This window comes from Burkholderia sp. AW33-5 (genome assembly GCF_053427615.1).
Window position 1 is genome coordinate 456301 of sequence record NZ_JBSAXA010000002.1, and the last position, 113601, is coordinate 569901.

General features: G+C 67.0%; 104 protein-coding genes and 1 other RNA gene (2 of these 105 cut by a window edge). 73 read left to right on the forward strand and 32 right to left on the reverse strand.

Annotated features, from left to right (window positions below; all coding sequences use genetic code 11):
- The 4 genes from ACV22V_RS05600 to trxA all read right to left on the reverse strand — a co-directional run.
- Positions 1-1528, reverse strand: the 5' portion of a protein-coding gene (locus ACV22V_RS05600) for an MFS transporter (RefSeq protein WP_448013209.1). The gene continues 29 nt to the left of window position 1, outside the view; only the first 1528 of its 1557 coding nucleotides appear in the window; the start codon lies at positions 1526-1528; its stop codon lies beyond the left edge, outside the window.
- Positions 1525-2025 (reverse strand): MerR family transcriptional regulator, encoded by a 501-nt coding sequence (locus tag ACV22V_RS05605; protein ID WP_059693252.1) that lies wholly within the window; start codon positions 2023-2025, stop codon positions 1525-1527. The genes ACV22V_RS05600 and ACV22V_RS05605 overlap by 4 nt, the downstream gene beginning before the upstream one ends.
- 132 nt (positions 2026-2157) lie before the next feature.
- Positions 2158-3420, reverse strand: a complete 1263-nt coding sequence (rho, locus tag ACV22V_RS05610; protein WP_006478662.1) for a transcription termination factor Rho — start codon at positions 3418-3420, stop codon at positions 2158-2160.
- Between the two features lie 194 nt (positions 3421-3614).
- On the reverse strand, positions 3615-3941 hold the full coding sequence (gene trxA / locus ACV22V_RS05615) for a thioredoxin TrxA (protein ID WP_006402348.1): 327 nt from the start codon (positions 3939-3941) through the stop codon (positions 3615-3617).
- 413 nt (positions 3942-4354) lie between these two features.
- On the opposite strand from trxA, the gene ffs reads away from it, so the two are divergent.
- From ffs to ACV22V_RS05665, 10 genes are all read left to right on the forward strand, one after another.
- An RNA gene (gene ffs, locus ACV22V_RS05620) (signal recognition particle sRNA small type) lies at positions 4355-4453 on the forward strand.
- A gap of 127 nt (positions 4454-4580) precedes the next feature.
- The gene (gene dnaX / locus ACV22V_RS05625; protein ID WP_448013210.1) at positions 4581-6923 is read left to right on the forward strand and encodes a DNA polymerase III subunit gamma/tau; all 2343 of its coding nucleotides are present in this window, start codon (positions 4581-4583) and stop codon (positions 6921-6923) included.
- Between the two features lie 94 nt (positions 6924-7017).
- Positions 7018-7344, forward strand: coding sequence for a YbaB/EbfC family nucleoid-associated protein (locus ACV22V_RS05630; RefSeq protein ID WP_212172136.1), 327 nt, complete (start codon positions 7018-7020; stop codon positions 7342-7344).
- Positions 7345-7375: 31 nt separating this feature from the next.
- Positions 7376-7972, forward strand: a complete 597-nt coding sequence (recR, locus tag ACV22V_RS05635) for a recombination mediator RecR (protein ID WP_014896897.1) — start codon at positions 7376-7378, stop codon at positions 7970-7972.
- A gap of 48 nt (positions 7973-8020) precedes the next feature.
- Entirely contained in the window at positions 8021-9226 is a 1206-nt protein-coding gene (locus tag ACV22V_RS05640; RefSeq protein WP_448013211.1) for a CaiB/BaiF CoA transferase family protein, read from the forward strand.
- A gap of 212 nt (positions 9227-9438) precedes the next feature.
- Positions 9439-10200, forward strand: a complete 762-nt coding sequence (gene surE, locus ACV22V_RS05645) for a 5'/3'-nucleotidase SurE (RefSeq protein WP_059529905.1) — start codon at positions 9439-9441, stop codon at positions 10198-10200.
- Complete coding sequence (locus tag ACV22V_RS05650) at positions 10197-11123, forward strand: protein-L-isoaspartate(D-aspartate) O-methyltransferase (protein ID WP_448013212.1); 927 nt, start codon at positions 10197-10199, stop codon at positions 11121-11123. The genes surE and ACV22V_RS05650 overlap by 4 nt, the downstream gene beginning before the upstream one ends.
- Before the next feature lie 5 nt (positions 11124-11128).
- Positions 11129-12010: a peptidoglycan DD-metalloendopeptidase family protein gene (locus tag ACV22V_RS05655; protein ID WP_448013213.1), complete on the forward strand. Its 882-nt coding sequence runs from the start codon at positions 11129-11131 to the stop codon at positions 12008-12010.
- An 11-nt stretch (positions 12011-12021) separates the two neighbouring features.
- Positions 12022-13107, forward strand: a complete 1086-nt coding sequence (gene rpoS / locus ACV22V_RS05660) for an RNA polymerase sigma factor RpoS (RefSeq protein ID WP_059529914.1) — start codon at positions 12022-12024, stop codon at positions 13105-13107.
- Positions 13108-13110: 3 nt separating this feature from the next.
- Complete coding sequence (locus ACV22V_RS05665) at positions 13111-13887, forward strand: 3'-5' exonuclease (RefSeq protein WP_059529916.1); 777 nt, start codon at positions 13111-13113, stop codon at positions 13885-13887.
- A 27-nt stretch (positions 13888-13914) separates the two neighbouring features.
- Here ACV22V_RS05665 and ACV22V_RS05670 read toward each other — a convergent pair whose 3' ends face one another.
- Entirely contained in the window at positions 13915-14769 is an 855-nt protein-coding gene (locus ACV22V_RS05670) for an endonuclease/exonuclease/phosphatase family protein (protein ID WP_448013214.1), read from the reverse strand.
- Positions 14770-14978: 209 nt separating this feature from the next.
- Between ACV22V_RS05670 and rlmD the strand changes: the two genes are divergently transcribed.
- Complete coding sequence (gene rlmD / locus ACV22V_RS05675; RefSeq protein WP_448013215.1) at positions 14979-16376, forward strand: 23S rRNA (uracil(1939)-C(5))-methyltransferase RlmD; 1398 nt, start codon at positions 14979-14981, stop codon at positions 16374-16376.
- A gap of 67 nt (positions 16377-16443) precedes the next feature.
- Here rlmD and ACV22V_RS05680 read toward each other — a convergent pair whose 3' ends face one another.
- Complete coding sequence (locus ACV22V_RS05680; protein ID WP_006761414.1) at positions 16444-17142, reverse strand: Bax inhibitor-1/YccA family protein; 699 nt, start codon at positions 17140-17142, stop codon at positions 16444-16446.
- Between the two features lie 250 nt (positions 17143-17392).
- Here ACV22V_RS05680 and ndk point away from each other — a divergent pair, with 250 nt between their 5' ends.
- From ndk to ACV22V_RS05765, 17 genes are all read left to right on the forward strand, one after another.
- Positions 17393-17818 carry a nucleoside-diphosphate kinase gene (gene ndk, locus ACV22V_RS05685; protein WP_006478674.1) on the forward strand — a complete coding sequence of 142 codons (426 nt, stop codon included), beginning with the start codon at positions 17393-17395 and terminating at the stop codon, positions 17816-17818.
- Positions 17819-17873: 55 nt separating this feature from the next.
- Positions 17874-19013 (forward strand): 23S rRNA (adenine(2503)-C(2))-methyltransferase RlmN, encoded by a 1140-nt coding sequence (gene rlmN / locus ACV22V_RS05690; protein WP_014896906.1) that lies wholly within the window; start codon positions 17874-17876, stop codon positions 19011-19013.
- A 136-nt stretch (positions 19014-19149) separates the two neighbouring features.
- Positions 19150-20175, forward strand: coding sequence for a helix-turn-helix domain-containing protein (locus ACV22V_RS05695; protein WP_448013216.1), 1026 nt, complete (start codon positions 19150-19152; stop codon positions 20173-20175).
- A 106-nt stretch (positions 20176-20281) separates the two neighbouring features.
- Entirely contained in the window at positions 20282-21586 is a 1305-nt protein-coding gene (ispG, locus tag ACV22V_RS05700; RefSeq protein ID WP_006483314.1) for a flavodoxin-dependent (E)-4-hydroxy-3-methylbut-2-enyl-diphosphate synthase, read from the forward strand.
- A gap of 21 nt (positions 21587-21607) precedes the next feature.
- On the forward strand, positions 21608-22948 hold the full coding sequence (gene hisS / locus ACV22V_RS05705) for a histidine--tRNA ligase (protein WP_044848982.1): 1341 nt from the start codon (positions 21608-21610) through the stop codon (positions 22946-22948).
- 55 nt (positions 22949-23003) lie between these two features.
- Positions 23004-23633, forward strand: coding sequence for a tetratricopeptide repeat protein (locus ACV22V_RS05710; RefSeq protein ID WP_059529930.1), 630 nt, complete (start codon positions 23004-23006; stop codon positions 23631-23633).
- 40 nt (positions 23634-23673) lie between these two features.
- Positions 23674-24819, forward strand: a complete 1146-nt coding sequence (bamB, locus tag ACV22V_RS05715) for an outer membrane protein assembly factor BamB (protein WP_448013217.1) — start codon at positions 23674-23676, stop codon at positions 24817-24819.
- Between the two features lie 247 nt (positions 24820-25066).
- Positions 25067-26404: a ribosome biogenesis GTPase Der gene (gene der, locus ACV22V_RS05720; RefSeq protein WP_044848985.1), complete on the forward strand. Its 1338-nt coding sequence runs from the start codon at positions 25067-25069 to the stop codon at positions 26402-26404.
- 140 nt (positions 26405-26544) lie between these two features.
- Positions 26545-26784 (forward strand): RNA chaperone Hfq, encoded by a 240-nt coding sequence (hfq, locus tag ACV22V_RS05725; protein ID WP_006399927.1) that lies wholly within the window; start codon positions 26545-26547, stop codon positions 26782-26784.
- Between the two features lie 72 nt (positions 26785-26856).
- Positions 26857-28032 (forward strand): GTPase HflX, encoded by a 1176-nt coding sequence (gene hflX, locus ACV22V_RS05730; protein ID WP_174908897.1) that lies wholly within the window; start codon positions 26857-26859, stop codon positions 28030-28032.
- A 47-nt stretch (positions 28033-28079) separates the two neighbouring features.
- Entirely contained in the window at positions 28080-29429 is a 1350-nt protein-coding gene (gene hflK, locus ACV22V_RS05735) for an FtsH protease activity modulator HflK (RefSeq protein ID WP_448013218.1), read from the forward strand.
- A gap of 15 nt (positions 29430-29444) precedes the next feature.
- A complete protein-coding gene (hflC, locus tag ACV22V_RS05740) occupies positions 29445-30344 on the forward strand; it encodes a protease modulator HflC (RefSeq protein ID WP_059529941.1) in 900 nt (299 codons plus the stop codon).
- 36 nt (positions 30345-30380) lie between these two features.
- Positions 30381-30572 carry a DUF2065 domain-containing protein gene (locus ACV22V_RS05745; protein WP_009687995.1) on the forward strand — a complete coding sequence of 64 codons (192 nt, stop codon included), beginning with the start codon at positions 30381-30383 and terminating at the stop codon, positions 30570-30572.
- 101 nt (positions 30573-30673) lie between these two features.
- Positions 30674-31822, forward strand: a complete 1149-nt coding sequence (locus ACV22V_RS05750; protein ID WP_059693226.1) for an ATP phosphoribosyltransferase regulatory subunit — start codon at positions 30674-30676, stop codon at positions 31820-31822.
- A gap of 113 nt (positions 31823-31935) precedes the next feature.
- Positions 31936-33282 carry an adenylosuccinate synthase gene (locus ACV22V_RS05755; RefSeq protein ID WP_059693224.1) on the forward strand — a complete coding sequence of 449 codons (1347 nt, stop codon included), beginning with the start codon at positions 31936-31938 and terminating at the stop codon, positions 33280-33282.
- A gap of 8 nt (positions 33283-33290) precedes the next feature.
- Positions 33291-33887 carry a phosphoribosyltransferase gene (locus ACV22V_RS05760; protein WP_059464415.1) on the forward strand — a complete coding sequence of 199 codons (597 nt, stop codon included), beginning with the start codon at positions 33291-33293 and terminating at the stop codon, positions 33885-33887.
- A gap of 273 nt (positions 33888-34160) precedes the next feature.
- Entirely contained in the window at positions 34161-36074 is a 1914-nt protein-coding gene (locus ACV22V_RS05765; RefSeq protein ID WP_059693222.1) for a potassium transporter Kup, read from the forward strand.
- Between the two features lie 112 nt (positions 36075-36186).
- Here the strand turns inward: ACV22V_RS05765 and ACV22V_RS05770 are convergent, their stop codons facing one another.
- On the reverse strand, positions 36187-38511 hold the full coding sequence (locus ACV22V_RS05770) for a Tex family protein (protein ID WP_448013219.1): 2325 nt from the start codon (positions 38509-38511) through the stop codon (positions 36187-36189).
- A gap of 160 nt (positions 38512-38671) precedes the next feature.
- On the opposite strand from ACV22V_RS05770, the gene ACV22V_RS05775 reads away from it, so the two are divergent.
- The 3 genes from ACV22V_RS05775 (at position 38672) to ACV22V_RS05785 (ending at position 42016) form a co-directional block, all read left to right on the forward strand.
- Positions 38672-39424 (forward strand): hypothetical protein, encoded by a 753-nt coding sequence (locus ACV22V_RS05775; RefSeq protein WP_059817511.1) that lies wholly within the window; start codon positions 38672-38674, stop codon positions 39422-39424.
- 77 nt (positions 39425-39501) lie between these two features.
- A complete protein-coding gene (locus ACV22V_RS05780) occupies positions 39502-39717 on the forward strand; it encodes a YdcH family protein (RefSeq protein WP_006755091.1) in 216 nt (71 codons plus the stop codon).
- Positions 39718-39772: 55 nt separating this feature from the next.
- Positions 39773-42016, forward strand: coding sequence for an ATP-dependent DNA helicase (locus ACV22V_RS05785; RefSeq protein ID WP_059526051.1), 2244 nt, complete (start codon positions 39773-39775; stop codon positions 42014-42016).
- 81 nt (positions 42017-42097) lie between these two features.
- On the opposite strand, the gene ACV22V_RS05790 is transcribed toward ACV22V_RS05785, so the two are convergent.
- Complete coding sequence (locus ACV22V_RS05790; RefSeq protein WP_059698466.1) at positions 42098-42922, reverse strand: outer membrane protein assembly factor BamD; 825 nt, start codon at positions 42920-42922, stop codon at positions 42098-42100.
- Positions 42923-42963: 41 nt separating this feature from the next.
- On the opposite strand from ACV22V_RS05790, the gene ACV22V_RS05795 reads away from it, so the two are divergent.
- The 6 genes from ACV22V_RS05795 (at position 42964) to phaR (ending at position 50090) form a co-directional block, all read left to right on the forward strand.
- Positions 42964-44172 (forward strand): RluA family pseudouridine synthase, encoded by a 1209-nt coding sequence (locus ACV22V_RS05795; protein WP_059693216.1) that lies wholly within the window; start codon positions 42964-42966, stop codon positions 44170-44172.
- Positions 44173-44178: 6 nt separating this feature from the next.
- Entirely contained in the window at positions 44179-45018 is an 840-nt protein-coding gene (gene pgeF / locus ACV22V_RS05800; protein ID WP_059693606.1) for a peptidoglycan editing factor PgeF, read from the forward strand.
- Positions 45019-45387: 369 nt separating this feature from the next.
- Entirely contained in the window at positions 45388-47262 is a 1875-nt protein-coding gene (phaC, locus tag ACV22V_RS05805; protein WP_223961918.1) for a class I poly(R)-hydroxyalkanoic acid synthase, read from the forward strand.
- Between the two features lie 100 nt (positions 47263-47362).
- A complete protein-coding gene (locus tag ACV22V_RS05810) occupies positions 47363-48544 on the forward strand; it encodes an acetyl-CoA C-acetyltransferase (protein WP_107938120.1) in 1182 nt (393 codons plus the stop codon).
- A 120-nt stretch (positions 48545-48664) separates the two neighbouring features.
- A complete protein-coding gene (locus ACV22V_RS05815) occupies positions 48665-49405 on the forward strand; it encodes a 3-ketoacyl-ACP reductase (protein ID WP_059537451.1) in 741 nt (246 codons plus the stop codon).
- 118 nt (positions 49406-49523) lie between these two features.
- Positions 49524-50090 (forward strand): polyhydroxyalkanoate synthesis repressor PhaR, encoded by a 567-nt coding sequence (gene phaR, locus ACV22V_RS05820; protein WP_011549704.1) that lies wholly within the window; start codon positions 49524-49526, stop codon positions 50088-50090.
- 362 nt (positions 50091-50452) lie between these two features.
- Here the strand turns inward: phaR and ACV22V_RS05825 are convergent, their stop codons facing one another.
- Complete coding sequence (locus ACV22V_RS05825; protein WP_059537455.1) at positions 50453-50707, reverse strand: hypothetical protein; 255 nt, start codon at positions 50705-50707, stop codon at positions 50453-50455.
- 272 nt (positions 50708-50979) lie between these two features.
- Here ACV22V_RS05825 and rimO point away from each other — a divergent pair, with 272 nt between their 5' ends.
- The 4 genes from rimO to ACV22V_RS05845 all read left to right on the forward strand — a co-directional run bounded on the left by rimO (position 50980) and on the right by ACV22V_RS05845 (position 55333).
- The gene (rimO, locus tag ACV22V_RS05830; protein WP_448013220.1) at positions 50980-52341 is read left to right on the forward strand and encodes a 30S ribosomal protein S12 methylthiotransferase RimO; all 1362 of its coding nucleotides are present in this window, start codon (positions 50980-50982) and stop codon (positions 52339-52341) included.
- 3 nt (positions 52342-52344) lie between these two features.
- On the forward strand, positions 52345-53271 hold the full coding sequence (locus ACV22V_RS05835; RefSeq protein WP_175912468.1) for a sugar kinase: 927 nt from the start codon (positions 52345-52347) through the stop codon (positions 53269-53271).
- Between the two features lie 221 nt (positions 53272-53492).
- Positions 53493-54035, forward strand: a complete 543-nt coding sequence (locus ACV22V_RS05840; RefSeq protein ID WP_448013221.1) for a hypothetical protein — start codon at positions 53493-53495, stop codon at positions 54033-54035.
- 113 nt (positions 54036-54148) lie between these two features.
- On the forward strand, positions 54149-55333 hold the full coding sequence (locus ACV22V_RS05845; protein WP_448013222.1) for a cystathionine beta-lyase: 1185 nt from the start codon (positions 54149-54151) through the stop codon (positions 55331-55333).
- Positions 55334-55418: 85 nt separating this feature from the next.
- Here ACV22V_RS05845 and serB read toward each other — a convergent pair whose 3' ends face one another.
- Both serB and ACV22V_RS05855 read right to left on the reverse strand, forming a co-directional pair.
- On the reverse strand, positions 55419-56264 hold the full coding sequence (serB, locus tag ACV22V_RS05850) for a phosphoserine phosphatase SerB (RefSeq protein ID WP_059524213.1): 846 nt from the start codon (positions 56262-56264) through the stop codon (positions 55419-55421).
- 189 nt (positions 56265-56453) lie between these two features.
- Positions 56454-57395, reverse strand: a complete 942-nt coding sequence (locus ACV22V_RS05855) for a LysR family transcriptional regulator (protein WP_448013223.1) — start codon at positions 57393-57395, stop codon at positions 56454-56456.
- A gap of 123 nt (positions 57396-57518) precedes the next feature.
- Between ACV22V_RS05855 and ACV22V_RS05860 the strand changes: the two genes are divergently transcribed.
- The 3 genes from ACV22V_RS05860 (at position 57519) to ACV22V_RS05870 (ending at position 60022) form a co-directional block, all read left to right on the forward strand.
- The gene (locus ACV22V_RS05860) at positions 57519-58535 is read left to right on the forward strand and encodes a zinc-binding alcohol dehydrogenase family protein (protein ID WP_448013224.1); all 1017 of its coding nucleotides are present in this window, start codon (positions 57519-57521) and stop codon (positions 58533-58535) included.
- Positions 58536-58744: 209 nt separating this feature from the next.
- Entirely contained in the window at positions 58745-59296 is a 552-nt protein-coding gene (locus ACV22V_RS05865) for a DUF6013 family protein (RefSeq protein WP_059691830.1), read from the forward strand.
- Positions 59297-59548: 252 nt separating this feature from the next.
- Positions 59549-60022 (forward strand): PliI family lysozyme inhibitor of I-type lysozyme, encoded by a 474-nt coding sequence (locus ACV22V_RS05870; RefSeq protein WP_059691653.1) that lies wholly within the window; start codon positions 59549-59551, stop codon positions 60020-60022.
- A gap of 42 nt (positions 60023-60064) precedes the next feature.
- Here ACV22V_RS05870 and ACV22V_RS05875 read toward each other — a convergent pair whose 3' ends face one another.
- Both ACV22V_RS05875 and ACV22V_RS05880 read right to left on the reverse strand, forming a co-directional pair.
- The gene (locus tag ACV22V_RS05875; RefSeq protein ID WP_448013225.1) at positions 60065-60868 is read right to left on the reverse strand and encodes an ABC transporter permease; all 804 of its coding nucleotides are present in this window, start codon (positions 60866-60868) and stop codon (positions 60065-60067) included.
- Positions 60865-61566: an ABC transporter ATP-binding protein gene (locus ACV22V_RS05880; RefSeq protein ID WP_448013226.1), complete on the reverse strand. Its 702-nt coding sequence runs from the start codon at positions 61564-61566 to the stop codon at positions 60865-60867. Before ACV22V_RS05880 ends, ACV22V_RS05875 begins: the two co-directional genes overlap by 4 nt.
- 152 nt (positions 61567-61718) lie before the next feature.
- Between ACV22V_RS05880 and ACV22V_RS05885 the strand changes: the two genes are divergently transcribed.
- A complete protein-coding gene (locus ACV22V_RS05885; RefSeq protein WP_448013227.1) occupies positions 61719-64016 on the forward strand; it encodes an AsmA family protein in 2298 nt (765 codons plus the stop codon).
- A gap of 132 nt (positions 64017-64148) precedes the next feature.
- Positions 64149-65741, forward strand: a complete 1593-nt coding sequence (locus ACV22V_RS05890; RefSeq protein WP_059524228.1) for an ABC-F family ATPase — start codon at positions 64149-64151, stop codon at positions 65739-65741.
- Between the two features lie 227 nt (positions 65742-65968).
- Here ACV22V_RS05890 and ACV22V_RS05895 read toward each other — a convergent pair whose 3' ends face one another.
- The gene (locus tag ACV22V_RS05895; protein WP_059467440.1) at positions 65969-66334 is read right to left on the reverse strand and encodes a hypothetical protein; all 366 of its coding nucleotides are present in this window, start codon (positions 66332-66334) and stop codon (positions 65969-65971) included.
- 268 nt (positions 66335-66602) lie between these two features.
- Here ACV22V_RS05895 and ACV22V_RS05900 point away from each other — a divergent pair, with 268 nt between their 5' ends.
- The 3 genes from ACV22V_RS05900 (at position 66603) to ACV22V_RS05910 (ending at position 70067) form a co-directional block, all read left to right on the forward strand.
- The gene (locus tag ACV22V_RS05900; RefSeq protein WP_448013228.1) at positions 66603-68039 is read left to right on the forward strand and encodes an aldehyde dehydrogenase family protein; all 1437 of its coding nucleotides are present in this window, start codon (positions 66603-66605) and stop codon (positions 68037-68039) included.
- Between the two features lie 129 nt (positions 68040-68168).
- Positions 68169-69359 carry an NAD(P)H-dependent flavin oxidoreductase gene (locus tag ACV22V_RS05905; RefSeq protein ID WP_322039266.1) on the forward strand — a complete coding sequence of 397 codons (1191 nt, stop codon included), beginning with the start codon at positions 68169-68171 and terminating at the stop codon, positions 69357-69359.
- Positions 69360-69425: 66 nt separating this feature from the next.
- The gene (locus tag ACV22V_RS05910; protein ID WP_059524231.1) at positions 69426-70067 is read left to right on the forward strand and encodes an OmpW/AlkL family protein; all 642 of its coding nucleotides are present in this window, start codon (positions 69426-69428) and stop codon (positions 70065-70067) included.
- A 75-nt stretch (positions 70068-70142) separates the two neighbouring features.
- Here ACV22V_RS05910 and ACV22V_RS05915 read toward each other — a convergent pair whose 3' ends face one another.
- Positions 70143-70346: a DUF1289 domain-containing protein gene (locus tag ACV22V_RS05915; RefSeq protein WP_027784516.1), complete on the reverse strand. Its 204-nt coding sequence runs from the start codon at positions 70344-70346 to the stop codon at positions 70143-70145.
- 360 nt (positions 70347-70706) lie between these two features.
- Between ACV22V_RS05915 and ACV22V_RS05920 the strand changes: the two genes are divergently transcribed.
- The 4 genes from ACV22V_RS05920 (at position 70707) to ACV22V_RS05935 (ending at position 74792) form a co-directional block, all read left to right on the forward strand.
- Positions 70707-71801 (forward strand): polyamine ABC transporter substrate-binding protein, encoded by a 1095-nt coding sequence (locus ACV22V_RS05920; RefSeq protein ID WP_059524232.1) that lies wholly within the window; start codon positions 70707-70709, stop codon positions 71799-71801.
- A gap of 86 nt (positions 71802-71887) precedes the next feature.
- Entirely contained in the window at positions 71888-73048 is a 1161-nt protein-coding gene (locus tag ACV22V_RS05925) for an ABC transporter ATP-binding protein (RefSeq protein ID WP_059524233.1), read from the forward strand.
- Positions 73045-73974 carry an ABC transporter permease subunit gene (locus ACV22V_RS05930; RefSeq protein ID WP_059691659.1) on the forward strand — a complete coding sequence of 310 codons (930 nt, stop codon included), beginning with the start codon at positions 73045-73047 and terminating at the stop codon, positions 73972-73974. The genes ACV22V_RS05925 and ACV22V_RS05930 overlap by 4 nt, the downstream gene beginning before the upstream one ends.
- Positions 73971-74792: an ABC transporter permease subunit gene (locus tag ACV22V_RS05935; RefSeq protein WP_059524235.1), complete on the forward strand. Its 822-nt coding sequence runs from the start codon at positions 73971-73973 to the stop codon at positions 74790-74792. The genes ACV22V_RS05930 and ACV22V_RS05935 overlap by 4 nt, the downstream gene beginning before the upstream one ends.
- 86 nt (positions 74793-74878) lie before the next feature.
- Here the strand turns inward: ACV22V_RS05935 and ACV22V_RS05940 are convergent, their stop codons facing one another.
- From ACV22V_RS05940 to ACV22V_RS05955, 4 genes are all read right to left on the reverse strand, one after another.
- Entirely contained in the window at positions 74879-76489 is a 1611-nt protein-coding gene (locus tag ACV22V_RS05940; protein ID WP_082721983.1) for an RICIN domain-containing protein, read from the reverse strand.
- A 138-nt stretch (positions 76490-76627) separates the two neighbouring features.
- Positions 76628-77434, reverse strand: a complete 807-nt coding sequence (locus tag ACV22V_RS05945; RefSeq protein ID WP_448013229.1) for a sulfite exporter TauE/SafE family protein — start codon at positions 77432-77434, stop codon at positions 76628-76630.
- An 18-nt stretch (positions 77435-77452) separates the two neighbouring features.
- Positions 77453-79144 (reverse strand): bifunctional protein tyrosine phosphatase family protein/NAD(P)/FAD-dependent oxidoreductase, encoded by a 1692-nt coding sequence (locus ACV22V_RS05950; RefSeq protein ID WP_223963987.1) that lies wholly within the window; start codon positions 79142-79144, stop codon positions 77453-77455.
- A gap of 29 nt (positions 79145-79173) precedes the next feature.
- Positions 79174-80043, reverse strand: a complete 870-nt coding sequence (locus ACV22V_RS05955; RefSeq protein WP_373558368.1) for an MBL fold metallo-hydrolase — start codon at positions 80041-80043, stop codon at positions 79174-79176.
- A gap of 264 nt (positions 80044-80307) precedes the next feature.
- Here ACV22V_RS05955 and ACV22V_RS05960 point away from each other — a divergent pair, with 264 nt between their 5' ends.
- A complete protein-coding gene (locus ACV22V_RS05960; RefSeq protein ID WP_448013230.1) occupies positions 80308-81690 on the forward strand; it encodes a sigma-54 interaction domain-containing protein in 1383 nt (460 codons plus the stop codon).
- A gap of 68 nt (positions 81691-81758) precedes the next feature.
- Here ACV22V_RS05960 and ACV22V_RS05965 read toward each other — a convergent pair whose 3' ends face one another.
- The 4 genes from ACV22V_RS05965 to ACV22V_RS05980 form a co-directional block, all read right to left on the reverse strand.
- Positions 81759-82787, reverse strand: a complete 1029-nt coding sequence (locus tag ACV22V_RS05965) for a MerR family transcriptional regulator (RefSeq protein WP_448013231.1) — start codon at positions 82785-82787, stop codon at positions 81759-81761.
- A 124-nt stretch (positions 82788-82911) separates the two neighbouring features.
- Positions 82912-84501 (reverse strand): efflux transporter outer membrane subunit, encoded by a 1590-nt coding sequence (locus tag ACV22V_RS05970; protein ID WP_448013232.1) that lies wholly within the window; start codon positions 84499-84501, stop codon positions 82912-82914.
- A 2-nt stretch (positions 84502-84503) separates the two neighbouring features.
- Entirely contained in the window at positions 84504-87650 is a 3147-nt protein-coding gene (locus tag ACV22V_RS05975; protein WP_448013233.1) for an efflux RND transporter permease subunit, read from the reverse strand.
- A complete protein-coding gene (locus tag ACV22V_RS05980; RefSeq protein WP_448013234.1) occupies positions 87647-88756 on the reverse strand; it encodes an efflux RND transporter periplasmic adaptor subunit in 1110 nt (369 codons plus the stop codon). The genes ACV22V_RS05975 and ACV22V_RS05980 overlap by 4 nt, the downstream gene beginning before the upstream one ends.
- 191 nt (positions 88757-88947) lie before the next feature.
- Here ACV22V_RS05980 and ACV22V_RS05985 point away from each other — a divergent pair, with 191 nt between their 5' ends.
- Positions 88948-89568: a TetR/AcrR family transcriptional regulator gene (locus ACV22V_RS05985; protein WP_059524255.1), complete on the forward strand. Its 621-nt coding sequence runs from the start codon at positions 88948-88950 to the stop codon at positions 89566-89568.
- A gap of 16 nt (positions 89569-89584) precedes the next feature.
- Here ACV22V_RS05985 and ACV22V_RS05990 read toward each other — a convergent pair whose 3' ends face one another.
- On the reverse strand, positions 89585-91318 hold the full coding sequence (locus tag ACV22V_RS05990) for a ClcB-like voltage-gated chloride channel protein (protein WP_218921275.1): 1734 nt from the start codon (positions 91316-91318) through the stop codon (positions 89585-89587).
- Between the two features lie 114 nt (positions 91319-91432).
- Positions 91433-92509, reverse strand: coding sequence for a YeiH family protein (locus ACV22V_RS05995; protein WP_448013235.1), 1077 nt, complete (start codon positions 92507-92509; stop codon positions 91433-91435).
- Between the two features lie 111 nt (positions 92510-92620).
- On the opposite strand from ACV22V_RS05995, the gene ACV22V_RS06000 reads away from it, so the two are divergent.
- From ACV22V_RS06000 to ACV22V_RS06035, 8 genes are all read left to right on the forward strand, one after another.
- Entirely contained in the window at positions 92621-93514 is an 894-nt protein-coding gene (locus ACV22V_RS06000) for a LysR family transcriptional regulator (protein ID WP_448013236.1), read from the forward strand.
- A gap of 153 nt (positions 93515-93667) precedes the next feature.
- Positions 93668-94432 (forward strand): sugar phosphate isomerase/epimerase, encoded by a 765-nt coding sequence (locus ACV22V_RS06005; RefSeq protein WP_223964001.1) that lies wholly within the window; start codon positions 93668-93670, stop codon positions 94430-94432.
- A gap of 28 nt (positions 94433-94460) precedes the next feature.
- Positions 94461-95453 carry a sugar kinase gene (locus ACV22V_RS06010; protein ID WP_448013237.1) on the forward strand — a complete coding sequence of 331 codons (993 nt, stop codon included), beginning with the start codon at positions 94461-94463 and terminating at the stop codon, positions 95451-95453.
- Between the two features lie 163 nt (positions 95454-95616).
- Positions 95617-96897, forward strand: coding sequence for an MFS transporter (locus ACV22V_RS06015; protein WP_059524268.1), 1281 nt, complete (start codon positions 95617-95619; stop codon positions 96895-96897).
- Between the two features lie 5 nt (positions 96898-96902).
- Positions 96903-97868 carry an NAD(P)-dependent oxidoreductase gene (locus ACV22V_RS06020; protein ID WP_448013238.1) on the forward strand — a complete coding sequence of 322 codons (966 nt, stop codon included), beginning with the start codon at positions 96903-96905 and terminating at the stop codon, positions 97866-97868.
- 322 nt (positions 97869-98190) lie between these two features.
- Complete coding sequence (locus ACV22V_RS06025) at positions 98191-99234, forward strand: LacI family DNA-binding transcriptional regulator (protein ID WP_059691674.1); 1044 nt, start codon at positions 98191-98193, stop codon at positions 99232-99234.
- A 54-nt stretch (positions 99235-99288) separates the two neighbouring features.
- On the forward strand, positions 99289-100077 hold the full coding sequence (locus ACV22V_RS06030; RefSeq protein ID WP_059524272.1) for a YhfC family intramembrane metalloprotease: 789 nt from the start codon (positions 99289-99291) through the stop codon (positions 100075-100077).
- A gap of 13 nt (positions 100078-100090) precedes the next feature.
- Entirely contained in the window at positions 100091-100453 is a 363-nt protein-coding gene (locus ACV22V_RS06035; RefSeq protein ID WP_059691676.1) for a DUF3022 domain-containing protein, read from the forward strand.
- Between the two features lie 52 nt (positions 100454-100505).
- On the opposite strand, the gene ACV22V_RS06040 is transcribed toward ACV22V_RS06035, so the two are convergent.
- Together ACV22V_RS06040 and ACV22V_RS06045 are read right to left on the reverse strand one after the other, a co-directional pair.
- On the reverse strand, positions 100506-100937 hold the full coding sequence (locus ACV22V_RS06040) for a PGDYG domain-containing protein (protein WP_059524276.1): 432 nt from the start codon (positions 100935-100937) through the stop codon (positions 100506-100508).
- A 130-nt stretch (positions 100938-101067) separates the two neighbouring features.
- Entirely contained in the window at positions 101068-101619 is a 552-nt protein-coding gene (locus tag ACV22V_RS06045) for a Spy/CpxP family protein refolding chaperone (protein ID WP_448013239.1), read from the reverse strand.
- Between the two features lie 339 nt (positions 101620-101958).
- On the opposite strand from ACV22V_RS06045, the gene ACV22V_RS06050 reads away from it, so the two are divergent.
- Positions 101959-102423: an Lrp/AsnC family transcriptional regulator gene (locus ACV22V_RS06050; protein ID WP_006481526.1), complete on the forward strand. Its 465-nt coding sequence runs from the start codon at positions 101959-101961 to the stop codon at positions 102421-102423.
- 373 nt (positions 102424-102796) lie between these two features.
- The gene (locus ACV22V_RS06055) at positions 102797-103897 is read left to right on the forward strand and encodes a saccharopine dehydrogenase family protein (protein WP_040144221.1); all 1101 of its coding nucleotides are present in this window, start codon (positions 102797-102799) and stop codon (positions 103895-103897) included.
- Between the two features lie 108 nt (positions 103898-104005).
- On the opposite strand, the gene ACV22V_RS06060 is transcribed toward ACV22V_RS06055, so the two are convergent.
- Positions 104006-104623 carry an AAA family ATPase gene (locus tag ACV22V_RS06060; protein WP_059524280.1) on the reverse strand — a complete coding sequence of 206 codons (618 nt, stop codon included), beginning with the start codon at positions 104621-104623 and terminating at the stop codon, positions 104006-104008.
- On the reverse strand, positions 104620-104766 hold the full coding sequence (gene cydX, locus ACV22V_RS06065) for a cytochrome bd-I oxidase subunit CydX (RefSeq protein ID WP_063888607.1): 147 nt from the start codon (positions 104764-104766) through the stop codon (positions 104620-104622). Before cydX ends, ACV22V_RS06060 begins: the two co-directional genes overlap by 4 nt.
- Positions 104767-104945: 179 nt before the next feature.
- Between cydX and corA the strand changes: the two genes are divergently transcribed.
- Positions 104946-105923, forward strand: a complete 978-nt coding sequence (gene corA, locus ACV22V_RS06070) for a magnesium/cobalt transporter CorA (RefSeq protein WP_059524542.1) — start codon at positions 104946-104948, stop codon at positions 105921-105923.
- Between the two features lie 12 nt (positions 105924-105935).
- On the opposite strand, the gene ACV22V_RS06075 is transcribed toward corA, so the two are convergent.
- The gene (locus ACV22V_RS06075; protein WP_059451388.1) at positions 105936-106223 is read right to left on the reverse strand and encodes a YciI-like protein; all 288 of its coding nucleotides are present in this window, start codon (positions 106221-106223) and stop codon (positions 105936-105938) included.
- A gap of 468 nt (positions 106224-106691) precedes the next feature.
- Between ACV22V_RS06075 and ACV22V_RS06080 the strand changes: the two genes are divergently transcribed.
- Positions 106692-107180, forward strand: a complete 489-nt coding sequence (locus ACV22V_RS06080; protein ID WP_044848239.1) for an aminoacyl-tRNA deacylase — start codon at positions 106692-106694, stop codon at positions 107178-107180.
- Positions 107181-107465: 285 nt separating this feature from the next.
- Here ACV22V_RS06080 and ACV22V_RS06085 read toward each other — a convergent pair whose 3' ends face one another.
- Positions 107466-108128: a HEAT repeat domain-containing protein gene (locus tag ACV22V_RS06085; protein ID WP_448013240.1), complete on the reverse strand. Its 663-nt coding sequence runs from the start codon at positions 108126-108128 to the stop codon at positions 107466-107468.
- 754 nt (positions 108129-108882) lie between these two features.
- Here ACV22V_RS06085 and ACV22V_RS06090 point away from each other — a divergent pair.
- Positions 108883-109596, forward strand: a complete 714-nt coding sequence (locus ACV22V_RS06090) for an SDR family NAD(P)-dependent oxidoreductase (protein WP_448013241.1) — start codon at positions 108883-108885, stop codon at positions 109594-109596.
- Between the two features lie 111 nt (positions 109597-109707).
- Here the strand turns inward: ACV22V_RS06090 and ACV22V_RS06095 are convergent, their stop codons facing one another.
- Complete coding sequence (locus ACV22V_RS06095) at positions 109708-110640, reverse strand: LysR substrate-binding domain-containing protein (RefSeq protein WP_448013242.1); 933 nt, start codon at positions 110638-110640, stop codon at positions 109708-109710.
- 356 nt (positions 110641-110996) lie between these two features.
- Here ACV22V_RS06095 and ACV22V_RS06100 point away from each other — a divergent pair, with 356 nt between their 5' ends.
- The 5 genes from ACV22V_RS06100 to ACV22V_RS06120 form a co-directional block, all read left to right on the forward strand.
- The gene (locus ACV22V_RS06100) at positions 110997-111461 is read left to right on the forward strand and encodes a RidA family protein (protein WP_448013243.1); all 465 of its coding nucleotides are present in this window, start codon (positions 110997-110999) and stop codon (positions 111459-111461) included.
- 276 nt (positions 111462-111737) lie between these two features.
- Entirely contained in the window at positions 111738-112157 is a 420-nt protein-coding gene (locus tag ACV22V_RS06105) for an organic hydroperoxide resistance protein (RefSeq protein WP_059451383.1), read from the forward strand.
- Between the two features lie 66 nt (positions 112158-112223).
- Complete coding sequence (locus ACV22V_RS06110) at positions 112224-112550, forward strand: DUF4148 domain-containing protein (protein ID WP_448013244.1); 327 nt, start codon at positions 112224-112226, stop codon at positions 112548-112550.
- Between the two features lie 72 nt (positions 112551-112622).
- On the forward strand, positions 112623-112952 hold the full coding sequence (locus ACV22V_RS06115; RefSeq protein WP_059691685.1) for a DUF4148 domain-containing protein: 330 nt from the start codon (positions 112623-112625) through the stop codon (positions 112950-112952).
- Positions 112953-113093: 141 nt separating this feature from the next.
- A protein-coding gene (locus ACV22V_RS06120) for a GNAT family N-acetyltransferase (protein ID WP_448013245.1) crosses the window boundary here: on the forward strand, positions 113094-113601 show its 5' portion. 236 nt of this gene lie beyond the right edge of the window; the window shows 508 of its 744 coding nt (coding positions 1-508); it begins with the start codon at positions 113094-113096; the stop codon falls past the right edge of the window.

The following is a 113601-nucleotide window of genomic DNA, read 5'->3' on the forward strand; positions in this document are numbered from 1 at the left end:
AGAGGCCGCCGACGAGCGCGACACCCGCGAGGAAATAGAAACCGTCGAGCGACGCGAGAAACGACGCCTGTTGCGCGACCATCCGGGCGACAGATGCGATCGCGAGGGCGTGCGCCTCGCTCAGTGCATGGCCGGCGGCCGCATAGCTGTGCGTGAGTGTGTCGACCGTTTGCTGGAACAGCGGATCGAACACGTTCGCGCGCTCCACGAGCCGCGTCTGATGTACCGCCAGTCGGTGCTGCTCGACGATGATCACCGACGACGTCGCGAACGAGATCGTCAGTTGTCGCACGATGTTCTTCAGCCGGTAGCCATGCGTGTATTCGTCGATCGCGAAGATGCGGAACGTCAGGTTCGCGACCGGCAGCACGATGAACAGCAGCAACAGCCCGCGCAGCAGCAACGGGACGATCAGCGCGGCCTCGCCGACCTGGGGCGTCATCCGCGTCATCCACAGCGCGGCGACGATCGCGATCGCGAACCCCGGCACGACGAACCATTTCTTGTGCGTGACGCGCTTCGCATGGCGCAGGTAGGCGAACAGCGCGGTGGCCGAGATCAGCGACATCGTGCCGACCAGGCGCCCGGCGTTCTCGACCGGATAGCCGAGCCCGCCTTCGAGCAGGCGGGAGGTCAGGTAGCTGAAGCCCGTCGACTCGTAGTAATAGAACATGTACAGCAGCAGCCCGACCTGGAACGTGCGCTCGCGAAACGCATGCAGTCGCACGAGCGGCGTCGGATGGTTCCACTGGTGATACGCGAACCACGCGAGCGCGCCGAGGCCCGCGATCGTCAGCAGGATCAGCATCGGCGAGCCGCTGTAGAGCTGGTAGTGCACCTGCTGCAGCACGATCTGCAGGGCGCCTTGCGCGAGCGCGAACACGACGTACGGCCAGAAATGCCCGGAGCCACGTTCGTCGTCGGGCGTCCTGCCCGAATCGGGCAGCGTGACGAGCGCGAGAATCGCGAACGCGATGCCCGTGGGCGCGGTGCACGCGAACAGCGCGCGCCACGTCGAATGCGCGACGAGCAGCCCGCCGACGATCGGTGCAAGCGCGCTGCCGAGCAGGATCATGATCAGGAACGCGCGCGTGGCGGGCGGCCGCTCCTGCGGCTTGAAGCTGATCTGGATCAGGATCCGGCATGCACCCATCATCGGGCCGATGAAGTAGCCCTGGAAGCCGCGCGCGAACGCGAGCTCGAGCGATGTGTCGGCAAGCGCCGCCGCGATCGCGCCGAACGAGAACATCAGCATGCAGCCGGCGACGTAGCGGCGATGCCCGAGCCGATCGACCCACCATTGCTGCTGCAGGATGCCGAGCACGGCCGTGACCGCATACGCGCTCGACGACCACACGAGTTCGTCGGGCGATGCGTTGATGCCACCCGCGATATAGCTCGCGAAGAACGAGAAGGCCGCGTTGTCGAAGTAGTCGATGCCGGTGACGAGCGCGAGCGCCCACGGGAACAGGTCCGCGCGCAGGTTCGCGCGGCTCCACAGTGGCGGGCGACCTGGCGCGACGTTCATTCCCGGTCCTTGCGCGCGCGCCGCGTGCCGGCTTCGGCTTGCCGCTGCGCGATCAGCGTGTCGGGGTTTTCGCCGGCGAGGCGACGTTCGATGTAGTCGATGTCGTGCTGCAGTTCCTTGCGCAGCGCGACGGCTTCCTTCAACTCGCGCTGGACGGCCGCGATCCGCCGATCGAGCGTGTCGATTTGCCCGGCGAGCCCCGAGCGGATGTCGCGCAACGATGCGTCCGAATAACGGCGCCGGCCGTCGCCCGTTTCTTCCAGCGGGCGCTTGAGCATCTCGGTGATGCCGTGTAGCGAAAAGCCGAGCGCGCGCAGCCGCAGGATGCGGGCGAAGCGTTCGAGATCGGCTTCGTCGTAAAGGCGATAGCGGCCGCCGCTGCGTGACGGCGTGACGAGCCCGCGCTCTTCGTAATACTTCAGTGTGCGCGGTGTGACGCCGAGCCGCGACGCCGCGTCGCTCACGGTCAGCAGCGAGGGGGAAGTGTCGTTCGGCATCGGGATGGCGGGGTCTGGGTCGGGGCAATGGCGCGATTATAGATCAACCTGTACGTTCACGTTCAGGTTGGCATGAAAAAACGGCCGCCGGGCGAAACGCGCGGGCGGCCGTTCGTTGCGGGGCGGGGGCGATCAGCCGCCGCGGCGCATCAGGTCGAAGAACTCGGAGTTGCTCTTCGTCTGGCGGATCTTGTCGAGCAGGAATTCCATCGCCTCGACTTCGTCCATGTCGTGAATGAACTTGCGCAGCACCCAGATCTTTTGAAGGATCTCGGGCTTGATCAGCATTTCTTCGCGGCGCGTGCCCGACTTGTTCAGGTTGATCGACGGATAGACGCGCTTTTCCGCGAGACGACGCTCGAGGTGCACTTCCATGTTGCCGGTGCCCTTGAATTCTTCGTAGATCACGTCGTCCATGCGGCTGCCGGTTTCGATCAGCGCGGTGCCGATGATCGTCAGCGAGCCGCCTTCCTCGATGTTGCGCGCCGCGCCGAAGAAGCGCTTCGGGCGCTGCAGCGCGTTCGCGTCGACACCGCCCGTCAGCACCTTGCCCGACGCCGGGATCACGGTGTTGTATGCGCGTGCGAGACGCGTGATCGAGTCGAGCAGGATCACGACGTCGTGCTTCATTTCGACGAGGCGCTTGGCCTTCTCGATCACCATTTCGGCGACCTGCACGTGACGCGTGGCCGGTTCGTCGAACGTCGAGGCGATCACTTCGCCGGCGACGGAGCGCTGCATTTCGGTCACTTCTTCGGGGCGCTCGTCGATCAGCAGCACGAACAGGATGACGTCCGGATGGTTCTGCTTGATCGCGTGTGCGATGTGCTGGAGCATCACGGTCTTGCCCGACTTCGGCGACGCGACGAGCAGGCCGCGCTGGCCCTTGCCGATCGGCGCGATCATGTCGATGATACGGCCCGTGACGTTCTCTTCGCCGCGCATTTCGCGTTCGAGCGACAGCGGCTTGTTCGGGTGCAGCGGCGTGAGGTTCTCGAACATGATCTTGTGTTTCGAGGCCTCGGGCGGCTGCCCGTTGACTTTGTCGACCTTCACCAGCGCGAAGTAGCGCTCGCCGTCCTTCGGCGTGCGGACTTCACCTTCGATGGTGTCGCCGGTGTGCAGGTTGAAGCGGCGGATCTGCGACGGGCTGATATAGATGTCGTCGGTGCTCGCGAGGTACGACATTTCCGGCGAGCGCAGGAAGCCGAAACCGTCCGGCAGCACTTCGAGCGTGCCGTCGCCGAAGATCGTCTCTCCCGTCTTGGCGCGCTTTTTGAGAATGGCGAACATCAGCTCCTGCTTGCGCAGGCGGTTCGCGTTTTCGATCTCCAGGCCATTGGCCATTTCGATCAGTTCGGACACGTGCAGAGACTTGAGCTCGGATAAATGCATACGGAGAACCCGCCAGGGAGGAGAAGCGACGAAAAGGAATAAGGGAGGAGGGCGAGCGGAAGCGCTCTGAGACTTAATGCGTCTTGTAGACGTTTTTTGATTCTAGCATACGCCGATTCGCGCCTGAGCGGCCGATCGGCGGCTTGACGGCGGACGTGTTGTCGGTTGACAACACGTCCGCGGAACGGCCGGTATTACAGGTGGCTGTCCAGGAATGCGGTGAGCTGCGACTTCGACAGCGCGCCGACCTTCTGCGCGGCGGCCGCGCCGTTCTTGAACAGGATCAGCGTCGGGATGCCGCGCACGCCGAACTTCGCGGGCGTTGCCTGGTTGTCGTCGACGTTGATCTTCGCGATCTGCAGCTTGTCGCCGTAATCCTTCGCGACTTCGTCGAGGATCGGGGCGATCATCTTGCACGGGCCGCACCATTCGGCCCAGAAGTCGACGAGCACGGGCTTGTCGGATTTGACGACGTCCTGTTCGAACGATGCGTCGCTGATGTGTTTGATCTGTTCGCTCATTGGGTCAATACCTCTTACGGTTCGGGGACTGCCTGCTCGGCGCGTTGCGGCGCTCCGGCGGCCTTATTGGCTACCGGCCGCTGCGGCAGGTCACTCCGCTCTCCGAAGGAAGGGCGTAAGCGCTGCATGGCGCGGCTCGCGGGTCGTTCGGGCGTCATATTAGCCTAAATTGCTATCTGCTGCGGGCAGCGATAGTAGCCGCTACGCGAGTAGGGGTACGACGCGCCGTTCGACCGTTGTGTCCCGAAGGTGGAGGCCGGCGTGCAAAATACAAGAGTCACGAAGCGTCACGATATATATTCGCAAGCCCGCGCTGGAGTGGCGCGCCCGTACGCGCGTCGGTTTGCTCGATCTTTCGCTTTGTTGCGAACAAACGGTCGCATTCGGCAGGAAGCGGTGATAGAATATGCCGTGACGGGCCTCCTCGCATGGTGGGGCGGTGAACCTGGTCAGGTCGGGAACGAAGCAGCCACAATCGTTTTCCGCCAGTGCCGAGGGTCGGGCTCGTCACCTTTCCTCTCGCCCCGTTCGCCGGGCGTTTTTTATTTCTGCGTCATTCTCCGTTTTACCTGCGTGTTGCCCGTTTTCCGCACCGTTTCGCGTGTCGGCGCAACGCAGCGTTACTGATACAATTTCCCGATGACCTATCAAGTTCTCGCACGCAAGTGGCGTCCGAAGGATTTCGCTTCGCTCGTCGGCCAGGAGCACGTCGTCAGGGCGCTCACGCACGCGCTCGATGGCGGGCGTCTCCATCACGCCTATCTGTTTACCGGAACCCGCGGCGTCGGCAAGACGACACTGTCGCGGATCTTCGCGAAGGCGCTCAACTGCGAAACCGGCGTCACGTCGCAGCCGTGCGGTGTGTGCCGCGCGTGCCGCGAGATCGACGAAGGCCGCTTCGTCGATTACGTCGAAATGGACGCGGCGAGCAACCGCGGCGTCGACGAAATGGCCGCGCTGCTCGAGCGCGCGGTGTACGCGCCCGTCGATGCGCGCTTCAAGGTCTACATGATCGACGAAGTGCACATGCTGACGAACCACGCGTTCAACGCGATGCTGAAGACGCTCGAGGAGCCGCCGCCGCACGTCAAGTTCATCCTCGCGACGACCGATCCGCAGAAGATTCCCGTCACCGTGCTGTCGCGCTGCCTGCAGTTCAATCTGAAGCAGATGCCGGCCGGGCACATCGTGTCGCATCTCGAACGGATCCTCGGCGAAGAGCGCATCTCGTTCGAGCAGCAGGCGCTGCGCCTGCTCGCGCGTGCCGCGCAGGGCAGCATGCGCGATGCGCTGTCGCTGACCGATCAGGCGATCGCCTATTCGGCGAACGAAGTGACCGAATCGGCCGTGTCGGGCATGCTCGGCGCACTTGACCAGACCTACATGGTGCGCCTGCTCGATGCGCTCGCGGGCGGCAACGGCCCGGAGATTCTCGCGATCGCCGACGAGATGTCGCTGCGCAGCCTGTCCTTTTCCACCGCGCTGCAGGATCTTGCGAGCCTGCTGCATCGGATCGCATGGGCGCAGTTCGCGCCGGGCTCGGTCCTCGACGAATGGCCGGAAGCGGCCGACCTGCGCCGCTTCGCGGAGACGCTGAGCCCCGAGCAGGTTCAACTGTTCTATCAGATCGCGACGGTCGGGCGCGCGGAGCTCGGCCTCGCGCCGGACGAATACGCCGGCTTCACGATGACGTTGCTGCGGATGCTCGCGTTCGAGCCGGCCGTCGGCGCCGGCAGTGCGCCGGGCGGTCAGCCGGCCGTGCCGCGTGCCGTATCCGCGCCCGCGTCGCCGCGTGTGGCTGCCGCCGCGTCGGCGGCGCCCAAGCCGTCTTCGGTACCGGCAGCCGCCGCGGACGCAGCGCGCCCGCAAGCGGCCGCTCCGGTCGCGCCTGCTGCGCGTCCGTCGCCGCCCCGGTCTGACGATCCCGTGACTCCGCCTGCCGTGAAGCCTGTTTCGACGCCGGCAGCGGCCGCGGCGCCGGTCGCGCCGCAGCCGGAAGCGAACGTGGCACCGCAAGCGGCGCCGACGAGCGATGCGTTGCCCACTGTCCGCAACGAACCCGAATTGCCTGCTGCCGCCAAGCGCAACGACGAACCGGCGCCGGCTGCCGAACAGGCGCCGCGTGCAGTGCCGGCCGAGTCCGCCGCGCGCCCGTCGGCCCGCGGGGGGGCGGCCGCCGCACTCGACGTGCTGCGCAATGCCGGCATGCGCGTGTCGTCCGAACGCTCGCGGACGGGCGGCGCGTCGAAACCGGCGCCGGCCCAGCCGGCCCCGGAGAAACCGGCGGCATCGCGACCTGCCGTGCAGGTGCCGACGCCGCGCGCTGCGGCACGCGCGCCGCAGCCGGCCGACACGCGTCAGGCCCCGCCGCCGTGGGAAGACATTCCGCCGGACGAATACGTGCCGCTCAGCGCCGACGAGATGTTCGGCGGTGCGGCGGACGACGGCTTCGTGCCTGTGTTCGACAGCGGCCCCGACGACGTGCGCATTGCGCCGAAGCCGGCTGAGGCCCGTCCGTCCGCGCCGGTCGACACGCGCCCGCTGCCGCCCGCGATCGCGCTCGATCCGGTCGGTTTCGACGGCGAATGGCCGGCGCTGGCCGCACGGCTGCCGCTGAAGGGCGTCGCGTATCAGCTCGCGTTCAACAGCGAGCTGACGGCCGTCGACGCGACGACGTTGAAACTGTCCGTGCCGGTGCCGCAGTATGCGGACGCCGCCCAGGTCGCGAAGCTGAAGGCCGCCCTGGCCGACGCGCTCGGCAAGCCCGTCGAGGTCGCGGTCGAGGTCGGGCCCGCACGGCGCACCGCGGCGGCGCTGGATGCGGCTGCGCGTGCGGCACGCCAGCGCGAGGCCGAGCAGGACATCCATGGCGATCCGTTCGTCCAGCAGCTCGTGCGTGACTTCGGCGCGCGTATCGTTGAAGGCTCGGTGCGGCCGCTCGCCGATTCGGCGCCGGACGGCACGCCTCCGACGCTGCATTGAACGAATCGCACCGCGACAGGCACAATCACGCCCGCACACATTGACCGGCACGCGCCGCGTGCCGGTTTTCACACGATCAAGAAGGAGTATTCCCATGTTGAAAGGCAACCTCGCCGGACTGATGAAGCAAGCGCAGCAAATGCAGGAAAACATGAAGAAGATGCAGGAGCAGCTTGCGCAGATCGAAGTCGAAGGGCAGTCGGGTGCCGGCCTCGTCAAGGTGACGATGACCTGCCGCAACGAAGTGCGTCGCGTGGCGATCGACCCGAGCCTGCTCGCGGACGACAAGGACATGCTCGAGGATCTGGTCGCGGCCGCGTTCAACGATGCCGTGCGCAGGGCCGAGGCGACGTCGCAGGAAAAGATGAGCGGCATGACGTCGGGCCTGCCGCTGCCCCCGGGCTTCAAGCTGCCGTTCTGAGCGCAGCGTCCATTCAGCTTTCAGCCGCCGTATGAAACAGCCGTCCGCCCTGTCCGCGCTCGTCGAAGCGTTGCGCGTATTGCCCGGCGTCGGGCCGAAATCCGCGCAGCGCATGGCGTACCACCTGATGCAGCACGATCGGGAGGGCGCGGAGCGGCTCGGCCGGTCGCTGCTGTTCGCGACCGAGCACCTGCAGCACTGCGAGAAGTGCAATACGTTCACGGAAGCGCAGATCTGCGAGGTGTGCAGCGACGAGGAGCGTGATCCGACGCTGCTGTGCGTCGTCGAGACGCCGGCCGACCAGATCATGCTCGAGCAGACGATGACGTATCGCGGGCTGTATTTCGTGCTGATGGGGCGGCTGAGCCCGCTCGACGGGATCGGCCCGAAGGAAATCCATTTCGACCGCCTCGTGCGGCGCGCGTCCGACGGGATCGTCAAGGAGGTCGTGCTCGCGACCAACTTCACGAACGAGGGCGAAGCCACCGCGCACTACCTCGGCCAGACGCTGAAGGCGCGTGGGCTCGCGGTCACGCGCCTCGCGCGCGGCGTGCCGGTGGGCGGCGAGCTCGAATACGTCGACGCGGGCACGATCGCCCGCGCGATGCTCGACCGCCGCACGATGTAAGCCGGGCGCCGCCGGCCGGCGGCGCCGTTTCTCATGTCAGGGAGACACATGAGCACCAGCCAGGGCCCCCTCGCGGGCGTCAAAGTGCTCGAATTCGGGACGCTGATCGCGGGGCCGTTCGCGTCGCGCCTCTTTGCTGAATTCGGCGCGGAAGTGATCAAGATCGAGGATCCGAACGGCGGCGACCCGCTGCGCAAGTGGCGCAAGCTGCATCCGGAGCAGGGCGGCACGTCGTTGTGGTGGTCGGTCCAGGCACGCAACAAGAAATCGGTCACCCTCAACCTGAAATCCGATGCCGGCAAGACGATCGCGCGGCAGCTCGCACGCGAGGCCGACATCGTGATCGAAAACTTCCGCCCGGGCCTGCTCGAGAAGCTCGGGCTCGGCTACGACGTGCTGTCGGCCGACAACCCCAGTCTCGTGATGGTGCGCCTGTCCGGCTACGGGCAGACGGGCCCGTACCGCGACCGGCCCGGCTTCGGCGCGATCGCCGAATCGATGGGCGGGTTGCGCCACATCACCGGCTATCCGGACCTGCCGCCGCCGCGCATCGGCATCTCGATCGGCGACTCGATCGCCGCGCTGCACGGCGTGATCGGCGCGCTGATGGCACTTCACCACCGCAAGGTGAACGGCGGCGCGGGGCAGGTGGTCGACGTTGCGCTGTATGAAGCGGTGTTCAACATGATGGAAAGCGTGGTCCCCGAGTACGGCGTGTACGGGATGGTGCGCGAGCGCACCGGCGCGTCGCTGCCGGGCATCGTGCCGTCGAACACCTACGCGTGCCGCGACGGCAGCATCGTGATCGGCGGCAACAGCGACCCGATCTTCAAGCGACTGATGAAGGCGATCGAACGCGACGATCTCGCCGACGATCCGGCGCTTGCACGGAACGATGGACGCGTGCCGCGCACGCAGGAGATCGACGATGCGATCGCCGCGTGGCTCGCGCCGCGCACGATCGACGAGGCGCTCGTCGTGCTCAACGCGGCCGACGTGCCGGCCGGGCGCATCTACAGCGCCGCCGACATGTTCACCGATCCGCAGTTCGTCGCGCGGCAGATGATCCAGCGTTTCAAGCTGGCCGACGGCACCGACATTCCACTGCCGAACATCACGCCGAAGCTGTCCGACACGCCGGGTGAAACGCGCTGGCTCGGGCCCGAACTCGGCGAGCATACGGACGAGGTGCTGCGCGGCCTCGGCTACGACGCACAGGCGATCGCCGCGCTGCGCGAGGCCGGCGCGATCTGAGCGCCCCAAGACCGGGCGCTTCGCGTCGGGCCTCCGCGAGGGCAACCTCTCCCGACGGGCACCCTTCAGGGCGGAAAGCGCTAGGCGGCATAACGTTGTCTCGCGCCTGCGGAACGCTGCCGCGCAATGCGGCGGCGCACCGTGCACGCAGGCCCGTCCGCAGCCGCCTGACTGTCGCTCTCGCGCCATCTTTCCTCGGTTACAATCGCCGGATGCGAATCCTACTCAGCAACGACGACGGCTATCTCGCCCCCGGTCTCGCCGCGCTCAGCGACGCGCTGCAGCCGCTTGCCGACCTCACGGTGATCGCGCCCGAGCAGAACTGCAGCGGCGCATCGAATTCCCTCACGCTGTCGCGGCCGCTATCGGTGCAGCGCGCGACGAATACGGGTTTCTTCTACGTGAACGGCACGCCGACCGATTCGGTGCACGTCGCGTTGACGGGGATGGCCGACGCGAGGCCCGACCTCGTCGTGTCCGGGATCAACAACGGCCAGAACATGGGCGAAGACACGCTCTATTCAGGGACAGTTGCGGCCGCCACCGAAGGCATCATGTTCGGCGTGCCGGCCATCGCGTTTTCGCTGGCCGAGAAGGGCTGGGCGCATCTGGCGGACGCGGCGCGCGTCGCCGCGGAAATCGTCGAACACTATCTCGCGCATCCGCTGCCCGGTCAGCCGCTGCTGAACGTCAATATTCCGAATCTGCCGTACGACGAACTGAAAGGCTGGCAGGTCACGCGCCTCGGCAAGCGTCACCCGTCGCAGCCGGTGATTCGCCAGACCGACCCGCGCGGCGAGCCGGTCTACTGGATCGGTGCCGCGGGTGCGGCGCTGGACGCGAGCGAAGGCACCGATTTCCACGCCGTCGCAAACGGTTTCGTATCGATCACGCCGCTGCAGCTCGATCTCACGCATACGCAAATGCTGCCTGCGACGCGCGAATGGGTGCGCGCAGGAGGGCGGGCTTCATGAGCGGCGAGCGCGCGAAGCGGTTTCCGCTCGCGCTCGAAGATCTCAAGCGAGCGCCACGCAAATCGGAAGGCCGGGCCGGCGAACGCCATGCGGCGGGCGCGGTGCCGAAGGCCGTCGACAAGTCCGCCGCGGTGCTGAAGCCGGTGGCGGTGAAGACGGGCGTCGCCCGCCCGGTGCACGGCACGACCGCGAAGCCGGCGACCGCGCCGAAACCGACCGTGCCGAAGCCCGCGATGCCCAAGCCGGCTGCGCCGAGCGTCGCGCCGGCCGGTGCGTTCGCGCTGACTTCGGAACGTGTGCGCGAGCGCATGGTCGAACGCCTGCGCGCGAACGGCGTGACCGACGCGCGCGTGCTGGATGCGATGGCCGCGGTGCCGCGCCACATGTTCGTGGATCCGGGGCTCGCGACGCAGGCCTATGAGGATGCCGCGCTGCCGATCGGCCACCAGCAAACGATTTCAAAGCCGTCGGTCGTCGCGCGCATGATCGAGCTCGCGATGGCCGGCCGCACGCTCGAGCGCGTCCTTGAGATCGGCACCGGTTGCGGCTACCAGGCCGCGGTGCTGAGTCACGTGGCGCGCGACGTGTATTCGATTGAACGCATCAAGCCGCTCTACGAGCGCGCGAAGCTGAACCTGCGGCCGCTGCGCGTGCCGAACATCCGTCTGCATTACGGCGACGGGCGTGTCGGCCTGCCGGCTGCGGGCCCGTTCGACGCGATCGTGATCGCGGCGGCGGGGCTCGACGTGCCGCAGGCGCTGCTCGAGCAACTCGCGATCGGCGGGCGGCTCGTCGCGCCGGTCGGCGCGCAGAGCGGGCAGCCCCAGGTGCTCACGCTCGTCGAGCGCGTCGCGCACGCGCAATGGCGGGAGTCGCGGCTTGATCGCGTTTTCTTTGTCCCTTTAAAATCCGGAGTGATTTGAAACCGATGAGTATGTTGCGCGCGATGCAAAACAACCGAACCAGGGAACCGCTCACGTTCGCCCAGCGCGCGATCTGTGTGGCCGCGTTCTCCACGCTACTGGCCGCCTGTGCGACGCGGCTCGACAACGCGCCCGTCGTCGACCGCTCCGGAACGCTCGGTACGACCGCCGCCGCGCAGCCGGCGGTGCCGCTCGGCCCGCCGCCGCCCGGCTTCTACCGTGTGAAACCGGGCGATACGCTGTACCGGATCGCGCTCGAAAACGGGCAGAATTATCGCGACATCGCCACGTGGAACAACCTGGCGAACCCGAACCAGATCGAAGTCGACCAATTGCTGCGCGTCGCGCCGCCGGGCGGTGCCGCGGTTGCCGGCTCGCCGGCTGCCGCGCCGATCGCCGGCGCTGCCGTCGCGACCGCACCGCTCAGCAGCGGTCCCGCGACGCCGGCCGCGGGCTCGTCGTCCGCGAGCACGCCGCCGGCTGCCGCCGCATCGAGCGATACGGCCGCAGCGCCCAGCGGCCCCGTGACGTTTGCATGGCCCGTGCGCGGCCCGGTGCTGAACGGTTTCGACGACGCGAAGAACAAGGGCGTCAATATCGGCGGCGCGTCCGGCGAGGCCGTGAAGGCGGCGGCCGACGGCCGCGTCGTCTACTCGGGCAACGGCCTGCGTGGTTACGGCAACCTCATTATCATCAAGCACGATGCAACTTACCTCACAGCGTATGCACACAATCGCGCTTTGATGGTAAAAGAGGGGGACGCGGTGACGAAGGGGCAAAAGATCGCCGAGATGGGTAACAGCGATGCCGACCGCGTGATGCTGCATTTCGAGGTTCGCCGGCAGGGTAAACCTGTCGATCCGCTGAAGTATTTGCCGCCTCAATAACCGAGACGACCATGCCGAAATCGAAGCGCCACGAGCCGCAAGCCGAGTCTGAGAAGATCAGTCGTGCCACGCAAGCATCGGCGGAGCGAGCTGGCGCTTCGACGGACGACGAAGACGACGTCGCGGAAAACGAACGTGATCTCGAGGCGCGCGACGCCGAAACGGACGGCGACGACGAGCGCGAAGGCCGTGCGGAAGCCGCGCCCGACGTCGACGATTTCCGCGCATTGCTGCAGGCCGAACTCACGGCCGACACGATCCAGCATTACCTGAATCGCATCAGCGTGAAGCCGCTCCTGACCGTCGAGGAGGAGCAGCGCTATTCGCGTCTCGCGAAGGCTGGCGAATTCGAGGCGCGGCAGGTGATGATCGAGCGCAACCTGCGTCTCGTCGTCAGCATCGCGAAGGGTTACCTGAACCGCGGCGTGCCGTTGCTTGACCTGATCGAGGAAGGCAACCTCGGCCTGATGCACGCGATCGAAAAATTCGACCCGACGCGCGGCTTTCGTTTCTCGACCTACGCGACATGGTGGATCCGCCAGAGCATCGAACGGGCGATCATGAACCAGGCTCGCACCGTGCGCCTGCCCGTGCACGTGATCCGCGAGCTGAACCAGGTGCTGCGTGCGAAGCGCCACCTCGAAAAGAATTCGATGTCGACGGGCGAGGCGGCCGAGCGCCGCGAAGCCAGCATCGACGACATCGCCTATCTCACCGGCAAGACCGCCGAGGAAGTCACCGACATCCTCGCGCTCAACGAGCACACCGCGTCGCTCGACGCGCCGCTCGATCTCGATCCCGCGAGCAGTCTGCTCGACCTGCTGCCCGACGACCAGAGCCAGTCGCCCGACGCCGAGGTGCAGCACCGCGAACTCGAGACGCTGACGCGCGCGTGGCTGTCGCGGCTGTCCGACAAGCATCGGCACGTGATCGAGCGTCGCTTCGGCCTGAACCACATCGAACCGGCCACGCTCGAGGAGCTGGCCGACGAGATGGGGCTCACGCGCGAGCGCGTGCGGCAGATCCAGCAGGAAGCGCTGGTGCGCCTCAAGCGGTTCTTTGCCTCCAACGGCGTGCGCAAGGACGCCGTTCTGTAACCGATGACTCCGATTCTCGTTTTTGACATCGAGACCATTCCCGATGTCGACGGCATTCGCCGTCTGGAAGACCTGCCCGCGACGCTCGACGATGCCGCGGTGGCCGAACATGCGTTCGCCGCGCGCCGCGAGAAGACCGGCAGCGATTTCCTGCCGCATCACCTGCAGCGCATCGCGGCGATCTCCTGCGTGTTCCGCGACAACAACGGTTTTCGCGTGCGCTCGCTGGGCACGCCCCAGGACAACGAGGCGACGCTGGTCCAGTCGTTCTATCGCGTGATCGAGAAATACACGCCGCAGCTCGTGTCGTGGAACGGCGGCGGCTTCGATCTGCCGGTGCTCCACTACCGTGCGCTCGTGCACGGGATCCCCGCGACGCGCTACTGGGATCTGGGCGAGGACGACCGCGACTTCAAGTGGAACAACTACATCTCGCGCTATCACTCGCGACACACCGATCTGATGGACGTGCTCGCGATGTATCAGGCGCGCGCGAATGCGCCGCTCGACGCGCTCGCGAAGCTGTGCGGTTTTCCGGGCAAGCTCGGGATGGACGGCAGCCAGGTGTGGCCCGCGTTCCAGGACGGCCGGATCGAGGAAATCCGCAACTATTGCGAAACCGACGTCGTCAATACTTACCTGCTGTATTGCCGGTTCCAGCTGATGCGCGGCGGCCTGACGCCGAGCGAATACGCTGACGAGATCCTGCTCGTGAAGAACGCGCTGGCACAGGAGCCCGCGTCGCATTGGGCCGAATACCTGGCCGGTTTCGAGGTGTGATGCGGGCGGCTCGCGCCGCGGCAGCGATCAATCGAGTTCGAGCACGACAGGCTGGTGATCCGACGCGCGCAGGTCGCCGTCGATCTCGCAGCGCGTGATGCGTGGCAGCAGCGTATCGGTCACGAACACGAAATCGCATGCGAGCGGTCCTTCCGACCATTGCGCCGTATCGTAGACGCCGGCAGTCGGCGGCGGCGTGCAGCACGGGTGGCGGGCAATCCACGCATCGGCGAACGGCGGCGCGTCGTCGATCGGCGCCAGCATGCGCCGGTACGCGTCGCTGTCGAACGCGCTGTTGAAATCGCCGCAGACGATCGCGTCGCGCGGCTGGCCGGTCGCGCTGAACGGCCCCGTCGCGTTTTCCGCCGGCGCGGGCCGGTCCGCGTGGGCGCAGGCCTCGCGATGCCGATCACGCAACGCATCGACCTGCGCGAGTCGCTGACGCGCCGAATAGAATTCGAGGTGCGTCGTGACGACCCGCAGCGGGCCCGACGGCGTCACCAGCTCGACGTCGAGCGCGACACGCGGCATTGACGGTGCGCCCGCGTCCGCCGGCCACGGCAGCAGGTGGCGCAGCACGCGCCGGACGGGTAGCCGGGACGCGATCGCATTGCCGAACTGGCGGCGCGGCGCGCCGGGTTCGAGCGCCGGCAAGTCGGCGCCGATCGCGTCGACGATCGTATAGCCGGGCAGCAAAGCCGCCAGTTCGGCGAACTGGTCGGGGCCCGGCCGGCCGGGGAGGGCGCCGAAGCCGCGCGTCACTTCCTGCAGACACAACACGTCGAAGTCGCCGAGCCCGCGGGCGGCGGCGATGGTGCGGGGGAGGTCGACGACGCCGTCCGCGTCCCGACCCCATTGAACGTTCCAGTCGATCAGTCGCATGGTCGAGTCTCCTGAGTCTTCCTCGAGCAGAATTTGTGCCGTTCATGGCCTGGCGCGGGACGCGGCGCATGCGGGCCGGCGGCAGACCGTTCCTGAATGACGCGACGCGGTAGACGCATCCATCTGGACGCTTGCGCCACGAAAGCAGGCGATGCGGGCTTTCGTCGTCTACAATCTCGCCTTCTTCAACGTTTTGTCAGGAAAAGCTGGTGTCCGAAGCCGTCCCCACTTCTGCGCGCAAATCGAAAAATGCGCCCGTCGCGCCCGGGCCTGCCCCGGTTCTCGAGATCGAATCGCTCGACATGGAAGCGCGCGGTGTCGGCCGCACGACGACCGAAGACGGCTCGCCGGGCAAGGTCATCTTCGTCGAGGGCGCACTGCCCGGCGAGCGCGTGACCTATTCGAGCTATCGTCGCAAGCCGAGCTACGAGCAGGCGACCGTTGTCGATATTCTGCGCCCGAGCGTGCTGCGCACGCAGCCGAAGTGCAAATTCTTTGGCACCTGCGGCGGCTGCTCGATGCAGCACCTCGACATGCGTGCGCAGGTGGCGATCAAGCAGCGAGTGCTCGAGGACAACCTGTGGCACCTGTCGAAGCTGCGCGCCGAGACGGTGTTCGCGCCGATCCACGGCCCGTCGTGGGGCTACCGCTACCGTGCGCGCCTGACCGTGCGCAACGTCGCGAAGAAGGGCGGCGTGCTGGTTGGATTCCATGAAAAGAAGAGCAGCTATGTCGCCGACATGACGAGCTGCGAAGTGCTGCCGCCGCACGTGTCGGCGATGCTCGTGCCGCTGCGTCGGCTGGTGGAGGGGCTGTCGATCCGTGACCGGATGCCGCAGATCGAGCTTGCGGTCGGTTCGCAAGTCACGGCGCTGGTGCTGCGCGTGCTGGAGCCGATCAATGCGGATGACGAAGCGCTGCTGCGCGCGTTCGCGGACGAGCACAAGGTGCAATTCTGGCTTCAGCCGAAGGGTCCGGACACGGTCACGCCGTTCTATCCGCTCGACGTGCCGCTCGACTACACGCTGCCGGAGTTCGGCATCCGCATGCCGTTCAAGCCGACCGACTTCACGCAGGTCAACCATCAGATCAACCGCGTGCTGGTGGGCCGCGCACTGCGCCTGCTCGCGCCGTCGCGCGACGATCGCGTGCTCGACCTGTTCTGCGGGATCGGCAACTTCACGCTGCCGCTGGCGCGGCTGTCGCGCGAGGTGATGGGCATCGAAGGCAGCGAGACGCTGACGACGCGTGCGCTGGCGAATGCGCGCGAGAACGGTGTCGACGGCCACACGACGTTCGCGTGCCGGAACCTGTTCGAGGTCGCGGGCGACGACCTCCGTGCGCTCGGCGCGTTCGACAAGTTCCTGATCGATCCGCCGCGCGAAGGCGCGCTCGCGGTGTCGAAGGCGCTGGCCGAAATCGCGCAGAGTGGCGAAGGCCCGCTGCCGAAGCGCATCGTCTACGTGTCGTGCAACCCGTCGACGCTCGCGCGCGACGCGGGCCTGCTCGTGCACGAGGCCGGCTATCGGCTGAAGGGTGCCGGGGTCGTGAACATGTTCCCGAATACGTCGCACGTCGAATCGATCGCGCTGTTCGAGCGCGATTGAGCGGACGGGCGGCGGACGTAAAAAAACCGGCCCTCGAGGCCGGTTTTTTCATGGTGTGCAGCGACCGTCAGTTGCGGTTGCCGCCGAAGATGCCCAGAAGCGCGAGCAGGTTCGTGAACACGTTGTACAGATCGAGGTAGATCGCAAGCGTAGCCGAGATGTAGTTCGTCTCGCCGCCGTTCACGACGCGCTGGACGTCGAACAGCATGTAGGCCGAGAAGATCGCGATCGCGAGCACGGACACGGTGAGCATCAGCGCCGGCAGTTGCAGGAAGATGTTCGCGACCGAGGCAAGCAGGATCACGATCACGCCCATGAACAGCCACTTGCCGAGCCCCGAGAAGTCACGCTTGCTGACCGTGGCGATCGTCGCCATCGCGGCGAAGATGATGCCGGTGCCGCCGAACGCGAGCATGATCAGCGACGGGCCGTTCGAGAAGCCGAGAATGAAGCTCAGCAGGCGCGACAGCATCAGGCCCATGAAGAACGTGAAGCCGAGCAGCACGAACACGCCGGCCGCGCTGTTTTTCGTCCGCTCGATCGCGAACATGAAGCCGAACGCGATCGCGAAGAACGCAAGCAGGCTCATCATCGGGCTCGTGGCCGCGAACAGCGAGAAGCCCGTCGCGACGCCGACCCATGCGCCCAGCACCGTCGGCACCATCGACAGCGCGAGCAGCCAGTACGTGTTCCGCAGCACGCGATTGCGAACCTCCGCGGTGCTGACGGAGCCGCCGCGGCCGAAATTGTACGGATAGTCGTTCATGGTTTCTCCTAACATTGAACGCGTGGGCGTCCCGGGGCCGGTTCGGCGCACGCGGTGTGCGGCGCAGCAAACCGGAGCAGCTATGGCTAAGATACGTTCCGCGCCGCGAGGTTTCAATGGACGGCGGCGCAAAAACATATGGATTCTGAACCTTTCACTCGTGTAAGGGTTCAATCGCAATGATACACGGGATCGTGCTACAATAGCGGATTCATTTGAACCTGTAACTTCTTAATTTCTTGGAGTTTTTATGGCAATCGAGCGCACCCTGTCGATCATCAAGCCGGATGCGGTGGCAAAGAACGTGATCGGCCAGATCTACAGCCGTTTCGAAGGCGCCGGCCTGAAGATCGTCGCATCGCGCATGGCACACCTGTCGCGTGCGGACGCAGAGAAGTTCTACGCAGTTCACGCAGCACGTCCGTTCTTCAAGGATCTCGTCGATTTCATGATCTCGGGCCCGGTGATGATCCAGGTTCTGGAAGGTGAAGGCGCGATCCTGAAGAACCGCGACCTGATGGGCGCGACGGATCCGAAGAAGGCGGAAAAGGGCACGATCCGCGCCGACTTCGCCGACAGCATCGACGCGAACGCCGTGCACGGCTCGGACGCTGCCGAAACGGCCGCGGTCGAAATCGCGTTCTTCTTCCCGGAAATGAACGTCTACTCGCGCTAAGCCCTGGCTGGCAACAAGTAGGCAGGATTCAGCGCACGCGGCAAGGCAGCACATCATGACGAGCGAAACTTCCGTCAATCTTCTCGACTTCGATGCCGAGGGTCTTGTCGCGTACTGCGGCAGCCTCGGCGAGAAGCCGTTCCGCGCCAAGCAGTTGCAGCGCTGGATCCATCAGTACAACGCCGGCGATTTCGACGGCATGACCGACCTCGCGAAGTCCCTGAGAGAAAAGCTCAAGGGCCGCGCGTCGATCGTGATGCCCGATATCGTCAGCGATCACGTTTCCACCGACGGCACGCGCAAGTGGCTGATCGACGTCGGAAACGGCAATGCGGTCGAAACCGTTTTCATCCCGGAAGAGACGCGCGGCACGCTGTGCGTGTCGTCGCAGGCCGGATGTGCGGTCAACTGCCGCTTCTGCTCGACGGGCAAGCAGGGTTTCTCCCGCAATCTGTCGACAGCCGAAATCATCGGCCAGCTCCGGATGGCCGAATTTGCACTGCGTGCGTCGCTTGGTCGCGCGCCCGGTCCGAACGGCAAGGCCGAACGGGTCGTCACCAACGTGGTGATGATGGGCATGGGCGAGCCGCTGCTGAACTACAGCGCGGTCGTGCCCGCGATGCGGCTGATGCTCGACGACAACGCCTACGGCCTGTCGCGCCGCCGCGTCACATTGTCGACGTCCGGCGTGGTGCCGATGATGGACCGCCTCGGCGCCGAACTGCCGGTCGCGCTCGCCGTTTCGCTGCACGCGCCGAACGACGCGCTGCGCGACGAGCTGGTGCCGCTCAACAAGAAGCATCCGCTTCGCGAGCTGATGGCCGCGTGCCAGCGTTATCTGAAAGTTGCGCCACGCGACTTCATTACTTTCGAATACTGCATGCTCGACGGCGTCAACGACACCGAAGCGCATGCGCGCGAACTGCTGGCCGTCACGCGCGACGTGCCCTGCAAGTTCAATCTGATCCCGTTCAATCCGTTTCCGGAATCGGGCCTCATCCGCTCGAAGCCGGAGCAGATCAAGCGTTTCGCACAGGTCCTCATCGACGCGGGTGTCGTCACGACCGTGCGCAAGACACGCGGCGACGACATTGACGCCGCGTGCGGCCAGCTGGCCGGCGCCGTGAAGGATCGCACGCGACTGGCGGAGCGAACGGGCGCAGCAGCAAAAATCATCGAAGTTCGGGCGGTTTGACGGGGATGCCCGAACCTTTTGGCGGTACAACACGCGAATAGCGATCGGTCGCGGCGCCTCGGCGCCGCGCATGATATGGACGGTTGCGGGGGCCGGCGGCGCCCGCCAGTGAAGAAGAATCGACGCGAGGACAAGGATGAGTGAGCCGCAGCCGACAAACGGCGCAGAGACGAATGCCGCGAAGCCGGCGCAGGCAGGGCTTGAAACGCTGGCAGCCGTCGGCAGCCGGCTGGCGCAGCTCCGGGAAGCCAAGGGTTGGACGGTCGACGACGTGTCGGCGCGGCTCAAGGTCGCCCCGCAGAAGCTGCGTGCGCTCGAGGCAGGCGACATCAGCCATTTGCCCGGCGTGACGTTCGCGCTCGGCGTCGTGCGCAGCTACGCGAAAATGCTTGGTGTCGATCCCGAGCCGTTTGCGCAGGCATTGCGCCGCGAGCGGGGCGTGCCGGAGGTCGATCTGTCGATGCCTGCGTCGTCGGGGACGGATCTGCCGCGTGGTCGCGTGTCGATTCCGCTCGGCGGCTCGTCGCGCCATCATCCGTGGCTGTGGGGAACGGCGATCGTTGTCGTCGCGGTGATCGCGGTGCTCATGTGGCACACTGGCGGCGATTCGTCGAGTTGGCTCGCGCGCTTCAAGGGCGGCGGCGACACCGAACATGCGTCGGCGGCGAGCGCGCCGGCGGCGTCTTCCGCCGAAGAGGCGGGCGCGGGCGGCGCGTCGACGGCAGTCGGCAATGACGTCCCGGCGCAGGTTGCAGCATCCGCCGCGGCACCGCAGGTTGTTGCGTCGGCTGCTCCGGTTGCTTCAGCCCCGGCCCCGACGGCCGTCGCGCCTGCGTCGCAACCGATCGTTGCGACGGCAGCGGCGAGCAGCGCGGCCGCGGCGGTGCAGCCCGCGAGCGTCGCGGTGGCGGCAGGCCAGTCGATGGTCGAACTGAAGGTCAAGCAGGATTGCTGGTTCAGCGTGCGCGACAAGAGCGGCAAGGAGCTGTTCTCGGCGCTGGTGCGGGCCGGCGAGACGAAGCAGGTTGCCGGCGACGGGCCGTTCAAGGTGACGATCGGCAACAAGGCAGGTCTTGATACGGTCGCGTTCGACGGAAAACCTGTCGATCCGGCGAAATATTCGGCAGCGCGGGGTAACGTGGCGCGGTTCACGCTGCCCTGACGTCAAGCGCCGTGACGCAGGTCTGTCCTGGACAGGCCGCGAGGGCACGGCGCTTTTTCAATTCATGCGCCGCCTCGCGGCGCATTCCGCGTAAATGGATCTATCGATGCAATCCGAAGCTCAATCCCCACGCAGCAGTCAGATTTGTTCAACCGAGCCGGTGTTCGGCGGGCATCAGCCGCGTCGCGTGTCGCATGCGGTGGATGTTCGTTGGGGCGGGCAGCTCGTGACGATCGGCGGCGATGCGCCGGTGCGCGTGCAGTCGATGACGAATACCGACACGGCCGATGCGATCGGCACGGCGATCCAGATCAAGGAACTCGCGAACGCGGGCTCCGAACTGGTGCGTATCACGGTCAATACGCCGGAGGCCGCGGCCGCCGTGCCGGCGATCCGCGAGCAGCTCGACCGGATGGGTGTGACCGTCCCGCTCGTCGGGGATTTTCACTACAACGGCCACCTGCTGCTGCGCGACTACCCGGGCTGCGCGGAGTCGTTGTCGAAGTACCGGATCAACCCGGGTAACGTCGGCCAGGGCGCGAAGCGCGACACGCAGTTCGCGCAGATGATCGAAGCCGCGGCGAAGTACGACAAGCCGGTGCGGATCGGCGTGAACTGGGGCAGCCTCGACCAGGATCTGCTCGCGCGCATGATGGACGAGAACGGCGCGCGTGCGCAGCCGTGGGATGCGCAAAGCGTGATGTACGAGGCGCTGATCCAGTCGGCGATCGGCTCGGCCGAGCGCGCGGTCGAACTGGGTCTCGGCCGTGACCGCATCGTGCTGTCGTGCAAGGTCAGCGGCGTGCAGGACCTGATCGCCGTGTACCGTGAGCTCGGCCGCCGCTGCGGCTTCGCGCTGCACCTCGGTCTGACCGAGGCCGGCATGGGCTCGAAGGGCATCGTCGCTTCGACGGCCGCGCTCGGCGTGCTGCTGCAGGAAGGGATCGGCGACACGATCCGCATTTCGCTGACGCCGGAGCCGGGCGCGTCGCGCACGGGCGAAGTGATCGTCGGCCAGGAAATCCTGCAGACGATGGGCCTGCGCTCGTTCGCGCCGATGGTGATCGCGTGCCCGGGCTGCGGCCGCACGACGAGCACGCTGTTCCAGGAACTCGCGATGCAGATCCAGACCTATCTGCGTGAGCAGATGCCGGTTTGGCGCAAGGAATATCCGGGTGTCGAAAAGATGAACGTCGCGGTGATGGGCTGCATCGTCAACGGCCCGGGCGAGTCGAAGCACGCGAACATCGGCATCAGCCTGCCGGGTTCGGGCGAAAACCCGGCCGCGCCCGTCTTCATCGACGGCGAGAAGGTCAAGACGCTGCGCGGTGAGCGGATCGCCGAGGAATTCCAGCAGATCGTCAGCGACTACGTCGCACGCAATTACGGCCGCACCGAGGCCCTGAACTAAATTCGTCCACACACACGAACGATGACTGAACAGAAACGCAAGATCGAGAAGCTCACCGGCGTCAAGGGCATGAACGACATCCTCCCGCAGGATGCCGGCCTCTGGGAGTTCTTCGAAGCTACCGTGAAATCGCTGCTGCGCGCGTATGGCTATCAGAACATCCGCACGCCGATCGTCGAACATACGCAGCTCTTCACGCGCGGCATCGGCGAAGTCACGGACATCGTCGAGAAGGAGATGTACAGCTTCACCGACGCGCTGAACGGCGAGAACCTGACGATGCGCCCGGAAAACACCGCAGCCGTCGTGCGTGCGTCGATTGAGCACAACATGCTGTATGACGGCCCGAAGCGTCTGTGGTACATCGGCCCGATGTTCCGTCACGAGCGTCCGCAGCGCGGCCGCTACCGCCAGTTCCACCAGGTCGGCGTCGAGGCGCTCGGCTTCGCGGGCCCGGATGCGGATGCCGAGATCATCATGATGTGCCAGCGCTTGTGGGACGACCTCGGCCTGACCGGCATCAAGCTCGAGATCAATTCGCTCGGCCTCGCCGAAGAGCGTGCCGCGCACCGCGTCGAACTGATCAAGTATCTCGAGCAGTTCGCCGATGTCCTGGACGAGGACGCCAAGCGTCGCCTGTATACGAACCCGCTGCGTGTGCTCGACACGAAGAACCCCGCGCTGCAGGAAATCGCGCAGAACGCGCCGAAGCTGATCGACTTCCTGGGCGACGAGTCGCGTGCCCACTTCGAAGGGCTGCAGCGCCTGCTGCTCGCGAACAACATCCCGTTCAAGATCAACCCGCGTCTCGTGCGCGGCCTCGACTACTACAATCTGACCGTGTTCGAGTGGGTGACCGACAAGCTCGGCGCGCAGGGCACGGTCGCGGCCGGCGGCCGCTACGATCCGCTGATCGAGCAGCTCGGCGGCAAGCCGACCGCCGCGTGCGGCTGGGCGATGGGCATCGAGCGCATTCTCGAGCTGCTGAAGGAAGAGGATCTCGCGCCCGAGCAGGAAGGTGTCGACGTGTACGTGGTGCACCAGGGCGAGACGGCGCGCGAACAGGCGTTCATCGCGGCCGAGCGTTTGCGTGATACGGGCCTCGACGTGATTTTCCACTGCAGCGCCGACGGCGGCCCGGCAAGCTTCAAGTCGCAGATGAAGCGGGCCGATGCGAGCGGTGCCGCGTTCGCGGTGATCTTCGGCGAAGAAGAGGTCGCGAACGGCACGGTCGGCGTGAAAGCGTTGCGCGGTGCGGGCGAGGATGGGGAAAAGAACGTTCAGCAGACCGTACCGGTCGAAAGCTTGACCGAATTCCTAATCAATGCGATGGTTGCATCCGCCGAAGACGGCGACGACTGATCGCGCTGGCATTCGCTCGACAAGAAAAGCCTGAAAAGGAAGGAATCGCTCGCCGATGAGTTATCACGACGAACAAGAATCGATTGAAAGTCTCAAGGCGTGGTGGGCCCGCTGGGGCAACCTCACCACGTGGATCGTGCTCGCGGCGTTGGTCGTCGCGGCCGGTTTCAACGGCTGGAATTACTGGCAGCGCCGTCAGGCCGCCGAGGCTTCCGGGTTGTACGAGCAGGTGCAGAAGGCCGCCGCCGCGAATGACAAGGCGACGATGGCCCGCGCGGCCGCCGACATGGAAAGCAAGTTCGGCAGCACGCCGTATGCGCAGATGACCGCACTGTCGGCGGCGAAGACGTTGTACGCGGCCGGCGACGCCGCCGGCGCGAAGGCGCAGCTGCAATGGGCCGTCGATCACGCCAAGGACGACGAGTACAAGCAGATCGCGAAACTGCGTCTCGCATCGCTGCTGCTCGACGAGAAGGCGTACGATGCGGGCCTCGCGCTGCTGTCCGGCACGCCGGTCGATGCATTCAAGGGCCTCGTGGCCGATCGCCGTGGCGATCTGCTTGCGGCGCAAGGCAAGACCGACGATGCGCGCGCCGCGTACAAGCTCGCGCTCGCGGGCCTGTCGCAGGACGACCAGTCCGCGCGTCAGCTCGTGCAGTTCAAGCTCGATGCGCTCGGCGGCTGATCCCGGCCCCCTCAACCTCTTAACTCTGCTTCGCTAACCGATGAATTTGCTGAAACGTTACGCTGTGCCCGTAGCCTGCGCGGCGGCTGTCCTGGCATTGGCGGCCTGCTCGTCGTCGAAGGACGCGCGCCGCGTGCCGACGCCGCTCACCGAGTTCAAGCCCGTCATGGACGTGCAACAGGTCTGGAAGGCGAGCGTCGGCAAGGGCGGGCGCTATCTGTTCTCGCCGGTGGCCGTTGGCGACGCCGTCTACGCGGCGGGCGAGAACGGTTCGGTCGAGAAGATCGACGCGAAGACGGGCCAGACGCTATGGCGCGCGAAGGTCGGTTCGGACCTGTCGGCCGGGGTCGGCAGCGACGGCACCCTGACCGCGGTCGGCGCATTGAAGGGCGGCGTGTTCGTGCTGGGCCCCGACGGCAAGCAGCTGTGGAAGACGAGCGTGCAGGGCGAGATCTTCTCGCCGCCGCTGGTCGGCAACGGTCTCGTGATCGTGCGCACGATCGACGGCCAGGTGATCGCGTTCAATGCGCAGACGGGCGAGCAGAAGTGGAACTACCGCAACCGCGCGGTGCCGCTGAACCTGCGCGTGTCGGCCGGCATGACCTTCGCGGGCGATGCGGCTGTGCTGGCGGGCTTCCCCGGCGGCGGTCTCGTCGCGATCAACCTGCAGACGGGCGAGCCGTTCTGGCAGACGCCCGTGTCGTTCCCGAAGGGCGTGACCGAAGTGGAGCGCATCAACGACGTCAGCGGTCCGCCGACGCTCGTGGGTGCCGAAGCGTGCGCGGTCACGTTCCAGGGCCAGCTCGGCTGCTTCGACGCGAACTCGGGCCGTCCGCTGTGGGAAAAGGCGTTCTCGAGCCGCAGCGGTCTCGCGCAGGATGATTCGGTCGTCGCCGGCGGCGACGACTGGTCGGTCGTGACGGCCTACGACGCGGCGAGCGGCAACCAGCTCTGGCGTAACGACAAGCTGAAGAGCCGCGACGTCGGCGTGCCCTACCTGCTCGGCCATGCGGTCGTGATGGGCGACTACCAGGGCTTCGTGCACTTCCTGTCGCGCGAGGACGGCAGCTTCATCGCCCGAATGAAGACCGACGGCAGCGCGATCACCGCGGCGCCGGTCCTGGCGGGCAATACGCTCGTCGTGCAGACGAAGGACGGCGGTCTGTACGGGTTCCGTCCGCGCTGACGCGCACGTAACAGGCGCGAATGCGGCGCGGCGGGCTCGTCCCGCGCGCCGCGGTCGCGCGACATGAAGGCGGCCGGTGTCCCCGGCCGCTCGGTATTTGAAAGGCAGTTCGAAACGAAAGACGACGGCGCGCAACGCGCGCCCGGCGCGCGCATCCGGCGCGGCGCGAATTCGTGATATTTTCATTCAGCGCAGCCGCCCGCAGCAGCGGGCCTCCCGCTGCTGCGCATCACCGTAGAAAACACAGATGAAACCGGTCATTGCCCTCGTTGGGCGCCCCAATGTGGGGAAATCCACGCTGTTCAACCGGCTCACGCGTTCGCGCGATGCGCTGGTCGCCGACTTGCCGGGCCTGACGCGCGATCGCCATTATGGCGAAGGGCGGGTCGGCGCACGGCCGTATCTGGTCGTCGATACCGGCGGCTTCGAGCCCGTCGCGAAGGACGGCATCCTGCACGAGATGGCACGTCAGACGCGCCAGGCCGTCGAGGAAGCCGACGTCGTCGTGTTCATCGTCGACGGCCGTAACGGCCTCGCGCCGCAGGACAAGTCGATCGCCGACTACCTGCGCAAGACTGGCCGGCCGATCTTCCTGGTCGTCAACAAGGCCGAGGGGATGAAGTACACGGCGGTCGCGACGGACTTCTACGAGCTCGGGCTCGGCGATCCGCGCGCGATCTCGGCCGCGCACGGCGACGGCGTGACCGACATGATCAACGAGGCGCTGGAAGTTGCATACGCGGGCCAGCCCGAGGAAGCGGACGAGGACGATCCGTCGCGCGGCATCAAGATAGCGATCGTCGGCCGGCCGAACGTCGGCAAGTCGACGCTCGTGAACGCGCTGATTGGCGAGGACCGCGTGATCGCGTTCGACATGCCGGGCACGACGCGCGATTCGATCTACGTCGACTTCGAACGTAACGGCAAGAAATATACGCTGATCGACACCGCGGGCCTGCGCCGCCGCGGCAAGGTGTTCGAGGCGATCGAGAAATTCTCGGTCGTGAAGACGCTGCAGTCGATCTCGGACGCGAACGTCGTCATACTTCTGCTGGATGCGCAGCAGGACATTTCCGACCAGGACGCGCACATCGCCGGCTTCGTCGTCGAACAAGGCCGCGCGCTCGTGATCGGCGTCAACAAGTGGGACGGTCTCGACGATCACGCACGCGATCGCGCGAAAGCGGATTTGACCCGCAAGCTGAAATTCCTCGACTTCGCGAAATCGCACTACATTTCGGCCGCGAAGAAGACCGGCATCGGCGCGCTGATGCGCTCGGTCGACGACGCGTACGCGGCGGCGATGGCGAAACTGCCGACGCCGAAGCTCACACGCGCGCTGATCGAGGCGGTCGAGTTCCAGCAGCCGCGGCGTCGCGGTCCGGTGCGTCCGAAGCTGCGCTACGCGCACCAGGGCGGCCAGAATCCGCCGCTGATCGTCATCCACGGCAACGCGCTCGACGCCGTGACGGAAACCTACAAGCGTTACCTCGAAAACCGATTCCGCGAAACTTTCTCACTGACCGGGACTCCATTGCGCATAGAGTTCCGTTCGTCGAACAACCCGTACGCGGACAAGGGCTGAAGCATGTCCTGGAAGGGATAGGCCGCATGGCTACGCCCGGGCGGGGCATGCAAAATCGGCTATAGTGTAGCGATTGGCGCCGGATCTCTTTTTCTTCGTCGCCAATCCAGATCAACCTGCAAAAAAAGATGGAGTACGCCATGAGCAACAAAGGGCAATTGTTACAAGACCCGTTTTTGAACGCACTGCGCAAAGAGCACGTTCCCGTTTCGATCTATCTCGTCAACGGCATCAAGCTGCAAGGGAACATTGAATCGTTCGACCAGTACGTCGTGTTGCTCCGTAATACGGTGACCCAGATGGTCTACAAGCACGCCATCTCGACGGTCGTGCCGGCGCGCCCGGTGAATTTCCACCCGGACGCGGAAGCCTCGTCCTAACCCATCGCAGCGGCCGGCGTCCGGTCGCCGCGAGCGACCGATGCCAGCCGCCTTATCTTGACACCCGATAATTTGATCAACGCAGCGCTCGTCGGCATCGACTTCGGCAAGACCGATTTCGAAGCCAGTCTCGAAGAACTCAGTCTTCTCGCCTCCAGTGCGGGGGCCCGTCCCGCCGTCACCCTCACGGGTCGTCGCGCCAGTCCCGATGCCAAGATGTTCATCGGCAGCGGCAAAGCCGAAGAATTGCGGCTTGCCTGCGACGCGCACAACGTCGAAATCGTCATCTTCAACCACGCACTGGCACCGGCCCAGCAACGCAATCTGGAGCAGGCGCTTAACAGGCGGGTGGTCGATCGCACGAGCCTCATCCTCGATATCTTCGCGCAGCGTGCCCGCAGCCACGAAGGCAAGCTGCAGGTCGAGCTCGCGCAGCTGCAATACCTGTCGACCCGCCTGATTCGCGCGTGGACCCACCTGGAGCGGCAAAAGGGCGGTATCGGCCTGCGCGGCCCCGGGGAAACCCAGCTCGAAACCGACCGCCGGTTGATCGGCGAGCGCATCAAGATGCTGAAGTCGCGGCTCGACCGGCTGCGCAGGCAGCACAGCACGCAGCGTCGGCAGCGCGCGCGCAGCGGCACGATGTCGGTGTCGCTCGTCGGCTATACGAACGCGGGCAAGTCGACGCTGTTCAATGCGCTGACGAAAGCGCAGGCCTATGCGGCCGACCAGCTGTTCGCCACGCTCGATACGACGTCGCGGCGCGTGTACCTCGGCGACGAGGCAGGTCAAATTGTCGTATCCGATACGGTCGGGTTCATTCGCGAACTGCCTCACCAATTGGTTGCCGCGTTTCGCGCGACCCTCGAGGAAACGATCCATGCGGATCTGCTGCTGCACGTCGTCGACGCGTCGAGCGCGGTGCGGCTCGAACAGATCGAGCAGGTGAACGGCGTGCTGCACGAGATCGGTGCGGACACGATCCGGCAGGTGCTGGTGTTCAACAAGATCGACGCCGTGCCCGAGCTGGCGGCCCGCGGCGACGCGGTCGAGCGGGACGAGTATGGTAATATTTCGCGCGTCTTTTTGAGCGCACGCACCGGTCAGGGTCTTGATGCGTTGCGTGCCGCCATCGCCGAGATCGCCTCCGCGGAACACCTTTCCGGCGCGACGTTACCCAACGGCGCGCTCGACGGCGCACCCGCTGAACCACACGAAGACCACACGATTTCCGAACACGGGCGCTAACCGGTCCCGGCCGGTTCGCCGGCGTCTAATCTGGTGAACAAACTCTGGTGAACGAATACAACGAGCGGAGTACCTGGCGGCGGATGCGCGCCTTGCTGTCGATCAACGATCCCCGCTGGGGGCGCGGCGAAGGCAAGGGCAACGACGGATCCCGTCCGCGTGCGAATGAATCGAAGCGTCCGCCCGGTGGCGACGGTGACGGTCCGCCCGATCTCGACGAGATGTGGCGCAACTTCAACCGGCGTCTGAGCGGCCTGTTCGGCGGCAAGGGCGGCAACGGCTTCCGGCCCGACAATGGCCGGGCCGCGCGCGTCGGCGTCGGCATCGTGATCGGCGTGCTGGTCGCGGTCTACGCGGGCAGCGGGCTGTTCGTCGTGCAGGACGGCCAGACGGGCGTCGTGCTGCAGTTCGGCAAGTTGTCCGGCACGGTAGGCCAGGGCGTGCACTGGCGCGCACCGTATCCGTTCGCGTCGCACGAGATCGTCGACACGTCGCAGGTCCGTTCGATCGAGATCGGCCGCAACAACGTCGTGCGTCTCGCGAACGTGAAGGAAGCGGCGATGCTGACGCGCGACGCCGACATCGTCGACGTGCGTTTCATCGTCCAGTATCGGATTCGTTCGGCAACCGACTACCTGTTCCGCAGCGTCGATCCGGAGCGCAGTGTGTCGCAGGCCGCCCAGGCCGCGGTGCGCGCGATCGTCGGCACGCGCAGCGCGGCCGACATGCTGAACCAGGATCGCGATGCACTGCGCGAGCAATTGTCCGCCGCGATCCAGCGCGATCTCGATCACTACCAGTCGGGCCTCGAGATCACGGCCGTCACGATGCAGAGCGTCGCGGCGCCTGAGCAGACGCAGGCCGCGTACGCCGAAGTCGCGAAGGCGCGCGAAGATCGCGAGGCCGCGAAGCGTGCCGCGCAGGCCTATGCGAACGACCTGCTGCCGAAGGCGCAGGGCAATGCCGCGAAACTCGCCGACGAAGCGAAGGCGTATGCCGATCGCGTGGTCACGGAGGCAGAGGGCGACGCCGACCGGTTCAAGCAGGTCTATGCACAGTATTCGAAGGCGCCCGCGGTGATCCGCGAGCGGATGTACCTCGAGACGATGCAGGAAATCTATTCGAACGCGACGAAAGTGTTCGTCGGCAACAAGGGTGGCAACAGCGTCGTGTATCTGCCGCTCGACAAGCTCGTCGAGCAGGGGCGACAAGACGCCGCGAATGCCACGACGCCTGCCGGTGCGTCCGCGCCCGTCGCGGCGTCGGCTCCGGCCGCCGCTGCGTCGAGCGCACCCGCGAGCGCGGCTTCGGGCGCAGCGGCGCCCGCACCGGGCAGCGACGTGCTGCGGTCGCGCGAAGCGTTCCGCAGCCGCTCGCGTGAAGACGATACGAAGTAACGGAGAGCGCAAAACATGAACCGAATCATTGCGCTCGTCGTCGCAATCGTGATCGCCGCCTTCGCGGCGTCGTCGACCGTCCTGACCGTCGACCCGCGCCACACTGCCGTGCTGTCGGGCCGCGACGGCGCGCAACCCGAACTCGCGGGCCCCGGCATCCATTTCAAGCTGCCGCCGCCGCTGCAGACGGCGACGCTGATCGACACGCGCCTGCAATCGCTCGAGTCGTCGGATCCGCTGCAACTGGCGACCGAAGACAAGCACGACCTGCTCGTCGCGTATGCGGTCAAGTACCGGATCAGTGATCCGATGAAGTATTTCACGGCGACGGGCGGCGACCCGGCGGCCGCCACCGAGCGTCTGGCCGGCGCGCTGAAGAGCGCACTCGGCGACGCGTTCGGCAAGCGTGCGCTCGACGACGCGCTCGGCGGCCAGCGCGACATCGCCAATGCGGCGCGCGACGCGGTGCGCGCGAAGGCGTCGGGCTTCGGCGTCGACGTGGTCGACGTGCAGTTGACGCGCGTCGACTTGCCGGCTGCGCAGACGGATGCCGTCTATCAGCGGATGATTGCCGCGCTGCGCGACCAGGCCGCACGGGTGCGCGCGGATGGCGCCGCCGATGTCGAGCAGATCAAGGCCGACGCGGAACGCGAACAGCAGGCGGTGCTCGCGAATGCGTACAAGTCCGCGCAGACGATCAAGGGCGAGGGCGACGCGAAGGCCGCGTCGATCGCCGCCGATGCGTTCGGCCGCGATCCGCAGTTCTACCAGTTCTACGCGAGCCTGCAGGCTTACCGGAATACCTTCAAGCGCAACGACATCATCGTCGTCGACCCCGACAGCGAGTTTTTCCGTTTCATGCGCAGCCCGACGGGCGGTGCCGCACCGGCGGCACCCGCTCCCCGCAAACACTGACCTTGGGGCGCCGCGTCGAGCGGCGCCGTCGCTCGCATGGATTTGGCTGGCTCGTTGTTGCTCGCGGTAGCACTGATGCTGATCATCGAGGGGGCGTTCCCCTTCGTGTTTCCCGTCGCCTGGCGCGACACGTTTCGTAGAATAGCGGAGCGGCCGCCGCATCATATCCGGATCGGCGGGCTCATCGTGATGGCGCTCGGGCTCGTCCTGCTACTGCTCGCCACCTGATCCGGACGGCGCACCCGCCGTTCGTTCCGCCCGATTTCCGATTTCCGATTCATCTCGCGGCGCGCGTGTCGCGCCCTGTTTCCTGTCGTAGGACCGTAACGATGTCGACCTGGTTACTTCCCGAGAATATCGCCGACGTACTGCCGTCGGAAGCGCGCAAGATCGAGGAGCTGCGCCGCAGGCTGCTCGATCGCTTCCGTTCGTACGGCTACGAAATGGTGATGCCGCCGCTGCTCGAATATCTCGAGTCGCTGCTGACGAGCGGCGGCGCCGACCTGCGCTTGCGTACTTTCAAGCTGGTCGATCAGCTGTCGGGCCGCACGCTCGGCCTGCGCGCGGACATCACGCCGCAGGTTGCGCGTATCGACGCCCACCTGCTGAACCGCCAGGGCGTGACGCGTCTCTGTTATGCGGGCCACGTGATGCATACGCGTCCGCGCGGTCTGCATGCGACGCGCGAGCAGATCCAGATCGGCGCCGAAATCTACGGACATGCCGGACTGGAAGCCGATCTCGAGATCCAGCAGCTGATGCTCGACGCGCTGCACCTCGCGGGGCTGTCGCGGATCCGTCTGGATCTGTGTCACGCGGGCGTGCTCGCGGCGCTGCTCGCACGCGACGCGCAGGCCGCCGAGCGCGGCGAGGCGCTCTACGACGCGCTGTCGGGCAAGGACGTGCCGCTGCTGAACGAACTCACCGACGATCTCGGCGCCGATACGCGCGCGGCGCTGCGGACGCTGCCGCATCTGTACGGCGACGCGAGCGTGCTCGACGAGGCACGTGCACGCCTGCCGGTGCTGCCTGAGATCACGCGCGCGCTCGACGATCTCGCGCAGCTCGCGGCGCAGGCGAAGGGTGTCGAGGTGGCGATCGATCTCGCCGACCTGCGTGGCTACGCGTACCACAGCGGCGCGATGTTCACGGCGTACATCGACGGCGTGCCGAACGCGATCGCGCGCGGCGGCCGTTACGACCACGTGGGCCAGGCCTACGGTCGCGCCCGCCCGGCGACGGGCTTCTCGCTCGACCTGCGCGAGCTTGCGCGGATTTCGCCGATCGAGGCGCGCGGTACCGCGATTCTCGCGCCGTGGGCACAGGACGACGCGCTGAGCGCGGCCGTTGCGGCGCTGCGCGATGCGGGCGAGGTCGTGATCCAGGCGTTGCCGGGGCATGACCACGTGCTCGACGAGTTCGCCTGCGACCGTTCGCTTGTCGAGCGTAACGGCGCATGGGTGGTCGAACCCCGTTAAACAGGCGTTCGCGGGCCGTCGTTCGACGTGCATATCGTTGAAGCGAAACGGAAAAATTCGGAATCGCCCGCGAACATAGGTAGAATACGTTTTTAACCAGCTAACGAATCAACATGTCTGCCAGCGCAGTGAACGTGACTCCCGGGCGCAATGTCGTCGTCGTGGGAACGCAATGGGGTGATGAAGGCAAGGGCAAGATCGTCGACTGGCTGACGGACCACGCTCAGGGCGTCGTGCGTTTCCAGGGCGGTCACAACGCCGGCCACACCCTCATCATCGGCGGCAAGAAAACCATCTTGCGCCTCATTCCGTCGGGCATCATGCGTGAAGGCGTCGCCTGCTACATCGGCAACGGCGTCGTCCTGTCCCCCGAGGCACTGTTCAAGGAAATCGGCGAGCTGGAAGAGGCCGGCGTGAACGTGCGCGATCGCCTGTTCATCTCCGAAGCCACGACGCTGATCCTGCCGTACCACATCGCAATCGACCAGGCGCGCGAAGCGCGCAAGGGCGCCGGCAAGATCGGTACGACCGGCCGCGGCATCGGCCCCGCGTACGAAGACAAGGTTGGCCGCCGCGCGCTGCGCGTGCAGGACCTGTTCGACGCGAAGACCTTCGCCGACCGCCTGCGCGAAAATCTCGATTTCCACAACTTCGTGCTGACCCAGTACCTGGGTGGCGCGGCCGTCGATTTCCAGGCCACGCTCGACACGATGCTCGGCTATGCCGATCGCCTGAAGCCGATGGTGGCCGACGTGTCGCGCCGCCTGTACGACGCGAACAACGCCGGTCAGAACCTGCTGTTCGAAGGCGCGCAAGGCACGCTGCTCGACATCGACCACGGCACCTATCCGTTCGTCACGTCGAGCAACTGCGTCGCGGGTGCGGCATCGGCGGGCGCCGGCGTCGGTCCGCAGAAGCTGAACTACATCCTCGGCATCACGAAGGCGTACTGCACGCGTGTCGGCTCGGGCCCGTTCCCGAGCGAGTTGTACGACGCGGACAATCCGCAGCGCCAGGACCAGATCGGCGTTACGCTGGCGAACGTCGGCAAGGAATTCGGCTCGGTCACCGGTCGTCCGCGCCGCACCGGCTGGCTCGACGCAGCGGCACTGCGCCGCTCGATCCAGATCAACGGCGTGTCGGGCCTGTGCATGACGAAGCTCGACGTGCTCGACGGCCTCGATGAAGTCAAGCTGTGCGTCGGCTACAAGATCGACGGCAAGGATGTGGACATCCTGCCGCGCGGTGCGGCCGACGTCGCGCGCTGCGAGCCCGTGTACGAAACGTTCGCCGGCTGGAAGGAAAGCACCGTCGGCATCAAGACGTGGGACGCGCTGCCTGCGAATGCTCAGGCATACCTGACCCGTGTCCAGGAAGTGGCCGGCGTGCCGGTCGACATGGTTTCGACGGGGCCGGATCGCGACGAGACGATCCTGCTTCGCCATCCGTTCAAGGTGTAATTCTCAGCATGACGCAGCAAATCACGATGACGGCGGCAGACTTGATGACCGATCCGCGCAACGACGACAAGAACCTGTGGGTAGGCTGGGACGAATACCATCGTCTGATCGAGCTGCTTGCGCTCCAGGTGCATGCATCGGGCTGGAAGTTCGACCAGATCCTGTGCCTCGCGCGCGGCGGTCTGCGCGTCGGCGATCAACTCTCGCGCATCTACGACGTCCCGCTCGCGATCCTCGCGACGAGTTCGTATCGCGAAGCGGCCGGCACCGAGCAGGGCGAGCTCGACATCGCGCAGTACATCACGATGACGCGTGGCAACCTCGAGGGCAACGTGCTGCTGGTCGACGATCTCGTCGATTCGGGCGTTACGCTCGCGCGCGTGCAGGAGCACCTGAAGGAGCGTTATCCGGCGGTCAAGGCCGTGCGCTCGGCGGTGCTCTGGTACAAGGGTTGCTCGAAGGTCAAGCCTGACTATCACACGCAGTATCTGCCGACGAATCCGTGGATTCATCAGCCGTTCGAAGAGTGGGACACGGTTCGTCCTCACAATCTCGAGGCGTGGATCAAGCGCGGTCGCGCGCAGCGCGACGGCTCGGGCGCGTGAGCGGCCGGTCGATCGAAGGAAAGCCTTGTACGGCGCCGCTTGCGGCGCCGTTTTTTATTGCAGCAGCGGGCCGGTGAGCGCCACAATCGGTGTTCGCGGTAGGCAGACGGCGCGTCCCCGGCTATGATGGCAGCCCTGCCACAGCTTGCGCGGGATTGCATGCGCGGCGTGGATCACGTGGCTTCAGGGCAACAGGGCAGGACGGTTTTTCAGGGGGGCGCGAGTAGAATAGCGCTCGTTTTGTCCGAACCGGACCCGATTATTAAGCTTCATATGAACGACACGATCCAGGCGACCGACGCAGCCCATGCGCATTCGACGCACCAACATTCGATGCGGGCGCTTGCGATAGCGGCCATCGGCGTCGTGTTCGGCGATATCGGCACGAGCCCGCTGTATTCGCTGAAGGAGGCGTTCAGCCCCGCACACGGCATTCCGCTCACCGAAGGCTCGATTCTCGGGGTGATCTCGCTGCTGTTCTGGGCGATCATCCTTGTGGTCGGCATCAAGTATCTGCTGTTCGTGATGCGGGCCGACAACAACGGCGAGGGCGGCGTGCTCGCGCTGATGGCGCTGTCGCTGCGGCCGCTGGACTCGAAAACCCGCGTCGCGGGCGCGCTGATGGCACTCGGGATCTTCGGCGCGTGCATGTTCTACGGCGACGCCGTGATCACGCCGGCGATTTCCGTGATGTCGGCGGTCGAAGGTCTGGAGATCGCGACGCCGCACCTGTCCCATCTCGTGATGCCGATCACGATCGTGATTCTGATCGCGCTGTTCTGGATCCAGCGTCACGGCACCGCGATGGTCGGCAAGCTGTTCGGGCCGATCATGGTGCTGTGGTTCATCGCGATCGCGGCGCTCGGCGTGTATCACATCGTGCGCGTGCCGGGCATCATCGCGGCGATCAACCCGTATTACGCGGCGTCGTTCATGTCGGAGCATGTGCTGCAGGCCTATGTCGTGCTCGGTTCGGTCGTGCTGGTGCTGACTGGCGCGGAAGCGCTCTACGCGGACATGGGCCACTTCGGTGCGAAGCCGATTCGCCTCGCCGCATACGGGCTCGTGATGCCGTCGCTCGTGCTGAACTACTTCGGCCAGGGCGCGCTGCTGATCCAGAACCCGAAGGCGATCGAGAACCCGTTCTTCCTGTTGGCGCCGGAATGGGCGCTGCTGCCGCTCGTCGTGCTGTCGACGGTCGCGACCGTGATCGCTTCGCAGGCCGTGATCTCGGGCGCGTATTCGCTGACGTCGCAGGCGATCCAGCTCGGCTACGTGCCGCGCATGAAGGTGCTGCATACGTCCGAATTGGCGATCGGCCAGATCTACGTGCCGGTCGTGAACTGGCTGCTGCTGTTCGTGATCCTCTGCATCGTGATCGGCTTCAAGAGCTCCGACAACCTCGCCGCAGCGTACGGTATCGCGGTGACGGCGACGATGGTGATCACGACCGTGCTCGCGGCCGTCGTGATGGTGAAGGTGTGGAAGTGGAACCGGCTGCTCGTCGGCGCGATCATCGCGGTGTTCCTCGCGGTCGACCTGGGCTTTTTCGGCGCGAACCTGCTCAAGGTCGCGCAGGGCGGTTGGCTGCCGCTCGGCATCGGCGCGCTGTTGTTCTTCCTGCTGATGACCTGGTACACGGGCCGCCACATCGTCAAGGAGCGTACGGCTGCCGACGGTATCCCGCTCGAGCCGTTCCTGCAGGGGCTGCTCGCGCATCCGCCGCACCGTGTGTCGGGCACCGCGATCTACCTGACCGGTAACGACAAGCTCGTGCCCGTCAGCCTGCTGCACAACCTGAAGCACAACAAGGTGCTGCACGAGCGGACCATTTTCCTGACGTTCGTCACGCGTGACATCCCGTATGTGCGCGACGACAAGCGCCTGAGTGCGCGCGACGCGGGCGGCGGCCTGTACATCGTCAAGGCCGAATACGGCTTCAACGAGACGCCGGACGTGAAAGCCGTGCTCGAGGAATTCGGCCGCACCCATGACATGACGTTCGAACTGATGGACACGTCGTTTTTCCTCGCGCGCGAAACGGTCGTGCCGACGCATCTGCCCGGCATGTCGATCTGGCGCGAACGCGTGTTCGCATGGATGCATCAGAACGCGGCGAAGCCCACCGACTTCTTCTCGATCCCGGCGAACCGCGTGGTCGAGCTCGGCACCAAGATCGAAATCTGACCGGCACGCGGGCCGCACATGCGGCCCATGCTGGTCCGGCCGCGCTTGCCGAGGCCATGAAAAAGCCCGCCTTCCGGCGGGCTTTTTTCGTTCGTCGACGGCCTTCGCGTGCTCAGCGCTTCAGCTTCGCGAACGCCGCGGCCATCGCGCCGGCCGGTTCCGGCTCGCGCGAACGCTGGGGACGGGCCGCGCCGCGGCCGGCATTGCCGCGATCCTGACCGCCGCGCGGCGCCAGGCTCGGTGTGGCCGCTTCGTCGTCCAGGCGCATCGTCAGCGAAATGCGCTGACGCTTCACGTCGACGTCGAGCACCTTGACTTTGACGACCTGGCCGGCCTTCACGACTTCGTGCGGATCCTTGATGAACTTCGTCGACATCGCGGACACGTGGACGAGGCCGTCCTGATGCACGCCGACATCCACGAATGCGCCGAACGCCGCGACGTTCGTCACGACACCTTCAAGCAGCATGCCCGGCATCAGGTCGGACACCTTTTCGACGCCGTCACGGAACGTTGCGGTCTTGAATTCGGGACGCGGGTCGCGACCCGGTTTTTCGAGTTCGGACAGGATGTCGCGCACGGTCGGCAGGCCGAAACGTTCGTCGACGAATTCGGCCGGCGACAGGCCGGACAGCGCATCGCGGCTGCCGAGCACGTCGTCGATCCGCTTGCTGATCTTCGCGAGGATTCGTTCGACGACGGGATAAGCCTCCGGGTGGACCGACGAGCGGTCGAGCGGATTCTCGCCGCCGTTGATGCGCAGGAAGCCGGCTGCCTGCTCGAAGGTCTTGTCGCCGAGGCGCGGCACCTTGCGCAGGTGATCGCGCGACGGGAACGGCCCATTCGCGTCGCGGTAGTCGACGATGTTGCGCGCGAGCGTGGCGTTCAGGCCCGAGACGCGCGCGAGCAGCGCGACCGACGCGGTGTTCGCGTCGACGCCGACCGCGTTCACGCAATCCTCGACCACCGCATCGAGCGAGCGGGCGAGTTCGCGCTGGTTCACGTCGTGCTGGTACTGGCCGACGCCGATCGCCTTCGGCTCGATCTTCACGAGCTCGGCGAGCGGGTCCTGCAGCCGGCGGGCGATCGACACGGCGCCGCGCAGCGACACGTCGAGTTCCGGGAATTCCTTTGCGGCCAGCTCGGACGCCGAGTAGACCGACGCGCCGGCTTCCGACACGACGATCTTCTGCAGCCGCAGTTCCGGATGCTTCGAGATCAGCTCGCTCGCGAGCTTGTCGGTTTCACGGGACGCGGTGCCGTTGCCGATACTGATCAGCTCGGCCTGCGTCTGTGCGGCGATGCGCGCGAGCTTCGCGAGCGAGCCGTCCCAGTCGCGGCGCGGCTCGTGCGGGTAGATCGTATCGGTCGCGAGCAGCTTGCCGGTGCGGTCGACCACGGCAACCTTCACGCCCGTGCGCAGGCCGGGGTCGAGACCGATCACGGCCTTCGGGCCGGCCGGCGCGGCCAGCAGCAGGTCCTTCAGGTTGCGGGCGAACACGCGGATCGCTTCGGCTTCCGCCGTTTCGCGCAGTTGCGTGAGCAGTTCATTCTCGATGTGCGGCTGCACCTTCACGCGCCAGCACCAGCGGCACACGTCCGACAGCCACTTGTCCGCCGGGCGGCTCTGGTTCGCGATTCCGAAATGGCGCGCGATCATCGCTTCGCCGGGATGCGGGACTTGCGCGTCGAGTTCCTCGCCGAGCCCGAGCTTGACGGTCAGCACGCCGGCATTGCGACCGCGGAACAGAGCCAGCGCGCGGTGCGACGGCACGGTCCGGATCGTTTCCGCGTAGTCGTAGTAATCGCGGAACTTCTCGCCTTCCTCGTTTTCCTTGCCTTCGACGACCGCGGAGGATACGACGCCCTGGCTGTGCAGGTAGTCGCGCAGCTTGCCGAGCAGTTCGGCCGTTTCGCCGAATTGTTCGGACAGGATGTCGCGCGCGCCGTCGAGCGCGGCCTTCACGTCGGCGACGCCCTTGTCGGCATCGACGTACGCGGCGGCTTCCGTCTGCGGGTCGAGCAGCGGATTCGCGAGCAGCGCCTGCGCGAGCGGCTCCAGGCCGGCTTCGCGCGCGATCTGCGCGCGCGTGCGGCGCTTCGGCTTGTACGGCAGATAAAGGTCTTCGAGCACCTGCTTGCTGTCGGCCGCGTCGATCGCGGCGCGCAGTTCGTCGGTCAGCTTGCCCTGTTCGTCGATGCTCGACAGGATCGCCGCGCGGCGGTCCTCGAGCTCGCGCAGATACAGGAGACGTTCCTCGAGCTGGCGCAGCTGCGTGTCGTCCAGGTTGCCGGTCACTTCCTTGCGGTACCGGGCAATGAACGGAACGGTCGAGCCTTCGTCGAGGAGTTGCACTGCCGCCGCGACCTGGCGCGGCTGGACGGACAGTTCGGTGGCGATGCGCTGTACGATCTTGAGTGCTACGGTTTCCGTCATGTCGTGGATGATCTGCCTGCTGAAATCGCGGCGCGGGCCGGCAGGCCGCGCGGCGCGGGCTGCTAGACGGGCCCGCCGGACCAGATGCCGCGGGTGAGTGAAGCGGGGCATTTTGCCATAAATGGCGGAGCGCCCAGCCGGGGGTGATAGAATTTGACACATGTCCCGCAGCTTTCCTACGACGTTGCCAACTTCCCGCATTTCTCTCGTCGCGCTCGGCGCAGCGCTTGCCGCGGCTTTGTCCGCCGGGTCTACCGTCGCGTACGCACAGGCATCGGGCGCAACCGCGCCGGACGCCGCAGTGGCCGCGCCCGTCGCACCCTCCGCCACGCAGGATTTTGACGCCCGTCAAAAAGTGCTCAATCAACGTTCCGCGGAAAACGATTATCGTTATGCCGTGGCGGAGCACGATTGCTACAGCAAGTTCTTTGTCAATCATTGTCTCGGCAATGCGCGCGACCGGATGCGCGAGGAGCGGGCGAGCATCCGTCAGGAGCAGCTCGCGCTCGACGACGAGCAGCGCGCGGTGCGGGCGCAGCAGCGCGACCAGCAGCAGGCGTTGAAGCAGGCGCAGAATGCGGCGGAAGCGCCGCAGCGCGCGGCGAACGATGCGGCGAACGCGGCTGCGTTCCGCGACAAGCAGGAGCAGAATGCACTGAAGCAGGCGCAGCGCGGCGCCGAGGGGCCGCAGCGCGCCGCGAACAAGCAGGCATACGACCAGAAGCAGGCAGACTTCCAGCGCAAGCTCGACCAGGCGCGCCAGCAGGGCGCGCAGAAGGCGCAGGAGCGGGCGGACAACGCCGCGCGCTACGAGCAGAAGCAGAAGGAAGCTGCGCAGCACAAGGCCGATGTCGAGCGGCGTCAGCAGGAAGCGGCCGACAAGGCCAAGCAGCAGCAACAGCAGGGGCAGTAACGTGTTGGATTGATCCGGAGTCAGTCTCGTGCGTGCCGGCACGCCAGTCGGCGCGCTGCTTCGATGAGGAGGCGCATATGCAAAACCGTCCCACGGAACAGCAGCAGGAATTGCACAACCGTTTGGCTGCATTGCAGGAGCAGCACCAGCAGCTTGCTCGGGAGATCGAGCTGAAGGAAGGACACTCCGACATCGACGACATCACGCTGCACCGGCTGAAGAAGGAAAAGCTGGCGGCCAAGGACAAAATCATTTTGCTGCAATCGCAGCTGGAACCGGATAAGCGCGCCTGAGCGCGGCCTGGCAAGCGCCGGCGCCGCCCGGGCGCTGGACACAGGAACGCTTGCCTTGAATTCACCGCTTGAAGCCAACCCCGATGCCCGGCGTGACGCGTCGTCCGCCGGGCGCGTTCGTGCGCCCGAAGGCACCTTCGAGCTGAGCCGCAAGCGCGTCGACGAACTCGACACGATCTTCGGCGACGGCGGATTGCTCGCGCGCGCGCTCGACGGCTATCACCCGCGTCAGTCGCAGATCGAGATGGCGCGCGCGGTCGCGTCCGCGATGGAGGCGTCCGCGCGCCGGATGCCCGAGCCGGAAATCTTCGAGACCCGCAAGCGGCCGGCACGCCGCCTCGGCGAAGGCGACAAGGCGGCCGAATCCGCCGCGGAGGGGGCTGCGGTCGAAGCCGACGGCGACGCCGGCGACAACACGCTGATCGTCGAGGCCGGCACCGGTACCGGCAAGACCTATGCGTATCTGGTGCCCGCGATGCTGTGGGGCGGCAAGGTGATCGTGTCGACCGGCACGAAGCACCTGCAGGACCAGCTGTTCCAGCGCGACATCCCGACGGTGCGCAACGCGCTCGCGGTGCCGGTGACGGTCGCGATGCTCAAGGGCCGCTCGAACTACCTGTGCCATTACTACCTGCAGCGCACGGCCGACAACGGCCGCCTGCCGTCGCGCCAGGACACCGCGTATCTGCAGGAAATCGTCCGGTTCGCCAAGGTCACGAAGAGCGGCGACAAGGCCGAGCTCGCGAGCGTGCCGGAGACGGCACCCGTGTGGTCGATGGTCACGTCGACACGCGACAACTGTCTTGGCCAGGAGTGCCCGCATTACAAGGAGTGCTTCGTGATGCAGGCGCGCCGCGAGGCGCAGCAGGCGGACATCGTCGTCGTCAACCATCACCTGTTCTTCGCGGACATCATGCTGCGCGACACAGGGATGGCCGAACTGCTGCCGAACGCGAACACGGTGATCTTCGACGAAGCGCACCAGCTGCCGGAGACGGCCACGCTGTTCTTCGGCGAGACGCTGTCGACCACGCAGATCCTCGAACTCGCGCGCGACACGGTCGCCGAAGGCCTGAGCCATGCGCGCGATGCGGTCGAGTGGGTGAAGCTCGGCGGCGATCTCGAACGTGCGGCGCGCGACCTGCGTCTCGCGTTCGCGAACGACCAGATCGTGCGCATGTCGCTCGCGCAACTGGGCGACGATCACCCGATGTTCGGCGCGCTCGACGCGCTCGAAGTGGCGCTCGATGCGCTTGCCTCGGCGCTCGCGAGCCAGGCCGAGCGGGCGGAGTCGCTCGGTGCGTGCCTGCGGCGCGCACGCGAGCTGCAGGACCTGCTCGCGGGCTGGGTCGCGCCCGGCGCGGCGGAAGCGGCTGCGAAGGCCGATGCCGCGGCCGCCGGCGACAAGGCGGCCACCGACGACCCGAACGAGAAGGTGCGCTGGGTCGAAGTGTTCGCGCATACCGTCCAGCTGCACGAGACGCCGCTGTCGGTTGCGCCGATTTTCGCGAAGCAGCGTGCCGGCGTGCCCCGCGCGTGGGTGTTCACGTCGGCGACGCTGTCGGTGCGCGGCGACTTCACGCACTACGCGGCCCAGATGGGCCTCAGCTCGCGGCGCTCGATGACGCTCGCAAGCCCGTTCGACTATCAGACGCAGGGCCTGCTGTATGTGCCGCGCAACTTGCCGCAGCCGTCGTCGCCGGCGTTTACCGATGCCGTGTTCGATGCCGCGTTGCCGGCGATCGAGGCATCGGGCGGCGGCGTGTTCATGTTGTGCACGACGCTGCGCGCGGTCGACCGGATCGCGTCGAAACTGCGCGACGTGATCGAGTCGCGCGGCTGGAACACGCCGCTGCTGGTGCAGGGCGATGCCAGCCGTACCGAACTGCTCGATCGGTTCCGTTCGTACGGCAATGCGATTCTCGTCGGCAGCCAGAGCTTCTGGGAAGGCGTCGACGTGCGCGGCGACGCGCTGTCGCTCGTCGTGATCGACAAGCTGCCGTTCGCGCCGCCCGACGATCCGGTGCTGGCCGCGCGGCTCGATGCGTTGACCAAGAAGGGCTTGAGCCCGTTCGCGGTACACCAGCTGCCCCAGGCCGTGATCACGCTGAAGCAGGGCGCGGGCCGGCTGATTCGCGCGGAGACGGATCGCGGCGTGCTGATGATCTGCGACACGCGGCTCGTCGACAAGCCTTACGGTCGACGGATCTGGCAGAGCCTGCCGCCGTTCAAGCGCACCCGCGAGATCGCGGTCGTGCAGGACTTCTTCGACGAGCATCGCGCGGCAAAACGCGCGTGACCGCGCTGCCGCCTGCTGCGGGCGGCACCAACAAAAAACCCGGCTCGATGGCCGGGTTTTTTGTTGGTGCTTGGGCGTCGCTCAGAACTGCCACCATGACTTCTTCGTGCCGGGGCGCGAATGGCCGGTGATGTACGGGCTGTCCGGGAAGGTTCCGGCGAGCACGCGCTTCGTGTCTTCCGCGAGTTCCGGCTGGTTCAGCTTGCCGTACGACAGGATCATGATGTGCAGCGCGTCCTCGATCGCCGGCGCGCCCTTGTAGTCCTTGATCGCGAGCTGCGCGCGGTTGATCGCCGCGACATAGGCACCGCGCCGATAGTAGTAGTCGGCCGCGTGCACTTCGTGCGAGGCGAGCGCGTTGACGATGTAGCGCATCCGGGCGGCGGCGTCGGGCGCGTACTTGCTCTTCGGGAACCGGTCGACGACGACCTTGAACGCGTCATACGATTCGCGCAGTGCCTGCGGATCGCGCTCGCTCATGTCCTGACCGGAGAAGCGGCCGAACAGGCCGAGATCGTCGTTGAAGTGGATCATCCCCTTCAGGTAGTACGCGTACGGGATGTCCGGGTGATCCGGATGCAGCTGGATGAAGCGGTCGACGGCCTGGTCGGCGGCTGCCGCTTCGTTGTCCTTCCAGTTGCAGTACGCGACGTTGATCTGCGCCTGTTGCGCGAAACGGCCGAACGGATCGCGACCTTGCAGCGATTCGAAATATTTCGCGCACTTGCCCCAGTCGCCGCCGGACAGTGCGTCCTGGGCCTCTGAGTATAATTTGTTGTTCGACCAGGTAGCCGTCTCGTCCTGCTTCTGCGGCAAGCCGTGGCAGCCGGCGATGAGGGCCGCGGCCGCTACCACCGCAGCTCGGGCGGCGACGGTTTTGGCCGTACGTTTGGTCGAATTCATCATGCTCGCATGTCCTAGCTTCAAGTCTCGGTGACCCAGTCTAAATGACCCGTTCAAGTTCGCAGAATGCCCCGCGGGGCAAGTCAAATCGCGAAGATTATAGCCCAAGCGATCGGCCCGCCGACGCTGCGTCGGGGGATTCTCCCGACGACGATCTCGCTGCAGACGCGATGCAGCCGCCTGTCGTGCCGTCCGCGGCGGCCGACGAAGCGCCGCGCGTCGTCGAAGTGCCGCTGTCGCTCGCGGGTGAGCGCCTCGATAAAGCGCTTGCCCAACTGTTCCCCGAATTCTCCCGCAGCCGCCTGCAGAGCTGGATCGAGGCGCAGCGCGTGCTGGTCGACGGCGCGCCGGCGAAGATCCGCCAGCCGGTGCCGCTCGGCGCGAGGATCGAGCTCGTGCCCGACCTGCTGCCCGAGCAGCTGGCGTTTACGCCGGAGCCGGTGCCGCTCGACGTGATCTACGAGGACGACGCGCTCGTCGTCATCAACAAGCCGGCGGGCCTCGTCGTCCACCCGGCTGCCGGCAACTGGAGCGGCACGATCCTCAACGGCCTGCTGCACCGCTACGGCGACGCGGCGGCCGGCCTGCCGCGCGCGGGCATCGTGCACCGGCTCGACAAGGAGACGTCCGGCCTCATGGTGGTTGCGCGCACACTCGCCGCGCAGACCGACCTCGTGCGCCAGCTGCAGGCACGCACGGTGAAGCGCCGCTATTTCGCGCTCGTCTGGGGCATGATGCCCGAAGACGGCACGATCGACGCGCCGATCGGCCGCGATCCGCGCGAGCGCACGCGCATGGCCGTCGTCACCGGCGCGTCGGGCAAGCCCGCGCGCACGCATTTCCGCACGGTTGACACATGCATGTGGCAACGTCAGCCGGTGTCTGCGATCCAGTGCGATCTCGAAACCGGCCGCACGCATCAGATCCGCGTGCACTGCTCGCATGTCGGGCATCCGCTGCTCGGCGATCCGGTGTACGGGCGCGCGCGCGGCAAGCGCTCGGTCGCGCCGCTGCCGGGCGGGTTCGCGCGGCAGGCGCTGCACGCCTGGCGGCTCGGCCTCGTGCATCCGGTGACGGGCAAGACGATGCAGTGGCGTTGTCCGTTGCCGGACGACATGAACGCGCTCGTCGCGGCGCTGGGCTTCGGGCAGGGCGACGAGGAATTCGACGATGAAGACGGTGTCTACGACGATGACGATTTCGCCGGCGATTATCAGGATCACGACGACGATTACGACGATGAGGAGGAATGAGTGCCGATGACGAACCTGGCGCCGTTGACGTGGCAGGACTGCGTGCAGCCCGACTGGCAGGTGGCGCCGCGCGTGCGTGCGCTGATCACGACGCGCGACGGCGGCGTGAGCGAGGGCCCGTACGGGCGCTGGCAGGACGGCGCCGCGTTGCCGGGCGGGATGAATCTCGGCCTGCATACCGGTGACGATCCGGCCCATGTCGCCGCGAATCGCGCGCGCTTGCTCGCGCTGGCGGGCCAGTCGCGAGCGGCATGGCTCGAACAGGTTCACGGCGCGCGGATCGTGCGCGCGGACGAGGTGATCGAGGCCGCGCCGGGCGCCGAGGCGCCCGTGCAGGCCGACGCGAGCGTGACGGACCGCGCGGGCGCGGTCTGTGTCGTGATGGTCGCGGATTGCCTGCCGGTGCTGTTGTGCGACGCGCGGGGTCGCGCGGTGGGTGCCGCGCATGCTGGCTGGCGCGGGCTCGCGGCCGGCATCGTCGAGCAGACCGCGGCTCGCGTCGCGGCACTCGCCGGCGGCGCGACGGATGAACTCCATGCGTACCTCGGGCCCGCGATCGGCCCGCGGGCATTCGAAGTCGGCGCCGATGTGCGCGAGGCGTTTCTCGACACGGCTCCGCAGTCGGAGCATGATGAGACGCGGCAAGCGTTCGTCGCGATCGACGGCGCGCCCGGCAAGTATCTCGCCGACCTCTATGCGCTTGCGCGCCTGCGCCTCGCGCGTGCAGGCGTGGCGCACGTGAGCGGCGGGACCGCCTGCACGGTCACCGAACACGCGCGCTTCTATTCGTACCGGCGCGACCGCGTGACCGGCCGCATGGCGGCGGCGATCTGGCTGGCAGATTGACGGCTGACCGCGCGCATTAGCGCGCGGCTTGGTTTGTTGCGCTGCGAAATCGGTTATTCCGATATTGGCGCGGCAATGCGGCGTTGCATGGACAACCGAATGAATAATCGCGAAGTCAAGTCGATCAAAATGTTTTATGTTTCGCCGGAAGCCTTGTCCCGCTTGTTGCGCACGGATTATCTCCGAGCAGAAATGTTCGGTGGTTTGACGCAGTGCTTCACATGGGGAAAACGATAATGATAAAAATACCGCACTGCGGCAGAATCTGGAGACGCCTCTCCAGAGCATGACGGCCCGGCTCGCAGCCGGCACGCCGCGCGCGAGCAGGATTTCACGATTGACGCTCACGAATCACCGGTAAGGCAGGTAATGACAGCATCGAAAAATTCGTCGACGTCCGCTCAGGCGGGCACTTCCGCAGGCAGCACCGGATTCGACCAGGCTACCCAGCCGATGCAGCAGATGTTCGAGGCATGGCTGAACGCCTGGCGCGGTTTCGCCGATCCGGCGCGCGCCGCAACGGCGGCGACCACCGCGAATCCGTTCGCCGCATTCCAGTTCCCGACATCCGTTCCGTTCCAGATGCCGTCGATGCCCGATCTGGGCGCCTTCGGCGGCCTGGCTTCGCCGTTCGCGGGACTGAAGCTGCCGGTGGCCGCGATCCCGCCGGAACGACTCCAGAAGCTGCAGGCCGACTACGCGCGCGATTGCATGACGCTGATGCAGCAGGCCGCCGCGGCGAAGCTCGAGTCGCCTGAACTGAAGGACCGCCGCTTCAGCGCGGATGCGTGGAAGGCTTCGCCCGCGCATGCGTTCGCCGCTGCGTGGTATCTGCTCAACGCGCGCTACCTGCAGGAACTGGCCGACGCGCTCGAGACCGATCCGAAGACGCGCGAACGTATCCGTTTCTCCGTCCAGCAATGGACCGCCGCCGCCGCGCCGAGCAACTTCCTGGCGCTCAATCCCGATGCACAGAAATCGATCCTCGAGACGCAGGGCGAAAGCCTGCGGCAGGGGATGATGAACCTGCTCGGCGACATGCAGCGCGGCAAGATTTCGCAGACCGACGAATCGCAATTCGTGGTCGGCAAGAACCTCGGGTGTACCGAAGGCTCGGTCGTCTACGAGAACGACCTGATCCAGCTGATCCAGTACGCGCCGAAGACGGACAAGGTGTTCGAGCGCCCGCTCCTGATCGTGCCGCCGTGCATCAACAAGTTCTACATCCTCGACCTGCAGCCCGAGAATTCGCTCGTCGCGCATGCGCTGTCGAACGGCCATCAGGTGTTCCTCGTGTCGTGGCGCAACGCCGATGCGTCGGTCGCGCACAAGACATGGGACGACTACATGAACGAGGGGCTGCTCGCGGCGATCGACGCCGTGCAGCAGATCAGCGGCCGCGAGCAGATCAACACGCTCGGCTTCTGCGTCGGCGGCACGATGCTCGCGACCGCGCTGTCGGTGCTCGCCGCGCGCGGCGAACATCCGGCCGCGTCGATGACGTTGCTGACCGCGATGCTCGATTTCACCGACACCGGCATCCTCGACGTGTTCGTCGACGAGGCGCACGTGCAGATGCGCGAGCAGACCATCGGCGGCAAGAACGGCGCGGCGCCGGGGCTGATGCGCGGCGTCGAGTTCGCGAACACGTTCTCGTTCCTGCGGCCGAACGACCTCGTGTGGAACTACGTCGTCGACAACTACCTGAAGGGCCGCACGCCCGCCGCGTTCGACCTGCTGTACTGGAACAGCGACTCGACGAGCCTGCCGGGCCCGATGTACGCGTGGTACCTGCGCAATACCTATCTCGAGAACAAGCTCCGCGTGCCGGGCGCGCTGACCGTGTGCGGCGAATCCGTCGACCTGTCGCGCATCGACGTGCCGACCTTCATCTACGGATCGCGCGAGGATCACATCGTGCCGTGGCAGACGGCCTACGCGTCGACTTCGATCCTGACGGGCCCGTTGAAGTTCGTGCTCGGCGCGTCGGGCCACATCGCGGGCGTGATCAATCCGCCGGCGAAGAAGAAGCGCAGCTACTGGGTCAACGACAACGATCTGCCCGAATCCGCGGACGACTGGTTCGCCGGCGCGACCGAGCAGCCGGGCAGCTGGTGGACGACCTGGGTCGAGTGGCTCGACCAGTACGGCGGCCGCAAGGTGGCGCCGCCCGCCAAGGCCGGTTCCGCGCAGTTCCCGGTGATCGAACCGGCGCCGGGTCGCTACGTGTTGCAGCGCGATTGACGAAAGACGGACAGCGGCGCACGCTGTCCGGTGCACCGCAGTTTTTTTTAACAGGGCCGGTAGCGATGCGCCGTGTCGTGCGGGCCTGGAGGAAAGGGAAATGACGGACGTAGTGATCGTATCGGCCGCGCGGACCGCGGTCGGCAAATTCGGCGGCTCGCTCGCGAAGATCGCGGCACCGGAGTTGGGCGCGACGGTGATTCGCGCGGTGCTGGAGCGTTCGGGCGTGAAGCCCGAGCAGGTGAGCGAAGTGATCATGGGCCAGGTGCTGGCGGCGGGCTCGGGGCAGAACCCGGCGCGCCAGTCGCTGATCAAGGCCGGCCTGCCGAACGCGGTGCCGGGCATGACGATCAACAAGGTGTGCGGCTCGGGCCTGAAGGCGGTGATGCTGGCGGCGAACGCGATCGTGGCGGGCGACGCGGACATCGTGATCGCGGGCGGCCAGGAAAACATGAGCGCGGCGCCGCACGTGCTGCCGGGCTCGCGCGACGGGTTCCGGATGGGCGACGCGAAGCTGGTCGACACGATGATCGTCGACGGCCTGTGGGACGTGTACAACCAGTACCACATGGGCATCACGGCGGAGAACGTCGCGAAGGAATACGGGATCACGCGCGAGGAGCAGGACGCGTTCGCGGCGCTGTCGCAGAACAAGGCGGAGGCCGCGCAGAAGGCCGGCCGCTTCGACGCCGAGATCGTGCCGGTGTCGATTCCGCAGCGCAAGGGCGAGCCGCTGCAGTTCGCGACCGACGAGTTCGTGCGTCACGGCGTGACGGCGGAATCGCTGGCGGGGCTGAAGCCGGCGTTCTCGAAGGACGGCTCGGTGACGGCGGCGAACGCGTCGGGGCTGAACGACGGCGCGGCGGCGGTGCTGGTGATGTCGGCGCAGAAGGCGGCGGCGCTCGGCCTGACGCCGCTCGCGCGGATCAAGGCATACGCGAACGCGGGCGTGGATCCGAGCGTGATGGGCATGGGTCCGGTGCCGGCATCGCGCCGCTGCCTGGAGCGAGCGGGCTGGACGCCGGGCGACCTGGACCTGATGGAAATCAACGAGGCCTTCGCGGCGCAGGCGCTGGCGGTGCACAAGCAGATGGGCTGGGACACGTCGAAGGTGAACGTGAACGGCGGTGCGATCGCGATCGGTCACCCGATCGGCGCGTCGGGCTGCCGGATCCTGGTGACGCTGCTGCACGAGATGGTCAAGCGCGATGCGAAGCGCGGGCTGGCGTCGCTGTGCATCGGCGGCGGGATGGGCGTCGCGCTTGCGGTCGAGCGTCCGTAACCGGTCGTCCGTCACGGCCAAACCAATCCGGGCGCCGGCCGATTGCGGCTTCGGTCGGCGTTACGTGAAGTCAGAGGGGGCCTCCGGCGGCTCTCGAAACCAAAAAATGGAGTGAGATTTATGTCTCAGCGAATTGCGTACGTAACGGGCGGGATGGGCGGCATCGGCACCAGCATCTGCCAGCGTCTGTCGAAAGACGGCTTCAAGGTGGTCGCGGGTTGCGGCCCGAACTCGCCGCGCCGGGTGAAATGGCTCGAGGACCAGAAGGCGCTCGGCTACGATTTCATCGCGTCGGAAGGCAACGTGGGCGACTGGGACTCGACCAAGGCAGCGTTCGACAAGGTCAAGGCCGAAGTCGGCGAGATCGACGTGCTGGTCAACAACGCGGGCATCACGCGCGACGTCGTGTTCCGCAAGATGACGCATGAAGACTGGACGGCCGTGATCGACACCAACCTGACGAGCCTGTTCAACGTGACGAAGCAGGTGATCGACGGGATGGTCGAGCGCGGCTGGGGCCGGATCATCAACATTTCGTCGGTGAACGGCCAGAAGGGGCAATTCGGCCAGACGAACTACTCGACCGCGAAAGCCGGCATCCACGGTTTCACGATGTCGCTCGCGCAGGAAGTCGCAACGAAGGGCGTGACGGTCAACACCGTGTCGCCCGGCTACATCGGCACCGACATGGTGAAGGCGATTCGTCCGGACGTGCTCGAGAAGATCGTCGCGACTATCCCGGTGCGTCGTCTCGGCGCGCCGGAGGAAATCGGTTCGATCGTCGCGTGGCTCGCGTCGAACGACTCCGGCTTCGCGACGGGCGCCGACTTCTCGCTGAACGGCGGCCTGCATATGGGCTGAACGTCCGGCTGCGCGGGCCGCTTCGGCCGCGCGGCCCGGCGTTTCCGAAGGCCCCCGCCTCCCGGATCCGGGAGGCGGGGATTTGTCACTTGCGCTACGCTGCACCCAAAGGCGTTACATGACTACTACAAAGAAAACGGCCGAGCGGCTCATCAAGAAGTACCCGAACCGCCGGCTCTACGATACCGAGACGAGCACGTACATCACGCTGACCGACGTCAAGCAGCTCGTGCTGGAACAGGAGGACTTCAAGGTCGTCGACGCGAAATCCAACGAAGACCTGACGCGCAGCATCCTGCTGCAGATCATCCTCGAGGAAGAGAGCGGCGGCGTGCCGATGTTCTCGTCGTCGATGCTGTCGCAGATCATCCGTTTCTACGGTCATGCGATGCAGGGCATGATGGGCACGTACCTGGAAAAGAATATCCAGGCGTTCATCGACATCCAGAACAAGCTCGCGGATCAATCGAAGAACCTTTACGAAGGTAACGCGATGAATCCGGAAGTCTGGTCGCAGTTCATGAACATGCAGGCGCCGATGATGCAAGGGATGATGACGAGCTACATCGAGCAGTCGAAGAACATGTTCGTGCAGATGCAGGAGCAGATGCAGAACCAGGCGAAGTCGATGTTCAGCACGTTCCCGTTCAAGCAACCGGGCGCGCCGGAGCCGGAGAAGAAGTAACGCTTGCGCGGCAGGCCGGTCGCGGCGGCACCCGCCGCCCGCCGCCTGGCTTGGCGCCGCGATGCGCGGCGGTGCGATGCGGCCGATCGTGTGCTCGGGCACGACGATGGCCGCTGGCCGCCAGCGCAAGATGTTGCCGACGGTCGTTCCTGATCGTCGGCACCGAATGCCTGTGCCCTCGCGTGGGGGGCGGTGTGATCGTGGTCCGGTCGCCTTTATCTAATTCCAGAGAGTCATCAGCAAATCGACACCCGGGCGTGTCGCGCCGCACGGCGTGCGTTTGTGCCAGTGCGGCCGATCGCCATTGCGTCGGGCCGCGTCACAACGCGCAGCGGCGAAGCCTGCGCGTTCGCCGGCTTGGCTCAAAGTGCCGGATCGAAATCCTGGTGATCGTCCGCGGGAGGAAGGTCGAGCACGAGCTTCACCGCGCAGTAGTTCGCCTTCAGCGAAAACACCCGGCCGATCACAAGAAACGTCTGCCGCGAATTCTCGAGTTCGACGAAGTCGCCCGGCTGCGGCACGTGGGCGCCCTGGTCATAGGAAAAGCTGGTGCTGGTCTGCTCGCCGATGGTCTCGGCGGCGTGCTCGGTGAATTCGATCGTGATATGGGTGGTCATGCGAAGCCTGTTGGGTAAGTGAAGAGAGCGGATGTTGCGATTTTCGCATAGGGGCGGGGTGAGGCCCGGGGGCGATTGTCGTGCATGACGGGCGGTGATCGCATTCATCGTTTCATCGTCGCCGGTCCGAAAGGCTGGATCAGCTGCCGGTTCCGCCGGCGCGTGCTGGGTATTGAGGGCGCCATCCACGGCGTCTTGAGCGCCAGTTTTGCCTCCCTGACCCATAAATAGCTGTAAACTCACGCTTTTGCCGCCACGCCCCCACATTCCAGATGTCCCAGTCCCCCAAAGTAGGCTTCGTGTCGCTCGGGTGCCCGAAGGCGCTCGTCGACTCCGAACAAATCATCACCCAACTGCGCGCCGAAGGTTATGAAATCTCCGGCACCTACGACGGTGCCGACCTCGTCGTCGTCAACACCTGCGGCTTCATCGACGAAGCCGTGCAGGAAAGTCTCGACGCAATCGGCGAAGCGCTGACCGAGAACGGCAAGGTGATCGTCACCGGCTGCCTCGGCGCGAAGTCGAGCGCCAGCGGCTCGAACCTGATCGAGGAAGTCCACCCGAAGGTGCTCGCCGTCACCGGCCCGCACGCGGTGGGCGAAGTGATGCAGGCCGTGCACTCGCACCTGCCGAAGCCGCACGATCCGTTCGTCGACCTCGTGCCGGCCGCCGGCATCAAGCTCACGCCGCGCCACTATGCATACCTGAAGATATCCGAAGGCTGCAACCACCGCTGCACGTTCTGCATCATCCCGTCGATGCGCGGCGATCTCGTGTCGCGTCCGGTCGCGGAAGTGATGCTCGAGGCGGAGAACCTGTTCAAGTCGGGCGTGAAGGAACTGCTCGTGATCTCGCAGGACACGAGCGCGTACGGTGTCGACGTGAAGTACCGCACGGGCTTCTGGAACGGCAAGCCGATCAAGACGCGCATGACCGACCTGGTCGCCGCGCTCGGCGAACTCGCCGCGCAGTACGGCGCATGGGTGCGCCTGCACTACGTGTATCCGTATCCGAGCGTCGACGAAGTCATTCCGCTGATGGCCGAAGGCCCGTTCAAGGGCCACGTGCTGCCGTATCTCGACGTGCCGTTCCAGCACGCGCATCCGGAAGTGCTGAAGCGCATGAAGCGCCCGGCGAACGCCGAGAAGGTGCTCGAGCGCGTGCAGAAGTGGCGCGAGATCTGCCCGGACCTGACGATCCGCAGCACGTTCATCGCCGGCTTCCCCGGCGAGACGGAAGAGCAGTTCGAAACGCTGCTCGACTTCATCCGCGAGGCGGAACTCGATCGCGTCGGCTGCTTTGCCTATTCGCCGGTCGAAGGCGCGACCGCGAACGACCTGGACGGCGCACTGCCGGACGACGTTCGCGAAGAACGCCGCGCGCGCTTCATGGAAGTCGCCGAGGAAGTGTCGGCGCGGCGCATCCAGCGCAAGGTCGGCAAGGCCCTCAAGGTGCTGATCGACGAAGTCAGCGAGGAAGGCGGCATCGGCCGCACGGCGGCGGATGCACCGGAGATCGACGGGGTCGTCTACGTCGAACCGGCGACGAAGGCGTCGAAGCGCTACAAGGTCGGCGATTTCGTGTCGGTGAAGATCACCGGCGCGGACGGCCACGACCTGTGGGGCGAGGTCTAAGCGATGACCGCAGCGTTTCCGCAGATCCTCGCGCTCGGCGAGGCGATGATCGAATTCAACCAGTCGCAGCCGGGGCGTCCGGAGTTCCTGCAGGGCTTCGGCGGCGACACGTCGAACTTCTGCATCGCCGCGGCGCGTCAGGGCGCGTCGACGGGCTTCGTGTCGGCGATCGGCGACGATCCGTTCGGCCGCTTGCTGGCCGACATGTGGGCGGCGGAAGGCGTCGACACGACGTACGTGCGGATCGACCGCTCGGCGCCGACCGGCGTGTATTTCGTCACGCACGGCGCGGACGGCCACCAGTTCGACTATCTGCGCGCGGGCTCCGCGGCGAGCCGCTACGCGGTCGCCGACCTGCCGCTCGATGCGCTGGCCGCGGCGAAGGCCGTGCACCTGTCGGGCATCAGCCTCGCGATCAGCACGGCCGCATGCGACGCCGCGTTCGCGGCGATCGACCACGCGCGCGGCAACGGCGCGCAGGTCAGCTTCGATACGAACCTGCGCCTGAAGCTGTGGCCGCTGCCGCGCGCCCGCGCGGTGATGCGCGAGGCGCTGCGCCAGACGGACATCTGCCTGCCGAGCTGGGACGACGTCACGGCGCTCACGGGCGCGAACGATCGCGACGCGATCGTCGATGCGATGCTCGAACACGGGCCGCGGGTCGTCGCGCTGAAGCTCGGCAAGGAAGGCGCGTACGTGGCGACCCCGAACGAACGGCGAGTGGTGCCGGGCTTCGCGGTCGAGGCCGTCGACGCGACGGGCGCGGGCGACTGCTTCGGTGGCGCGTTCGTGGCGCGGATCGTCGCGGGCGACGATCCGTTTGCGGCGGCGCGTTATGCGAACGCGGCCGCGGCGCTGTCGACGACGGGTTACGGCGCGGTCGCGCCGATTCCGCGCCGCGAGGCGGTGGAACGCCTGATGCAGGGCTGACGCGGATCACGCACGCCGGTCGTGACCTCGCTCGCGTGACGCACGCATCCGCAATCCCTGGATGACGGGCGACATGCGACGTGAAGGTGGCCAGCGGCGTGCGTACCGCGATCGGTGTTTGCGCACGCGCGATCGCTACGCGCGCGTGACGACGACCATCGGCGGCAGGCAGCATGCCGCCGTGTTTTTTCGAGCGAATCTGAAGCAAGGAGCAACACAAGGTGGGTCGATATTCGGAATGGCAACGTACGCTGGTGATTGCCGGTGCGCTGGCGGCGGGCCTCGCGATGCCGGGCGTGGTCGCGGCGCAGGCCGCCGCGCCGGGCGTGGAGCAGGATGAAGCGGCACCCGCGCGGCCGCTGCGGCCGAATCCGGAATTCGCCCGCCTGCCGCGCTACGAAGGCACGCTCGGCGACCGGCCGATCGTCGTGCATCTCGGGCCGAAGACGGACGAGGAAGGCGTGCATGGCGAATACCAGTTCGCGGACACGGGTGAGGTCGTGCTGCTCGCCGGCGACCGCGACGGCGACACGCTCGAAATCGAGGAATCGAACGACGGCACGAACATCACGGGTGTGTGGATCGGCCGCTTCGACGCGACGGGCGACCTGAAGGCCGATCGGATGAACTCGGACGAATCGGATCCGCAACCCGTCGTGCTGCGCCTGGCGCCGGGCAAGCGCGCGGCGCTGCAGGTGCGCGACGGCCGGATACGGGAAATCGAGACGGTCGGCGGCATCGTCAACCTGCGCACCGACGACTGAGCACGCGCTGGCTCGGTGCGCGCGGCGCGCATTGTACCGGGCCAAGCGCGCCGATTTTGGCTAATCTAGCGACACATTCCGCAACCGAACGGCCTTTCCCCCGGCCTCCTGCCATGACTGCATCCAATCCGAAGCGCGCACTCCAGACCCGCATCGTTCAACCCGACGACATCATTCCGGAAGGCTTCCGCTCGTTCGTCCCGCCGGTCGCGCGGGCATCGACGGTCGTGTTCCCCGATCTCGCGACGATGCGCGCGCTGGTCTGGCACAACGACAACCAGTGGCGCTACGGGCTGCACGCGACGCCGACGTCGCTCGCGCTCGCGCAGCGGCTCGCCGAGATCGAGGGCGGCACGCATGCGCTGCTGCAGCCGTCGGGCCTCGCGGCGATCATGAACGTCTATTTCGGGATCGTGAAGGCGGGCGACGACGTGCTGATCCCGCACAACATCTACGGGCCGAACGCCGATTTCGGCAACTGGCTCGCGAAGGATTTCGGCATCACCGCGCGCTTCTACGATCCGCTCGTCGGCGCCGGCATCGCCGACCTGATCCAGCCGAACACTCGGCTGATCTGGATCGAGGCGCCGGGCTCGGTGACGATGGAAGTGCCCGACGTGCGCGCGATCACGACGGTCGCGCGGGCGCGCGGCGTCGTCACCGCGATCGACAACACGTATTCGGCCGGCCTCGCGTTCAAGCCGTTCGAGCATGGCGTCGACATCTCGGTGCAGGCGCTGACCAAGTATCAATCGGGCGGCAGCGACGTGCTGATGGGCGCGACGATTACCGCGAACGCGGAGCTGCACGCACAACTGAAGCTCGCGCGGATGCGCTGCGGGATCGGCGTGTCGGTCGACGATTGCTCGCTCGTGCTGCGCAGTCTGCCGAACATGCAGGTGCGCTTCGACGCGCACAGCAAGAGCGCGCTCGCGCTCGCGAAATGGCTGAAGGCGCGGCCGGAAATCGCCGCCGTGCTGCATCCGCAACTGCCGGACTGTCCGGGGCACGCATCGTTCGTGCGCGACTTCACCGGCGCGGGCGGGCTGTTCTCGGTGGTGTTCGACGAACGCTACAGCAGCGAGCAGATCGATCGTTTCGTCGAGGCGCTCGAGCTGTTCGCGATCGGCTGGAGCTGGGGTGGTGCATGCAGCCTCGCGATGCCTTACGACGTGGCGTCGATGCGTGCGGAGTGGCCGCATCGCGGCACGCTGGTGCGCTTTTACGTCGGTCTCGAAGACGAAGCCGACCTGCGTGCGGACATCGAGCGCGCGCTGCAGGCTACGCTCGGCCGATAACGGAACCGAAGCGGAAAAACGAAACGCCCGCGCGATGCAATATCGCGCGGGCGTTTTTTCATGGACGGCGTGCGCAGACCGGAAATCAGAACAGCCGCAGCAGCCCGTCGAGGCCCACGTGGTCGAATGCGACGGTGGCTGCATCGCGCACGACGGGCTTGGCGTGGAACGCGACCGACAGCCCGGCTTCGGCCATCATCTTCAGATCGTTCGACCCGTCGCCCATCGCGATCGCGCGGCTCGGCTCGAGGCCGAGCGATGCGCAGGTATCGCGCAGCATGCGCGCCTTCACGTCCGCGTTGACGATTTCGCCGAGCACCTTGCCGGTCAGCTTGCCGTCGACGATCTCGAGCGTGTTCGCGTGCGCGTAGTCGAGGCCGAGGCGCGCCTTCAGGCGCTCGGTGAAGAACGTGAAGCCGCCCGACACGAGCAGCGTCTTCAGTCCCGCGGCCTTCACGCCGGCGAGCATCGTCTCCGCGCCCGGCGACAATTGCAGCCGTTCCTCGTACACGCGCTCGAGCGCCTGCGCGTCGAGCCCCGCGAGCAGCGCGACGCGACGCGTGAGGCTTTCGTTGAAGTCGCGGATCTCGCCGCGCATCGATGCCTCGGTGATCTCCGCGACCTGCGTCTTCAACCCGCAGAAATCGGCGATCTCGTCGATGCATTCGATCGTGATCAGCGTCGAATCCATGTCCATCACGACGAGCCCGAACTCGCCGAGCGTACGGCCCGCTTCGACGAAGCCGAAGTCGAGCGCGTGCGTGCCGCAGTACGCGTCGATGTCGAGCCGCTGCGCGGGGTTTGCGTTTTCGATACGCAGCGCGTGATCGTCGGTCTGCACGATGCGGGTGCCGCGCGACAGCGCGAGCAGCGGTTTGTGATGCGCGTCCGACAACGGCGCGAGACTCTGGATGACGAGGTTGTGGGTCATGACGGAATGATTGGAAGCGAATGAAACGCGTGCGCGGCCGGCATGCGGCCGCCTGCGAACGCGGGCCCCGTCCGGCGTCGGGCCGTCGCGTCGCGAACGCGCCATTGTAGCCGGTTGGTGTCAGGGCGCGACCGGATCGCCGCGGATGCCCGGCCGGCGCCGCCGCAAGCTCCGCTCGCGGGACGGCGCCTATCGTTCACCCGCGCCATCCCAGTAAGGCGGATCGCCGAAGTGTTCGGCCAGGAACGCGATGAACGCGAGCGTCTTGAGCGGCACGTGCGCGCGGCTCGGATAGACGGCCCAGATCGCGACGTCGTTCGCGAACGGGTAATCGTCGAGCACCGTGACGAGCGCGCCGCTCGCGAGCAGCGGGCCGACGTCCCAGGTCGACTTGATCGCGATGCCGAAGCCGTCGACGAGCGCTTCGCGGATCGCCTCGCCGTTGCTCGCGACGAGCCGGCCGCCGACGCGCACGGTGAGCGGGCCTTGCGGCGTGACGAACGACCAGTCGCGCTGGTCGCCGAGAATCACGCATTCGTGCTGTGCGAGGTCGGCGGGATGGCGCGGCGTCCCGTGTTCGGCGAGATACGCGGGCGAGCAGCACAGCACGCGCCGGTTGGCGGCAAGCCTGCGCGCGACCAGCGTCGAGTCCTTCAGCGCGCCGAGGCGGATCGCGACGTCGTAGCCGTCGTCGACGAGGTCCATGATCTCGTCGGATAGCCTGAGGTCGAGCGACACGGACGGGTAGCGGCGCAGGAATGCGGGGATCACGGGCGCGACGTGCTGGCGGCCGAACGACGACGACATCGACACCTTCAGCCGGCCATACGGCTCGCTGCGGCCGTGGCCGACCGACGCGCGCGCGGCGTCGGCGGCCGACAGCAGCGCCTCGGCGCGGGCCATGAAGATTTCGCCGTCCTGCGTGAGGCTGATGCGGCGCGTGGTGCGATGCAGCAAGCGCGCGCCGAGCTGACGCTCCAACTGCGCGATGCGCGCGCTTGCGACCGCGGCCGACACGCCGAACTCGCGTCCGGCCGCGCTCACGTTCGCGAGCAGCGCCGCGCGCACGAACAGGCCGACGTCGAGCAGGTCGAGCGGCTTGTCGGGGGCCGGAATCGGATCGGATGCCATTATTCTGAAATTCCTGAAAATGTTTCAGGAAATATAGCGGTTTTCTCGAAGGATCGGGCCGCCTACGATGGCAGGCATGGGGCTGCGCCGCGGCCCGCCCGATTTCCCTGAAGGAGTTTCGTGATGAAAGCCGTTGGACTGACCCGTTATCTGCCGATCGACGACCCGCAGGCGCTCGTCGACGTGGAGCTGCCGCAACCCGTGCCGGGCCCGCGCGACCTGCTCGTGAAGGTCGAGGCGATCTCCGTGAACCCGGTCGACACCAAGGTGCGCGCGCCGAAGCAGCAGGTCGAGGAGACCCCGCGCGTGCTCGGCTGGGATGCGGCCGGCACGGTCGTCGCGGTCGGTGCCGAGGTGACGATGTTCCGGCCGGGCGACGAGGTGTTCTACGCGGGCAGCATCACACGCCCCGGCGCGAACAGCGAATTTCACACGGTCGACGAGCGGATCGCGGCGATCAAGCCGCGCTCGCTCGATTTCGCGGCGTCGGCTGCGTTGCCGCTCACCGCGCTGACCGCGTGGGAGGCGCTGTTCGACCGGCTGCGCGTGTCGCCGCAGGGCGCGGACGCGGGCAAGTCGGTGCTGATCGTCGGCGGCGCGGGAGGGGTGGGTTCGATCGCGATCCAGCTGGCGAAGACGCTCGGCAAGCTGCACGTGATCGCGACCGCGTCGCGGCCGGCGTCGGCCGAATGGGTGCGCTCGCTCGGCGCGGACGACGTGGTCGACCATTTCGGCGACTTGCCCGCGCAACTGCGCGAGATCGGTCATGCGAACGTCGACTATGTACTGATCTTCAACGACACGGATCGTCATTTCCCTGCCGCGGCGGAAGTCATCCGGCCGCAGGGTGGCATTTGCACGATCGTCGAGAACGAGAAGCCGATTCCGGTCGAGCTGCTGAAGGCGAAAAGCGCCGCGTTTCACTGGGAGTTCATGTTCACGCGCGCGATGTTCGAGACGCCGGACATGGTCGAACAGCACAAGATCCTGAGCGAGGTGGCGAGGCTCGTCGACGGCGGCACGCTGCGCACGACGCTCGGCGAGCAGCTCGGCACCATCAACGCCGCGAACCTGCGGCGCGCGCACCAACTGCTCGAGGCCGGGCGCGCGATCGGCAAACTGGTGCTGAGCGGATTCTGACCTCGAGGTCGGGGCGGAAAACCCGAGTTGGCCCGGCGTTTTCTCGAGCGGCGGCATCGCCCGTACGGGATACGGCGTCGCGAACGCAAGCGGGGTAACACCCGATGCGTTTGCGGCGCATTGCATGCCGCTTGGCGGTAGACTGGCAACGCATCATGCATCGAAAACCGCGCGGCACGCGCGTGCCGCCGCATTACAAGGAGGTCAGCATGAGCCAACGCAGCTTGTCAGTCGCCGCATCGTGGTCTGCCGTGTTCGCGGCGGCGTGCGTCAGCGCGAGCGTATTCGCGGCGCCGCCGGTCAAGGGCAGCCTGAAGGGCGGCGGCACGGGGCAGCTCGAATACACCGTCAAGGTCGACTCGAAGACCTTCGGCAATACGCAGGAGACGCGCAAGATCCGTTCGGGCGAAACGGACGACTTCAACTGGAAGTCGGTGCCGCCGGGCGGCGCGGTCGCGATGCCCGACGGTTGCCCGAACGCCGACAACCTGCCGCGCGACGCGAACGGCGCGATGGTGCGCCAGACCCAGGTGCGGCTCGCGCCGTCGGTCGACGCGAAGGGGATCGCGAACGTGCAGATGAGCTTCCAGGCTGCTGCGCCGAAAGGCACGCGCAACGTGAGCGCGGGCGGCAAGTCGCTGCAGTGCCCGGACGTCGTGTCAGTGAGCCAGGTCAAGTGGGTGTCGATTTCGACCAATGGCGGGTCGAAGTCCGTCACGATGAGCGACGGCACGAAGGTGACGGTGTCGATCAAGCGCTGAGCGGGGCGCGCGGGCCGGCAAGGCGTCCGGTGCGCGCGCAACCATCGCGATGCGCATCCGGGCGATCCGGGCAGGGTCGCGCGTGACGGTTTCATGGCGTGCGGCGTCGGGCCTTTCCATTGAGCGATGTTCGACTTCGTCACGCCCGGCGCACGACGGTGGCGCGGTCATTTGCGCAGGAGGCCTGCGTGACGTCCTGCGGATGTCACGCTATCCTTGCGGCATCCTCCATCTTCCCCGAACGACATTCCGATGAAACATTACATGCGCGTGCTGCTGTCGGCTGCTGCGTTCGTTGCTGCCCATGCGCAGGCGGCGGACGATTGCAGCTTCGTGAAGAAGGTCGAGCTGCCGACGCGACAGCAGATCGCCGTCGTGTCGAGCGGCGCGCTCGAGCCGTGCTCGACCGGCAGCTACGCGGTGCGCGTGTATTCGACCGCGCATGCCGCCCCCGGCTTCGATACGGACGACTACGTGACCGGCGTGCTGCATGCACGTGACGGCACCGTCGCCGATGCCTTCACCGCCGATCTCGGCGCGCGTGCGCCGCAGGCGCTCGTCGTCACGACACGCTCGGCCGGCAGCGGCGGTTACGTCGGTGCGCAGGCCTATGTGACGACGCCGCGCGCGGTGCGGCTCGTCGCGTCGGTTGACGGGCTCGCGCCCGACGCCGACGTCTCGGCCGCGTTGCGCCAGGCCATCGGCAAACGCCGCGCCGCCCGCTGACCGCACGCCACGCGGATGCCGCGTGCGATGCGGCGCCGCGGGTCAATGCGCGCGTTCCTCGAGCCGCGTTGCAAGAAAGCGGTGATCGGCCGAGAACAACCGGCGATACGTCATCAGCACCGCGCCAACGGTGCCGAGCGCGGACGCCGCGGCGATCAGGAACATGATCACGATCTGGTAGCGCACGGCCTGCAGCGGCGACTGGCCGGCCAGCACCTGGCCCGTCATCATCCCCGGCAGGCTCACGACGCCGACGACGGCCATCTGGTTGAGCGTCGGCAGCATGCCCGCGCGCACGGCCTGGCGCGCGGCGTCCTGCGCGGCTTCCCAGCGCGTCGCACCGAGCGCCAGTGCCGTCTCGACGCGGTCGCGCCGCGCGGTCAGTTCCTCCATCATCCGTTCGACGCCGAGCGACACGCCCGTGAGCGTATTGCCGAGAATCATCCCGAGGATCGGGATCGCATATTGCGGCGTGTACCACGGATGAATGCGGATCACGACGAACAGGCCGACGGCCGCGACGAACCAGCTGCTGAACCAGATCGACGCAATGCTGTCGACGCGCTGTCCGCGATACGTGCGCTTGCCGCGGCCGGCGCCCGCGAAACCTGCAATCAGCGTCATCAACGCGGTGAGCGGCAGCACGACGGTCCAGTGCGGATGACCGAACACCCAGCCGAGCACGTAGCCGATCGCCAGCAGCTGCACGACGGTGCGCACGGCGGCGAGCGCGAGCTTGCGCCCGAGGCCGAGCGACAGCGCGGCCGAGATCGCACCGTTGACCGCGACGAGCGCGGCGGCGATGCCGACGTCGACGAGACTCAGATCCTGCAGAGCGGGGCTCATGGCTGCGCCTCCATCGCGTTCGCGGCGTGCAGCACGCCGGCCTGCATCACGAGCCGCATCGTGCCGATGCGGGCGGCTTGCGCCGGATCGTGCGAGATCCACATGTAGGCGCGTGCATCGGGGGCCGCGTCGAACCAGGCGCCGACGAGCGCTTCGATCGCGCGCGTCGAGTCGGGGTCGAGCGCGGACGTCGGTTCGTCGAGCAACAGCACGTCGGGGTCGAGCTGCAGCACGCGCAGGAGCGCGGCGATCTGCGCTTCGCCGCCCGACAGTTCGCTCGCCCGCTTGTCGAGAAAATCGGCGCCGCGGCCGGCGCGTGCCGCGAGCGCTTCGGCGCGGGCACGGTCGAACGTCACGTCGCGATAGATCGCGAGTGAATACGGATAGCGCAACTGCGCTTCGACGGTCCCGTCCATTTGCGCGGGCCGCTGGCGCACGTAGGCGACGCTGCGCCGGTAGCGCGGAATCGCGCCGCGCCTGATCCGCTCGCCGCGCCAGAGGATATGCCCGCCGTCGAGTGGATCGAGCAACGCGAGCGCGCGCAGCAGCACGCTCTTGCCGGAGCCCGACGGTCCCGTGATAGCAATTCGCGATCCCGCGGCGAGGCTGAAGTCGGTCGACGCCAGCAGCGTCTTGCCGCTGCTGGCGTCGCGGCGCGTGATGTGCTGCGCATCGATGAGACCGGAGGGGGCTGTCATGTCACAAATGAAAAAAAGCGTTAATGGCGCCGAAGCGTTACTGCAGCGTGCGCCATAATACCTATTGAAAAGCCGCCGGTGTCGTGCTCCGTTCACTCACGCAAGTGGCCCGACATGGCGCGCAAACTCTGCAGAACAACAACGGAACCGCCATGACGCTAGCACGAGCCATCGGCAAATCGGCTGCATGGATCGTCGGTATCGTCGCACTGATCCTCGCGGCGGCCGGCATCTTCATTTTCACGTTCGACTGGAACCACGCGAAACCGTGGGTCAACGAACATGTGAGTACCGCACTTGGCCGCCCGTTCGCGATCAACGGCGATCTCAAGGTCGGCTGGCGTCGCCCCGACGGCGAGACCGGCTGGCGCGCATGGGTGCCCTGGCCGAGCTTCTCCGCCACGCAACTCGAGATCGGCAACCCGGACTGGGCGAAGGGGCCCAAGTTCGTCACGCTCGATGCCGCGCATTTCGATCTCGCGATTCTTCCGCTCCTCGCGCACGAAATCGTCATTCCGTCGATCGATGTCGTCAATCCCGCGGTCGACCTCGAGCGGCTCGCCGACGGCCGCAATACGTGGACCTTCCAGTTCAAGCAATCGTCGCAGCCGTCGCCGTGGAAGGTGCGGCTCGACAGCTTCGGTTTCGCGAAGGGCATCGTCACGTATCGCGATGCGATCACGAAGGCCGATCTCACGGTCGCGATCGATACGCTCGGCCAGCCGATTCCGCTCGGCGACGTGCTGAAGGAGCAGGAGCAAACGTCGCGCGCGGCGTCGGCGCAGCGTGTCGGCAAGAGCGGCGCCGCCCGACTGAGCGCGAAGGCGAGTGCCGAGGCTGCGTCGGGTGCGTCGGCGGCGCAAGGCGCGAGCGGGGCGTCCGCAGTCGCGACGTCGGGTGCCTCCGCTGCCGCGCCGGCTACTTCGGTTTCCTCCGCATCCACGGCCGTGCCGGCATCCGGCGCGAGCGGTGCGTCCGCTGCGTCGGGTGCCGCTGCGCCCGCGAAGCCGGCCGGCCCGACGTATGCGTTCGGGCTCAAGGTCGACGGCCGCTACAAGAACGTGCCGGTCAGCGGCACCGGCAAGGTGGGCGGCGTGCTGGCGATCGAGAACGCGACGCAGCCGTTCCCGCTGCAGGCCGACGTGAAGGCCGGCGACACGCGGCTGGCGATCGTCGGCACGCTGACCGACCCGATGCATCTCGCGGCACTCGACCTGCGTCTGTGGCTGCAAGGCACGTCGATGTCGCATCTCTACCAGATCACCGGCATCACGCTGCCGGACACGCCGCCGTATGCGACCGAGGGGCGCCTGATCGGCAACATCAAGCAGCACGCGAGCACGTTCCGCTACGAGAATTTCAACGGCCGCGTCGGCGGCAGCGATCTCCGCGGCACGCTCACCTGGGCGCAGCGCGAGCCGCGGCCGAAGCTGTCGGGCGAGCTCGTGTCGAACCTGCTGCAGTTCTCCGACCTCGCGCCGGTGATCGGCGCCGACTCCGCCGCGAGCAAGGCGAAGCGCGGCGACACGACGCGCCAGCCGCCGGACCGCGTGCTGCCGGTCGCGACGTTCCGCACCGAGCGCTGGAGCGCGATCGACGCGGACGTGAAGTTCACCGGGCGCAAGCTGATCAAGAGCCCGCAACTGCCGATCACCGACCTCTACACGCACATCCTGCTACAGGACGGCGTGCTGTCGCTCGAACCGCTGCAGTTCGGCGTCGCGGGCGGCACGCTCGCGACCAACGCGCATCTCGACGGCAGCCGCACGCCGCTCAAGGGCCGCTTTACGCTGGCCGCGCGTCACTTGAGGCTGAAGCAACTGTTCCCGACGCAGAAGGTGATGCAGACCGCGCTCGGCGAAATCAACGGCGACGCGTCGCTGTCGGCGACCGGCAATTCGCCGGCCGCGCTCGCGGCGACGTCGACCGGCGAAGTGAAGGCGCTCATCACGGATGGCCGCATCAGCCTGCTGCTGATGGAGGCGGCAGGGCTGAACGTCGCGAACGTCGTCTATGAGAAGCTGTTCGGCACCCGCGACGTGAACATCAATTGCGCGGCGATCGACTTCGTCGCGAACGACGGCATGCTCGACCCGAAGGTGTTCGCGCTCGATACGGACGACGCGCTGATCAACGTCGACGGCCCGGTCAACCTGCGCGATGAATCGATCGACCTGAAGATCCATCCGCATACGAAGGGTTTCCGGGTCTTCTCGTTGCGTTCGCCGTTGTACGCGAAGGGCACGTTCAAGAACCCGAAGGTCGGCGTCGACGCCGGCGCGCTCGCGCTGCGCGCGGGCGCAATGGTCGGGCTGGGCCTGATCAACCCGTTCGCGGCGCTGATTCCGCTGATCGCGCCGAGCAATAACCGCGACGTGCCGTGCTCGGAGCTGTTCGGGCAGATGAAGGCCAAGGCGGCGCAGAAGGAGGCGCTGAAGGCCGGCAAGTGAGGATGTCCGGGGCAGGGCCGGCGCCGCGCGCGGCGGGCCGGCTGGCGGGGCCGGAACAGGGCGGTCGGCAGTTTCCCCGACACCTGCTAAAATACACGGTTTTCCGTCGATTTCTCTCTTACGGGACCTGCCGTGCTTTCTACTGCCAACATCACGATGCAATTCGGGCCGAAGCCCTTGTTCGAGAATATCTCGGTCAAATTCGGCGAGGGCAACCGCTATGGTCTGATCGGCGCGAACGGCTGCGGCAAGTCGACCTTCATGAAGATCCTCGGCGGCGACCTCGAGCCGAGCGCCGGCAACGTCGCGCTGGAGCCGAACGTGCGCCTGGGCAAGCTGCGCCAGGACCAGTTCGCGTATGAAGACGTGCGCGTGCTCGACGTCGTGATGATGGGCCACACCGAGATGTGGGCCGCGATGACCGAGCGCGACGCGATCTACGCGAACCCGGATGCCACCGACGACGACTACATGCACGCGGCCGAGCTCGAAGGCAAGTTCGCCGAATACGGCGGCTACGACGCCGAGGCGCGCGCGGGCGCGCTGCTGCTCGGCATCGGCATCGAGGAGAAGTTCCACAACGGCACGATGGCCGACGTCGCGCCGGGCTGGAAGCTGCGCGTGCTGCTCGCGCAGGCGCTGTTCTCGAAGCCGGACGTGCTGCTGCTCGACGAACCGACCAACAACCTGGACATCAACTCGATCCGTTGGCTCGAGCACACGCTCAACGAGTACAACTCGACGATGATCATCATCTCGCACGATCGTCACTTCCTGAACTCGGTGTGCACGCACATGGCCGACATGGACTTCGGCACGCTGAAGGTCTGGCCGGGCAACTACGACGACTACATGCTCGCATCGGCACAGGCGCGCGAGCGTCAGGCCGCGGCGAACGCGCGCGCGAAGGAGCGCGTGGCCGAGCTGCAGGACTTCGTGCGCCGCTTCTCGGCGAACAAGTCGAAGGCCCGCCAGGCAACGAGCCGCGCGAAGCAGATCGACAAGATCAAGATCGAGGAATTCAAGCCGTCGTCGCGTCAGAACCCGTTCATTCGCTTCGAGTTCGAGAAGAAGCTGCACAACGTCGCGGTGGTCGCCGAAGACATCACGAAGAAGTACGAGCGCACCATCTTCCAGAACTTCAACCTGTCGGTGCAGCCGGGCGAGCGCATCGCGATCATCGGCGAGAACGGCGCGGGCAAGACCACGCTGCTGCGTTCGCTGCTGGGCGCGCTGCAACTCGATCACGGCACGGTGAAGTGGTCCGAGAACGCGAATGTCGGCTACATGCCGCAGGACACGTACGAGGAGTTCCCGAACGACATCACGCTGATGGACTGGATCGACCAGTACCGCAAGGACGGCGACGACGAAACCATGGTGCGCGGCACGCTGGGCCGCCTGCTGTTCTCGTCGGACGACATCAAGAAGTCGGTGAAGGTGCTGTCGGGCGGCGAGAAGGGGCGCATGATCTGGGGCAAGCTGATGCTCGGCCGCCACAACGTGCTGCTGATGGACGAGCCGACCAACCACATGGACATGGAGTCGATCGAGTCGCTGCAGATCGCGCTCGAGCAGTTTGAAGGCACGCTGATCTTCGTGTCCCACGACCGCGAATTCGTGAGCGGGCTGGCGAACCGGATCATCGAAGTGCGCACGGACGGCACGCTGTTCGACTTCGGCGGGAATTACGAGGAGTTCCTCACGAGCCAGGGGCAGGAGTAATTGCCCGGGCAGCCATGCCCGATCTGATGTACCGGAAGCCCGCCAGGTGGAAGCCTGGCGGGTTTTTTCGTATCCAGGCTGACCAGGTGAGCGCGTGCCGCGCCAGCCCGGCGTCCCGATGAAGGGAAAATGTCAGGTCGGGCGTTGTGCCCGCGATCGCGATTCGACGCGGCGGCGCCGTTCCCCGCCGGCAGCCGCTTGCTCCACCTCGCGCGTCGCCCGGCGCGTCAATCCGCGAGCCGCTTGTCGGCGAGCGCCTTGCAGCAGTCCTCGTACACCCATTGCACGAGTTTCGCCCGGTAGTCGAGATCGTCGGTATCGACGATTTCCTCGACCGCGTCGCGCGCCCACGACGCGTCGACGAAATCGGCGTGCCGCTTTGCGATGTCCTGCGCCAGCGCGGCCAGCTTCGCGATCGCGAGCCAGTCGGACTGCCGGTGGTGGCGGTCGAGCCAGCGGTGTGCGGCCTGCACCTGGAACGACGCGTCCGGCCAGGATTCGTTCAGGTAAAACGCGCCGAGATTGCCGCAGGTGAGCCAGCACAGCAGCTCCAGGCGATCTTGCGAGCCGAGGATATGGGGTGCGTCGGTCATGGCAGCGCTCACGAAAGCATCGATTCCGGGTGGCGCGGCCTGCAGCAGCCGGCGCCGATACTAAAAACATAGCACGATGCGGGGCCCGAGGTGCGACCTCGTGACGCGCCGGCGCGGCGCGGATGCCGCGGTGGCGGGAAGCGGGCGTCCGGCGCCCGGTCCCAGGCGTCCGCGCGGGCCGTTCGACGACGCTCGAAGTCACGCTCGGCGTCGTCGCGGAGCCGCGCCGCACTCGTTAGAATGGCCGTTTTCCGGGAGACAGGAAGCGATGAAAATCTACGATCAGTTCTATATCGACGGCGCATGGCGCAAACCGGCCGGAACGGGCACGATCGACGTGATCGACTCGGGCACCGAGGCCGTGATCGGCCGGATTCCCGAGGGCGTGGCGTCGGACGCGCAGGACGCGATCCGCGCGGCGCGCGCGGCATTCGACGCATGGGCCGCGACGCCGGCCGCGACGCGCGCGGGCTATCTGCGCAAGATCGTCGAGCGTCTGCAGGCGCGCAGCGAGGAACTCGCGCAGTCGATCACCGGCGAAGTCGGGATGCCGATCAAGCTGTCGCGCGCGATCCAGGTCGGCGGTCCGATCTACAACTGGAAGGCATACGCGAAGCTCGCCGAATCGTTCGAATTCGAGGCGAAGGTCGGCAACTCGCTGGTGGTGCGCGAGCCTGTCGGCGTCGTCGCGGCGATCACGCCGTGGAACTACCCGCTCAACCAGATCACGCTGAAGGTCGCGCCGGCGCTGGCGGCCGGCTGCACGGTCGTCCTGAAGCCGTCCGAAGTCGCGCCGCTCAACGCGTTCATGCTCGCCGAGGCGATTCACGAAGCGGGCCTGCCGGCGGGGGTGTTCAACCTCGTGTGCGGTTATGGCCCGGTCGTCGGCGAGGTGCTGGCGACCGATCCGGACGTCGACATGGTGTCGTTCACGGGTTCGACGCGCGCCGGCAAGCGCGTGGCCGAACTCGCGGCGGCGGGCGTGAAGCGCGTCGCGCTCGAACTGGGCGGCAAGTCGGCGTCGGTGATTCTCGATGACGCCGATTTCGCGGTGGCGGTGAAGGGTACGGTCAACGCGTGCTACCTGAACGCGGGCCAGACCTGTTCGGCACATACGCGGATGCTGGTGCCGGAGGCGCGCTACGACGAGGCGCGCGCGATCGCGAAGGCGGCAGCCGAAGCGTATGTCGCGAGCGACCCGCGTCAGGAAACGACGCGCCTCGGCGCACTCGCATCGGCCGTGCAGCAACAGCGCGTGCAGGCCTACATCCAGCGCGGAATCGACGACGGCGCGGAACTCGTGACCGGCGGAACGGGCCTGCCGGAAGGGCTCGCGAAGGGCTTCTTCGTGAAGCCGACGGTGTTCGGCCGCGTCGATCCGAAATCGACGATCGCGCAGGAAGAGATCTTCGGGCCGGTGCTGTCGATCATCACGTATCGCGACGAAGACGAAGCCGTGCGCATCGCGAACGATTCGCCGTACGGGCTCGGCGGCGCGGTATGGGCGGGCAGCGACGAACGCGCGATGCGCGTCGCGCGCCGCATCCGCACGGGGCAGGTCGACATCAACGGCGGCACGTGGAACGGCGCCGCGCCGTTCGGCGGCTACAAGCAGTCGGGACACGGTCGCGAAAACGGCGTGTACGGGCTCGAAGAGTATCTCGAATACAAGTCGATGCAGCTCAAGCCGGTGAATCCGGCCTGAGCGTTTCACGCCGCATGACCCGGAACGGCACGCTCGCGTGCCGTTTTTTTATTGACCGCCGTCAAGGTGCGCGCCGGTGGATCCGTCGATCATCGCGTTTCCGATTTCCGATGTTTCGACGAGGTTCAGATGACCGCACGCACTTCCTTCCCGCCGCTCACGATTCGCGGCCGCACCTTGCTGCCCGTGGTGCAGGGCGGCATGGGCGTCGGCATCTCAGCGCACCGCCTCGCGGGCAGCGTCGCGCGCGAAGGCGCGCTCGGCACGATCGCGAGCATCGACCTGCGTCACCACCATGCGGACTTGCTCGCACGCTGTCGCGCGAATCCCGATCGCGCGACGCTGGAGGCCGCGAACCTCGAGGCGCTCGCGCGCGAGATTCGCCTCGCGAAGACCTACAGCGAAGGACGCGGGATGATCGCGGTCAACGTGATGAAGGCGGTGAGCGCGCATGCGGACTACGTGCGCGTCGCGTGCGACGAAGGCGCGGACGCGATCGTGATGGGCGCAGGCCTGCCGCTCGATCTGCCCGATCTCACGCAGGGTCATGACATCGCGCTGATCCCGATCCTGTCGGACAGCCGCGGGATCGCGCTGGTGCTGAAGAAGTGGATGAAGAAGGGGCGGCTGCCCGACGCGATCGTGATCGAGCATCCCGCGCATGCGGGCGGCCACCTCGGCGTCACGCAGATCGACGACATGCACGATGCGCGCTTCGATTTCGCGCGCGTGCTCGACGAGACCGCGCAGGTGATGGCGTCGCTCGGTCTCGCACGCGACACGATCCCGCTGATCGTCGCGGGCGGGATCAACAGTCACGACACGGTGCGTGCGGCGCTCGCGGCCGGCGCGAACGGCGTCCAGGTGGGAACGCCGTTCGCGGTGACGGAAGAGGGCGATGCGCATCCGAACTTCAAGCGCGTGCTGGCCGATGCGCTGCCCGAGGACATCGTCGAATTCGTCAGCGTGACGGGGCTGCCGGCGCGCGCGGTGAAGACCCCGTGGCTCGATCGCTACCTGCGCAACGAAACGCGCATTCGCGACAAGCTCGGCGCGTTCAAGCAGCGCTGCCCGACCGCGCTCGAGTGCCTGAGCGTCTGCGGACTGCGCGACGGCATCGAAAAGTTCGGCCATTTCTGCATCGACACGCGGCTCTCGGCCGCGTTGCGCGGCGACGTCGCGAACGGCTTGTTCTTCCGCGGCCGCGAAGCGCTGCCATTCGGCAACGCGATCCGCAGCGTGCGCGATCTGCTCGACCTGCTGCTGACGGGCCGTGCGACGGAGCCTGCGACAAACCGTCCAATGTTTACGCTGGCTTGACGGATATCAAGACGACGCAAAGACCCTACGTGGAGAATGGAATAAATTCTACAAGGGGTCCGTACCATGCACAAAACGATTCGAACATGCATCACCGCTGCCGCCGTGGCGGCGAGCCTCGTCACGCTGCCCTCGCTGTCGCACGCGGCGTCGGCGGGAGACGGGATCAACCAGGGTGACGTCCTGGTCCGGCTGCGCGCGATCAGCATCCAGCCGAACGAGCGCGCGAGCGATACGCTCGGCGCGATCAATACCGGCGTGAACAACGCGATCGTGCCGGAACTCGACTTCACGTACATGATCCGCGATTACCTGGGCGTGGAGCTGATTCTGGGCACGTCGCGGCACCAGATGACGTCGAGCCTCGGCAATCTCGGCGGCGTGGGCGTGCTGCCGCCGACGCTGCTGCTGCAGTACCACTTCAACCATGCCGGCAAGGTGCGTCCGTACGTCGGCGCGGGCCTGAACTACACGTACTTCTACAACAACGGGCTCAACGTCGGCGGGGAAGGCGTGTCGATCAACAAGAGCAGCTTCGGTCCCGCGCTGCAGTTCGGCGTCGACGTGCAGTTGACGAAGAAGGTGTTCATGAACGTCGACGTGAAGAAGATCTGGATGAGCACCGATGCGACGCTCGGCGACAAGGGCATCGGCACGCTGCACATCGATCCGTTGATCGTCGGCGTGGGCGTCGGGATGAAGTTCTAGACGCGAGCGAAAAAGAACAGAGTTGGGGTTGGCGGCATGGCAGTCGGCATGCCGCTCTTTTTTTGTGCGGCGGATTTACAGCTTGTCGTACTGAAAGCGCATCGCGGTGCCTTCGCGCGTGATGCGCTCCCACACCGCGCGTTTCTCGTCGTCGCTCAGGAACACCCAGTTCGACACTTCGCCGGCCGTGCGGCCGCAGCCCTTGCAGACTTCGTCGAAGAGGGTCGAGCACACGCCGATGCAGGGGCTGTCGGGCAGGTCGTGGAGGTTGGAGGCCATCGGAAGGGTTCGCGCGTTGAATCGTCAGGGCGTCATTTTAATGCATCGCGACGACGCACCCCGGCCGTGATCCCGGTGGTGCGACGGCCACCCGTCCGGACGGTGTCGCGGCCGCCTTCTTTTCCTGATGGACAGACGCCGATTACCCGATAGAATTCCTCCGGAACGCCCCGCTGCGCGGGCCGCCCGAGCGGCCGGCCGCGGCAATCTGTTCCGTTTGCGCGACACCGGCATGATTTTTTTGTGACGGAGCGCGAATGGTGGTAGCGTTCGGGGTTTTCGAGGGGCGGCGTGCCGGGATGCGCCGCCATGACGAGGCAGACGGCAGCCGGACACGGGTTCGGCCGGAGGGAGAACGGGATGAAAGCAAAGGTAGTGGGCCGGTTCGCAGCGCTTGCGCTGTGCGTGGGTGCATCGGCGGCGGCGGCGAAGGATACGCAGCTCAATGTCTATAACTGGTCCGATTACATTGCGAAGGACACGATCCCGAACTTCGAGAAGCAGGCGGGCGTCAAGGTTCGCTACGACAACTACGACAGCGACGACACGCTGCAGGCGAAGCTGCTGACCGGCAGCTCGGGCTACGACATCGTCGTGCCGACCAGCAACTACGCGGGCAAGCAGATCGCGGCCGGCATCTTCACGCCGCTCGACAAGTCGAAGCTGCCGAACCTCAAGTACCTCGATCCGCAACTGATGGCGCTCGTCGCCGGCGCGGACCCGGGCAACAAGTATTCGGTGCCCTGGGCGTACGGCACGACCGGTCTCGCGTACAACCTGACGAAGGCGCAGCAGGCGCTCGGCAAGGTTCCGCTCGACAACTGGGACATCCTGTTCAAGCCGGAAAACATCTCGAAGCTGAAGACCTGCGGCGTGTCGGTGCTCGACGCGCCGGACCAGATGTTCGCAGCGGCGCTGCACTACATCGGCAAGGATCCGATGAGCACGAACCCGGCCGACTACAAGGCCGCGATGGAAGTGCTGAAGAAGATCCGCCCGTACATCACGCAGTTCAACTCGTCGGGCTACATCAACGACCTGGTCGGCGGCGACATCTGCTTCGCGTTCGGCTGGTCGGGCGACGTCGTGATCGCGAAGCATCGCGCGATCGAGGCGAAGAAGCCGTACAAGGTCGAGTACTACATTCCGAAGGGCGGCGCGCCGGTCTGGTTCGACGTGATGGCGATCCCGAAGGACGCGAAGAACAAGGACGCCGCGCTGCAGTGGATCAACTACATCGAGGATCCGAAGGTGCACGCGGCGATCACGAACGCCGTGTACTACCCGAGCGCGAACGCCGAAGCACGCAAGTACGTGCGGCCGGACGTCGCGAACGACCCGGCCGTCTACCCGCCGGCCGACGTCGTGAAGACGCTGTTCCTGCTCAAGCCGCTGCCGCCTGAAATCCAGCGTCTGCAGACGCGTCTGTGGACCGAGTTGAAATCGGGCCGCTGAAGCGAGCCGGAGCAGGCCAGCAGTCATGAAGCCCCTGGTGTCCCCGGGGGCTTTGTTCGTCAAACGCAGGAGAGAAGCAGCACATCATGAATAGCCAGTCGGGTGCGCCGGTCGCGGGCGCGCCGTCCTTCGTTCCTTCGTCCGGCGCCGATGCGCGCGCCGAGAACTTTGTCCAGATTGTCGACGTCGTCAAGAAATTCGGCGAGACCGAAGTGGTACGCAACGTGAACCTGACGGTGCGCCAGGGCGAGCTGTTCGCGCTGCTCGGCAGCTCGGGTTCCGGCAAGTCGACGCTGCTGCGCATGCTCGCGGGTCTCGAGACGGTCACGTCGGGCAAGATCCTGATCGACGGCGAGGACCTCGCGCAGATGCCGCCGTACAAGCGGCCCGTGAACATGATGTTCCAGTCGTATGCGCTGTTCCCGCACATGTCGGTCGAATCGAACGTCGCATACGGCCTCAAGCAGGAAGGCACGCCGAAGGCGGAGCTGAAGGAACGCGTCGCGGCGGCGCTCGAGCTCGTGCAGATGAGCAAGTACGCGAAGCGCAAGCCGCACCAGCTGTCGGGCGGCCAGCAGCAGCGCGTCGCGCTCGCGCGTTCGCTCGTCAAGCGCCCGAAGGTGCTGCTGCTCGACGAGCCGATGTCGGCGCTCGACAAGCAGATCCGCCAGCGCACGCAGATCGAGCTCGTCAACATCCTGAACAAGGTCGGCGTCACCTGCATTATGGTCACGCACGACCAGGAAGAGGCGATGACGATGGCGAACCGGCTCGCCGTGATGAGCGAAGGGCAGATCGTGCAGATCGGCTCGCCGAACGAAGTCTACGAATATCCGAACAGCCGCTTCTCGGCCGAGTTCATCGGCTCGACCAACCTGTTCGAAGGCGTCACCGTCGAGGACGAACCCGATCACGTGTACATCGAATCGCCGGAGCTGCCGAGCCGGCTGTACGTGAGCCACGGGATCACGGGCCCGCTCGGAATGCCGGTCACGGTGTCGGTGCGCCCCGAGCGGATCGCGCTCACGCGCAAGCCGCCCGAAGGCGCGTTCAACTGGGCGCGAGGCAAGATCACCAACGTCGCGTACATGGGCGGCTATTCGCTGTATCACGTGAAGCTCGATGCGGGCAAGACGGTGATCGCGAACGTGTCGAGCCTCGCGATCTCCGAGCTCGACACACCGTCGCTCGGCGACGAGATCTACGTGCGCTGGAGCGCGACCGCGGGCGTGGTGCTGACGTCATGAGCACGCTCAAGTCCCTGCTCGCATGGCCCGTGCGGCGCTTCAACCTGACCGGCGGCTCGGCGGTCGTCGCGGGGCCGTATACGTGGCTCGTGCTGTTCTTCCTCGTGCCGTTCGTGCTGGTCGTGAAGATCAGCTTCGCGGAGCTGCAGCTCGGCATTCCGCCGTATACGGAACTCGCGTCATACGCGGACGGCGTGGTGCACATCGCGCTGAACCTGTCGCACTATGCGTTCCTGCTCACCGACAGCCTGTATTTCGCGACCTACGTGAATTCGGTGGTGGTCGCGGCGATCACGACGCTGCTGTGCCTGCTGATCGGCTATCCGATGGCGTATTACATCGCGCGTTCGAACCCGGCGACCCGCAACCTGCTGATGATGGGCGTGATGCTGCCGTTCTGGACGTCGTTCCTGATCCGCGTGTATGCATGGATCGGGATCCTGAAGAACAACGGGCTCCTGAACAACTTCCTGATGTGGATCGGCCTGACCCACACGCCGATCGAGCTGTACCGCACGAACTACGCGGTGTACATCGGGATGGTGTATTCGTACCTGCCGTTCCTCGTGATGCCGCTGTACGCGCACCTCGTGAAGATGGACCTGCGCCTGCTCGAAGCCGCGTACGACCTGGGAGCCAGGCCGTGGAGGGCGTTCGTGCAGATCACGCTGCCGCTGTCGAAGAACGGGATCATCGCGGGCTGCCTGCTGGTGTTCATTCCGGCGGTCGGCGAGTACGTGATTCCGGAACTGCTCGGCGGCGCGAACACGCTGATGATCGGCCGCGTGATGTGGAATGAGTTCTTCAACAACGCAGACTGGCCGATGGCGTCGGCCGTGACCTGCGCGATGGTGCTGCTGCTGCTCGTGCCGATGGCGATGTTCCAGCACTTCCAGGCGAAGGAGCAGGAGGGCCGCCGTCGATGAAGCCGAATCGTTACCTGCAGTTCGCGGCGCTGTTCGCCGGTTTCGCGTTCCTGTATATCCCGATCATCAGCCTGATCGTCTATTCGTTCAACGAGTCGAAGCTCGTCACCGTGTGGTCGGGCTTCTCGTTCCGCTGGTACTCGGCGCTCGTGGAGGACGACGAACTGCTGACGGCCGCATGGCTGTCGCTGAAGATCGGCGTGCTGACCGCGTTCGCGTCGGTGTTCATCGGCACGTGGGCCGGCTTCGTGCTCGCGCGGATGGGTCGCTTTCGCGGCTTCGCGCTGTTCAGCGGGATGATCAACGCGCCGCTGGTGATTCCCGAAGTGATCCAGGGGATCTCGCTGCTGCTGCTGTTCATCGAACTGGCGAAGTGGATCGGCTGGCCGGCCGAGCGCGGCGTGTTCACGATCTGGCTGGGCCACGTGATGCTGTGCATCTCGTACGTCGCGATCATCGTGCAGTCGCGCGTGCGCGAACTGAACCCGTCGCTCGAGGAAGCCGCGCTCGATCTGGGCGCGACGCCGCTGAAGGTGTTCTTCACGATCACGCTGCCGCTGATCTCGCAGGCGCTGATCGCGGGCTGGCTGCTGTCGTTCACGCTGTCGATCGACGACCTCGTGCTGTCGGCGTTCCTGTCGGGCCCCGGCTCGACGACGCTGCCGCTCGTCGTGTTCTCGCGCGTGCGCCTCGGCCTGAACCCGGAGATGAACGCGCTCGCGACGCTGTTCATCGTCGCGGTGACGGCCGGCGTGGTGATCGCGAACTTCGTGATGCTGCGTCAGGAGCGCAAGCGGATGATGTCGTTCGCGACCTGACGCGCGCACGGCCGTCGTCATGAAAAACGCCCGGTGCCGACGTCGAGTCGGACCGGGCGTTTTCCTTATGTGCCGCGCCGAGGCGCTCAGTATGCGAAGCTCTTGCCGGGCGTCTTCCACACTGCCGTGGCCATAGTGCAAGCCTGCAGCGTCACGGCGCTGCCGGCCGGCGCGAGGCAGCGGCCGGTGGCCTGCGACACGAGTTGCGCTGTGCCCGGCAGCGTGCCGGCCTTCACCTGCCACTGCTGGCTCGCCGTGCCGGGCACGCAGGTGCGCAGCAGCGCGCCGTTGGCCGAGCCGGGCGCCTGCGCGGTGAGGCAGTAGCTGTACTTGGTCTGCAGCGTGCCGTCGCCGGCCACGACCCACAGTTGCGGATTGAAGTGCGTGCCGCCGGATGCGCGCACCGACGCGAGCGTCGGGCATGCGCCGAGCGTTGCGACGCTGCCGTCGGTCAGGCCGCCCGACGCCGTCAGACACGCGCCGCCGCTTTTTACGAGGCCGGCGGCCGATTGCTGCGGCCCGCCGATCAGCGTGGCGACGCCATTCGCTTGCGACGCGTTCGCATAGCTCGCCGGACACGACTTGTTGACCGTGACCGAGGGTGCCGGGACCGACACCGCGTTGCCGATCGCGTCATACGCGCGAATGCTGAACTGCGCGTCCGTATGCGCGATCGACGCGCAGCTCGTGCGGCTCGAGTTCCAGTCGAAATATTCGACCCACTGGCTGATCCAGCCGACGGGCACCTGCGTCTGCGTGGTGCCGACGTAGATGCTGCCGATATCGAAGCTGTCGCCGGTTGTACCGTTCGTCACGTCGGTCACGTTGCTCTTGAACCAGCCGGGGCCCTGGCTCGTGTCCGGCGTGATGCGGAACCGGTACGTGTGGCCCGCGTGCCACTCGTAGCGATAGCGGCATTGCGCGCCCGCGCTGCCGTCCGTCGCCGAGCCGCTGACCGTGCAATAGCTTCCCGCGCCGATGCCCGCGCTCGCGGGCGTGCCGGGTTTGGCGGCGGTCGCGCCCCACAGGCTGAACAGGAACTGCTTGCCGACGCCTTCGCTGGCCGACACCAGCTCGGTCGACTGCAGGCCGGTGTAGCCGTTGAGCGAGCCGATCTGGTTCGACCAGAAGACGTTCGAGTTCGGGCCCGGGTCCGTTGCCGGCGTGATGAACAGGTCGAGCGTGCCGACGCTGCGTACCGTCGACGGGAACCACGTGTCGCTGTAAAGCCCCGGCGTCGAGCCGAGGAAACCGGACAGCGTCGGCGCGGTGGCGGCCGTCAGCGTCGCGAGCCCTGCGGCCGTATCGGCCGTAATCGTGAAGCTGCGCGCGCCTGCCGGCGGCAGCGCCGCGACCGGCGGCACACCGAGCGTGAAGCCGAGCGTGCAGGTGCCGCCCGCCGGCACCGTCATGCCCGACAACGCGATGCGCGACGTGCCGTCGTCGGTGAGCGTGCCGCCACACGTGCTGGTGAGGCCGCTCGCGCTGAAACCGGATGGCATGCCGATGAAGAGCCCGGCGGCAGCGGGCGCGGTGCCGGTGTTGGCGAGCTTGAGCGTTGCCTTGTCGGTTCCGCCGACCGACGGGGAGAGACTGGCGAGCGTCAGCGTCGCCGTATAGGCGGATGCGGCTAGCGCGGTGAGTGGCGTCAACAGCAGTGCGGCAAGTGCCGCGCTTCCTCGTTTACCGATGTGCATGACCGGACTCCAGGGTTCTTGTTGGTGTCGACGCGCCGGGCACCGGCGCGCGGGGAGTCTAGCATGCGGCTTGCGGCGGTTTTGCGACGGCGGGTGCGGCTCCGGCGCAGGACGCGGGGGCGATCCCCGCGTACCGGTTCATGCGCCGAACGCCGCCTTCGCCAGCAACCCGAGCGCGACGCAGACGAGCACGGCAGCGAAGCCGGCCTGCACGTGCCGCGCGGACAGGTGCCGGGACGCATTGCGTCCGATCGCCATGCCAATTGCGGTCGCGACCGTGAACCACAGCGTCATGTCGAGCGGCGCGCGCGTGCCCGACACGAGCGTCGCGAGCACGCCGCCGGTGCCGACCAGCGCGATCACCATCAGCGACGTCGCGACCACGCCGTGCATTGACACGTTCGTGAACTTGCGCAGCATCGGCACGATCACGAAGCCGCCGCCGACGCCGAGCAAGCCCGTCATCAGCCCCGTCACCGCGCCGGTCGACGCGAGCGCGAGCCCGACCGGCCAGGACCACACGAGGCGGCCCGTATCGGGATTCACGCGGCCGACGCACAACCGCGATTCGTCCGCGTCGCCGGAGGCGTGGCGCAGTGCCTGCCGCAGCAGGCGGCCCGCGACGACCAGCATCGTCAGCGCGAACAGCGCCAGCAGCACGCGTTGCGGCAGCACGTGCGCGAGCTTCACGCCGAGCGTCGTGAGCGGTACGCCGGCCACGGCCATCAGCAGCGCCGCCCGATAGCGCACGAGCCCGCGGCGAAACCCTTCGAGCGCGCCGAGCGCGGCGCTGCCCGCGACCGCGACGAGCGCGACGGGCGTGGCCTGCTGCATCGGCCAGCCCATCCCGACGACGAGCGCGGGCACCGCGAGAATGCCGCCGCCCGCGCCGGTGAGGCCGAGCACGGCGCCGACGAGGCTGCCGAGTACGAGGGAAATCAGCATGGTGTCATCGGGTTCCGGTCAACGTGCGATCGCGGGCTTCGCGAGCCATTCGCGGCCCTTGAGCATTGCCTTCCAGTAGAGCGGCGGCAGCAGGCGCTCCTTGAGCAGCCACGCGAGCCGGGACGGACGCCGGCCGTCGATCAGCCACGCGGGGAAGGTCGGCGCGACCTTGCCGCCGTAGAGGAATTCGGCGAGCACGATCTTGCCGCGCTCGACGGTGAGCGGGCACGACCCGTAGCCGTCGTACGCGGCGTCGCCGTGCGCGCGGCCCAGCGACGCGAGCACGTTGTGCGCGACGACGGGCGCCTGCTTGCGCGCGGCCGCGGCGGTCTTCGCATTGGTCGTGTTGGTGACGTCGCCGAGCGCGAAGATGTCCGCGAACTGCTTGTGCCGCAGCGTCGCCGGATCGACGTCGATCCAGCCGGCCGCATCGGCGAGCGGGCTCGCGCGCACGAAATCGGGCGCCTTCTGCGGCGGCACGACGTGGATCATGTCGAACGCGCGCTCGACGGTTTCCGTGCCGCCGTCGGGCAACGCGCGCCGGAACGTCGCGCGTCGCGCGGGCCCGTCGATCGCGACGAGGTTGTGGCCGAACGACAGCGCGATGTCGTAGCGTTTCACGTACTCCATCAGCGCGGGCACGTAGTCGGCGACCCCGAACAGCGCGGCGCCCGCATTCAGGAACTCGACGTTCGCGGCGCCGAGGCGGCCCGTGCGCCGCCAGTGATCGCACGACAGGTACATCGCCTTCTGCGGCGCGCCCGCGCACTTGATCGGCATCGGCGGTTGCGTGAACAGCGCGTTGCCGCCGCGGAACGCCTGCACCAGTTCCCACGTGTACGGCGCGAGGTCGTAGCGATAGTTCGACGTGACGCCGTTGCGGCCGAGCGTTTCCGCGAGGCCGTCGATCGCGTGCCAGTCGAGCTTGAGCCCCGGGCACACGATCAGCTTGCGGTAGCCGATGCGCCGGCAGCCATCGAGCACCACGGTGTGCGCGTCGGGCTCGAAGCCGGCGACGGCGGCCTGGATCCATTTCACGCCGCGCGGAAGCAGGTCGACGATCCGGCGCGCGGTCGTGTCGGGCCGGAACACGCCCGCGCCGACCATCGTCCAGCCGGGCTGGTAGTAGTGCGTCTCGGCCGGGTCGATCACCGCGATATCGAGCGATGCGTCGCGCGCAAGCAGGCTCGACGCGACCGCGACGCCGGCCGCGCCCGCGCCGACGATCACGATGTCGTGCCGCGCGTCGACGGCCGGCGCGGCCTGGCGGCCGTCCTGCGCGAGTCCTTGCGCGGAACCGCGTGTGAGACGCGGCGCGAGCGCGGCGAGATCATAGCCGGCCGCGGCGGCGATCGCGACGATGTCGCCGGCCGGACGCCTGTCGGCCTGCGACAGCGCCCACAGCGTCGCCGAGCGCGTGCCGCTACGGCAGTATGCGAGTACCGGGCCCGCGAGCGACGCGACGAGCGCGTCGAACTGCCGGGCCTGATCGTCGGTGACCTTGCCGGTGTCGACGGGCAGGTAATGGACGGCGATGCCGAGCGGCGCGGCGGCGGCGCGAATCTCGGCGACGGTCGGCTGATCGGCGCCTTCGCCGTCCGGGCGGTTGCAGACGATCGTGCGGATGCCGGCCGCGTGGAGCGCGGGCAGGTCGGTCGCGGCGATCTGGGGCGAGACCGACAGCAGGTCGGTCAGCGGGCGGATGGTCATGTCGGGGGTTCTCCGGTCGGGGCGGCGGCTCAGATCGCGTCGAGCGGGATCTTCAGGTAACGCACGCCATTGTTTTCGGGCTCGGGCAGGTGGCCGGCACGCATGTTGACCTGCACGGACGGCAGCATCAGCACGGGCATGTCGAGCGTCGCGTCGCGTGCGGTGCGCATGGCGACGAAATCGTCCTCGGTCACACCGTCCTTCACATGCACGTTCGCGCGGCGCTGCTCCGCCACGGTCGTCACGAACTGCACGTCGCGGCCGCCCGGCTGGTAGTCGTGGCACAGGTACAGGCGCGTGTCGGGCGGCAGGGCGAGCACGCGCGCGATCGAGCGGTACAGCGTGCGTGCGTCGCCGCCCGGGAAGTCGCAGCGGGCGGTGCCGTAGTCGGGCATGAACAGCGTGTCGCCGACGAACGCGGCACGCTGCGTCGCGTCGTCGACGCAGTAGGTCAGGCACGCGGGCGTGTGGCCCGGCGTGTGCAGCGCGCGAATCGTGAGCGCGCCGAGCGCGAGCGTGTCGCCGTCGTCGAGCAGCCGATCGAACTGGCTGCCGTCCTGCGCGAAGCCCGGGCCGGCGTTGAACAGCGTGCCGAACACGTGCTGCACGCGGCGCACGTGCGAGCCGATCGCGATCTGCCCGCCGACACGCGCCTTCAGGTACGGCGCGGCCGACAGATGGTCGGCATGCACGTGCGTTTCCAGCAGCCAGTGCACGGTCGCACCGAGTTCGGCGACGCGCGCGATCAGCCGGTCGGCGCTGGCGGTGCGCGTGCGGCCCGATTTCGGGTCGTAGTCGAGCACGCTGTCGATCAGCGCGCACGCGCGGCTCGCGGTGTCGAGCAACAGGTAGCTGACGGTATGGGTCGCCGGGTCGAAAAAGCCTTCGACCGACAGCATGGGGGCATGGCTCACGGGTTGTCCTCGATCGGGTTCTGCATCTGCAATCGGCGATTCCATGTTCAAGAAGCATGCCAATCCGCGTCGCGACGCCGGGCGATGTGGCAGGTACTTGATTCGGCTCGGATTTCTGGCCCGATCGCGGTGCGCCGCGGGCGCGGCCGATGGGGCATCGTCGAAGTCGACTGCCATGTATGGCAGTGCTGTGGCAGAATTGGCAGTCGGTCTGGCAGTCCGACTGTCCATCCATTCCCGAGCCGCCTCATGAATCCGCACGACACCATTCCGATCGTTCCCGCGCCGTCGCGCGCCGTCATGCCCGACGTGCGCGCGCTCGTCGCGTATCTGGAGCAGGATCCGCAGCCGATGATCGTCGTCGATCCCGACTACCGCATCCTCGCGGCGAACGATGCGTACCGGCGCCAGTTCGGCGTGGCGGGTGTCGAGCACGTCGGCCGGCGCTGCTTCCAGGTCTCGCATCACTACGACGTGCCGTGCGATCAGGCCGGCGAGCATTGCCCGATGAAGCAGGCGCTCGAGTCGCGCGGCCTGAACCGAGTGCTGCACATTCACCATACACCGCGCGGGCCCGAGCACGTCGATGTGGAGTTGCTGCCCATCTTCGATGCGCGCGGCGACGTGATCGCGTACGTCGAGCGGCTGACGACCGTGCGCAGCGCGTCCGCGCAGCCGAGCGCGGAAGGGCTCGTCGGCGGCGCCGACGCGTTCAATGAGGCGCTCGGCGCGCTGCAGCGCGTCGCGCCGTCGATGCTGCCGGTGCTGCTGCTCGGCGAATCGGGCACCGGCAAGGAACTGTTCGCGCGGGCGCTGCACGAGGCGAGCGCGCGCGCGATGGGGCCGTTCGTGGTCGTCGACTGTTCGGGCATCGCCGAGACGCTGTTCGAGAGCGAACTGTTCGGCTACGAGAAGGGGGCGTTTACCGGCGCGAACCAGCGCAAGCCGGGCCTCGTCGAGACCGCGCAGGGCGGCACGCTGTTTCTCGACGAGATCGGCGACGTGCCGCTGCCGATGCAGGTGAAGCTGCTGCGGCTGATCGAGTCGGGGACGTTCCGGCGCGTCGGCGGCGTCGAGGCGCTGCGCGCGGATTTCCGGCTCGTCGCGGCGACGCACAAGCCGCTGCGCGAGATGATCGACGACGGCCGGTTCCGGCAGGATCTCTACTACCGGATCAACGCGTTTCCGATTCCGCTGCCGCCGCTGCGCGAGCGGCGCGGCGACGTCGCGTTGCTGGCCGAATCGATCCTGCGGCGCATCGCGAACGCGCGTGCCGGCGCGGGCGACGCGAGCGCGCGACCGTTCGTGCTGACCGAGCATGCGCGTGCGTGCCTCGACGCATATGCATGGCCGGGCAACATCCGCGAGCTGCGCAACGTGCTCGAACGTGCGTGCCTGTTCGCGGACGACGGGACGATCCGCGTCGAGCATCTGCCGGCCGAGCTGGTCGCGGCGTCGGCCGCGTCGCACGCGCATGCGGCGGACACGCGTGGCGTGTCGGACGCGGAACTCGTGCGGATTGCCGGCACGTTCGACGGTACGCGCAAGCAGCTGGCCGGGCACGTCGGGTTGAGCGAGCGCACGCTGTACCGGCGGATGAAGGCGCTCGGGCTCGGCATGCGCGAGCGGTGAGCGGAAGCCGGCGAGCTCGCGCGGGCGGCGCGTGAAACCACCACGCACAGCCCGCGGGGGCTACGCCGTCAACGCGCCGGCGCAAGCTGCGCCATCGCCTCGCGGATGAAACCGAGCAGCGTATCGTCGACCCACGAATCCTTCGTCAGCGCCGGCTCGGTCATCATCGCATGCCGGAATTTCGCGTGCGTGGCCGGGTCGTTGCCCGCATAGCTGCGGAACAGGTCGAGCCAGCGTTGCGCGAGGGCGCGGCCTTCCGGCGAATCGGGCCGTGCGCCCGTATCGATCGCATCGCGCACGTCGCCCATCAGTTGCGGCCATTCCATCGCGTGTTCGCCGAAGTGCGCGCGCATGAAGCGGATCTCGTCCGGGGCGAGATACTTCTCGAAGATCCGCATCTTCGTTTCCGAGGACGCGCGCAGCACATAGTCGCGCAGCACGGTCGAGATGCCGAGTTTCGACTGCATCGCCGGTTCGCGCTCGTGCATCAGGTTCAGCTTGGCGAGCAGCCGCGGATCGTTGTTCGTGTCGCGCACGAGCAGCGCCATCCAGCGGCCGGCGAGCGCACGCACGCGCTCGTCCTCGGGCGGCACGCCCGCGTCGTGCAGCGCACGCACGTCGGCGACGAGCGCGATCCATTCGGCGTCGCCCGCCTGGCTCTTGCGGTACATCGGCAGACGCGCGAGTTCTTCCTCGGAAAAATATTTGTCGTACACGGTCATCAACTCCAGTGTGGTGAGCCAATCGGCCAGTTCCGGCTCGGTGCCCGCGGCGAGTTGCGCGTGCAGGTGCACGAGCCGCTCGCGCAGCTGCGCGGCCTGCGCGAGCTGGTGATCGAGCGACGCGATCTGCTTCGCGACGAGCTCGACGAGCGGGGTGCCGGGCTGGTTCAGGTAGTCGCCGATTTCGGCAAGCGACAGTCCGAAGCGACGCAGGGCCTGGATCTGGTGGAGCCGGGCGATGTCGTCGCGGTCGTACAGCCGGTAGCCGTTGTCGGCACGCGCCGAAGGCGTCAGGAGGCCGATCGCGTGATAGTGATGAAGCGTGCGGACGGTCAGGCCGCTGCGTTTCGCCAGTTCTCCCACTTTCAGCCGCATGGTGTCCTCCGTTCGGTGCGCACACTGGAGTCTCGAACGTTACGCTACGTGAGGGTCAAGCGGAAGATCGCGGATCGGCGCGCGGGGTGGTTCCGCGCGCCATGCGTTCCGGGGCAAGGGCGCGTTATTGCGGTGAAGGCGGCGCGTCGGGCGTGGCCGCGCGTGCCTGGGCGGCGGGAGCGCCTTGATCCGCGTTGCCGGCGTGGCCTGCCGTGCCGACGTTCCCGGCCGTCGCTGCGTTGCCGGTCGGCTCGACCGGCGGCGTGCCCATCGCCTGATAGAGCCGCGCGGTATCCGCGAAGCGTGCGCCCGTCGCGCGAATCTCGTCGAGTCGCGCGTTGCGGTACTGCAGCTCGCTCGCGCGCGCTGCCGACGGCGGCAACGCGCCGAGCCGCACGCGGGCGGCCGCGTCGTCGTACGCGCCGCGCGCGGACAGCGCGGCCCGCGACGACGCATCGAGCGCCTCCGCGTCGTGCTCGAGCGCGGCGAGCGAATCGGCGACGTTCTGGAACGCGCTCAGCACGGTCTGCCTGTACTGGTCGACCGCGGCTTCGTAAGTGGCCTTCGCCGCACGCCGCTGCGCGAGCAGCGCGCCGCCGTGGAACAGCGGCTGGCTCAGCGATGCCCCGACGTTCCATATCGCGCCGGCGCCCGACAGCATCGTCGGCCAGCTGAAGCCGCCTTTGCCCATGGCTGCCGACAGCGACAGCTGCGGGAACAGCTGCGCGGTCGCGACGCCGACTTCGGCGGCGGCCGCCTTCAGCCCCGCGTCGGCGGCCTGGATGTCGGGGCGGCTTTGCAGCAGGTCGGACGGCACGACCACGGGCACCTGCGTGGGGAGGTGCAGGTCGGCGAGCGTGAGGTCGGCGGGCGGCCGGTCGGGCGTGCGGCCGACCAGCACCGCCAGCGCGTGGCGCGCCGAGTCGCGCTGCTGGCGCAGCGCGGGCAGGCTCGCGGCGAAGGTGTCCGCGCTTTGCCGTGCGTTCAGCGCGTCGCTGTGCGACGCCGAGCCGAGCGCGTAGCGGCGTTGCGCGTCGTGCGCCTGGTCGTTCGCGAGCGCGACGAGCCGTTCGGTCGTCTCGATCTGCGCGTTGAGCACCGACACCGTGATCGACGCGGTGACGATGTTCGCGGCGAGTGCCCGACGCGCCGATTCGAGCTGGAACGCGCTGACGTCGACGCGTTTCGCGAGCGCGCGGTTCGCGAAGCGCGACACGCCGAACAGGTCGATCGTGTAGCTCGCCTGCAGTTGCCCGACGAACGTGTCGTACAGCAGCGTCGGCGCGCCGAGCGCGGGGATCGGCACGCCGAGTGCGCGCTGGCGCGTGGCCTGGGCGCCCGCGTCGATCGACGGCAGCATCGAGCTGCCGATCTGCCCGCGCAACTGCTCGCGCGCGGCATCCAGCGAATGCGAAGCGGCGCTGAGCGTCGGGCTGTTGCGCAGCCCTTCGTCGACGAGCGCGTTCAGCGCATCGGAGCGGTACTGCGTCCACCAGTCGGGCACGGGCTGCGCGCCGACCTCGAACTGCTGCGCGACGCCTTGCGCGGCGACGGTCTGCTGCACTTGCGGCGCGGCGCCGTAATGCGCGGGCGACGGCATCGCGGGCGGCTCGCCGCTCGGCGCGAACCATGCGCAGCCGGCGAGCGGGCCGGCGAGGCTCACGGCCGCGAGCGCCCGCGCGGCCTTCGTTTTCAGGTTCATCGACAGTTCCATGATCAGGCTCCCGACGGGGCGGCAGGCGGGCCGTCGTGTGGCGGGCCGTCGCGCGGGTCGCGTTCGTCGCGCTTCACGCGGAACCACGCGGCGTACAGCGCGGGCAGGTAGAACAGCGTCAGCACGGTCGCGCTCGTGATCCCGCCCATCAGCGCGGTCGCCATCGGCCCGAAGAAGTTCGAGCGCAACAGCGGGATCAGCGCGAGCACGGCGGCCGCGGCCGTCAGCGTGATCGGGCGGAAGCGCCGCACGGTCGCGCCGACGATCGCGTCGAAGCGGCCGTGGCCGGCCGCGATGTCCTGCTCGATCTGGTCGACGAGGATCACCGAGTTGCGCATGATGATCCCGAACATCGCGATCACGCCGAGCATCGCGACGAAGCCGAACGGCTGCCCGAACAGCAGCAGCGTGCCGACCACGCCGATCAGCCCGAGCGGTGCGGTCAGCACGACCATCAGCACGCGCGAGAAGCTCTGCAGCTGGATCATCAGCAGCGTGAACACGGCGATCGCCATCAGCGGCATCTGCGCGTTGATCGACGTCTGCGCCTTCGCGCTTTCCTCGACCGATCCGCCGATGTTGATCTGGTAGCCGACCGGCAGTTGCGCGCGCAATGCATTCAGCTTGCCGTCGATCGCATGCGTGACATCGATGCCCTGCGCGCCGGCGCGCACGTCGGACTGCACGGTGATGGTCGGCTGGCGATCGCGCTCCCACACCACGCCGTATTCGAGCGTCGGCGTGAAGTGGCCGAGCGAGCCGAGCGGCACGGGGCCGTTCGGCGTCGGCATCGCCAGGCCCGCGAGCTTCGCGGGATCGACGCGATCGGGGCGCGGCGCACGCAGGTCGACCGCGATCAGCTTGTCGCGTTCGCGATACTGCGTGACGGTCGTGCCGGACAGCGTCATCGCGAGGAAGCTCGACACGTCCTGCGACGTGACGTTCAGCGCGCGCGCCTTTTTCTGATCGAGCTCGAAGCGCACCGAGCGCTCGGCCGGCTCATCCCAGTCGAACTGCACGTTCATCGTGCGTGCGTCGCCGCGCATCGTCGCCGCGACCTTCTCGGCGATCGAGCGCACCGTCGCGATGTCGTCGCCGCTCACGCGGAACTGCACGGGGTAGCCGACGGGCGGCCCGTTCTCGAGCCGCGACAGGCGCCAGCGCACGGCCGGGAAGCGGTCGCGCAGCGTGGTCTCGAGCCACGTCGCGAGCTTCTCGCGATCCTCGACGGATTTCGCGGTGACGACGAACTGCGCGAAGTTCGGCAATTGCAGTTGCTGGTCGAGCGGCAGGTAGAAGCGCGGCGCGCCGCTGCCGACGAAATTCACCGAATGGTCGATCTCGGGCCGCTTGTCGAGCACCTTCTCGAGGCGTTCGGTCTCGCGCAGCGTCGCCGCGAACGACGCACCTTCGGGCAGCCGCAGGTCGACCAGCAGCTCGGGGCGATCGGAGCTCGGGAAGAACTGCTGCGGCACGAGCGAGAAACCCATCAGTGCGACGACGAAGAGGGCGCCGGTGATCAGCAGCACGACGAAGCGGCGCTCGATGCACCAGTCGATCCAGCCGCGCAGGCGCGTGTAGAAGCGCGTGTCGTAGATGTCGTGCTCGTGATCGTCCGGCAGGTGCGCTTCGTGCGCGTGCTTCTTGCGCTCGGGCAGCAGGTGGTAGCCGAGCAGCGGAATCAGCACGACGGCCGCGAACCACGACGCGATCAGCGCGATCGCCGACACCTCGAAGATCGAGCGCGTGTACTCGCCGGTGCTCGATTTCGCGAGCGCGATCGGCAGGAAGCCCGACACCGTGACGAGCGTGCCCGTCAGCATCGGGAACGCGGTGCTCGTGTACGCGAACGCGGCGGCGCGCGCGCGGCTGTAGCCCTGTTCGAGCTTCACGGCCATCATCTCGACCGCGATGATCGCGTCGTCGACGAGCAGCCCGAGCGCGAGCACCAGCGTGCCGAGCGACACCTTGTGCAGCCCGATGTCGAACAGATACATGAACAGGGCCGTGACGGCGAGCACGACCGGAATCGAGATCACGACGACCATCCCGGTGCGCAGGCCGAGCGACACGAGGCTCACGACCAGCACGATCGCGACCGCTTCGGCGACGGCTTCGAGGAAGTCGTCGACCGAATGCGACACCGCATGCGGCATGCTCGACACCAGCGTCAGCTTGAGGCCGGCCGGCAACTGCGCCTGCAGGTCCTTCGATTCGGCGTCGAGCGCCTTGCCGAGCCGGATCACGTCACCGCCCGGCTGCATCGTCACGCCGATGCCGAGCACGGCATGGCCTTGGGTGCGCATTTGCGTGACGGGCGGATCGTCGTAACCGCGCTTCACGGTGGCGAGATCGCCGAGCCGGAACGTGCGGCCGTTGATGCGGATCAACGTGTCGGCGATCGCGGCGACGTTGTCGAACTGGCCGCTCGGCCGCACGAACACGCGATCGTCGGCGGTCGTGAGCACGCCGGCCGACGAGATGTCGTTCTGCGCGTTGATCGCCTGCCCGAGCTGCTGCGGCGAGATGCCGAGACGCGTGAGCTGCGCGTTGTCGGCCTCGATGAAGATCCGCTGGTCGGGGTCGCCGAAGTAGTCGACCTTGCCGACGCCGGGCACGCGCAGCAGCACCGTACGCAGCTGGTCCGCGTAGTCGTGGAGTTGCGCGGGCGTGAAGCCGTCGCCTTCGAGCGTCCAGATGTTGGTGTAGACGTCGCCGAACTCGTCGTTGAAGAACGGGCCCTGTACGCCGGGCGGCAGCGTGTAGCCGATGTCGCCGACCTTCTTGCGGATCTGGTACCAGGTCTCGGGCACGTCCTTCACGGGCGCCGAATCCTTCATCGTGAAGAAAATCAACGATTCGCCGGGCCGCGAATAGCTGCGCAGGAAGTCGATGGCCGGCGTTTCCTGCAGCTTGCGGCCGATCCGGTCGGTCACCTGCTCCTGCACCTGCCGCGCGCTCGCGCCGGGCCAGAACGTGCGGATCACCATCACGCGGAACGTGAACGGCGGGTCTTCGGATTGCGCGAGCCGCGTGTACGCGAGGATGCCCGCGAGCGTCGCGAGCGCGATCAGGTAGACGACCAGCGCCTGGTGGCGCAGCGCCCATGCGGACAGATTGAACCGGCCTTCTTCGCGGGGGCCGCTCATGACGCGAAGTCCTCCGCATGCAGCGGTGCGATCGGCCGCACCTTCTCGCCCGCGCTGACCGTGTGCACGCCTTGCAGCACGACGCGCTCGCCAGGCTGCAGCCCGCTCGACACGGTGACGGTGCGTTCGTTGAAGCGCGCGACGTCGACGCGGCGCAGTTCGAGCGTGTCGTCCTTCGTGCGCACGACCCACACGGCCGGATGCGGGCCGTCGTGGAACAGCGCGGTCGCGGGCAACGTGATGCTCGGCGCGTTGCCGCCAATCGGCGCGCCGTCGAACGCGACGGTCGCGGTCATCCCGAGGCGCACGGCCGGATCGGGCGCGGCGAGCGTGAGCTTCACGCGGTAGGTGCGGCTTTGCGGATCGGCGGCCGGCGCGATTTCGCGCACCTTCGCGTCGAACCGGCGGCCCGGCAGCGACGGCAACGTGACGCTCGCCGCGTGCCCGGGCGCGAGCGACGCGAGCGCGGCCTCGGGCACGTCGCTGACGACATCGACGTCGCCCGACCACGCAAGCTGGTAGACGGCCTGGCCGGCCGATACGTTCTGGCCGGTGTCGGCCTGTTCGGCGGTGATGGTGCCCGCGTGGTCCGCGACGAGCGTCGCATAGCGGAGCTGGTTCTTCGCAAGCGCGAGCTGCTGCTGCGCCTGGTCGCGCTGCGCGAGCGCGGACGTGTAGCTGTTCTCGGTCTGTTCGAGCTGCGCGGTCGCGATCAGGTTCTCGCGCGCCTGCGCGCGATCGCGGTCGAGCTGCTGCTTCGCGAACGCGAGGCCGTGCGATGCGGCAGCGAGCTGCGCCTGTGCGCTCGCGGCGTTCTTCTCGACGTCGGACGGATCGAGCAGCGCGACGACCTGGCCGGCCTTGACGGTGTCGCCGAGCCGCACCTTGCGTTCGACGATCTTGCCCGCGATGCGGAACGACAGCGGCGTCGCGTAACGCGGCTGGATCTCGCCGGGCAGCGTGGCGGCCGCCGCGGCGCCGTCGGCGTGTGCGGGCAGCGCGACGACCGGGCGCGGCGCGGGCGGCGCGGCTTCCTTCGGGTGGCAGGCGGCGAGGACGAGCGCGGTGCCGATCAGCAGCACGGCGCGGGAACCGGAGCGATTCACGAAACCCCCAGATGAGGTGAGAACGGAGCGAAGCCGGCAAGCGCGGCGGGCGCTTGCCCCGAGTGGCGCCGGCCCGGCGCGCACGAACACAGTCGAACGAGGTCGTTCGAAAACTGTGGCGGATTCTAATACACACCTGTATCTGAATGCAAAGATGAATCCGAAAGGGAGTTGGTGCTAGACTGCGCGCCATGAAACCACAGCGCTTAACTCGCGAGCAGAGCAGGGACCAGACGCGCGAACGTCTGCTGAATGCCGCGCACCGGATTTTCCTGAAGAAAGGCTATGTCGCCGCGAGCGTCGAGGACATCGCGGCGGCGGCCGGCTATACGCGCGGCGCGTTTTATTCGAATTTCCGCAGCAAGTCGGAACTGCTGCTCGAACTGCTCGAGCGCGACCATGATTCGGTGCGGGCCGATTTCGAGGCGATCTTCGAGGTGGGCGGGCCGCGCGAGCAGATGGAGTCGATGGCGCTCGCGTACTACCGGACGCTCTTTCGCGACGACGAATATTCGCTGCTGTGGGGCGAGGCGAAGCTGCAGGCGGCGCGCGACGCGAAGTTTCGCGTGCGCTTCAACCAGTTCCTGCACGGCAAGCGGCTGCAGATGGCCGAATTCATCCAGCGCTTCGCCGAGCGCGCGGGCACGCCGCTGTTGCTGCCGGCCGAGACGCTCGCGTTCGGGCTGATGTGCCTGTGCGACGGCGTTCAGTCGTACTACACGGCCGATCCGCAACATGTTTCGGCCGACGTGGCCGAATCGGTGCTGGCGGGGTTCTTCGCGCGGGTCGTGCTGGGGCGCGCGCCGGACTGAACGGGCCCCGTACAGGTCAGCGCTCGCCGGTCATGCGCCGGTACGCGTCGAGCAGCGACGTCTTGTAGACGACGCCCGCGAGCGTCGGCTCGGCCTCGCTTTCGATCACCGGCAGCCGTTCGCCCTGGAACGCCATGAAGCGCTCGAGCGCGGTCGCGAGCGGCATGTCGGGCGTGAGCAGCGGAAACGGCGTATGCGCGTAGTGCGCTGCCGTCTTGTCGGTGGTGTCGCGCTTGTCGAGCAGGTCGGACGTGATGTCCTTCAACGCGACCGCGCCGCGGAAGCGCCCGGCGTCGTCGGTCACGTACAGATACTTCACCGGATACTCGAGAAACACGCGCGTCATGTCGGCGACGCTCGCGGTGAGCGGCACGACCGTCTGCGCGGGCTGGATCAGCTCGCGCATCTGGGTGGTGCGCAGCCGCAGCCGTTCCTGCGCGTCCTGGTGGTGGCGCAGCGTGATCTCGTACATCGACGTCGTGCCCGTCGCGCGCGCGACGAAATACGCGAACACGCACGACACCAGCAGCGGCAGCACGACCTGGTAACTGAGCGTCATCTCGAAGATCATCAGGATGGCCATCAGCGGCGCCTGCGTGGCGCCGGCCATGAACGCACCCATTCCGACCATCGCATACGCGAAATACGCGGACGTGTGGCCGGGCCACAGCGCGTTCATCGCGAGTCCGAACAGCGAGCCGAACACGGCCCCGACGAACAGCGTCGGCGTGAACACGCCGCCGACCGCGCCCGAGCCGGCGGTCGCGGCGGTCGCGATCACCTTGAACACCAGCACCGCGACGAGCGCCTGCCAGGTCCACGGCGAATGCAGGATCTGGTTCACGACGCTGTAGCCGTTGCCCCACACGTCCGGAATCCACACCGAGATCACGCCGACCACGAGGCCGCCGAGCGCGAGCCGCACCGGCAGCGGCACGGGCAGCCGCTTGAACTGGTTCTTCGACGCATCGAGCAGGTGCAGGAACTGCGGCGCGAGCACGCCGCACAGCGCGCCGAGCACGACGAACAGCAGCACCTCGGGGCCCGTCACGGCCGGGAACACCGGCATCTCGTATGGCGGCCGGTAGCCGGCGAATTCCCGCATCACGATGTTCGCGACGACGGACGCGACGACCATCGGCCCGAAGCTTTCCATCGCGATCGTGCCGAGCACGATTTCGGACACGAAGAACGCGCCGGCGATCGGCGCGTTGTAGGCGGACGTGATGCCGGCCGCCGCGCCGCACGCGACGAGCAGGCGCAGGCGCGGCGGGTCGAAGTGCACGAAGCGGCCGACCAGCGATGCGGCGAGCGCGGCGAGCTGCACCATCGGGCCTTCGCGGCCGATCGAGCCGCCGCTGCCGATCGTCAGCAGCGACGACACGCTGCGCCACAGGCTCTGCCGTACCGGCACGACGCCGTCGCCGAGCGCGACGGCTTCCATGTAGTCGGTGTTGCCGGATTTCCGGACGCCGCGCGTCGCGAGCAGCAGCACGCAGCCGGCGAGGAAGCCGCCCGCGGCCGGCATCCAGAACCGCACGTACCAAGGCAGGCTTCGCGCCATCTGCACGAAGCTGCCGCTGTGCCCGGAGATCAGGCGCTGCATCAGGTCGATGCCTTCGCGAAACGCCATGGTGGCGAAGGCGCCGCCGACGCCGACGATGGCCGACCAGATCAGCATCGTATGGGCGTCCGACAGGCGGAACAGCGTCTGGGCGCGAGTGCGCAGCTTCAGCAGGAACGAGAGCACGGCTGAAAGAGGATGATGAAGTGGGCGGAGGAAAACGACGCGAAGCATAGCACTGCGCCGCGCCCGCGGGACCTTCCCGTCGGGCGCGGCGCGTGTCGCGGCGTGGTGCGCGGCTCAGCCAAGCCAGCGCTGCACGGCCCAGGTGATCCCGTAGCCGCCGGCGATCAGCCAGACGTACAGGATCAGGCCGGTGGTCAGGGCCCGCGGGCCGGCCTCGCGGATCTGCGACACGCGGGTCTCGATGCCGAGCGCGGTCATTGCCATCGTCAGCGCGAAGGTGTCGAGCACGTTCAGCGTGTGCGTGACGTCGGCGGGCAGCACGTTCAGCGAATTGACGATCACGAAGCCGAGGAAGCCGAGCGCGAACCACGGCACCGCCACCTTGCGCTTGCCTTGCGCGCCGTCGGCGCTCGCACCGGCCGAGCGTGCGGAGCGGGCGAGCCACCAGCCGAGCGTGAGCAGCACCGGCACCAGCAGCATCACGCGGGTCATCTTCACGATCGTCGCGACGTGCGCGACCTGCGGGCTGATGTCGCTCGCCGCGCCGACCACCTGCGCGACCTCATGGATCGTGCCGCCGAAGAACAGGCCGAGGCCGGCCGGGTCGAGATTGAGCAGGCCGGCGTGATACGCGAGCGGGTAGAGGAACATCGACAGCGTGCCGAACAGCACCACGCTGCCCACGGCCATCGCGCTCTGATGCGGCTTCGACTGCAGCGTCGATTCGAACGCGAGCACGGCGGCCGCGCCGCAGATCGCGCTGCCGGCGGCGGTCAAGAGCGCCGCGTCGCGATCGAGCTTCATCACCTTCATGCCGACCCAGGTGCCGATCGCGAGCGTGCTGACGACGACCAGCACCGACACCGTCAGGCCCGGCAGGCCGACCTGCGCGATTTCCTGCAGGCTCACACGCAGGCCGAAGAACGCGACCGCGATGCGCAGCAGCTTGCGCGCGGAAAAGTTGACGCCGGCCGCCCAACTCGCGGGCATGCCGTCGCGCAGCGCGTTACCGTACAGCGCGCCTGCGACGATGCCGACGATCAGCGGCGACAGGCCGAGCCCGGCGATCGCCGGAAGTTGCGACAGACTGGTGACGGCGGCGGCGAACAGCGCGACGAACAGCACGCCGTTCAACTGGCCGCGCATCGACGGGGCGGCGTGATTGAGATGGGGAGTCGGAGCAGTGGACATGGGGCACCGTGATGAAACGGGTTGCGATGGCTTAATCCTAATTTGGTTATATCGATATGAAAAATTGTGATTTGTGACGTAAACTATCTGGAAATCCGATAATTCACGCTCATGACCCCGGATCAACTGATAACGTTCGCGGCCGTCGCCGAACATCTGAACATCAGCCGCGCTGCCGTCGCGCTGCATCTGTCGCAGCCGGCCGTGTCGGGCCAGCTGCGCCTGCTGCAGGACGAGTTCGGCGAGCCGCTGTACCAGCGCGAGGGCCGCGGCATCCGCCTGACGCCGGTCGGCGAACAGCTCGCGCAGTACGCGAAGGCGCAGCGCGACACGTTCGCGCAGGCGCGCGCGTTTCGCGACGCCGTGCGCGGGCTCGACGCCGGCACGCTGCGGATCGGCGCGAGCACGACGCCCGCCAGCTACCTGCTGCCGTACCTGATCGCGGCGTTTCAGCCGCGCGTGCCGCGGGTGGCGATCCACACGATGAGCGGCAATACGGCCGACGTGGTTGCCGCGCTGGCGTCGCTCGACATCGCGATGATCGAAGGGCCGCCCGGCGAGGCGCTGCCGCCCGGCACTGCCGTGCATGCGTGGCACGAGGACGAGATCGTCGCGGTCGTGCCGGCCGGACACCCGCTCTCCGCGCCGGACTACGAAACCGGCGTCACGCTCGACGCACTCGCCGCGCATCCGCTCGTGCTGCGCGAGGAGGGTTCCGGCGTGCGCCAGCTCGTCGAACGCGCGTTCGCGCATGGCGGCGCGCCGATGCGCGTCGCGTTCGAGATCGCGGGCGTCGAGGCCGTGAAGGAGGCCGTGCGCGCGGGGATGGGCGTCGGTTTCGTGTCCGCGATGTCGCTGCGGCACGAGGATGCGGCGCTCGTGCCGCGCTCGCTGGCCCCGGCGCCGCTCACGCGCCATTTCTCGATCCTCGTGCCGCACGGCGCCGCGCCGTCGCGCGTGGCAGCCCAGTTCCTCGACATGTGCATCACGCACGACGACGAATAGGCGCCGACCCGGGTGGTGGAATGCCGGACGCACGTGCGCGGGCGCGCGGCGGCCCGGCCTAGGGATTTCCTCTATGGCGTGCACCGGATGCGAAGCGCACCATCCGTCTCAAGCAAATGGAACCGGTTCCATTTCGGTGAAAAAAGGGCAGAAATGGCAGACATCGTGATCGTGGCGAGCGCATTCGGGATGGACCGCGTGCGTCAGGAGGGCCACCGTGCATTCATCGCGACCGCGGCCGCATCCGGCGCGACCGGTTTCGAGGTGCGGCGCGAGCTGTTCGCATCGGACGACGACGCGACGCCCGGCGCGCTGGCCGAGCTTGGCGCGGCACTCACCGCGCACGGGCTGTGGTCGGTCTATTCGACGCCGGCCACGTTGTACACGGAAACCGGCGCGCTCGATGCCGACGCGTTGCGCGACACGCTCGTGGAAGCCGACGCGCTCGGCGCGCGCTTCGTCAAGTTTCAGCTCGGCGGCTTCGCCGGCGACGCGCATGCGTCCGGGATCGTCGCGCTGTCGCGCGGCGCGCGTGCCCGCGTGGTGGTCGAGAACGGCCAGCTGCCGGTGGGTGGCGCACTCGCTCAATTCAGCGGGCTGTTCGCCGCGTTGACCGACGCGGGCGTGCCCGATGCGCTCGGCATGACGTTCGACATCGGCAACTGGCAGTGGCCGGGCGAAGCGCCGCTCGCGTGCGCGCACGCGCTCGCGCCGCATGTGGAATACATTCATTGCAAGGCAGTCGAGGGCGAGGGCGCGCGCCGTTTCGCGGTGGCGCCGGCGCCGGGCGACACGCTCGTCACGGACGTGCTCGCGGCCCTGCCGCAAGCAGCGCCGCGCGGCATCGAATTCCCGTTCGATGCCGCAGACCTGGCGGGCGATGCCGGCCGGCGCGTGGCGTGGCTCGCCGCCGCGTGACGCAGGAAGGATACGGAGGAATTCACTGATGAAGGCAGCACTCGATGTCGTGACCTACGGCGAAGCGATGGCGATGTTCGTCGCCGCCGAGCCCGGCCACCTCGCGCACGCGTCGCAATTCACGAAACGGATCGCGGGAGCGGACCTGAACGTCGCGATCGGCCTGTCGCGGCTCGGCTTCCGGATCGGCTGGATGAGCCGGGTGGGCCGCGATTCGTTCGGCGGTTACGTGCTCGACACGCTCGCGCGCGAAGGCATCGACGCGTCGTGCGTGACCGTCGATCCGCGCTATCCGACCGGGTTCCAGCTGAAGTCGCGCAACGACGACGGCAGCGACCCGACCGTCGAATATTTCCGCAAGGGCTCGGCGGCGAGCCACCTGTCGTGCGACGACTACGTGGCCGACTACGTGCTCGGCGCGCGTCACCTGCACTTGACGGGCGTCGCGCCGGCGATCTCCGCGACGTCGTGCGAACTCGCGTTCCAGCTGGCGCGCGAGATGCGCGCGGCGGGCAAGACGATCTCGTTCGACCCGAACCTGCGCCCGACGCTGTGGCCGTCCGCCGACGTGATGGCGAAGACGCTGAACGCGCTCGCGACGCTCGCCGACTGGGTGCTGCCGGGCCTCGCCGAAGGGCAGCAGCTCACCGGGCACGACACGCCCGCCGACATCGCGGGCTTCTATCTGGCACAGGGCGCGCGCGGCGTGGTGATCAAGCTCGGCGCCGAGGGCGCGTACTTCCGCACGGCGGACGGCCGCGAGGGCACGGTCGCGGGCGAGCGCGTCGCGAACGTGGTCGACACGGTCGGCGCCGGCGACGGCTTCGCGGTCGGCGTGGTCAGCGCGCTGCTGGAAGGCCGGTCCGTCGAGCAGGCGGTCGCGCGCGGCAACCGCATCGGGGCGCTCGCGATCCAGGTGATCGGCGATTCGGAAGGCCTGCCGACCCGCGAGGCACTCGATCGGCTCGAAAACGTCAGCAATCGCGCCGATCGCTTAGAGGAAAGCGTCACCGCGCAATGAGAGGCCGGACACGGCACAATCCGCGGACCCATTTCGTGCTTCGTGCACGGTTTTGCATGAGGCCGGAGCAGGCGCCGATGCGCCGACGCCGGTCGATTCCCGAAAGGACGGGACGGGAGCAAGCGCTCGAGCGCCCGCTCCGGTCCACCCAGGAGACACTCTGATGGCAGCCAATCTCGCAGCACGACGCTGGTGGACGATCATGCCGATCGTCTTCATCACGTACAGCCTCGCTTACCTCGACCGCGCGAACTACGGGTTCGCGGCAGCGGCCGGCATCAACCAGGACCTCGGGATCAGCAAGGGCCTGTCGTCGCTGATCGGCGCGCTGTTCTTCCTCGGCTACTTCTTCTTCCAGATTCCGGGCGCGATCTATGCGGAGCGCCGCAGCGTCAAGAAGCTCGTGTTCGCCAGCCTCGTGCTGTGGGGCGCTTGCGCGGCGCTCACGGGCGTCGTCACCAACATCCCGTCGCTGATGGCGATCCGCTTCATGCTCGGCGTGGTCGAAGCGGCCGTGATGCCGGCGATGCTCATCTACATCAGCAACTGGTTCACGAAGAACGAGCGCTCGCGCGCGAACACGTTCCTGATCCTCGGCAACCCGGTCACCGTGCTGTGGATGTCGATCGTGTCGGGCTATCTCGTGCACGAATTCGGCTGGCGCCACATGTTCATCGCCGAAGGCGTGCCGGCCATCATCTGGGCCGTGTGCTGGTGGTTCCTCGTGCAGGACAAGCCGGCCGATTCGCCGTGGCTCACCGCGCAGGAAAAGAGCGACCTCGATGCCGCGCTCGCGGCCGAACAGGCGGCGATCAAGCCCGTGCGCAACTACGGCGAGGCGTTCCGGTCGCCGGCGGTGATCAAGCTGTGCGCGCAATACTTCTGCTGGAGCATCGGCGTGTACGGCTTCGTGCTGTGGCTGCCGTCGATCGTCAAGAACGGCTCCGAGCTCGGCATGGTCGCGACCGGCTGGCTGTCGGCGATGCCGTACCTCGCGGCGACGATCGCGATGCTGGTCGCGTCGTGGGCGTCCGACAAGGTCGGGTCGCGCCGCGGCTTCGTGTGGCCGTTCCTGCTCGTCGGCGCGGCTGCGTTCGCCGCATCGTATGCGCTCGGCTCGTCGCATTTCTGGATCTCGTACGCGCTGCTGGTCGTCGCGGGCGCCGCGATGTACGCGCCGTACGGCCCGTTCTTCGCGATCGTCCCGGAACTGCTGCCGAAGAACGTCGCCGGCGGCGCGATGGCGCTGATCAACAGCATGGGCGCGCTCGGCTCGTTCGTCGGCTCGTACTTCGTCGGCTATCTGAACGGGGCGACCGGGTCGCCCGTCGCGTCGTATGCGTTCATGAGCGCCGCGCTCGTGGCCGCGGTGATCCTCACGCTGTCCGTCAAACCCCAGGCGCGCGACGCGCACCCGCTCGCGACGCCACTGCAAGGAAAATGAAAACGATGAAGCCTCGTATCGTCGCGTACAAGCCGCTGCCCGATGACGTGCTCGCGTATCTGCGCGAGCATGCGGAAGTCGTGCAGGCCGACGGCGCCGACGCGCTTGCCGCTGCCCTCGGCGACGCGGACGGCGCGATCGGCGCGAGCCTGAAGGTCACGCCGCAGATGCTCGATCGCGCCCCGCGGCTGAAGGCCTGGTCGACGATCTCGGTCGGCTACGACAACTTCGACGTCGCGGATCTCACGCGGCGCGGCATCGTGCTCGCGCATACGCCCGACGTGCTGACGGAATCGACCGCCGATACCGTGTTCTCGCTGATCCTCGCGTCCGCGCGGCGTGTGGTCGAACTGGCGGAGTGGGTGAAGGCCGGCCACTGGCATCGCAGTATCGGCCCCGATCTGTACGGCACCGACGTGCAGGGCAAGACGCTCGGCATCGTCGGGCTCGGGCGGATCGGCGGCGCGGTCGCGCGCCGCGCGGCGCTCGGATTCCGGATGCAGGTGCTGTACACGAATCGTTCCGCGCATGCCGAAGCCGAGACCCAGTATGGAGCCCGTCGCGTGACGCTCGACGAATTGCTCGCGCAGTCGGACTTCGTGTGCCTGCAGGTGCCGCTGTCGCCGGAAACGCGCCACCTGATCGGCGCGGCCGAATTCGCGAAGATGAAGCGCGGCGCGATCCTGATCAACGCGTCGCGCGGGCCGGTGGTCGACGAGGCCGCGCTGGTCGACGCGCTGCGCGCGGGCACGATTCGCGGCGCGGGGCTCGACGTGTTCGAGAAGGAGCCGTTGCCGGCGGATTCGCCGCTGCTGCGGATGAACAATGTCGTCGCGCTGCCGCATATCGGCTCGGCGACGCACGAGACGCGCCATGCGATGGCGCGCTGCGCCGCGGAAAATCTGGTCGGCGCGCTGGCCGGCACGCTGCGCACGAACCTCGTCAATCCCGACGCGCTCGCGCGCGTCTGAGCGTGGGCGGTCGGCCGGCGGGGCCGCCGGCCGGGTTAGAGGCGATGGTCTTGGTACGGGAGGGCAGGCTGCGTTATGATCGCCCGCTCGTCGCATCGACGACCCGGCCACGCGGCCGGCGGCGTTCGGCGGCGGGCATCCGTGCCAGGTCCGGTGCGGCCGATCGCCGTGCGTTTCAGGCGACCGGAGCGGGCGCGAACGCGCCGGCTTCGATCGACCGCGAAGCAGGGGGGCGGCGGCGTCCGCCGGGTGGCTTTCGTATCCAACAACAAAGGTCCGTTCGCACACGAAGCGGCGCGGATCGTACGTCGCGAGGCACGACTTGAGCGATTCGCAACCTTCCACGCAGCGTCCGGCGACGATCAGCGACGTCGCACGCGAAGCCGGCACGGGCAAGACCAGCGTTTCGCGCTATCTGAACGGCGAGACGCACGTGCTGTCCGCCGATCTGCGCCAGCGGATCGAGGCGGCGATCGCGCGTCTCAACTACCGGCCGAACCAGATGGCGCGCGGGCTGAAGCGCGGCCGCAACCGGCTGCTCGGCATGCTCGCGGCCGACCTGACCAATCCGTATACCGTCGAAGTGCTGCAGGGCGTCGAGGCCGCGTGCCACGCGCTCGGCTACATGCCGCTCATCTGTCACGCGGCCAACGAGGTCGAGATGGAGCGGCGCTTCCTGCAGCTGCTCACGACCTACCGGGTCGAAGGGCTGATCGTCAACGCGCTCGGCGCCGAGGAAGACGTGCTGCGCCCGCTGCGCGGCGCCGGCATTCCGGCCGTGCTCGTCGACCGGACGGTCGAGGGCTTCGAGGCCGACCTGATCGGGCTCGACAATACCGAGGCGATCGAGACGGCGATCGCGCACCTGGTCGCGCGCGGCTTCGATGCGATCCATTTCGTCGTGCAGCCGTTCGAGCGCGTCAGCTCGCGGCGCCTGCGCGAGGCCGCGTTTCGCGCGGCGCTCGACGCGCGCGGTCTGCCGGTGCCGCCGACGATCGTACTCGACCTGAACGAGCCCGCCGCGGCCGCGGCGGCGCTTGCCGACGTAGACGCTCGCATCGACGACGCGGCGCGGCGCGGCGTGCGTGCGGCGCTGTTCGCCGCCAACGCGCCGGTCGCGCTCGCGATCGCACGCCATCTGCGCGCGCGTTTCGGCGCGGCGTGGCAGGAAAAGGCCGCGCTGCTGTCGATCGACGATCCGGAGTGGGCCGAACTGATCGGCATCACGACCATTCGTCAGCCGACCTACGAGATCGGCTACAAGGCCGTCGAATTCGTGCACGAGCGCATCGACGGCGCGGCCGGCGACGTGCGCGTCGCATTGCTGCCGGGCGAGCTGATTGCGCGCGCGTCGACCGCAAGCTGAGTATCATTCGGGGCACGCGGCGCGTCAGGTGCGCTGCCCCGAACAAGGAAATTCATGACTGTCGCTCCCGTCACGCTGGCGGTGCTGATCGCCGCCACGCTGATCATCGCGCTACTGCCGTTCGTTCTCTTCCGTCTCCTGCGCAAGCCACTTTCGCTCGACCGCCGCGACACGATCGTCGGTGTCGCCGTCTTCACGCTGTTCGCGATGATCGTCGAACGCGCATTCCATGGCCTCGTGCTGAGCCAGACGCCCGCCGGCGGCTGGCTCACGCAGCCGCTCGCATTCGTCGCATACAGCGCGCTCGCGACCGCCGTGTTCGAAGAGGTCGGCCGCTATCTCGGGATCCGGTTCCTCAGCCGGCGCTACGGCGCGTCGGCCGGCGACGGGCGCGGCATCGGCTACGGGATCGGCCATGCCGGCGCCGAAGCCTGGTTCGTCGGCGTGCTCGTATGGGGCCAGTGGTCGTATCTCGCGTGGCTCGCGAGCCGCGGCCAGCTCGAGACGCAGCTCGCGGACCTGCCGGGCGATACCGTCGTGCGGCTGCACGTGATGCTGGCGACCTTGTCGGCACAGTCGATGCTGCTGTTGCTGCTCGAGCGCTGCTCGGCGTTCGTGGTGCAACTCGCGCTGTCGGTGCTGGTCTGGCGCGGCGTGCGCGCCGGCCGCGCGGGCGTGCTGCCGCTCGCGATCGTGCTGCATGCGCTGGCGGTCGCGCCGGCGCTGCTGTATCAGGTGCGCGTGCTGCCGGCCGGATCGCTCGAGGCCGTGTATTTCGTGCTGGCCGCGATCCTGGTCGCCGTGCTGGTGAAGACGTGCCGGTCGCCGCGTGCGGCGGCCTGACGGGAGAGGCGGAATGGACGACTATCTGATCGAATGCCAGAGCGCCGAATTCGACGCGCTCGCGCGCGTGATCTGCGATCTCTTTCCGGAGCAGACGCGCTTTGCCGAAAGCAGCGACGCGCGCGGGCGTTTCCTGTCCGTGCAGTGGCTCGCGATGCGTTTCGGTTCGACGCCGAAACGGATGACGCTCGACATCCGCATCGTGCCGGCCGCGCTGGCGCGCTATCTGGCGCTCCGGCCGATGCAGCGCGCCCGCAGCCATGCGGTGCTGCACGCGTACACGGAAGCGATGCTGGGCTCGCTCGAGGAGCGGCACGCGGCCGGCGAGGCCGTCGAGCGCGACGCGGAACTCGAACTCGACGAAGACTTTGCCTGAACGTTGACGTGAACGCGCGCGCCGGCGCGATGCCGGTGTCGCGCGCGACGCGTTACGCGTCGCGGTAGACCTGCGCGAAACGCTGCGCCTGGACGACGCCGTAGTCGCCGGGCGCATACTGCATCACCCAGTCGCCGGCGACGCCGCGCAGCGTGTCGCCGTTTTCCGAGCGGGCGATCGTGAACGGCTCGTCCATCCGGCGGGCGAGCACGACGGCCGGCCGGTTCCGGTAGGCGCCCGGCGCACCGTGTGCGAGTGCCGGATCGGCGGGCAGGTATTTCGCGTCGAAGCGTGCGCGCGACACGACCCAGCGGTCGCCGGTCGAGCCGGTGATCAGCGCGTCGCCGGCGACATAGCGGTTCGGACCTTCGAGGCTCATCAGTTCGCCGTCGGCCTCCGCGAATGCGACCGTGACGGTTTCGTCCTTCACGACGCGACGGGCCTGCGGGTCGGTACGCAGATCGATGTGCTTGAGTTCGAGCATGGCGGGGGGGAAGTGCGGGAAAAGCCGGCAGCTTATCCCGAATCCGGCGCGCCGTGTGACGCACCGGATTCCTGCGGGATGCGCGACGCCGTTCGGCCCGGGCGGGCAGCGCGACGCCGGCGGGCGGACGTCAGGGTTGTGCGGGCGCGCTTGCGGCCGGCGCGGCGGCCGCCTTGCCTTCCTTGCTCCCAGCCTTGCCCTTGCCGCGGTGCTCGCCGCCGTGATGCAGCCAGCTGCGGAACGTCGTGTCGGCGAGGGCCTTCTGGTCGGCCGGGAAGCTCTCGTAGAGCGGCGCGAATGCGTCGGCGAGCTTCTTCGCGCCGTCCGCGTTCGCCTGCGCGAGTTCCGCGTACTGCTTCATGTCGTCGACCGCGGACACGTTCTGGCTTTCCATCCGCGCGCGATAGAGGCGGCCCATCGTGTCGCCGTTTTCACGCATCGTCTCGGCGAACGTCTTCCATTGCGGCTCCTGCGCCGACGTGATCTTCAGCTGATCGTGCAGGTACTTGATGCGTTGCTCGATGCGCGCTTCGTGGCGCGCCGCGCGCTGTTCGGCGCTCGGGGCCGATGCGGCCGTCGCCGTCGCCGTCGCCGGAGCGGGCGTTTGCGGTTGCGGCGGCGTTTGCGCGAATGCGCTGGCCGCAACGGCGAGCGTGGCGAGGGTGAGCGAGATTTTCTTCATGGTTGGCTCTCCGGGGTGGTGTCGTGCGAGCGGGCGCGGCGGCCGATGCCGCGAGCGCCGAACTCTTGTCACCCGTTATTAGTAGCACGTCGCCTGTAACGCGACAGCGAAAGCGACACTTGCTTACATCCGATACGAATCGAAATTGAAAGGGACATAGCGGGCGGGCGACGATCAACGGCGTTTGATCGACACGTCGGACGCCGCACGCGAACGAGGCAGGCGATGCGAACGCGTGAGCCCGTGACCGCGTGCGATGCCGTTTGGGCGCACCGGCGTTCGGCGCTATCATCGCGTCACGTTCCATTTCGCCGGCGCGTTGCACGCCGGCCCAGCCTCATGCGTCCACCTCGCCTCGACCAACTCGACGACCTCGACCGGCAACTCGTCGCGCTGCTGCAAGCGGATGCGCGCGCAAGCGTCGCCGATCTCGCGCGACAGCTCGACGTCGCACGCACGACGGTCGTCGCGCGCATCGCGCGGCTCGAGCGCACCAACGTGATCGCCGGATACAGCGTGCGGCTCGGACAGGACGTGCTCGATGCAAGCATTTATGCGTACGTCGGCATCATCCTCACGCCGAAGTTCGGCAAGGACGTGCTGCGCAAGCTCGACCGGATGCCCGAGGTGCAGCTGTTGTGCGCGGTGAGCGGCGAATACGACTATGTCGCATGGCTGCGTGCGGATTCGCCGGAGCGGCTCAACGATCTGCTCGACCAGATCGGCACGCTCGAAGGCGTCGAACGCACGACGACGTCGATCATCCTGTCGCGCAAGATCGATCGCGGCACGATCGGCGGATGACGTATCGCGTGCGGTGTCGAGTGTGACATCGCGGCGCGATTTGATTCGTCGCGCCGGTTTTTCCTCCTTTCCCTTCCCCTGATACCCGCCGACGGCGCGCGCCGCAGGGCGGGGCGTTGCCTCGCGCATCTTCCTCCTTGCATGTTCCTTCGTGCCCGTCCAAACGCGCCCATCGCGGCCCGTTTGCGGCGCGTCATATACGCGATTTTTAGACGATTTGGTCGTTATGACGAAATTAGTCGTCATATCGTCGAATTAAACGGTCGTTTCGCATCATTCTTCGTCTTGGAACTGATTTTGCGCGTCCCTAAACTGTGTTCATGGCTCGACGCCGTACACACCAACACCAAACTCATCATCAGGAGATAAGCGCATGAAAATCGCCATCGTCGGCGCAGGTCTGATCGGCCACACCATTGCTCACATGCTGCGTGAAACGGGCGACTACGAAGTGGTCGCGTTCGACCGCGACGCGGATGCGCTCGCCAAGCTGTCGCGTGAAGGCATCGCGACGCAACGTGTCGATTCGGCCGACGCCAATGCGATCCGTGAAGCCGTGAAGGGCTTCGATGCGCTCGTCAACGCGCTGCCGTATTACCTCGCGGTCAACGTCGCCGCGGCGGCCAAGGCTGCCGGCGTCCATTACTTCGACCTGACCGAAGACGTGCGTGCGACCCACGCGATCCGCGAACTGGCGGACGGTTCGGACCGCGCGTTCATGCCGCAATGCGGCCTCGCGCCGGGCTTCATCGGCATCGCCGCACACGAGCTCGTGAACGGCTTCAGCGAAGTGCGCGACGTGAAGATGCGCGTCGGCGCGCTGCCCGAGTATCCGACCAACGCGCTGAAGTACAACCTGACGTGGAGCGTCGACGGCCTGATCAACGAATACTGCCAGCCGTGCGAAGCGATCCGCGACGGCCGCAAGCAGTGGGTGCAGCCGCTCGAAGGCCTCGAGCACTTCTCGCTCGACGGCACCGAATACGAAGCGTTCAACACGTCGGGCGGCCTGGGCACGCTGTGCGAAACGCTGTCGGGCAAGGTCGAGACGCTCGACTACAAGTCGGTGCGCTATCCGGGCCACCGCGAACTCGTGCAGTTCCTGCTCGAGGACCTGCGCCTGTCGAGCGACCGCGACACGCTGAAGTCGATCATGCGCCGCGCGGTGCCGTCGACGAAGCAGGACGTCGTGCTCGTGTTCGTCACGGTGACGGGCGTGAAGGACGGCCAGCTCGTGCAGGACGTATTCACGCGCAAGATTTTCGCGAAGGACGTGTGCGGGATGCACATGAGCGCGATCCAGATCACGACGGCCGGCGCGATGTGCGCGGTGCTGGATCTGTTCCGCGAAAAGAAGCTGCCGCAGAGCGGTTTCATCCCGCAGGAAAAGGTGTCGCTGAAGGCGTTCCTCGCGAACCGCTTCGGCAAGCTGTATGAAGGCGGCACGATGGAGCGCGTGCACGAAGTCGCCTGACGATCGGTCTCCGGCACGAGGACCGTGCGACGCCGGGAGCGCAACAGCGCTTCCGGCGTTGTTTTTTTAACGCATCGCGGCGGGGAAGATCAGGGCGGTGCGCGCCGCTCAGGCGGGTAGCGGCGGGACGATCGTTGCCTGCGGCGCCGGCGGCGCGATGCGGTACAGCAGCGCATCGATGTCCGCGTCGGACGGCGCGGTGTTGTCGAACATCACGATGCCGTCGCATTCGTGACCGGTCGGCACGAAGCGGCGTTGCCGGTATTCGTCCCAATGCGCGAGCTTGTATGCGTCGTTCGGATTGCCGCGCGCGACGATCCGCTGGTGCGCGACGTCTTCCGCGGTATGGACCCACACGACCGTCAGCACGACGTCCGGCCCGATGCCGAGCCACGTGCGGTCGAGGATGCGCCGATCACGCACTTCGCGCGACAGCGGGCCGACCACGAGCACGCCGATGCCGAGCGCGAGGTTCTCGCGGGCCGTGTCGAGCAGGCCCTGGTATTCGGGATCGCGCAGGTGCTTCAGGTAGAGCGGGCTGTCGCGATCGTTCGGATCGGAGGTGAGGGCGCCCATCGCGGCCGAACTGTAGCGGCCGTAGAGCGTGTCCTTGTCGAGCAGGCAGAAGGCTTCGCCGGTCGCGCGCATCAGCGGCCCGATCAGCCGCTTCGCGAGCGTGGTCTTGCCGGTGCCGGCATGACCGCAGAAGAAAACCAGGTGCGTCACGAATACCGGCCCCCCGGATCACCGCGCGACGCGTCGCTGCGCTTGTCGCCGCGCGGGAAGACTTCCGCCTCCAGCCACATCGCGTTGATGATGCCGAAGCCGAGCGCCACGCCGATGCCGAGTATCCACGAGAAATACCACATGGGTTTGTCTCCTTGACGGTTGGGCCGCACGGCCGTGCCGTGCGTCTGTCGAAGCGATGTCGTGCGCGTGCCGCGTCGCACGCAGTCCGATCATGACCAATATCGGCGTGTCGCGCAAGCCGGGCCGCCCGCGCGTCAAACCGGTAAACTGATGCGAAAACTGCAACATGACGGACAACATGCTGATCAACTGTGCTGCATACCAGGACGGCCGCAAGCTGGCGGAAATCGATATCGACGCCATCAGCGACTACGTGTCGAAGCCCGAGTGTTTCGTGTGGGTCGCGCTGAAGGATCCGACGCCGGACGAGATCGACCTGATGGGCGAGGAATTCGGGCTGCACGAGCTTGCGCTCGAGGATGCCCGCAAGGGGCATCAGCGGCCGAAGATCGAGGAGTACGGCGATTCGCTGTTCGCGGTGCTGCATATGGTCGAGCTCGACGACGACGGCGAATTCAAGGTCGGCGAGCTGAACGTGTTCGTCGGCCCGAACTACGTGCTGTCGATCCGCAACCATACCGAGCAGGACTTCCGAGACGTGCGCAAGCGCTGCGAGCGCGAGCCGCATCTGCTGCAGGAAGGGTCGGCGTTCGTGTTCTATGCGCTGATGGATCAGGTCGTCGACCGCTATTTCCCGATCCTCGAGACGCTCGGCAACGAGCTGGAGGAACTCGAGGACCGCATCTTCACCAAGGCCTCGCCCGCGTCGTCGCGCGCGATCATCGAGGATCTCTATTCGCTGAAACGCCGGCTCGTGACGCTGCACCAGCACACGGCGCCGCTGATCGAGCCGCTCGCGAAGCTCACCGGCGGACGCATTCCGCAGGTCTGCAGCGGGATGCAGCATTACTTCCGCGACGTGTACGACCACCTGCAGCGGATCGTGAAGACGATCGAAGGGCGGCGCGAGATGGTCGTAACCGCGATCCAGGTCAACCTCGGGATGATTTCGCTCTCGGAGAACGAGGTGACCAAGCGGCTCGGTTCGTTCGCCGCGCTGTTCGCGATACCGACGATGATCGCCGGCATTTACGGGATGAACTTCGCGAACATGCCCGAACTGCACCTCAAGTACGGCTTCTACGGCTGCATCGCGGTGATGGTCGCCGCCGATCTCGCGTTGTGGTGGCGCTTCAAGCGGGCGGGGTGGCTGTAGCCGGGGGCGCCGCTAGCGCGGGGCGTGCTTGCCGACTACGACGCGCCACGGACGCACGCACCAGGATTTGACGAGGCCGTGCTGCACGTAGGGATCGGCGCGGGCGAACGATTCGGCGGCTTCCGGCGAGTCGCCTTCGAAGACGAGCACGGCCCGGTCGGCTGGATCCTGCAATGCGCCGGCGAGCATGAGCTCGCCGCGCTCGGTTGCCGCCTGCGCGAGGGCGAGGTGCTCGGCGCGGTACTGTTCGCGCCGGGACAGATAATCGTCGACGAGTTCGTAGATCAACTGGTAGTGCATGGTCGCTCCCGGAATCGGCCGCCGCAGGATGGCGGGCGGTTGGCCCAGTATAGGGCGCGTTTCGGTCTTTGTCGGGCGTGGTTTGCGACGGCTTCGCCGCTGCGCGGCCGGCTGATCCCGGGCGGCTGACGAGATGATTTTCAGGCCCCGACGCCCTTTCTTTAAATGCAACTAACGGTCTAGTTTGGAGTCACCGTCGCATGGATTCGGGTCATCGCACCGGACCGGATATCGCCCGTTTTGTCTTCAAGAAAGGCGGGTGTGGCCGGCATGTTCCATGCGCATTCCGGGCACGAATTTCGCATGCCGGCGAGGGCGGCCGTGTCCACCGCAAAAAGGGCCGAAGCCAGATATCGGACCGCCCATGCGGACGTCGTGCGAGGGCGTTTCCATTGGCCGCAATGCGACCTATGCTGAACGAATCCGGAGCGAACTTCGTTCGCCCGATTCGTCAAGACGAGGTGTGCCATGCCTGTATCAGCCACCCTGCAGGATTGCCTGCGCCAGAAGTCATCGCGGTACGAAGTCGTGTACCACCCGTATAGCCACACCAGCATGGAGACGGCCGCTGCCGCGCATATCCCCGGCGATCGCCTCGCGAAAACCGTGCTGCTCGAGGACGACGAAGGCTACGTCGCCGCCGTACTGCCGACGTCGCACGCGGTGCGCCTGTCGGACCTCTGGGTCAAGACCGGCCGTCATCTCGTGCTCGCCAGGGAAATCGAACTGCGCGAACTGTTCAAGGATTGCGACCTCGGCGCGTTGCCGCCGGTATGCATGGCGTACGGGATGAAGACGTTCCTTGAGGAACATCTCGCGCAGCAGCCGGAAGTGTATTTCGAGGCCGGCGACCATGAAGCGCTGATCCACATGATGCAGGACGAATTCCTGTCGCTGATGGAGACAGCCGAGCGCGCGCATTTCTCGCACAAGATGCAGGGGATGTGGTTGTCCTGATCGTCCTGTTGCGGGCGGTTTGCGGTAGTTGGAGACGGCGTCTGGCGGGCGGCCGTCGGGGGCGTTGCGTGTCGCCGGTTTTGCCGCAATTGCGTTCATGCTGTAAATCGGTGCTGTGAGCGACCGGTGAGGCGGGATTCTGGTGGCGTCTAGCAGGGATTTCAGTGGTGTTGTCGGGTGAATTTCATATTTGACATAATCATAGTTATCGATAAGTTTTGTCCGCTTTTGGCTACACGGAAATGTCGCTGTAGCAGCCGATCCGCCGACCAACCACAGCCGTATTCATGACACGTCTCGCGCGTTCCGTACGACGTACTCGCGACCGTCTTCCTCGGCCAGCTTCACGTATTGCGCCAGCTTTCCGGATTGGATGTTCTTGAGCACCCACAACGCGGCGATCCGCTGATATTCGTGTCCGGTGTGCCACGCACGCTCCGCGAGCGCCTCGGCATGAGCGGACTTCAGTGCGCCCAACGCAAGCAAGGCACGTCGGCGCACGTATTCGTCCTCGTCGTCCACCAGGCGCAACAGCAGTGCCTCGGCCTCGGCGGCATGCGAACCCAGCCCGCCGAGTCGCGCGGCCAACTGCCATTTGGCGTTCGGCTCCGACGCGTCGATCGAGGCGCGCGCGAGTGCCAGCAACGCGTCGGGTTGCGTCCAGAGCATGCTCGAAATGTGTTCCAGCGTGTGGTCGCGGGCAATCGCGTAAAGCAGATCGGCGCGCGCGGTTGCGGTCCAGGCGGCCGGCGCAAGCGAGTCGACGACGGCAAGCGACGCGTCCCACAGCGCTTCCCAATCGCCGTACTCACATTCCCATTCGACACTTCGCTGGCGGACTGGGTATAGCGCCGCCCATTCCCTGAATTTTTCGACCTGTTCGTGCAGTGTGTTCAACGCGTGCATGGAAAGTGTATTGATTGCGGCCTGCGTCACGATGCGATGCATGCGGCGTGAAACTGCGCCATCAGGCGCGGAACGTTGCCCCTGCAGCCCCAAACCGGATGTATCGAGCCGCCCCGCTCGCGACTTTCGTCGCGTCGCGCGGCACCCGGCATGCCGCGCGACTCGCATACCGCACCGGCTGTTCCGGGGACGCTCGCGCGATCCTGCACTCGTGCAGGTGCTGCGCCGGCCGAAGCAAGCGTCCGGGACGAGCGAATCGGCGTCGTCCGCCACCGGGCAATCTCTGGGCGATTCCGGGCCGGATCTACGGATGTGGGCAGGATTGTGCCAGTTTTGGTCGTGTTCGGAGTGTCGGACTGCGCACCGAACATCCACGTGCGACCGCATGCCCTGCCCTGATTGTCTTGGGGAGGCGTTCGGTCAGGCGCGTTTTCGTATCTGGGAGTTTTCATGAAAAATAGATCTATTGTGATAAGAAAAGTTATCCGGATCTTTTCGATAAAAAACAGAAGTGCCCGACGCGTGACGAACGATCCGGCGCGGGGCATTCCCAGCATTCCGCTGCACAAACCGTCGAATTCACAACGATCGACGCGTGTTGCCGTGTGATCGCGTCGACGCACCTCCTCCAGCACCCTCGCCGCTGCCGCCGCCCCGCATTTGTTCCCGCGACGCAAGACTGTTGGTCCATGGTGGGTATTCGAACTCCGGCCCGCCGCGCCTAGAGTTGCGTCCATCGGATTCATCGATCCGGTCGGCGCTGAAGCCGAAAACCAGTCACCTGTCGAGGCATATCATGAGCACTTCCAAAGTCATCATCGTCACCGGCGCATCGCAAGGCATCGGCGCCGAAACGGTCAACGCATTCCGCGCCCAAGGCCATCGCGTGGTCGCGACGTCCCGTTCGATCGGGACGTCGGACGACCCCGATCTCGTCACCGTCGCGGGCGACATCGGCGACCCGGCCGTCGCGCGGCGCGTGGTCGACGCCGCCATCGAGCGCTTCGCCCGGGTCGACACGCTCGTCAACAACGCGGGCATCTTCATTGCGAAGCCGTTCACGCAATACACGGCGGACGACTATGCGGCCATTACCCGCGTGAACCTGGACGGTTTCTTCCACATCACGCAGCGCGCGATTGCGGCGATGCAGCGCAACGGAAACGGCGGCGGTCACGTGGTCAGCATCACGACGAGCCTCGTCGATCACGCGAACAGCAACGTGCCGTCGGTGCTCGCATCGCTGACGAAAGGCGGGATCAATGCGGCGACGAAGTCGCTCGCAATCGAATATGCGAAGGCCGGCATCCGCGTGAATGCGGTGTCGCCCGGCATCATCAAGTCGCCGATGCACGCGCCCGACACGCACGCGACGCTCGCATCGCTGCATCCGGTCGGCCGGATGGGCGAGATGAGCGACATCGTCGGCGCGATCCTGTATCTCGATTCGGCGCCGTTCGTCACCGGCGAGATTCTGCACGTGGACGGCGGCCAGAGCGCCGGGCACTGAGCCGCAACGTCATGAACATGCGCCGGCGCGGAAGATGCGGGCGCCCCGATGCCGGCGCAGGCGTGGCGTCGGCGCCCCGCTCTGCCCGGTTGACGGCATGGCTGGCCGCGGCTAGCGAGCCCGCCTGCCGGGTGCCTGTTCGAGATGTTCGACGAGAAAGTCGACGAAGACGCGCACGCGCGACGAAAGATAGCGCGCATGCGGATACAGCAGCATGAACGGCCGCGATCGCCCGCCCTGCGCGGACAGCACCTCGGTGAGCGTGCCTTCCCGCAGATCCCGCTCGACGATGAAGCGATAGGTCTGGAACAGGCCCGCACCGCTGCGCGCGAGCGTGACGCCGGCGAGGACGTCGCCCGACGTGCCGTAGCCGCTCGTGGTCGCGACGTCGATTTCCGCCGATCCGTCGCTGAACAGCCATGGAATCGGCCGGCCGCTGCTTGGAAGCTCGAACTGGATGCATTCGTGCGCGTGCAGATCGTCGACCGTGCGCAGCACGCCGGCGCGCTTCAGATAGCCCGGCGTCGCGACGACGACGAGTTCGGCGTCCTCCAGCTTGCGTGCGACCAGGCTCGAATCCGCTGGCGCGCGGCCGCGGATCGCAAGGTCGAAACCCTCCTCGGCGAAGTCGATGTTGCGATTGCTGAGATGGGTTTCGACGCGTACGTCCGGGTATCGCTCGCGAAACGCGGGCAGCAGCGGCAGCACGCGATAGTGTCCGTATGGCGTCGGCATGCTGATGCGCAGCACGCCGGCCGGCGTTGCCTGCTGCCCCGTCGCTTCGCGCTCCGCGTCGACGAGCTGCGACAACGCATCACGGCATTGCTCGAAATAGCGCCGCCCGGAATCGGTGAGCCGGATCTGGCGCGTCGTCCGGACGAACAGGCGTACGCCGAGACGCTCCTCGAGCCGCGCGACCGACCGGCTCACCGCGGCCGGCGTGACGCTCGCGGCCGTTGCGGCAAGCGTGAAGCTGCCGAGTTCGGCTGCCAGGCAGAACAGCTCGATGCTGCCGAGCAGGAGGTCATCGAATTTTCTCTGCATGGGGGCGGCTCCTGCTTCCTCGTGCCGCCTGGCGCGGCTGCAAGACGGCGAATCCGGCGTGCGGCCGCAACGAGGCACCGCGCTTCCGGCCCGCCAGCGCGCGTTGTTTCGCGGCGGGACGCTGAAGCACCGAGTGTGCATGAATCCCCGCCGGGAAACCAGCGTATCGGCGACACCGGTGGTACGCGTTCGCGCCGCGTTGCACCGCGGGCGATTCGTTACACCGCGTGTCGAGTCAATTGCGCGAACGATATTTACCGGCCCCGACCGCCTCACTAGAGTGACTGACAGAGGCCGTGGCGAGTCGCGCGTCCACACCGCGGCCAACTCATCAACGATCCCCGAAGGAGCATGCCATGACGATCGAACAGAAGCTGGCCGAACTCGGCTTCACGCTACCCGAACCGCCGCAACCGCTCGGCAGCTATACGGCCGTCAGTGAGGCCGGCAACCTGTTGTTCATTTCCGGGCAATTGCCGCTCGTCGACGGCAAGGTGGCCTATACGGGGCGCGTCGGCGAACAGCTGAGCGTCGATGACGGTCGGCGCGCGGCGCAGCTCGCGGCGCTGAACGTGCTCGCGCAAATCAGAAAGCACCTCGGCGGGTTCGACCGCCTGCATCACATCGTGCGTGTCGAGGGACACGTCGCGTCGGCCGACGGCTTCCACGGTCAACCGGCCGTGATCGACGGCGCTTCCGACCTGTTCGCCAAGGTGCTGGGCAACAAGGCCGGACATGCGCGCTCGGCCTTTTCCCACCGCCAGTTGCCGGCCGACGCGGCGGTGGTCCTGGTCGTGATCGCCGAAGTCCGCCCGGCATGACCGGGTTGCCGAAGGCCCGGGCGACCGCGATTCCGGCGCGGCCATCTGCCCTGCCATCGCTGAATCTTCCGGTCCGGGTCGTCTTTTCAATATAAGGGTTTGATCGCCCGCGAGCCTTGTCCGGCAAGGCTCGCCACGATCTCGATACATTGAAATACAAAATATCGCGTGCGATTTAATCGAATCCGCTTGACTAGGCCGGCCGTCTCGACCAAACTGCGTCGCATGCGATCAAATCGCATCAGAGAAAAACCTTCCTACCTGACGGAGTGAACGATGAGCAAGATCGAAAAAGTGCTGTACACGGGCAAGACGCATACGACTTCCGGCGGCCGCGACGGCGCGGCTCGCAGTTCCGACGGCCGCCTCGACATCCAGCTGTCGTCGCCGGGCAGCGCCGGGAACGGCACGAATCCGGAACAACTGTTCGCGGCCGGCTGGTCGGCCTGCTTCATCGGCGCGATGCAGCTCGCGGCGCGCGCGGCGAAGGTCACGCTGCCGGCCGATCTCGCGGTCGATGCCGAAGTGGATCTGGGCACGGGCGGCAACGCGTACTTCCTGCAGGCCCGCCTGAACGTGAGCGTGCCGGGACTCGATCGCGACGTCGCGCAGCACATCGTCGACACCGCACACCAGACCTGCCCGTATTCGAAGGCGACGCGCGGCAACATCGACGTCGAGATCCGCATCGTCTGAGCCATGCACCGGGCGGCCACGTGCTGCCCTCCTGAATGTCCTGCCATTTTCTTGTCGAGGTGAATGATGAAAACCCAACTGATCGCTGCCCTTCTCGTTGCCGTGTCCGCTGCCGTTGCCGCGCCGGCCTTTGCCAGTGACGCCGTCGCGACGCGTGCACAAGTGCGTGCCGAACTCGTCCAGCTGCAGCAGGCCGGCTATGTGCCGGGCCGCGCGAACGATCCGCACTACCCGGACGACCTGCAGGTCGCGCTGACGCGTATCCACGCCAACGACACCGTCGCAGCCGATACGGCGACGTCCGGTTATGGCGCCGACGCCGCAGCCGTCACGCAATCGGGCAGCCGTCCCGTCACGCGCATCGCCGAGCGCTCGATCTACTTCGGCCATTGAACGAAGTCGCGATCGACGCCGATTGCCGGCGCGCGGCGTTCACATTCCGATTACTCTTTTCTGTCGAGGTAAATGATGAAGACCCAACTGATTGCAGCCCTGCTCGTCGCCGTGTCGGCTTCCGTTGCCGCACCGGCCTTCGCGACCGAAAGCACCGTGACGCGCGCGCAAGTGCGGGCGGAACTGGCTGCCCTCCAGCAGGCCGGCTATCTGCCGAATCGCCCGAACGATCCCAACTATCCGGACAACCTGCAGGCCGCGCTGAAGCGGGTGCGCGACAACGATGCAACGGCGGCCGACACCCGGACAGCCGGTTACGGCAACAACGCCGACGGTGCGACGCAATCCGGCAGTCGCATCGCGATTCGCACGGCCGAGCGCTCGATCTATTTCGGTCGTTGAGCGTCGCGACGAAATCGAAGACACCGTCCGTCAAATAAAGCGCATGCGATGTAATCGTATGCGCTTTTTGTATGCCCGCAACCGGCGCGGGCGATCGCGTCTATGCTGTGCGACGGGCGGCCTTCAATCAAGGAGCAGACGATGCTGGAACCGACGACGGAGCAGGAAGAAGGCGGATCGCATCCGCTCGACGATGCCGTATGGCGCGCGCTCACCGGGGAGCAGCATCGTTTCGCCCTCGGCGACGCGCTTGCGCGTCGATTTCCTCCTGCGCTCGCACCATTTGCGGGCATGGCCGACCGCAGTCCGACCGCGTTCGACGCGTTGCACGGACTGATCGACGCGCATGGACCGGCGGCACTCGTCACGCCGGACGAGATCCCGACGCCGGCCGGTTTTTCCGTGGTCTGGCGGGCGATGCTGCATCAGATGATCTGGCAGGGAACGCTCGACGGCGCGCCTGCTCTGGAGCATGTCCGGCTCACCGAAGCCGATGTGCCGGAGATGCTCGAACTGATCGCGGCGACGGAACCGGGCCCGTTCGGCCCGCGCACGGTCGAATTCGGCGGCTATATCGGTGTACGCCGGCAAGGCCGGCTGGTGGCGATGGCCGGTCAGCGGCTGAGGGCCGGCGGTCATGCGGAGATCA

Bases quoted from the DNA above. Each gene is read 5' to 3' on its own strand.
- ACV22V_RS05605 (WP_059693252.1), bottom strand. From the start codon at position 2,025: ATGCCGAACGACACTTCCCCCTCGCTGCTGACCGTGAGCGACGCGGCG.
- rho (WP_006478662.1), bottom strand. From the start codon at position 3,420: ATGCATTTATCCGAGCTCAAGTCTCTGCACGTGTCCGAACTGATCGAA.
- trxA (WP_006402348.1), bottom strand. From the start codon at position 3,941: ATGAGCGAACAGATCAAACACATCAGCGACGCATCGTTCGAACAGGAC.
- dnaX (WP_448013210.1), top strand. From the start codon at position 4,581: ATGACCTATCAAGTTCTCGCACGCAAGTGGCGTCCGAAGGATTTCGCT.
- ACV22V_RS05630 (WP_212172136.1), top strand. From the start codon at position 7,018: ATGTTGAAAGGCAACCTCGCCGGACTGATGAAGCAAGCGCAGCAAATG.
- recR (WP_014896897.1), top strand. From the start codon at position 7,376: ATGAAACAGCCGTCCGCCCTGTCCGCGCTCGTCGAAGCGTTGCGCGTA.
- ACV22V_RS05640 (WP_448013211.1), top strand. From the start codon at position 8,021: ATGAGCACCAGCCAGGGCCCCCTCGCGGGCGTCAAAGTGCTCGAATTC.
- surE (WP_059529905.1), top strand. From the start codon at position 9,439: ATGCGAATCCTACTCAGCAACGACGACGGCTATCTCGCCCCCGGTCTC.
- ACV22V_RS05650 (WP_448013212.1), top strand. From the start codon at position 10,197: ATGAGCGGCGAGCGCGCGAAGCGGTTTCCGCTCGCGCTCGAAGATCTC.
- ACV22V_RS05655 (WP_448013213.1), top strand. From the start codon at position 11,129: ATGAGTATGTTGCGCGCGATGCAAAACAACCGAACCAGGGAACCGCTC.
- rpoS (WP_059529914.1), top strand. From the start codon at position 12,022: ATGCCGAAATCGAAGCGCCACGAGCCGCAAGCCGAGTCTGAGAAGATC.
- ACV22V_RS05665 (WP_059529916.1), top strand. From the start codon at position 13,111: ATGACTCCGATTCTCGTTTTTGACATCGAGACCATTCCCGATGTCGAC.
- ACV22V_RS05670 (WP_448013214.1), bottom strand. From the start codon at position 14,769: ATGCGACTGATCGACTGGAACGTTCAATGGGGTCGGGACGCGGACGGC.
- ACV22V_RS05680 (WP_006761414.1), bottom strand. From the start codon at position 17,142: ATGAACGACTATCCGTACAATTTCGGCCGCGGCGGCTCCGTCAGCACC.
- ndk (WP_006478674.1), top strand. From the start codon at position 17,393: ATGGCAATCGAGCGCACCCTGTCGATCATCAAGCCGGATGCGGTGGCA.
- rlmN (WP_014896906.1), top strand. From the start codon at position 17,874: ATGACGAGCGAAACTTCCGTCAATCTTCTCGACTTCGATGCCGAGGGT.
- ACV22V_RS05695 (WP_448013216.1), top strand. From the start codon at position 19,150: ATGAGTGAGCCGCAGCCGACAAACGGCGCAGAGACGAATGCCGCGAAG.
- ispG (WP_006483314.1), top strand. From the start codon at position 20,282: ATGCAATCCGAAGCTCAATCCCCACGCAGCAGTCAGATTTGTTCAACC.
- hisS (WP_044848982.1), top strand. From the start codon at position 21,608: ATGACTGAACAGAAACGCAAGATCGAGAAGCTCACCGGCGTCAAGGGC.
- ACV22V_RS05710 (WP_059529930.1), top strand. From the start codon at position 23,004: ATGAGTTATCACGACGAACAAGAATCGATTGAAAGTCTCAAGGCGTGG.
- bamB (WP_448013217.1), top strand. From the start codon at position 23,674: ATGAATTTGCTGAAACGTTACGCTGTGCCCGTAGCCTGCGCGGCGGCT.
- der (WP_044848985.1), top strand. From the start codon at position 25,067: ATGAAACCGGTCATTGCCCTCGTTGGGCGCCCCAATGTGGGGAAATCC.
- hfq (WP_006399927.1), top strand. From the start codon at position 26,545: ATGAGCAACAAAGGGCAATTGTTACAAGACCCGTTTTTGAACGCACTG.
- hflC (WP_059529941.1), top strand. From the start codon at position 29,445: ATGAACCGAATCATTGCGCTCGTCGTCGCAATCGTGATCGCCGCCTTC.
- ACV22V_RS05745 (WP_009687995.1), top strand. From the start codon at position 30,381: ATGGATTTGGCTGGCTCGTTGTTGCTCGCGGTAGCACTGATGCTGATC.
- ACV22V_RS05750 (WP_059693226.1), top strand. From the start codon at position 30,674: ATGTCGACCTGGTTACTTCCCGAGAATATCGCCGACGTACTGCCGTCG.
- ACV22V_RS05755 (WP_059693224.1), top strand. From the start codon at position 31,936: ATGTCTGCCAGCGCAGTGAACGTGACTCCCGGGCGCAATGTCGTCGTC.
- ACV22V_RS05760 (WP_059464415.1), top strand. From the start codon at position 33,291: ATGACGCAGCAAATCACGATGACGGCGGCAGACTTGATGACCGATCCG.
- ACV22V_RS05765 (WP_059693222.1), top strand. From the start codon at position 34,161: ATGAACGACACGATCCAGGCGACCGACGCAGCCCATGCGCATTCGACG.
- ACV22V_RS05770 (WP_448013219.1), bottom strand. From the start codon at position 38,511: ATGACGGAAACCGTAGCACTCAAGATCGTACAGCGCATCGCCACCGAA.
- ACV22V_RS05775 (WP_059817511.1), top strand. From the start codon at position 38,672: ATGTCCCGCAGCTTTCCTACGACGTTGCCAACTTCCCGCATTTCTCTC.
- ACV22V_RS05780 (WP_006755091.1), top strand. From the start codon at position 39,502: ATGCAAAACCGTCCCACGGAACAGCAGCAGGAATTGCACAACCGTTTG.
- ACV22V_RS05790 (WP_059698466.1), bottom strand. From the start codon at position 42,922: ATGATGAATTCGACCAAACGTACGGCCAAAACCGTCGCCGCCCGAGCT.
- ACV22V_RS05795 (WP_059693216.1), top strand. From the start codon at position 42,964: ATGACCCGTTCAAGTTCGCAGAATGCCCCGCGGGGCAAGTCAAATCGC.
- pgeF (WP_059693606.1), top strand. From the start codon at position 44,179: ATGACGAACCTGGCGCCGTTGACGTGGCAGGACTGCGTGCAGCCCGAC.
- phaC (WP_223961918.1), top strand. From the start codon at position 45,388: ATGACAGCATCGAAAAATTCGTCGACGTCCGCTCAGGCGGGCACTTCC.
- ACV22V_RS05810 (WP_107938120.1), top strand. From the start codon at position 47,363: ATGACGGACGTAGTGATCGTATCGGCCGCGCGGACCGCGGTCGGCAAA.
- ACV22V_RS05815 (WP_059537451.1), top strand. From the start codon at position 48,665: ATGTCTCAGCGAATTGCGTACGTAACGGGCGGGATGGGCGGCATCGGC.
- phaR (WP_011549704.1), top strand. From the start codon at position 49,524: ATGACTACTACAAAGAAAACGGCCGAGCGGCTCATCAAGAAGTACCCG.
- ACV22V_RS05825 (WP_059537455.1), bottom strand. From the start codon at position 50,707: ATGACCACCCATATCACGATCGAATTCACCGAGCACGCCGCCGAGACC.
- rimO (WP_448013220.1), top strand. From the start codon at position 50,980: ATGTCCCAGTCCCCCAAAGTAGGCTTCGTGTCGCTCGGGTGCCCGAAG.
- ACV22V_RS05835 (WP_175912468.1), top strand. From the start codon at position 52,345: ATGACCGCAGCGTTTCCGCAGATCCTCGCGCTCGGCGAGGCGATGATC.
- ACV22V_RS05845 (WP_448013222.1), top strand. From the start codon at position 54,149: ATGACTGCATCCAATCCGAAGCGCGCACTCCAGACCCGCATCGTTCAA.
- serB (WP_059524213.1), bottom strand. From the start codon at position 56,264: ATGACCCACAACCTCGTCATCCAGAGTCTCGCGCCGTTGTCGGACGCG.
- ACV22V_RS05855 (WP_448013223.1), bottom strand. From the start codon at position 57,395: ATGGCATCCGATCCGATTCCGGCCCCCGACAAGCCGCTCGACCTGCTC.
- ACV22V_RS05860 (WP_448013224.1), top strand. From the start codon at position 57,519: ATGAAAGCCGTTGGACTGACCCGTTATCTGCCGATCGACGACCCGCAG.
- ACV22V_RS05865 (WP_059691830.1), top strand. From the start codon at position 58,745: ATGAGCCAACGCAGCTTGTCAGTCGCCGCATCGTGGTCTGCCGTGTTC.
- ACV22V_RS05870 (WP_059691653.1), top strand. From the start codon at position 59,549: ATGAAACATTACATGCGCGTGCTGCTGTCGGCTGCTGCGTTCGTTGCT.
- ACV22V_RS05875 (WP_448013225.1), bottom strand. From the start codon at position 60,868: ATGAGCCCCGCTCTGCAGGATCTGAGTCTCGTCGACGTCGGCATCGCC.
- ACV22V_RS05880 (WP_448013226.1), bottom strand. From the start codon at position 61,566: ATGACAGCCCCCTCCGGTCTCATCGATGCGCAGCACATCACGCGCCGC.
- ACV22V_RS05885 (WP_448013227.1), top strand. From the start codon at position 61,719: ATGACGCTAGCACGAGCCATCGGCAAATCGGCTGCATGGATCGTCGGT.
- ACV22V_RS05895 (WP_059467440.1), bottom strand. From the start codon at position 66,334: ATGACCGACGCACCCCATATCCTCGGCTCGCAAGATCGCCTGGAGCTG.
- ACV22V_RS05900 (WP_448013228.1), top strand. From the start codon at position 66,603: ATGAAAATCTACGATCAGTTCTATATCGACGGCGCATGGCGCAAACCG.
- ACV22V_RS05905 (WP_322039266.1), top strand. From the start codon at position 68,169: ATGACCGCACGCACTTCCTTCCCGCCGCTCACGATTCGCGGCCGCACC.
- ACV22V_RS05910 (WP_059524231.1), top strand. From the start codon at position 69,426: ATGCACAAAACGATTCGAACATGCATCACCGCTGCCGCCGTGGCGGCG.
- ACV22V_RS05915 (WP_027784516.1), bottom strand. From the start codon at position 70,346: ATGGCCTCCAACCTCCACGACCTGCCCGACAGCCCCTGCATCGGCGTG.
- ACV22V_RS05920 (WP_059524232.1), top strand. From the start codon at position 70,707: ATGAAAGCAAAGGTAGTGGGCCGGTTCGCAGCGCTTGCGCTGTGCGTG.
- ACV22V_RS05925 (WP_059524233.1), top strand. From the start codon at position 71,888: ATGAATAGCCAGTCGGGTGCGCCGGTCGCGGGCGCGCCGTCCTTCGTT.
- ACV22V_RS05930 (WP_059691659.1), top strand. From the start codon at position 73,045: ATGAGCACGCTCAAGTCCCTGCTCGCATGGCCCGTGCGGCGCTTCAAC.
- ACV22V_RS05935 (WP_059524235.1), top strand. From the start codon at position 73,971: ATGAAGCCGAATCGTTACCTGCAGTTCGCGGCGCTGTTCGCCGGTTTC.
- ACV22V_RS05940 (WP_082721983.1), bottom strand. From the start codon at position 76,489: ATGCACATCGGTAAACGAGGAAGCGCGGCACTTGCCGCACTGCTGTTG.
- ACV22V_RS05945 (WP_448013229.1), bottom strand. From the start codon at position 77,434: ATGCTGATTTCCCTCGTACTCGGCAGCCTCGTCGGCGCCGTGCTCGGC.
- ACV22V_RS05950 (WP_223963987.1), bottom strand. From the start codon at position 79,144: ATGACCATCCGCCCGCTGACCGACCTGCTGTCGGTCTCGCCCCAGATC.
- ACV22V_RS05955 (WP_373558368.1), bottom strand. From the start codon at position 80,043: ATGCTGTCGGTCGAAGGCTTTTTCGACCCGGCGACCCATACCGTCAGC.
- ACV22V_RS05960 (WP_448013230.1), top strand. From the start codon at position 80,308: ATGAATCCGCACGACACCATTCCGATCGTTCCCGCGCCGTCGCGCGCC.
- ACV22V_RS05965 (WP_448013231.1), bottom strand. From the start codon at position 82,787: ATGCGGCTGAAAGTGGGAGAACTGGCGAAACGCAGCGGCCTGACCGTC.
- ACV22V_RS05970 (WP_448013232.1), bottom strand. From the start codon at position 84,501: ATGGAACTGTCGATGAACCTGAAAACGAAGGCCGCGCGGGCGCTCGCG.
- ACV22V_RS05975 (WP_448013233.1), bottom strand. From the start codon at position 87,650: ATGAGCGGCCCCCGCGAAGAAGGCCGGTTCAATCTGTCCGCATGGGCG.
- ACV22V_RS05985 (WP_059524255.1), top strand. From the start codon at position 88,948: ATGAAACCACAGCGCTTAACTCGCGAGCAGAGCAGGGACCAGACGCGC.
- ACV22V_RS05995 (WP_448013235.1), bottom strand. From the start codon at position 92,509: ATGTCCACTGCTCCGACTCCCCATCTCAATCACGCCGCCCCGTCGATG.
- ACV22V_RS06000 (WP_448013236.1), top strand. From the start codon at position 92,621: ATGACCCCGGATCAACTGATAACGTTCGCGGCCGTCGCCGAACATCTG.
- ACV22V_RS06005 (WP_223964001.1), top strand. From the start codon at position 93,668: ATGGCAGACATCGTGATCGTGGCGAGCGCATTCGGGATGGACCGCGTG.
- ACV22V_RS06010 (WP_448013237.1), top strand. From the start codon at position 94,461: ATGAAGGCAGCACTCGATGTCGTGACCTACGGCGAAGCGATGGCGATG.
- ACV22V_RS06015 (WP_059524268.1), top strand. From the start codon at position 95,617: ATGGCAGCCAATCTCGCAGCACGACGCTGGTGGACGATCATGCCGATC.
- ACV22V_RS06020 (WP_448013238.1), top strand. From the start codon at position 96,903: ATGAAGCCTCGTATCGTCGCGTACAAGCCGCTGCCCGATGACGTGCTC.
- ACV22V_RS06030 (WP_059524272.1), top strand. From the start codon at position 99,289: ATGACTGTCGCTCCCGTCACGCTGGCGGTGCTGATCGCCGCCACGCTG.
- ACV22V_RS06035 (WP_059691676.1), top strand. From the start codon at position 100,091: ATGGACGACTATCTGATCGAATGCCAGAGCGCCGAATTCGACGCGCTC.
- ACV22V_RS06040 (WP_059524276.1), bottom strand. From the start codon at position 100,937: ATGCTCGAACTCAAGCACATCGATCTGCGTACCGACCCGCAGGCCCGT.
- ACV22V_RS06045 (WP_448013239.1), bottom strand. From the start codon at position 101,619: ATGAAGAAAATCTCGCTCACCCTCGCCACGCTCGCCGTTGCGGCCAGC.
- ACV22V_RS06050 (WP_006481526.1), top strand. From the start codon at position 101,959: ATGCGTCCACCTCGCCTCGACCAACTCGACGACCTCGACCGGCAACTC.
- ACV22V_RS06055 (WP_040144221.1), top strand. From the start codon at position 102,797: ATGAAAATCGCCATCGTCGGCGCAGGTCTGATCGGCCACACCATTGCT.
- cydX (WP_063888607.1), bottom strand. From the start codon at position 104,766: ATGTGGTATTTCTCGTGGATACTCGGCATCGGCGTGGCGCTCGGCTTC.
- corA (WP_059524542.1), top strand. From the start codon at position 104,946: ATGCTGATCAACTGTGCTGCATACCAGGACGGCCGCAAGCTGGCGGAA.
- ACV22V_RS06075 (WP_059451388.1), bottom strand. From the start codon at position 106,223: ATGCACTACCAGTTGATCTACGAACTCGTCGACGATTATCTGTCCCGG.
- ACV22V_RS06080 (WP_044848239.1), top strand. From the start codon at position 106,692: ATGCCTGTATCAGCCACCCTGCAGGATTGCCTGCGCCAGAAGTCATCG.
- ACV22V_RS06085 (WP_448013240.1), bottom strand. From the start codon at position 108,128: ATGCATCGCATCGTGACGCAGGCCGCAATCAATACACTTTCCATGCAC.
- ACV22V_RS06090 (WP_448013241.1), top strand. From the start codon at position 108,883: ATGAGCACTTCCAAAGTCATCATCGTCACCGGCGCATCGCAAGGCATC.
- ACV22V_RS06095 (WP_448013242.1), bottom strand. From the start codon at position 110,640: ATGCAGAGAAAATTCGATGACCTCCTGCTCGGCAGCATCGAGCTGTTC.
- ACV22V_RS06100 (WP_448013243.1), top strand. From the start codon at position 110,997: ATGACGATCGAACAGAAGCTGGCCGAACTCGGCTTCACGCTACCCGAA.
- ACV22V_RS06105 (WP_059451383.1), top strand. From the start codon at position 111,738: ATGAGCAAGATCGAAAAAGTGCTGTACACGGGCAAGACGCATACGACT.
- ACV22V_RS06110 (WP_448013244.1), top strand. From the start codon at position 112,224: ATGAAAACCCAACTGATCGCTGCCCTTCTCGTTGCCGTGTCCGCTGCC.
- ACV22V_RS06115 (WP_059691685.1), top strand. From the start codon at position 112,623: ATGATGAAGACCCAACTGATTGCAGCCCTGCTCGTCGCCGTGTCGGCT.